Genomic DNA, 114,420 nt, shown 5'->3' on the forward strand with positions numbered 1-114,420 from the left:
ACGTTGTTGATGCCTACCACGAAATTCTTCCAGAAGCGCCAAGCATTCGGCTGCTAAGCGAGAAGCGTAAAAACCTGATCCGCACCTTCTGGAAGAAGGCGGGGTTATCACTCGCAAGCTGGACAACAAGCCATTCACTATCGAAGCGTGGCGGGAGTATCTCGGATACATCTCGCTAAACTGCCGCTGGATGCTGGAAAGCCGACCTAACCAGAAAACCGGGACCACATGGCGCAAGCGTGATTTCGAGTTTTACCTCAACGACAACACGTACCTGAAAGTCAGGGAAGGGGGCCATGATGACAATGACCGCTGATTACCTTGTCCCGCCAAGCAGCATTGAAGCTGAGCAATCGGTTATCGGTGGGCTGCTGCTGGACGCACAAAGCGACCGTGCTCAGAAGGTTTTTTCCTTCCTGAAGCCGGATGCGTTTTACAACCGGCAGCATGCTGTAATCTACCGTGCCATGCAGGGCATGAACACCGGGCGAAAGACGTTAGACCTGCTGACGTTATCTGAACAGTTGGAAAGCTCTGGTGACCTTGAGCACATCGGCGGGTTTGCGTATCTGGCAGAAACGCAGCGTTCAACGCCAAGTGCGGCAAACATCGTAACCTACGCCAATGTGGTACGTGAGAAAGCCATGGAGCGCTACGCCATTGAGCAAGCCAACAAAGCGTTGGAAATCCTCTACGCGCGCAACGGAATGACCACCGCTGAAAAGTTGGAACAGTTTCAGGCGCTGGCGATGCAGTTGGATGCTAAGACGAAATCAGGCGTAACAAGGTGTGCGGTTCCGTTCGCTGATGCGTTTGAGCGCTGGGCTAACGTTGTTGAAAAGCGATTAACCAGGGATCCATCAGCGATTGGGTTGACGACAGGGATTAAATCTCTGGATGACATGCTGGAGCCGAAGCGGGTAGTGAAGGGTTCTCTTTTTGTTGTTGGGGCAAGGCCAAAAATGGGAAAAAAACGACCCTGTACACACAAATTGCACTTAACTGCGCGATGAATGAAAAGCTGCCAACAATCGCATTTAGTCTTGAGATGCCAGAGGAACAGATTGTTGAAAAATCAGTATCTCAGGCATCTGGTGTGTGTTCATCAAATTTTTATCTTGATGGGTATGACGATAGCCAATTTGCGTTAGCTCTAGTCAAGGGCGCAGAGGTTGCCGAGAGTAATAACCTGTTTATCGATGACGCCCCGGGCTTACCACTGGCTCACATCGTTGCAGAAAGTCGCCGTATCAAGCGTGAGCGTGGTGTGGTGGGTATGATTCTGGTTGACTACCTGACCCTGATGAAAGCCGAAAAAGCCGAACGTAATGATTTGGCCTACGGGATTATCACGAAGGGTCTGAAGGCGTTGGCGAAAGAGTTGAATTGCGTTGTCGTGCTGCTTACCCAACTTAACCGCGACCTTGAAAAAGAATCAACAAGCGGCCGTTACCGAGCGATTCACGCGATACCGGACAGATAGAGCAGGATTGTGACTACTGGCTAGGCATTTATCGTGAAGGTGCATACGACGAGAACGCCAACCAGTCAGCAACTGAATTACTGTTACGGTTAAATCGTCACGGTAGGACGGGCGTTGTTTTCACTGAACAACGGAACGGTGCTATTTACGACTGCGACCAAGCCGCGGAACGCAAGAAGCGCGAAAAGCGTGAAGAAAACCAAAAACCATACGCCAAAAAAGGCGGCGGTGGTTGGTAGGCAAACAAACAGGAGGAGTGATATGGCTTTCGTATCGCAAATAAACAGAACTGGCTACGGTAATGGTAAAAAACCATTGAGCCAGACCCTGACCATCAGGAAAACACCCTCTGGCGCAACCGGAGGTTATATTTCTCTCGACACTGGATTGCGAGGTCAATCTGTAGATATCCAAATCGATGAGGATAGAAAAATAATACGCATCGGAAAAATGGATGATGGGATAAAAATAAACTCAAAACAAGGTTCGTTCTCTTGCTCAATTAGCGTTTTTAATGAGACGGGGCCGCGGAGAATCCCACTAACGGACGGCGGTGATGGGTGGTGGTACGGGAAATACGCTGATGAATAGGCTTTGTTGAATAATAGGGAATCATGCTGTTTTGCCATACTCGTTTTGGCAGAAAATTCTTGTCACCCTAGGTGTGCCGTTTTCTTACACGGCCTAACTGCATGATTTTAAGTTGCCAGGATCCGCAGTTTCACTGGAGGGGCAGCGGCTTTGTTGAATAAATAGAAAGTTTGGTTAATCATCGGATCAGATCACCATAGTTGTTTCAACATCAGGTCTCCATGGCAAAACAAAATTTTAAAATCACTAACTGGCCCTCCTATAACAAGGCCCTCAAGCAGCGCGGTTCTCTAACCGTATGGCTAGATGAATCAGCCATTGCTGCATGGACGGAAAAAACGACTACTGAACGGCGTGGACGACCGCTCCACTACTCAGATATGGCCATCACCACAGTCCTGATGATGAAACGCGTGTTTGGCCTTTCATTGAGGGCTTTACAGGGTTTTGTTGACTCGATTTTTAAACTGATTAAATTGTCGCTGCATTGTCCAGACTATTCGCTGCTCAGCAAGCGAGCAAAGACAGTGAACATCAGCATAAAAACGCCAACCCGTGGTGAAATCTCACATCTGGTCATTGATGGAACCGGCCTGAAGGTCTTTGGCGAAGGCGAATGGAAAGTCCGGCAGCATGGTGCCGACAGACGCAGGGTGTGGCGTAAGCTGCATCTGGCAGTAGACAGTGCGACGCATGAGATTATCTGTGCGGATTTGTCGCTCAGTGGTACGACTGATGCCCAGGCTCTACCGGCACTGATAAACCAGACCCACCGGAAAATCAGAGAGGCATCGGCTGACGGCGTTTACGATACAGGTTACTGCCATGATGCTCTGCTGAGGAAGAAAATAAGGCCGCTTATCCCGCCGCGAAGGGGGGCGCAATATTGGCCGGACCACTACCACGAGCGTAACCACGCTGTTGCAAATCAGCGCCTGAGCGGCAGCAAGGATACCTGGAAAAATAAAGTGGGCTATCACCGACGCTCAGTGGCTGAAACGGCCATGTTCCGGTTCAAAACGCTTCTGGGTGGTCATTGTAGTGGTCAACTAATATTGGCCACTACATACGCAGTTCCGTCACCGGCTACATGTGCTGCGTGAAGATAAAGCAAAAGGAGAGGTCTCGTATACCACACGGCAGGACAGGTTCGGCACGGTAAACACAGGGGGTGACGCATGATTATCATCGCGGTGGTTATTTACTTATTCATGGCAGGAATGATGTCGGGATGGATTCACACAAAGCTTAAAGAGGGTGGAAAAAAAGAATACCTAGCCCTTTGCGCCATCTTCTGGGGCTGCCTGTGGCCGGTGACGTTGTGGAGGATGATTGCATGAAGCTGATCAACTACATCCTCAACCTCTTCACCCCAATCACCCCTCAAGTACAGCCAACCAGCTATCAGAGTTGGGATGCAGCTCCAACGCGGAGGAAAGCCAAATGAGAGACATAAAGCAGGTTATGGAACGCTGGGGGGCATGGGCGGCAGATAATCGGGAGGATGTTTACTGGCCTCCTATCGCCGCTGGCTTTTCCGGTCTCATTCCGTCAAGGGTTCGGAGTCGCATTCAGTGTTGCGATGAAGATGGGTTGATTATTTCTAACGTAATGGCTGGGTTACACACTAAGCATCCAGTGGCCCATAACCTGCTGTTTGATTACTACGTATTTGGGAAAACATTTATGCAACTGGCTAGTGATCACCATTGCTCTGATGGACACATAGGAAAGAAGTTGCAGAACGCCGAGGGAGTCATTGATGGCTACCTGATGGCGCTGGATATCAGGCTTGAAATGGATAAATATGTCGGGCGTGAGGTGCCAGCTTGATAAGTGCCTGTGATGGTAATACTATCCAGTCGGGTGCTTGAGGCTTTCTGCCTTAAGCATTAGCCGATGGCAGAAAGAGAAAAGCCCCAAGTGACTTTAACATCAACTTGAGGCCCTTTCATGTCTCGACAACATAAAGGTAGCCTCTTACGCGCCGAAAGGCAAGAGAAGCAACCATGAAGCAGCAAACGGCGATTCTGATCGCCACTATCGTGATAGCGGCGGCAGTTGCCGTCATTCTGGTGACGAGAAAAGACCTCTGTGAGGTAAGGCTCCGAACCGGACACGCGGAGGTTGCTGTATTCATGGATTACGAACCTAAGTAAGAGCAACCGGTGGGGAGAAGTCCCCACCAACTCTTTGTTGTCGCCGTCAGCCTCAATGCACCCGCCCGCCTTTCCTTCTTCCAACCCCCACCCCACAAACATTGACACAAACAGATATCCGGGGCTATATTCCCTGTGCAGCCGCAAAATCGGTTGTCGGGATTTGCAACCCGGATAGAGAGAATCGCGCATAAGCCGCGTTAGCGGTTTTTTTATGCGCAAAGCACGGTCGTATCCAAATTATGGTGGGCTGTGCGGGGGCAGAGAAATCTGCGCCGGTTGATTCTCCCCGGTATTGCAAACCTCGCAAAGCTCACCACCCTAAGATTTGCAACTGACGGTGGTGATAATTCAACATTAGGAGAATTATCATGTCAGCATTGGCTATAAAACCTATCGCATTTTCATTCCATGAAACTCATGATGTACGCCTTCAGATGATCGGCAATAATCCGTGGTTTTGCCTGAAAGATGTATGCGAAGTTCTGGACATCAAGAACGTGAGCCAGCTTTCGGCTCAGCTTGACGAAAAGGGTATATGTAAAACATACACCCCTACAAAAGGCGGTAAGCAACAACTTACCTTTGTTAACGAACCCAACCTCTACCGAGTCATTTTCCGTAGCAATAAGCCAGAAGCCAAGCAATTTCAGGATTGGGTATTCAACGAGGTTTTACCAACAATCCGTAAGACGGGCAGCTACGAGAGAAACGCAGTAGTAGACCCATTGTCACCTAACGATATGAGCAACCTTACTCGCCTTGTCTGGCTAATGACCAATGGCATGAAGTTCGAGAGGGCGTGGAATGCTGGTGTATGGCATTGCCTGCGCTCTGTAACCGGTAGACCATCACCGGAACCCTTCTCAGTAAATGATTTGCCAGCTCTCGGTGAAGAATGTCGCAGGCTGTTGAAAGTGACATCGAGATTTAACTCGGTAGTCTACGACTTCGAGAAAGAGGTTATCCGCTCGGTAGTCAGGCGGCGTGGCAACATGGAGTCGATGATCGAAAAGATGAAAGGCCAAATGCTGGAATTTCAGGACAATGAACGCGACGGCATGCTCGCGCTGGATAAGTTATGCGAGTCCGGCGTAAAAGATTTACTTTATCGCCAATAAGGTGTTTACGTACGTAAAAAACGCAATATCATGGTAAGGATGCCATCAAGGTATCAAGCTTATAGCCTCGACTTTGGTTGGGGCTTTTGCCTATTGATAGTGACTGATTGCTCAATAAAATCATCACGTTGCACATCTGACTTGTTGTCCCGTCCATATCAGTTTTGCACAGATGTGCGATAAGGCCCCGGTTAATGCCGGGGCTTTTCTTTTGTGCGCCGGGCATGGCGCGTAGCGCCTTGACGGGCGCTGTCCCTTGACCGTGGTGGTCAAAGGGCGACTTGGAGGTGAAAGTCCTCTACACACCCGGCAAGGGGAAGTGTTAGCCGAACGGCAAGGGTGCTCATCGCGAGGTGAGATCTTAAGGAAGCTGAAGGCAAAATGCTGAAACGCGCAGGCCTGTTATCACTGCTGGAGTTGCACAGACAGTTCCAGTGTTGTAAATGAAACGCCGTATGCGGAACCGCACGTACGGTGTTGTGAGAGGACGGCGGGAGTGATCCCGCCTCCTACTCGATCTAAAGGTTTCAGCGCTGACTATTAGTTTTGCATTTTGGACAGAAGCGCGACAGAAACTCACAAAGCCCTGTTGTTTTATCATTGGAGCCTGATGAGTGAAGTAATGTGCTGAATTCTGATTCCAATTGTTCAAATTTCTTCAGGTAATCGGTAGGGCTTAGCTCCTCGGACAGTCTGCGAAGATATTCAAAAGCAAGTTGGCGGGCTGTTGGTTTATTGTTCATGGCGATGTCCTTGTCGTTATGGGTAGGCAGTCTGATAAGTACTGGTAACTCAAGTTAAGCATAATTCGTGTTTGACGCATTTTTCAAGGCTACGCTCCGGCGTGGCCTTTTTTCTGACCGACAGCCACCCTAGACGAGGTGGAGCGATGAAATCTATGGAAAAATACACCACCGGCTCCGCCTAAAGCTGAAGCCTTACTGCGTGCCTCCGTGGTGATTTTTTATACACTGACGGAGTTTCATTAAACACATTAACATAAGGAAAATTGCAATGAAAAAATATGAAACTGGCAATACTGACTACCTGTCTCTGCCTCTCGGTGCCGGTGTCTTTTAGCGCCTTGGTCGCATCTGATGTCACCGAAAATATAATGACGGGAGCACAGGTTCACACCGTGACCCAAACGGTCAAATCGGGTTTTATCTCAATAGCGAATGGTCGTAATTGCGCAGTAGCAAGTGCAGATAATCATAGTAGCATTCTGTCGCCGGCTTTGTTGAATAAATAGAAAGTTTGGGTAATCATCGGATCAGATCACCATAGTTGTTTCAACATCAGGTCTCCATGGCAAAACAAAATTTTAAAATCACTAACTGGCCCTCCTATAACAAGGCCCTCAAGCAGCGCGGTTCTCTAACCGTATGGCTAGATGAATCAGCCATTGCTGCATGGACGGAAAAAACGACTACTGAACGGCGTGGACGACCGCTCCACTACTCAGATATGGCCATCACCACAGTCCTGATGATGAAACGCGTGTTTGGCCTTTCATTGAGGGCTTTACAGGGTTTTGTTGACTCGATTTTTAAACTGATTAAATTGTCGCTGCATTGTCCAGACTATTCGCTGCTCAGCAAGCGAGCAAAGACAGTGAACATCAGCATAAAAACGCCAACCCGTGGTGAAATCTCACATCTGGTCATTGATGGAACCGGCCTGAAGGTCTTTGGCGAAGGCGAATGGAAAGTCCGGCAGCATGGTGCCGACAGACGCAGGGTGTGGCGTAAGCTGCATCTGGCAGTAGACAGTGCGACGCATGAGATTATCTGTGCGGATTTGTCGCTCAGTGGTACGACTGATGCCCAGGCTCTACCGGCACTGATAAACCAGACCCACCGGAAAATCAGAGAGGCATCGGCTGACGGCGCTTACGATACAGGTTACTGCCATGATGCTCTGCTGAGGAAGAAAATAAGGCCGCTTATCCCGCCGCGAAGGGGGGCGCAATATTGGCCGGACCACTACCACGAGCGTAACCACGCTGTTGCAAATCAGCGCCTGAGCGGCAGCAACGATACCTGGAAAAAGAAAGTGGGCTATCACCGACGCTCAGTGGCTGAAACGGCCATGTTCCGGTTCAAAACGCTTCTGGGTGGTCATCTAAGTCTGCGTGACTACGATGCTCAGGTGGGTGAAGCCATGGCGATGGTCAAAGCGCTTAACCGGATCACGCTATTAGGAATGCCGAACAGTATTCGCATCACGTAACAATCGACCTGGGGGCACAGTCGTTACAAGTTCTGATTTATTCAACAAAGCCTCTGTCGCCTTGCCCATCGCAACCGTCTCAGCCAGAAGAAATTATCACGGTCTATTATATTGAGCTGCAAAATGGCATGTGTTTAGAGGACAGGGGCGGTAGCACAGTGGCGTTAAAAAGATGCCGTATTGGTGACGGCAAGCAGCAGTGGAAAAGGGGGGTTAACGCAGGAACTGAGTTGAAAAATGTGGTGACCGGAAAATGTCTTACCACTCAAGGGTTAAACAAGCAATTGAAAGTGGCGTCCTGTAACGGCTCGCCGGCTCAGTATTGGAAACTGCCTCAGTAACCCACAACCCATGATGAGATGAAGGCTGCCTTAGGGTGGCCTTTTTCGTTACTGTTTTGTTTAAAATCCGCCCTAAGTAAGCCGTCAATATGCCTGAAAAAGAGCCTGCATTCTGGTACGCCTTTATCAACTGGATACAACGTTATCAGACGGAATTTGGCTATGCGACGCTGGCGGCCTTGTTTTCTTTTTTGCGCAACGCGTGTGGCAAAAGTTCATGGAGTCGACGCTTATTCGATGCGTTGTCATGCAGTGCCCTGGCATTCTTTGTCAAACCCTTATTGAGCCTGGTCGAAGATATCTTTACCTGGTCATTGCCTACCGCTGCGCCAGAAGTCTTGGCGGTTTATATCGGTTATGTGGGAACAGATTATATCCGTGAGCGCATAAAGGCGTTTACACGACATAGGGATCTGAAGTAACGATGCAAATGAGTTCGCAAGGATTAGCACGGATAAAGGCGTTTGAGGGCATTAAGCTCAATGCCTATCACTGCAGCGCTGAAAAATGGACTGTCGGCTACGGGCATACCACCGGCGCCAAGGCAGAGGGTGTTATTACGCCAGCGCAGGCGGACACTTTTCTGCGTGACGATATCGACGCCGTGGTTGAAGAGCTGAATGCCTTGATAACCGTGCCGGTGAGCCAGAATCAGTTTGATGCATTGTGTTCACTGGTTTTCAATATCGGCATCGGGGCTTTTGGCACTTCGACGTTGCTTAAGAAGCTGAATGAAGGTGATTACTCTGGTGCAGCGGCAGAGTTTCCCAAATGGTGCCATGTCACCGTCAAGGGTAAAAAATTACCGCTGCCCGGCTTGATTAAGCGCCGCCAGGAAGAGAAAGCCCTGTTTGAATCAGTGATTAATAACTGAATTAAAGCGTTTGTAACCCATTAATCCAACTCAATGAGCCTTGGCATCGTCCAGGGCTTTTTTCGCCTGCGCATCCTCGTGCGCATCAACCAAGAGTCTTTCGGGATATGAGCCTGAGACAGAGTGGCGGTTTCATCGCTAACCACTCTTGGGCCACTCATGTCTGCGAGGCAGGCTCTATCACCAAAAGGAAATAGTGATGCAATTAGTGGAAATAAAGAAACTTGATCTTGTAGCGAATACTATGGCGATTGCTGAAGGTGTTAAGAAAGATCATGACACCATCATCAAGCTTGTTGACCACAATAAAGCCGATCTGGAAGAGTTCGGGCCACTCGGATTTGAAATCCGTATGGTTGAAAGAAGTCAAGGTGGTGGCAACCTCTCTCGGGCGGCTTTTCTGTGAGACAGGCTCGTTTTCTATAGGAAATATCGATATGCAATTAGTAATTTCTGATGTTGCCGTTAAGCAAGACAAGGATGGTCGCTATTGCCTGAATGATTTACATAAGGCTGCTGGCTCGGAACGCCGTAATGATCCGCATGATTGGATGCGTCTTAAACAAACCAAGGACCTCATCAATTTATTGAGCGATACGGGGATTCCCGTAACGACCATAAAGGGTGGTAAAAATCAAGGAACATTCGTATGTAAGGAATTAGTTTATTCCTACGCAATGTGGATTAGCCCAGAGTTTAATCTTAAGTTCATTCGCACCTTTGATGCCTTGGCTGCTAAAGAAAAGATCCGCATGTCGTATCGAGATACAGCACGCCTTGAGTACAAGCCAATGACTGACGCTATCAAGCATGAGCGCGAGTCTCAGGAAAAGCAGATTGCCCCACACCATTTCAGCAACGAGGCCGACCTGATTAACCGGATAGCACTTGATATGACGGCGGCTAAATTCCGTGTTCATCACGAAATAGGTAAGCAGGAGAGTATCCGCGACTACCTGACCCCTGAGCAGATTCACTGCATTACCGAATTACAGCGCGCAAACACGGTGTTCATCAGCATGGCTTGGGACTTTGAGCACAGAAAAGAAGTGCTGAAAGGAATGTTTGATCGCAATCACCGTCAACCACTGATTGAAGAACAACACCGACTGGCGGCTTAGTATGACAAAAAGAGAAACGTTGAGGCTCGATTAATCCGGGCCGTTTTGTGTCCGCAATATCCCCGCGCACCGAATGTAGTGGTCAACTAATATTGGCCACCGCATTAGACTGTATGTAGAACAGTCGCTCAGATTCGTTTGGAGTTAAGCCGCCGTTATACCAGTGAGGCCGGATAGCGCTGTAATACCCCGTGATGTAGCGGATAATCGCGTCCTGGGCTTCGCTGAAGCTGTTGTAACCCTTTGTCGGCACCCATTCTGTCTTCAGGCTGCGGAAGAACCGCTCCATTGGCGCATTATCCCAGCAGTTACCCCGCCGACTCATACTCTGCTTTATCCGGCAGCGCCACAGGGCTTGCCGGTATTGACGGCTGGTATAGTGGCTGCCCTGGTCGCTGTGGAACATGACTCCTGTTGGTTGTCCCCGGAGTTCCCAGGCCATCTGCAACGCTTTAACTGTCAGCGCCGAGTCCGGCGACGTCGACATGGCCCAGCCCACCGGTTTGCGGGCGAACAGGTCTAGCACCACCGCAAGGTAAGCCCAGCATTTGCCCGTCCAGATGTAGGTCACATCGCCGCACCAGACCTGATCCGGCGCGGTAACCGCGAACTGGCGGTTGAGATAGTTCGGTATTTCAACGTGTTCATTGCCGCCGCGTTTGTATTTGTGAGCCGGTCGCTGGCAGCTAGCGATACCCAGCTCCTTCATCAGCTTGCCAGCCAGCCAGCGCCCCATTTTGACACCAGAGCTGCCGGTGACGATGGTCGCGATACTTCGAGCGCCGGCAGAGCCGCCGCTGGCGTTCCAGGCTTCCATGACGCGACTACACTTAACCACGCGCTCACCGTCGGGTTCATTAGCGGAAGCCTGCCAGTGCCTGTAGCTGCTGCGATGTACCTCAAAAGTTTGGCACAACGCCGTGACCGGGTATCGCGCCCTCAGCCTGTCGACTACCGTGAACCGTTGAGTGAGTCCGACATTAAGAGCGCCGTAGCCTTTTTTAGGATTTCGTTCTCCATTTCAAGGCATTGGACTTTTTTCTTCATCTCACGCAGCTCGAGCTGTTCAGGGGTAAGAGGAAGTCCCGTTGGCGTTTTTCCCTGTCGTTCAAGGCGAAGCTTATTGACCCAGCGACTAATGGCAGAATGGCTGACATTAACCGCCTCTGCGGCCTTAACGTATGTGTAGCCGTGGTCGACAACCAGCTTTGCGGCTTCGAGCTTAAATTCCGCCGTAAAATGTTTACCCATGAGGTCACCTGTCGTGTTGATGAGGTGAGCATATCACCTCCGATCAGGTGGCCAGTATCAGTGTGCCACTACACCCCAAATTCCACCTTCATGTTATACGCACGTTTGATGCAGCCGTTGCCAAAGAGCAGATACGTATTTCGTACCGTGATATGGCTCGTCTCGAATACAAGCCAATGACCGATGCTATCAAGCACGAGCGCGAGGCACATGGCAAGACGATTGCCCCACATCACTTCAGCAACGAAGCTGACCTGATTAACCGCATCGCTTTGGATATGACGGCGGCCAGGTTCCGCGTCTATCACGATATCGGCAAGAAAGAATCCATCCGTGACTATCTAACGCCAGAGCAGATCCACTGCATTACCGAACTGCAACGCGCCAACACGGTATTCATTGGCATGGGATGGGACTTTGAGCAACGCAAGGCCATGCTGATGGGAATATTTAACAAAAACCATCGCCAACCGTTGATTGAAGAACAGCACCGACTGGCAGCATGATGCGCTGGAAACTCTTTGCACTCGCCGCGATGTTCACGACGATGATTGCGCTCGCTATCGCGGTGAGGGTCCAGCACGTCGAAATCACTCGGCTGCAGCAGTTGAATCAATCGCTGGTCGCCGAGCGTGACGCCGCCCGCGCACAGTTTATCCACTATGAACAGGCGGTAGCGCTGTTCAACCAGATAGCTGGAGCGACACAGAATGCACATCAGCACGCGGTGCAGAATTTCCAGCCCCGCATTATCCAGATACGTGAGGCCATTACGCCTGAGCGCTGTGCTCGTCTGCCTGTGCCTGTCGGGGCTGTTAAGCGGATGCGTGCGCACGCAGACCAGATACCTGCCCATCCCGCCCGCGCCGATACCGGCCACACTGCTCGATGATTGCCCACCGCCGGTTATCCCGGAAAACATGACTTGGGGCGACAGCGTGATACTCAACGAGAAGCTGCTGCTGGCGCTGGAAATATGCAATCAGGATAAGGCGGCGCTGAGACAGATTGAGGCAATGCGAAAATAAAATTAATTAAGGGGAGGTAAATATAACTTTTCAAAAATAGCGGGTTTCTATTACTGGATAAAAATTAAAATTTGTTAATCATTGAATGTAAACAACTAAAAATAAATATATCTTAGGAGATTGATTATGGGCACTAATTCTATTTTGATTCTTTCTTTATATTCAGCGGGTTTTGCTGCTATTATGTAGTGGCACACTGATACTGGCCACCTGATCGGAGGTGATATGCTCACCTCATCAACACGACAGGTGACCTCATGGGTAAACATTTTACGGCGGAATTTAAGCTCGAAGCCGCAAAGCTGGTTGTCGACCACGGCTACACATACGTTAAGGCCGCAGAGGCGGTTAATGTCAGCCATTCTGCCATTAGTCGCTGGGTCAATAAGCTTCGCCTTGAACGACAGGGAAAAACGCCAACGGGACTTCCTCTTACCCCTGAACAGCTCGAGCTGCGTGAGATGAAGAAAAAAGTCCAATGCCTTGAAATGGAGAACGAAATCCTAAAAAAGGCTACGGCGCTCTTAATGTCGGACTCACTCAACGGTTCACGGTAGTCGACAGGCTGAGGGCGCGATACCCGGTCACGGCGTTGTGCCAAACTTTTGAGGTACATCGCAGCAGCTACAGGCACTGGCAGGCTTCCGCTAATGAACCCGACGGTGAGCGCGTGGTTAAGTGTCGCCGCGTCATGGAAGCCTGGAACGCCAGCGGCGGCTCTGCCGGCGCTCGAAGTATCGCGACCATCGTCACCGGCAGCTCTGGTGTCAAAATGGGGCGCTGGCTGGCTGGCTGGCAAGCTGATGAAGGAGCTGGGTATCGCTAGCTGCCAGCGACCGGCTCACAAATACAAACGCGGCGGCAATGAACACGTTGAAATACCGAACTATCTCAACCGCCAGTTCGCGGTTACCGCGCCGGATCAGGTCTGGTGCGGCGATGTGACCTACATCTGGACGGGCAAATGCTGGGCTTACCTTGCGGTGGTGCTAGACCTGTTCGCCCGCAAACCGGTGGGCTGGGCCATGTCGACGTCGCCGGACTCGGCGCTGACAGTTAAAGCGTTGCAGATGGCCTGGGAACTCCGGGGACAACCAACAGGAGTCATGTTCCACAGCGACCAGGGCAGCCACTATACCAGCCGTCAATACCGGCAAGCCCTGTGGCGCTGCCGGATAAAGCAGAGTATGAGTCGGCGGGGTAACTGCTGGGATAATGCGCCAATGGAGCGGTTCTTCCGCAGCCTGAAGACAGAATGGGTGCCGACAAAGGGTTACAACAGCTTCAGCGAAGCCCAGGACGCGATTATCCGCTACATCACGGGGTATTACAGCGCTATCCGGCCTCACTGGTATAACGGCGGCTTAACTCCAAACGAATCTGAGCGACTGTTCTACATACAGTCTAATGCGGTGGCCAATATTAGTTGACCACTACATTACTACTCATGAGTTTCTTGATGAAGAAGCTTGTGAGCAGGCAAAAAGAAAATTTGAAGACGCATTTAAAGAGATACAAGGTATTAAAGCTTCTGCTATATGCGTAAAAAAGACAGTTAACCCTCTCTATATTTAACTGTTTAAAAAAGCAAGATAAAAAAGGTAAACGCAATGACAGCATTAACGTGGCTTTGTTGAATAAATCAGAACTTGTGACTACTGCTCCCCTAGCAGATCGATTGTTATGCGATCCGGATGCTGTTCGGCATTCCTAACAGCGTCATTTTGTTAAGCGCTTTGACCATCGCCATTGCCTCACCTACCTGCGCATCATAGTCACGTAGACTTAGATGAGCGCCCAGAAGCGTTTTGAACCGGAATATCGCTGTTTCAGCCACTGAGCGTCGATGATAACCCACTTTCTTTTTCCAGACATCGTTACTACCGCTTAGACGCTGATTCGCAACCGCGTGGTTACGCTCATGGTATCGGTCTGGCCAGTATTGCGCCCCACGTCGTGGAGCAATAAGAGGCCTTATCTTCTTCCTCAGCAGCGCATCATGACAGTAGCGGGTATCGTAAGCGCCATCAGCCGACGCTTCCCTGATTTTCCGGTGGGTCTGGTTTATCAGAGCGGGTAGGGCCTGAGCATCCGTCGTACCGCTGAGCGATAAGTCAGCACAGATAATCTCATGCGTTACACTGTCTGCGGCGATATGCAGCTTAAGCCACACCCTCCGTCTGTCGGCACCATGCTGCCGGACTTTCCATTCGCCTTCGCCAAAGACCTTCAGGCCGGTTCCGTCAATGACCAGATGTGAGATTTCACCACGGGTCGGCGTTTTTATGCTGATTTTAACTGTCTTTGCTCGCTTGCTGAGCAGCGAGTAGTCTGGGCATCTTAGCGGCAGCCCCATCAGTTTAAAAATGGAGTCAACGAAGCCCTGTAAAGCCCTTATTGAAAGGCCAAACACGGGTTTCATCATCAGAACCGTGGTGATAGCCATATCTGAGTAGTGAAGCGGCCGACCACGACGTTCAGGCGTTGTTTTCTTCGTCCATGTAGCAACGGCCGACTCATCCAGCCATATCGTCAGAGACCCGCGCAGCTTGAGAGCTTTGTTGTACGTGGACCAGTTGGTGATTTTAAATTTTTGCTTTGCCATGGTGTGCAGATGTTGAAATGACGGTACTGATCTGAGCAGACGCTCACCTAAAAGTTCTATTTATTCAACAAAGCCATGTCTGCGTTGAATTATGAAGCTATCGGACGCTGTAAAATACTGAGCGAAAAAATCAAAGCGCTTCACGCTAAACGCATGGAAGCAATCAGTGCTCTGCGTTCTGCTGTTTACCGCCTGCATCAGAAGGGGAATATCAATCGCACTCCGCCTGAGATTGTAGAGTTTGATCCTCAACTACTTGCCGAGTTGGTTGATAAGGTCGGTAAGTATGACGGCGAATTAATGCGCACGGTTCACGAATACAACAACTGGTGTCCTGAAGCGGGTGAGAAGCCTGTAAAACTAATAAAGAGCGAATAGCTTTTGTTGTATCTGTCCATTAGCGCCTGGCATCTGCCGGGCTTTTGTTTTATAGGGTCTCTCATGCCAGCGTTAATACCTCGTGCCTGCCGTAAGCGTGGTTGCCCAGGCACAACAACTGATCGCTCAGGCTACTGCGAGAAGCATAGGCATGAAGGTTGGCAGCAACACCAACAAGGCAAGAGCAGGCATGAACGTGGTTATGGTCGCCCGTGGGACATCATTCGCGCTCGCATCCTGAAGCGTGACAATCATCTGTGTCAGGAATGCCTACGCAACGGACGAGCCGTTGAAGCCAAGACGGTTGACCACATCAAAGCTAAGGTACATGGGGGTACCGATGATGATAGCAATCTTGAATCGCTTTGCTGGCCCTGCCATCGCTCGAAAACAGGACGTGAACGACTCAAATGATACCAATTCTCATCAAGAGGAGGGGGTAGGGGGTAGGGGGTAGGGGGGAGGGGAAATCTCTACAGCCCTGCCGCTCCAGTACCGCCGCCCATCCTTTCTTCACATCGCCGCAGGTTAGAAACCTTTTTATGGGTATCCCCACCGCGTTATTAATAGGAGTTTTCAATTATGTCCGGGCCACCGAAAACCCCGACCCATCTACGTTTGGTGAGGGGTAACCCATCAAAACGCCCGATCAACAAAAATGAGCCGCAACCGACAAAAGGGGTTCCCCCAACACCGAAGCATTTCAACAAGCAGGAAAAATACTGGTTTAAGGTTTTGGGTGAACGCCTCGACAGCATCGGGGTGATCACTGTGCTTGATGGCATGGCCCTTGAATTATTGGTTGGTGCTTATATCGAATGGCGACGTCACCGTGATGTTATCGATCAGGAGGGAGATTCTTACAAAACGACCTCTGCTGATGGCAGCGTAATGATCCGTCCTCACCCTCAAGTGGCAATGATGGCTGACGCCTGGAAGCGGGTTTGCAAAATGCAGGCTGAGTTCGGCATGACCCCATCCAGTCGCTCAAAAGTAAATGCGGGTAATCCGAGCGAGAGTGATCCTCTTGCTGAATTTCTTAACGCGAGGGATTAATGGCTAAAGTTGCTGATGGTATTCGCTACGCTGAACGTGTCGTGGCGGGGGATGTTATTGCCTGCCAGTACGTGCGCCTGGCATGCCAGCGCTTTCTGGATGATCTAAAACACGGTGAAGAACGCAATATTTATTTCAGCGAGCTACGCGCGCAGCACATCCTCAATTTTTATAAGTTAGTGCCACACGTTAAGGGCAATCTGGCCGGTCAGCCTATCGAACTGATGGGCTGGCATGTGTTTATCCTGATCAACATCTTCGGTTTCGTTATCCCCCTAGTGGATGAACAGACTGGCGAGGTCGTGTTACGCAACGATGGCAGCGGACGCCCGGTGATGGTGCGCCGCTTTCGTACCGCTTACAACGAAGTAGCGCGGAAAAACGCCAAATCAACCCTTTCGTCTGGCATCGGATTGTATATGACCGGTGCAGACAGTGAAGGGGGCGCAGAGGTCTATTCAGCGGCCACAACGCGCGATCAGGCACGCATAGTGTTTGAAGACGCGAAAAACATGGTCAAAAAGGCCAAGGCGACGCTCGGCAGGTTGTTTGAATTCAACAAGCTGGCTATTTATCAGGAGCAAACGGCATCGAAATTTGAGCCGCTTTCATCGGATGCTAACAATCTCGACGGCCTCAATATTCATTGTGGCATTGTCGATGAGTTGCACGCGCACAAAACCCGTGATGTGTGGGACGTTCTGGAGACGGCAACCGGTGCCCGCCTGCAATCACTGTTATTTGGCATCACCACGGCGGGGTTTAACAAGGAAGGTATCTGTTACGAGCTGCGCGATTACGCGATCAAGGTGTTGCATGGATTTGACAGCCAAGTCGAGGGAGCAGTAAAGGACGATACATTTTTTGCCATTATCTACACCCTGGATAAAGACGATGATCCCTTTGATGAGACCGTCTGGCAGAAAGCCAATCCCGGTCTGGGTATTTGTAAGCGCTGGGACGACCTGCGGCGACTGGCTAAGAAAGCCAAAGAGCAGGTTTCTGCCCGCGTTAACTTTTTCACAAAGCACATGAATATCTGGGTGACCGCTGAGTCTGCCTGGATGGACATGATTAAGTGGGAAAAATGTGAATACCTTGCCCCTCAACACGAACTGAAGACCTACCCGATGTGGGTGGGTGTCGATCTGGCGCATAAAATCGATATTTGTGCCGCCGTCAAACTCTGGCGGGCAAATAACGGCCATGTGCATGCTGATTTTAAGTTCTGGTTACCCGAAGGGCGGTTGGAGCGATGCTCTGCACAAATGGCGCAGATGTATCGCAAGTGGGCCGATCTCGGCAAGTTAGCGCTGACTGACGGTGACGTGATCGACCATGCTCAGATTAAGAGTGATCTTACTGAGTGGATTGGTGGTGAAAACTTAAAAGAAACAGGGTTTGACCCGTGGAGCGCCACACAGTTTAGTCTGGCGCTGGCCGAGGATGGGGTGCCCATCGTTGAAGTGCCTCAGACAGTCCGCAACTTCTCTGAATCAATGAAAGAGGTAGAGGCGCTGGTCTACGGTGAACGCTTCCACCACAGCAATCACCCGGTCATGAACTGGATGATGTCGAACGTCACGGTTAAGCCGGATAAAAACGACAACATTTTCCCCAACAAATCGACCCCGGAAGCCAAAATCGATGGACCCGCCGCATTGTTTACTGCGATGAGTCGGCTACTGGTCAATGGTGGTAATGAAATCGACTTCCTTTCAACGCTCGATCCTGATGAAGACCTGTTGATGCTATGAAATCACTGATTACTGATGTTCTCGGGCTAGCCGGTTTCGGTTCGCTCACTGCTGGCGTGTATCTGCAATTTGGGTTATCCACAGCCTTGATGCTGAGTGGTGTCCTGTTGCTGTTTTTTGCGCTGATGGCCGCAAGGGGGAAGCATGCTGCTTGATACCTTGTTTCGTTCCGAACCGCTGGAGAATCCAGCAACACCCATTTCCTGCGACTCAGCAGAAACAGACAATATTTTTGGCCGTGACGTTTTTGTGAGTCCCGAAACGGCCATGAAACTGGCTGCGGTTTATGCCTGTATCTACGTCATTTCATCAAACATTGCGCAGATGCCACTGCATGTGATGCGCAAATCAGAGAACAAGGTGGAGCCAGCGCGAGATCATCCTGTTTTTCACCTGGTACATGATGAGCCGAACGACTGGCAGACCAGCTACAAATGGCGCGAGCTGAAACAGCGCCATATCCTCGGTTGGGGTAATGGCTATACCCACGTAAAGCGCAATCGCAGAGGCGAAGTTATCAAGCTTGAAGCGTGCATGCCATGGGAAACAACGCTGCTGAATACCGGCGGCCGCTACACATACGGTGTTTATAACGACGAAGGTTCATTTGCTATTAGTCCGGACGATATGGTGCATATTCGGGCGCTGGGCAACGATCAGAAGATGGGCGTCAGCCCTGTGCTACAGCATGCTGAAACCATCGGCATGGGCATGAGTGGGCAGAAATATACCGAAAATTTCTTCAGTGGAAATGCCCGCCCTGTCGGGATCGTGTCGGTTAAAGGGCCAATGAATAAAGACAGCTGGGGGTGGCTGAAAGACCAGTGGCAGAAGGCCACTGCCATGCTGCGCAGCCAGGAAAATAAAACTATGCTGCTGCCTGCTGACCTTGACTATAAAGCGCTGACCATTTCTCCGGTCGATGCCCAGATCATCGACATGCTGAAGCTCAATCGCTCGATGATCGCCGGGATATATAACGTACCCGCGCACATGATTAACGATCTTGAAAAGGCGACTTTCTCTAATATCTCCGAGCAGGCCATTCAGTTTGTGCGCTACACAATGATGCCCTGGGTGACGAACTGGGAGCAGGAGCTAAACCGGCGCTTGTTTACCCGCTCAGAACGCGCAGCCGGGTATTACGTGCGGTTTAATCTGACCGGACTTCTTCGCGGTACCCCGCAAGAGCGTGCACAGTTCTATCACTTTGCTATTACTGACGGCTGGATGAGTCGTAACGAAGCCCGTGCCTTTGAAGACATGAACTCTGTGGATGGGCTGGATGAAATGCTGGTGAGCGTTAATGCTGCCAACCCTGCCAGCGATTTTAAAACCACGAAAAATGATGATGGGGATAACACCAATGAATGATCGTGAATTGCGTTGCTATAGCGGCGAAGTTCGCTCGGAGCAAGCAGGGGACGGGCCAGTGCACATCATCGGCTACGGCTCTGTTTTCAATTCCCGATCCGAGCCGCTGTGGGGTTTTCGGGAAATTATCAAGCCGGGGGCATTTGATGATGTGCTGAACGATGATGTGCGAGCGTTGTTCAACCATGACGCCAATTTTATTTTGGGCCGCTCCACAGCAGGAACGCTGTCTGTGGCTGTTGATGATAAAGGGTTGCGCTATGACATTACCGCTCCCGATACGCAGACGATCCGCGATTTAGTGCTGGCTCCGATGGCTCGGGGGGATATCAGCCAGTCGTCTTTTGCGTTTCGCGTCGCCCGCGACGGTGAACACTGGTACGAGGACGAAGAGGGGATCGTTATTCGTGAAATCACCAAGGTTTCACGGCTTTTTGATGTGAGTCCTGTGACTTATCCCGCCTATCAGGAAGCAGATTCAGCGCTGCGATCTATGAAGGCATGGCTGGAGGCGCGCAATAGTGGCGCGCTACAGAAATCAATCAACGAAAGAATGGCGCGTGAGCGCCTCCTTAATTTGATAAATGCGTGAGGAAAAGACATGAAACTGCATGAATTAAAACAGAAACATAACACCATCGCTGCTGATATGCGTGCACTGCACGATAAAATTGGCGAAAACACCTGGACGGAAGAGCAGCGCACTAAATGGAACAAGGCAAAGTCTGAACTGGATGGTCTGAATGCACAGATTGCCCGTGAAGAAGAGTTGCGCCGTCAGGATCAGGCGTATGTTGATGACAATGAGCAGGAACAGCGTCAGCAGCAGCAAAATAACGGCGATCCGACTGTACTGGCTCAGGAAAAGCGTGTTGCGGCCTTCGATCGCCTCCTTCGCAATGGTTTTGCTGAGCTTACCAGCGAAGAGCGCCAGGCTTTGAAAGAATTACGTGCTCAGGGTACTAGCCAGGACGACAAAGGCGGCTATACCGTCCCGAAAGTGATGTTAAACAAAATCGTCGATTCAATGAAGGCGTATGGCGGTATTGCCAGCGTTGCGCAAATTCTCACGACCTCAGACGGCCAGACGATCACCTGGAGTACATCGGATGGCACTGCCGAAGAGGGGGAACTGCTGGCAGAAAATACGGCGGTCAGCGAAGGGGATGTTACCTTTGGCACGGCAAGCCTGGGTGCAAAAAAGCTATCATCAAAAATCATTAAAGTTTCCAATGAATTATTGCAAGACAGTGGCGTTGATATTGAAGGTTACTTGGCTGCTCGTATTGCCCAACGGCTGGGACGCGGCGAAGCAAAATATCTGGTGCAAGGTAGCGGTGCGGGTACCCCCCTGCAACCCAAAGGACTGGAAGCCTCAGTGACCGGGACGACGAATACGGAGGCAGTAGACAAATTTACCTGGCAGGAGCTTTTGACGTTAAAACACAGCATTGACCCGGCTTATCGAAATGGCGGCACATTCCGTTTGGTGTTTAACGATAATACGTTAAAAATGCTCAGTGAAATGGAAGATGCCCAGAAGCGCCCGTTATGGCTACCGGAAATTGTCGGCGTAGCGCCAGCGACTGTGCTCAATATACCCTATGTGATTGATCCGGCGATTTCGGATATCGGTAAAGGAAAAAAGTTCATTTACTGCGGTGACTTTAACCGCTTTATTGTCCGACGCGTCAGCTATATGACACTAAAGCGTCTGGTTGAACGTTATGCCGAGTATGACCAGACCGCCTTTGTCGCTTTCCATCGCTTCGATTGTGTTCTAGAAGATACTGCTGCCATCAAGGCGCTGGTTGGCAAGAACACTTAATCCTCAGACGACTTAAAAACCAGGACGACCGCATTCGCGGTTTTTTTATGCCCGCAATCTGGTAACGGGTTGCGGGCGGAGTGCTTTCTATGGTCCCAACGATTGATGAATTGCGCAATCAGTGCCGAATAGACAGCGATGACGCTACCGAAGACCAGATGCTTACGCTTTACTGTTTGGCGGCAAAGGGAAGGGCCGAGAATTATATTAACCGTAAGTTATATGATGCTGCGGTGCCTGAAAACGAAAGCGAGGGGCTGGTGATCTCGCCGGATATCAAGCTGGCGCTGATGCTTGCGGTTGGGTTTTGGTATGAGAATCGCGAGGCACAGAGCTTGCCATCCGGATTTTTTTCCATTCTGGAACCCTACAGGTTTATTCCGCTATGAACATCGGAAAAATGCGCCACCGCGTCACCCTCCAGAACTTCACCACAACCCGCGATGCTGGTGGTCAGCCTATAAAGACGTGGTTTGATGCTGCTACTGTGTGGGCCGAGGTTGCACCTATAAGCGGGCGTGAGCGGGTGGCTTCTGGTGTGGTATCTGCCGAGGCGACGATCCGCGTGTGGATGCGCCACCGCCGTGATGTATCGGCGGCGTCACGGTTACTGTGCCTGAATGGGCCGCTTAAAGGCTTAACGCTGGACATTATCGGGCCACCTATTCCAGACGGTAAGTGCACTCGGTTGGAAATATTGTGCAAGCAGGGGGTGAAGCGTGATTGATTTTGGTCTTGATTTCTCCGGCCTGACTGACATTGCCAAGGATTTGGAAAAGCTGAGTCGGGCAGAAAACAACAAGGTGCTGCGTGATGCCACTCGCGCCGGTGCTGAGGTGTTGAAAGAGGAGGTTATCGCCCGCGCCCCGGTTCGCACCGGGAAAATGCGTAAAAACGTTGTGGTGGTTACTCAGAAATCACGGCGAAAGGGAGAAATCTCATCTGGCGTGCATATTCGCGGTGTGAATCCCCGAACGGGTAACAGCGACAACACCATGAAGGCGAAAAACCCGCGCAACGCGTTTTACTGGCGCTTTGTCGAAATGGGTACGGTGAATATACCCGCGCATCCTTTTGTACGCCCTGCGTTCGATACCGCGCAAGAACTGGCGGCAGAGGTGGCTATCAAACGCATGAATACCGCTATCGACGAGGGGCTTTGTTGAATAAATAGAAAGTTTGGGTAATCATCGGATCAGATCACCATAGTTGTTTCAACATCAGGTTTCCATGGCAAAACAAAATTTTAACATCACTGACTGGCCCTCCTATAACAAGGCCCTCAAGCAGCGCGGTTCTCTAACCGTATGCCTAGATGAATCAGCCATTGCTGCATGGACTGAGAGTACACCACCTGAGCATCGTTGCAGGCCGCTTCACTATTCAGATATGGCTATCACCACTGTTCTGACGATAAAGCGCGTGTTTAACCTTTCGCTCCGGGCGTTACAGGGTTTTGTTGACTCGATTTTTAAACTGATGGGGTTGTCTTGTGACGCCCACGTGCCGCACTGTACAGATTGTGACGTAATGTGCCGTGTTATGGCGTAAAAATGTGGTGTGAATGTGATTTGTCACGTCAAGGAAGGGAGTCTGCAAGTCGAAATGGACGGTAACGTATTGATAAAAATGTTGTGTATTGTCGTGCTTTGTTGTGTATTGTCGCCTATTTTTTGAGCGATAAAGTCAGTCAATGTATTGATATTTATGGTTTTTATTTGTTTTAACTCTGCTGCCATAACAGCAGACGCGATGCCTTTTAATGGATGAGTGTATTATGCCAGTACGTTGCCTGGAGTGAACCATTCGCGACGCGAATTGAGCAGATCCTGCACCGACATCGGTTTTTTGCCCGCAGGTTGCAGTTGCAGCAGGTTCAGTACGCCTCGCGCGGTAGCGACCTGTATACCTTGCTTGTCTGCACTGATGATCGTGCCGGGTTGTGCGCTATGGTTAGTGTCCAATGCGCTGGCTTTCCACACTTTAACTGGCTGTTCGTCAATGGTGATATAGCTGACAGGCCAGGGATTGAAGGCACGAATGCAGCGTTCTAATTGTTCGGCACTGAGTGACCAATCAAGCTTAGCCTCTTCTTTGCTCAGTTTTTCGGCGTAAGTCGCCAGACTGTCATCTTGTTTTTCCGCGACAGCCGTTCCCTGCGCCAGTGATGCCAGCGTCGTCAGCAACCCCTGCGGGCCCAGTTCTGCCAGGCGATCGTACAGTGAGGCGCTGGTGTCTTGCGGCGTTATCGGGCATGACAGCTTATGCAGCATGGCTCCGGTATCCAACCCTGCATCCATTTGCATGATGGTTACACCGGTTTCAGCGTCTCCGGCCCAAAGCGAGCGTTGTATCGGTGCCGCACCGCGCCAGCGCGGTAGCAGCGAGCCGTGCACATTGATACAGCCTAGGCGCGGCATATCTAACACCGCCTGCGGCAGGATCAAGCCGTAGGCCACGACCACCATGATATCCGCCTGTAAATCAGCGACCAGCTGCTGATTTTCTGCTGGGCGCAGCGATTTGGGCTGCAGCACCGGGACGCCCTGCTGTTCAGCCAACACTTTGACCGGGCTGGGCGTCAGTTTGTTGCCTCGGCCTGCAGGACGATCGGGTTGGGTAAAAACACCCACCACCTGATGCGGTGAAGCCAGCAGTGCCTCAAGGTGGCGCGCTGCAAAGTCAGGTGTACCCGCGAAAATAATGCGTAGGGAGCTTTCGGACACGGCGTTTCCTGCGGTAGTGATAAGATTATGGACGACCGTTTAGTCGGGCCATTTTTTCCAGCTTTTGGCGAATTCTCTGGCGTTTTAACGGCGAGAGATAATCAATAAACAGCTTGCCAACCAGATGGTCCATTTCGTGTTGGATACAGATTGCCAACAGGCCATCAGCTTCCAGCTCAAAGGGTTTACCTTCCCGATCCAGCGCTTTGACCTTCACGCGCTCAGCGCGCGGCACCAGCGCACGGGTTTCAGGAATGGACAGACAACCCTCTTCAATACCGGTATCGCCGTCTTTTTCCAGCAGCTCTGGGTTGATCAACACCAAACGCTGATCGCGTTCTTCGGAAACGTCAATCACGATAATGCGCTGATGCACGTCCACCTGGCTTGCAGCAAGGCCGATGCCTTCTTCTTCGTACATGGTGTCGAACATATCATCGACGATGCGCTGAATTTCTGCATTAACCTCTGCGACAGGTTTCGCGATAGTGCGAAGCCGCTCGTCTGGAAAATGTAATACCTGCAAAACTGACATAGTTGATTTCGATCTTTATCCGGTTGATGAAAGCGTATCTGGATCTATTCTAGACATTTCCGGTTCTGATTGACAGCATTTGCCCTGTAAAGCGCAATGGCACAAGGATGAACGCATGCAGGACGTGGAGCTGTGGCTGCGGTTAATGAACGTGCGACGCCTCAACGCGGTGAAAACGGTGCAATTGGTGGAGCAATTGCGTCCGCTGGCAGAGATAACTGACGAGGTACTGTCCGCGCAGGCCTTGTCGTAAGAGCAGGTCGCGCAATTTCTCACGCAGGATGAAAGGGAGTGTGAAACGGTATTACGCTGGCTGGAGGAACCGACTCACCATCTGCTTACGTACGCAGACTCGCGTTACCCCCCATCATTGCGGCAGATACCTGCTTCTCCCCGGGCACTGTTTGTGCGTGGTAACCCTCAGCTTCTCTGTGCCCCTCAACTTGCTATGGTCGGCAGCCGTCACCCTTCTGCGTATGGTGCGCAGTGGGGACACTATTTTGCGCAGGAACTGGCGTTTAATGGTTTTGTTATCACCAGCGGTTTGGCATTAGGCATCGATGGCGTGGCGCATCTGGCGGCGCTGGATGCAGGCGGGAAAAGCGTAGCGGTGCTGGGTAATGGATTGCAGCAGACGTATCCCCGCCGCCATCGCGCATTGGCAGAGCGGTTGGTGGAGCAAGGCGGTGCGGTTGTCTCCGAATTTCCCCTGAATGAACCCCCGAGGGCAATCAACTTTCCCCGCCGTAATCGTATCATCAGTGGGATGAGCCTCGGTGTGCTGATTGTCGAGGCTTTCATGCGCAGCGGATCTTTAGTCACCGCGCGCTGTGCGTTGGAGCAGAATCGCGATCTCTTAGCGCTACCGGGCGCGCTGGATAACCCAATGACACAAGGTACGCACTGGCTCATCCAGCAGGGAGCTTATCTGGTTACCTGTCCCAAAGACATCATTGAACAGTTGGGCAGTGGGTTATCGTGGCTGCCCCTTGGCGAAAATGAAACTATTTATGCTCTGGACGCCGATGTGGAATTGCCATTTGCCGACGTGTTGGCTAACGTAGGAGATGAGGTTACACCTGTTGATGTTGTCGCTGAACGTGCGGGCCAACCTGTGCCAGAGGTAGTAGGTAAGTTGCTGGATCTGGAGTTAGCAGGATGGATAGAAGCAGTACCCGGCGGCTATGTCCGATTGAGGAGGGCTGGCCATGTTCGACGTACTCATGTACTTGTTTGAAACTTACATCCACAACGAAACGGAACTACGCGTTGATCAGGATGCGTTAACTGATGACCTCACGCGGGCGGGGTTCGATCGTGCTGATATCTATAGCGCATTGAACTGGCTGGAGCGCCTGGCGGATTTGCAGGAAGGCAAAGAAGTGCCTTTTGCCTTGGCAAGCGATCCCCATGCACTGCGCATTTATACGCAGGAAGAGGAGCAGCGCTTCGACACCGAGTGCCGGGGCTTTTTGTTGTTCCTGGAGCAAATCAACGTATTGAATCTTGAAACGCGTGAGATGGTGATCGATCGCGTGATGGCGCTGGATACCTTATCGTTCGATCTGGACGATCTTAAATGGGTGATCCTCATGGTGTTGTTCAATCTACCCGGATGTGAAAACGCCTACCAGCAAATGGAAGATCTGCTGTTTGAAGCAGATGAGGAGTATTTGCATTAAACCGACAAGTCAGAATAAACCATGGTAATCCCTGCGCTTATAGCGGATAAAAAGGCGGAGTGCTGCCCTGAGTGCAGCGCGCCGCTGGTGATTCGCTCCAGCCGCCGCGGCCCTTTTTTGGGCTGCTCGTGCTACCCGGAGTGTGAATACGTTCGTCCGCTGAAAGCCAATGCGGATGATCATATTGTGAAGGAACTGTCTGGGCAACTCTGCCCGCACTGTCAGGGGACGCTGGTGTTGCGGCAGGGGCGTTATGGCATGTTTATTGGCTGTAGCAACTACCCGGCGTGTGACCATACCGAGGTCATCGACCGTCCTGATGAAACCGCATTAACCTGTCCACAATGTGGCAAAGGTAAACTGCTGCAACGTAAATCGCGCTTTGGCAAAGTGTTCCACGCCTGTGAGCGTTACCCGGAGTGCCAATTTGCGCTCAACCATAAACCGGTGGCGGGAACGTGTCCAACCTGCCACTATCCACTATTGTTCGAAAAGAAAACGGCGCAGGGCGTCAAACGTTTTTGCGCCAGTAAAGCCTGTGGAAAGCCGGTAACGGCAGAAATTGATACCAATGAGTAATGTAGTGAATGAACAACCGGTTTCTGTCATTCAGGAACTGATAATGCAGAATGTCATCGCCTATCCTACCGAAGCGGTTTTCGGCTTGGGGTGCGATCCTGACAGCGAAGCCGCTGTGATGCAACTGCTGGCCTTGAAACAACGGCCTGTCGAGAAGGGGCTTATCCTGATCGCGGCTGATTATCAACAGCTCACCCCCTATATTGATGACAGCCAGCTCAGCGCTGAGCAAAAGGCAGCGATGTTTGCCTCCTGGCCGGGACCGGTAACGTGGGTGATGCCGGCCAGGCCGAGTACGCCACGTTGGTTGACCGGGCAATTCTCATCGTTGGCGGTGCGCGTCAGTGCGCATCCTCTAGTACGTGAGCTCTGCCTGGCGTTTGGCAAGCCAATCGTGTCAACCAGCGCTAATCTGACCGGACTGCCGCCGTACCGCACGGCACAAGAGGTTCTGACCCAGTTTGGTGAGGCCTTTCCTGTTCTGCACGGAGAAACATCCGGGCGGCAGAATCCGTCTGAAATTCGGGATGTCTTGACAGGCAACCTGATACGACAAGGTTAAAAAGTGGAGATAACGGTGTCTGAAGTAACGTCATTCGCGGTTTTTGGTCATCCTATTGCGCACAGCAAATCGCCGCAGATACATGCGCTGTTTTCTGAGCAAACCGGCATCCCCTTGACGTATGAACGCCTGTTGGCACCGCTGGACAGCTTTGAACAAACGCTGCGTGATTTTTTTCAGGCAGGGGCGTTGGGGGTGAATATCACCATGCCTTTCAAGGAGCGTGCCTATCAGGAAGTCGATGAGCTGAGCCAACGCGCCTCGTTAGCGGGAGCGGTCAATACCGTGAAGCGGCTCGAAGACGGTCGGCTGTTGGGGGATAATACCGACGGTATTGGGCTGCTGAGCGACTTGCAGCGTCTTGCGCTGGTGACACCGCAGGATCGGGTGCTGTTAATCGGTGCGGGTGGTGCCAGCCGTGGCGTTATTCAGCCGTTATTAAGCCATGGGTGTTCGCTGGTGGTTACCAATCGGACGTTTGCCAAGGCGGAAGTGCTCGCGACACTGTTTCAGCCGGTGGGGCCGATTGACGCGTTGCCACTGGATGGACTGGAATGCGAAAACTTCGATCTGATCATCAACGCCACCTCGTCAGGGATCGCCGGCGATATTCCCGATCTGCCTGCCTCGTTGATCACGGCCTCTACGCGCTGTTATGACATGTTCTATCAGGCCAGCCTGACACCGTTTTTATTGTGGTGCCAGCAGCAGGGGGCATCACAGTTGGCAGATGGTTTTGGTATGTTGATCAATCAGGCGGCACACGCGTTCTTCCTTTGGAACGGCGTGATGCCAGATACCACCCCGGTGATCGAACAGATGAAAAAAGTACTTAACGCATGAATCAGGCGATCCAGTTCCCCGATCGCGAAGCGTGGAGCGAAGAGGATCGTATGATCTACTTCCCTGTATTGATCGGTGGTTTTCAGCGTGAATGTCGTATCAGTGCCGCGCAACTTCAGACGCGTTTTGGGGGAACTGATGCGTATAGCTGGCTGGCGTTGTTCAGAGAGCACCGCTGGGATATCGAAGATCTTTTCGAAGCTCGGGTGCTCAATGAACAGGATGACACTGAGGGATATTACTCGCTGTCCTGAGCCAGATAGTCGTTTTTCCACGTGGCGTAGTTGTTGGCGGAATAGCGTAAACCCTCGATCTCTTCGACCCTGTACATGATTCTGTGTAAATGCCTTTCTCAGTAGTGACCGTCCAGGCGGTCACCGAACTCGATAATAAAACGGCTCATTGCCATACGCCAGTCCCGCAGTGGCATCGTCCATTTCTGTGAGGCCGACTGGATTGCCAGCCACACCACCTTTTTCACTGCGTCGTCAGTCGGGAACACCTTGCGTTTTTTAATCGCATGCCGGATCACACTGTTCAGCGACTCGATGGCGTTGGTTGTGTCGATGACTTTGCGGATATCTGCCGGGTAAGAGAAGAACGTTGCCAGATTGCTCCAGTTCGTCTGCCAGCTCCGGCTTATCTGTGGATAGCGGCTGTCCCATGCGCTGGCGAATGCTTCCAGCGCCTGCTGGCCTGCTTCTTCCGTAGCGGCCTGATAGATGGCTTTCAGGTCGCGTGTGACGGCTTTGTAGTCCTTCCAAGAGACGAACCTCAGGCTGTTGCGTACCATGTGCACGATGCACAGCTGGATGCGGGCTTCCGGATACACCGCGTTGATGGCGTCCGGGAAGCCTTTCAGACCGTCGACACAGGCGATGAGGATATCGTTCAGGCCGCGGTTTTTTAGTTCTGTCAGCACATTGAGCCAGAACTTCGCGCCCTCGTTTTCGGCCAGCCACATACCCAGCAGTTCTTTCTGGCCCTCGATGTTGATACCCAGTACCAGGAACACGGATTTATTGATGACGCGACTGTCCTGCCGGACCTTCAGGATGATACAGTCAAGGTAAACAATGGGATAGACTGCATCCAGTGGACGATTTTGCCATTCAGTAACCTGTTCCATCACGGCGTCGGTGACCTTCGAGACCAGCGCCGGTGAGACATCCGCGTCATACAGCTCGTTGAACGCAGACGCTATCTCGCGGGTGGTCATCCCTCTGGCGTACAGGGACAGGATTTGGTTATCCATCCCGGTGATCCGTGATGTAGCCCCCTGTAACACCAGACAGTAGCTGTATCTCCAGATAAGAGATAGGCTTAGATATATGTCTAACAATCATGCTAATTTTGAAATGTGATGTAGCCCCCTGTAACACCAGACAGTAGCTGTATCTCCAGATAAGAGATAGGCTTAGATATATGTCTAACAATCATGCTAATTTTGAAATGACCGGGATCCTGTTAGGGCAAGAAGTCCGTAAGCGTAAAACTCCGCAAGAGAAAATCGCCATCATTCAGCAGACAATGGAGCCGGGGATGAACGTCTCCCATGTAGCCCGCCTGCATGGCATCCAGCCCAGCCTTTTGTTTAAGTGGAAGAAGCAATACCAGGAAGGAAGCCTCACCGCCGTTGCGGCCGCAGAAGAAGTGGTTCCAGCTTCGGCGCTGGCGACTGCCCTCAAGCAGGTCCGGGAGCTACAGCGCCTTCTGGGTAAGAAGACGATGGAAGTTGAGATCCTCAAAGAAGCAGTGGAGTACCGCCAGTCGCGAAAATGGATAGCGCACGCGCCCTTGTTGCCAAAGGACGGGGAATAGCTCTGGTCAGCCGCGCCATGAGCGTGTCGCGTGCGCAGCTGTCACTGCGGGTTAACCGTTCTGCCGACTGGCTGGACAGGCGCAGCAACCGGCGTAATGACGAAGCTGATGCTGAGATATTATCGGACATCCTCCGTATCATCAGCGACATGCCCAGTTACGGTTACCGCCGAGTGTGGGGTATCCTGCGTAAGCAACGTCGTGCAGAGGGACTTCCACCGGTGAACGCCAAACGGCTTTACAGGATAATGAGCGAGCATAACCTGCTGTTGTTGCATGATAAAACTGAACGTCCGAAGCGGGAGCATAAAGGCAAAATCGCGGTAGCAGAGAGCGATATGCGCTGGTGCTCAGATGGCTTCGAGTTCGGTTGTGACAACGGCGAGAAGCTGCGGGTGACGTTCGCACTGGACTGCTGCGACCGGGAGGCCATAGACTGGGCAGCGAGCACCAGGGGTTATGACAGTTCAACCGTGCAGGATGTGATGCTGAGGTCGGTGGAAAAACGCTTCGGTAGCGCGCTGCCGGATAAACCAGTGCAATGGCTGACGGATAATGGTTCAGCGTACACAGCGCATGAAACGCGGAAGTTCGCCAGAGAACTGAATCTGGAGCCCTGCACAACAGCAGTGAGCAGTCCACAGAGTAACGGCATGGCAGAACGGTTCGTGAAGACGATGAAGGAAGATTACATCGCCTTCATGCCAAAACCCGATGTGCGAACAGCGCTGAAGAACCTTGCAGCGGCGTTCAATCATTACAATGAAAACCATCCGCACAGTGCGCTGGGATACAACTCCCCAAGAGAATATCGGCGCCAGCGGGCATCGTTAACTTAAGATACAAAAGCTGTCCGGAGATGGTGGGTCAAGATCAGATACAACTCCCCAAGAGAATATCGGCGCCAACGGGCATCGTTAACTTAAGATACAAAAGCTGTCCGGAGATGGTGGGTCAAGATCACATCCCGGTGATCCGGGTCTGGTTTTTCTTCACCAGTTGTGGTTCGAAGGAGCCATCACGATCGCGCGGAGTACGTAGTTCCAGAGGGCCATCGCCGGTGGTCACGGTGTTTGTGGAATAGCCGTTGCGGGAGTTGGCCCCCGGTTTGGGCTGATTTTTATCGTAGCCCAGATGGTGGGACATTTCGGCGTTGAGAGCAGCCTCAACGCTGATTTTCTTCAGCAGGCGATCGAATTGGCTGAGATCGCCAGGGGTTTTGAGATTTTTGGCCAGTTCGTTAGCCAGAGCCTGCAACTGTTTTTCGTCCATAAATTAACCTGTTTTTGATGTTGGATTGAACATATCAAAATCAGGCAATTACACAAATTTATGTACAGGGTCAAAATGTAGCGCGTAAATGGCCGAGTAAGAGAAACTCGGTTAGCCAACGTGCTGAATAGTTTTCTCTAACGCACGTTGCCAATCAGATAACGCAATTCCCAATCCCTTGATTTTGTTCCCAGCAAGCGTCGAATAGGCGGGGCGATGTGCAAAAGTGGGGTATTGCGCTGTGGTGATCGGAGTGAGCGTCGGTGCTTTAGTCAAAACGGTGTTCTGCACTGCGACAAAAAAGATTGCCTGAGCAAACTCAAACCAGCTCACTTCCTTGTCACCCGCGTAGTGATAAATCCCACCAGCAGCATTTTGCTGTAGCAGTGCGATGATCGCGTGTGCAATATCGCCCGCATAGGTGGGGCAACCGCGCTGGTCGTTAACAATGCTTAATGCATCCCGCTCTTTGCCTAAACGCAGCATGGTTTGCACAAAGTTATTACCGTATTCACTAAACACCCAGGCAGTGCGCACGATAATCGCACTGGGTGCAGTTGCGCTAACGGCGCGCTCACCCGCTAATTTGGTGATGCCATACACGCTGAGGGGATTGGTCGGGCTCTCTTCGGTGTAGGGCGTGTTGGCATTACCATCGAAAACGTAATCGGTTGAAACGTGCACCAAACGAATACCATGTTGGGCAGCCACGTTTGCCAGATTAGCTGGGCCCGTGGAATTGATGCGTTCCGCCAATTCTGCTTCGCTTTCTGCTTTATCCACTGCGGTATAAGCCGCTGCATTAACAATGGCATCTGGTTTGAAGGCGATTACAGCAGCCGTAATTTTATCTCGATCAGTAATATCTAATTCGACTGAGTCGGTAGCTAGAATTTGCCAGTCTGCTGGTAATGTGTCTTGAAAACAGCGGCCAAGCTGGCCGTTTGCGCCGGTCAATAGCACTTTCATTAATCCAGCTCCTTGAAACGTTTACCGAGTTTGTCCTTTTCAGAAAGCAGCGGCGATTCCAGCGGCCATTCAATCCCTACATCCGGGTCGTTCCACAACAGGCAGCCTTCATCGGAAGGTTGATAATATTCCGTGCATTTATATTCAAAATCGGCAAAGTCAGAGAGCACGGCAAAACCGTGCGCTAATCCCGGCGGTATCCAAAATTGCGTTTTGTTCTCTTCCGTTAACATCACGCCAAACCATTTGCCATAGCTGGGAGAATCCCGGCGAATATCGACCACTACATCATAAACTTCGCCGCGTACCACGCGCACCAGCTTGCCCTGCGGGCGCGTTTTCTGGAAATGCAGCCCGCGCAACACGCCTTTGCTGGAGCGCGAGTGGTTATCCTGCACAAAATCCAAATCGATATTCAGCATTTGCTGATAACGGTTTTTCTCAAACGTCTCTAAAAAGAATCCGCGTGCGTCGCCAAAGACCTTTGGTTGAATCACTTTTGCGCCGAAAATAGGGGTATCAATAACTTGCATAGTGTTTGTTCAATAATGGAAAGGTTAGTGGAATTTATGCACCAGAGATCTCCGGCCTATGCCGAGGATGGTGAGTATCACTTTTGCTAAGCATAACAACATCAGCTTTTCACGAGCGTTGTAACCCGTTATCGGCTTACTAGCGTGTTTCTTCAACCAAACGCGCCAGATACTGCCCGTATTGGGTTTTACTCAGCAGCTGTGCTTCTTTTGCCACTTGCTCACGCGAGATCCAGCCTTTACGGAAAGCGATCTCTTCCAGGCAGGCCACTTTCATTCCCTGACGCTTTTCAATGGTGTGAATAAACTGTGAGGCTTCAATCAGGCTATCATGGGTGCCGGTGTCCAGCCAGGCAAAACCTCGCCCCAACAGCTCGACGTTAAGCGTGCCTTGATCCAGATACATCTGGTTCAGCGTAGTGATTTCCAATTCACCGCGTGAAGAGGGTTTGACTTGTTTAGCAATCTCCACCACGTCTTTGTCATAAAAATAGAGGCCAGTCACCGCCCAGTTAGATTTAGGCTTGAGCGGCTTTTCTTCGATGGAAAGCGCTTTAAAGCTGTCATCAAATTCCACCACGCCAAAGCGCTCTGGGTCGGTCATCTGATAGCCAAATACCGTTGCGCCTTGTTCTTTCGCTACCGCGCTTTCCAGCTTTTTGCCAAAGCTCTGGCCGAAATAGATATTATCGCCCAAAATCAACGCACAGCGTTCACCGTTAATAAATTCTTCACCGATAATGAACGCTTGAGCCAGCCCGTCCGGGCTCGGCTGCTCCGCATAGCTGAGGTTGATGCCAAAGTGGCTACCATTACCTAACAGGCGCTGAAATGAAGGAAGATCTTCCGGGGTGCTGATAATCAAAATATCTCGAATGCCTGCCAACATCAGTACCGATATCGGGTAATACACCATGGGTTTGTCATAAATGGGCAAGAGTTGTTTTGAGATACCACGCGTGATGGGGTAAAGCCGAGTACCAGACCCACCCGCTAATACGATGCCTTTCATTAGCCAGCCTTCGTTATGTTTATACCAGAAGTAAAGAGTAGGGCAGTGAGTATACAATATCGATGCGGAATTGTCTGAACTATAAGAATAGTTACGCCTTTCATATAGCGTTGTGAGTAATTGGGTGTAACCTTATTCTCACAGCCACGTTATGATGGCAGAAAAATGACAACGGATAACAAGAGAGTTAATGCATGGCAACAACATTGAAAGCGATTATCCCCGTCGCCGGGTTGGGTATGAACCTGCTGCCGGTAACAAAAGCAATCCCAAAAGAGATGCTGCCGTTGGTGGATCGTCCGGTAATTGAGAAAATCGTTAATGAGTGCGTCAATGCGGGTATCAAAGAGATTGTGCTGGTTACGCACGCCTCGAAAAACGCCATTGAAAACCACTTCGATACCTCCTTTGAGCTCGAGTCTTTGCTGGAAGAGCGGCAAAAACGCCAACTGCTGGCCGATGTGCAATCCATCTGTCCTAAGGGCGTGACTATTATGAACGTGCGTCAGGGCGAAACGCTGGGGCTGGGCCATGCCATCAACTGCGCGCGTCCTATAGTAGGCGATAATCCGTTTGTGGTGGTGTTGCCGGATGTGGTGATGGATGAAGCCAGTGCCGATCAGAGTAAAGAGAATCTGGCACAGCTGATCGCGCGTTTTGAAGAAACTGGCCATAGCCAGGTATTGGTAAAACATCGTCCTTATGAAGTGCTGCCGGAATACTCTGTGGTGGAATGCGCTAAGCCATTGAACCATGCAGGTGACGCAGCGGTCATCACTTCCATGATCGAAAAACCGGAAGTGCCGCCGGAAGAAGGGTCTGATTTATCTGCTGTCGGCCGTTATGTGCTGTCTGCGGATGCCTGGTCTATTTTGGAAAAAACCTCCGCAGGGGCCTGGGGCCGTATTCAACTGACCGATGCCATCGCCGAACTGATTGAGCAAAACCATCAGGTAGATGCGGTGCAGATGGCGGGCCGCAGCTTTAACTGTGGGCGTAAGCTCGGTTATATGCAGGCATTTGTCGCTTATGGTTTGCGTAATCCTGAGTTTGGTGATGCGTTTAAAGTCAGCATCAAAGAATTGCTGAATAAATAATTGGCATTGATACCTTGCTACTAAGCCCTGCCATCGTGCGGGGCTTTTCTCTTCTTTAGACCTATCACTATCCACATGCCTTAAGCTGAGTTACCATATCCGCCTGCTTTTGCGTTGTCTGTCGCCGTCGTGATACAGGCAGGTTATCCTTCAGACAGGAGTTGCTTTAATGTCCAAACAGCAAATTGGCGTGGTGGGTATGGCGGTGATGGGGCGCAATCTGGCGCTTAACATCGAAAGTCGTGGTTACACCGTGTCCATTTTCAACCGCTCTCGTGAAAAAACCGAAGAAGTGGTGGCCGAAAATCCCGGCAAAAAACTGGTGCCTTATTACACCGTTGAAGAATTTGTGGCGTCTCTGGAATCTCCGCGCCGTATTCTGTTGATGGTAAAAGCGGGCGAAGGCACGGACAAAGCGATCGAATCCCTGAAGCCCTATCTGGATAAAGGCGACATCATCATTGATGGCGGCAACACCTTCTTCCAGGACACCATCCGCCGCAACCGTGAGCTGTCTGCGGAAGGGTTCAACTTTATCGGCACTGGTGTCTCCGGTGGTGAAGAGGGCGCACTGAAAGGCCCTTCCATCATGCCGGGTGGGCAGAAAGATGCCTATGAGCTGGTGGCGCCTATTTTGGAAAAAATTGCTGCCCGTGCCGAAGGCGAAGCCTGCGTCACTTATATTGGGCCAGAGGGTGCCGGTCACTATGTAAAAATGGTGCACAACGGCATCGAATATGGCGATATGCAACTGATTGCCGAAGCCTATTCACTGCTGAAACACGGCTTAAATCTGTCTAACGACGAACTGGCAAAAACCTTCTCTGAATGGAATGCCGGGGAACTGAGCAGCTACCTGATCGATATCACCAAAGATATCTTCACCAAGAAAGATGAAGAGGGTAACTATCTGGTTGATGTGATTTTGGATGAAGCGGCTAACAAAGGCACCGGCAAATGGACCAGCCAAAGCTCGCTCGATCTTGGCGAACCGCTGTCGCTGATCACCGAATCTGTGTTTGCGCGCTATATCTCCTCTCTGAAAGATCAGCGTGTTGCTGCCTCCAAGGTGCTGACTGGTCCGCAGGCGAAACCGTTTAGCGGTGATAAGGCCACCTTTATTGAGAACGTGCGTCGGGCGCTCTATCTGGGTAAGATCGTTTCCTATGCGCAAGGTTTCTCACAGTTGCGTGCGGCTTCAGAAGAGCACCAGTGGAACCTGAATTACGGCGAAATCGCCAAGATTTTCCGTGCTGGTTGCATTATTCGCGCCCAGTTCCTGCAAAAAATCACGGATGCCTACGCGGCAACGCCGGATATCGCTAACCTGCTGCTGGCACCTTACTTCAAGAAAGCCGCTGATGAATACCAGCAGGCGCTGCGTGATGTGGTGGCCTATGCGATACAAAACGGTATCCCGACGCCGACCTTCTCAGCGGCTATTTCTTATTACGACAGTTATCGCTCTGCGGTATTGCCTGCCAACCTGATTCAGGCGCAGCGTGACTACTTTGGTGCGCATACCTATAAACGTACCGATAAAGAAGGCGTATTCCATACCGAGTGGTTGGAATAAGTTATTTCCTAAAATTACGTAGCCAAATAAACGCCGAATAGTCCCGCTATTCGGCGTTTAGCGTATGGCGTTTTCGTTAAATTCAAATTAGGCTGTGTCCCTTAATTACATAACCTCTGGTAAAATAGGCGGATGCAGCCCAGTTTCAACATTGCCAGATAATTCCTCGCCGTTTTGTCGTAACGTGTCGCAATGCGACGGTATTCTTTCAGGCGGCCAAAGCACCGCTCAACAACGTTCCGATTGCGGTAGGCGTCACGATCGAGCTGGCTTTGTTGAATAAATAGAAAGTTTGGGTAATCATCGGATCAGATCACCATAGTTGTTTCAACATCAGGTCTCCATGGCAAAACAAAATTTTAAAATCACTAACTGGCCCTCCTATAACAAGGCCCTCAAGCAGCGCGGTTCTCTAACCGTATGGCTAGATGAATCAGCCATTGCTGCATTGTAGTGGTCAACTAATATTGGCCACCGCATTAGACTGTATGTAGAACAGTCGCTCAGATTCGTTTGGAGTTAAGCCGCCGTTATACCAGTGAGGCCGGATAGCGCTGTAATACCCCGTGATGTAGCGGATAATCGCGTCCTGGGCTTCGCTGAAGCTGTTGTAACCCTTTGTCGGCACCCATTCTGTCTTCAGGCTGCGGAAGAACCGCTCCATTGGCGCATTATCCCAGCAGTTACCCCGCCGACTCATACTCTGCTTTATCCGGCAGCGCCACAGGGCTTGCCGGTATTGACGGCTGGTATAGTGGCTGCCCTGGTCGCTGTGGAACATGACTCCTGTTGGTTGTCCCCGGAGTTCCCAGGCCATCTGCAACGCTTTAACTGTCAGCGCCGAGTCCGGCGACGTCGACATGGCCCAGCCCACCGGTTTGCGGGCGAACAGATCTAGCACCACCGCAAGGTAAGCCCAGCATTTGCCCGTCCAGATGTAGGTCACATCGCGGCACCAGACCTGATCCGGCGCGGTAACCGCGAACTGGCGGTTGAGATAGTTCGGTATTTCAACGTGTTCATTGCCGCCGCGTTTGTATTTGTGAGCCGGTCGCTGGCAGCTGGCGATACCCAGCTCCTTCATCAGCTTGCCAGCCAGCCAGCGCCCCATTTTGACACCGGAGCTGCCGGTGACGATGGTCGCGATACTTCGAGCGCCGGCAGAGCCGCCGCTGGCGTTCCAGGCTTCCATGACGCGGCTACACTTAACCACGCGCTCACCGTCGGGTTCATTAGCGGAAGCCTGCCAGTGCCTGTAGCTGCTGCGATGTACCTCAAAAGTTTGGCACAACGCCGTGACCGGGTATCGCGCCCTCAGCCTGTCGACTACCGTGAACCGTTGAGTGAGTCCGACATTAAGAGCGCCGTAGCCTTTTTTAGGATTTCGTTCTCCATTTCAAGGCATTGGACTTTTTTCTTCATCTCACGCAGCTCGAGCTGTTCAGGGGTAAGAGGAAGTCCCGTTGGCGTTTTTCCCTGTCGTTCAAGGCGAAGCTTATTGACCCAGCGACTAATGGCAGAATGGCTGACATTAACCGCCTCTGCGGCCTTAACGTATGTGTAGCCGTGGTCGACAACCAGCTTTGCGGCTTCGAGCTTAAATTCCGCCGTAAAATGTTTACCCATGAGGTCACCTGTCGTGTTGATGAGGTGAGCATATCACCTCCGCTCAGGTGGCCAGTATCAGTGTGCCACTACAATTGAGGCGAGTTTGCATTTGAAATAGTCTTTTTTTTTTGCATTATCAGCCACGAATATGTTGGCTTATTTGTGATGCATAAAAATAGTATTGCAGTGAAGGATGAGCGTGTGTCTGAAAATAAAAGGAAATTTTACCTCATTGGGCAGCTGTTTTTCGGTTATGTCACGGTACTGAGTGTTGCATCGTCGCTATTGATGGCAGGGCAAACGTTGGCCGCCGAAACGGTAACCGGCAACGCTGATGTGATGGTAATCATTGCACAGGACGAGAAAAATACCGCGCTCCCCGCTGGTGGAATGATAGCGAAACAGAGTGCTGCCGGTACAAAAACGCAAATGCCGTTGGTAAAGACGCCACAATCGATTGCGGTGGTCACGTGCGCACAAATGGACAAGCAGCGGGTGAGGTCTGTCTCCGATGCGTTTAATTACTCTGCCGGCGTGCTTCCAAATTACCGGGGCTCCTCTAACCGCAATGACGAAACCATCGTGCGCGGTTTTCGCTATGCGCCTAAATTTCTTGATGGGTTGAGCTTTGGCCTGATCGGGCAAGGTGCCGGTATTGGAAAGATCGATCCCTGGTTGTTAGAACGCGTTGAATTGATTCGCGGCCCGGCGTCTGTCATGTATGGTCAGGTCGATCCTGGCGGTACGGTTATTATGACCAGTAAACGTCCCACGGCGGAAAAGATTCGCCACGTGCAGTTTAGTGCGGGTAACCAACGTTTTGGTGAAGCCGCATTTGATTTCGGCGGTGTGCTGAGCGATGACAGCGCACTGTTATATCGCTTGAACGGGATAGCCAATACCCGGCAGCAATTTGTTAAAGATGCCAGACAACAACGCATCGCAATCGCCCCAGCGTTGACGTGGTTGCCCAATGCCGACACCAGTCTGACCGTACTGACCCGTTACCAATACGACCCTGAGGCGGGTTTTCGTAACTTCCTGCCCGCTTACGGCACGGTGTTTGCCACCAACGCCGGTTATATTCCTTACTCGCTGAATGTCAGCGATCCGAATTACCATCACTCAACGCGTGAGCAGATAGCGTTCGGTTATATTTTTGAGCACTCCTTTAACAGGGCGATTTCTGTTCAACAGAATCTGCGCTACTCACAACTGCATGATAACTATAAATCTCTGGTTTACAGCACCGGCGGCAGCGCCACGGATACGACGCTAACGCGTAACCAGCAACGCGAAAAAATAGATGCTGATGAATTGGGGATCGATACCCAATTGAAAGCGAGCTTCGTCACTAGCTCTGTGAACCATACCCTACTGGCTGGGTTGGATTATATCTGGCAGAAGCGTGACGCTAATTTGTGGCTCAAGAGCGGAAGTCAGTACGATTTTGATTGGGCTCACCCTCACTATGGTGGGTCTTATCTGGAAAATGACAGCGATTTGCCCTTGGTACGCGGCGCGTTTAAAAAGCTCGATCAGGTAGGGCTCTATGTGCAGCATCAGGCGGTATGGCAGCAGTGGAACCTGCTACTCTCTGGGCGTCACGATTGGACAGAAATTCGTACCTACTAGAGCACGCTCAACAATGCTAAAAGGCAGTCGAATGATGATGATTTTACCGGTCGTGCGGCGCTGCTGTATGCGTTTGAGAATGGTTTTTCACCCTATATCAGGCTTTGTTGAATAATAGGGAATCGTGCTGTTTTACTATGCCCATTTTGGTAGAAAATGCTTATCACCTCAGGCATTCCGTTTTCTCATGATGCTTAACTGCATGATTTTACGTTGCTGGAAACAATCGTTTTACTGGGCTGGTAGCATAAAATCTGTTTATTCAACAAAGCCTCTATATCAGCTACAGCACTTCCTTTGAGCCTAATCTGGACAGCGGCATTCCGGGGTCGGCACCCTTCAAGCCCACAACCGGTGAGCAAACTGAAGTGGGGATAAAGTTTCAGCCGGTGGGCCGCAACACCTTGTTAACGCTATCGCTGTTTGACATCACGCAGAAAAACATCACGTCATGGAACAGCAAACTCAAGTTCAACGAGCAAATTGGCAAAGTCGAATCACGAGGCGCTGAAGCGGAACTCCATACCCAAATCACACCCGCACTTAGCCTGATGTCGGCGTACAGTTATACAGAGGCGGAGACGAAAGAGAGCACCAATGCGAGCACGCCAGCAGGGAACAGGCCAGCGGCGACGCCACGCCATATGGTCTCCGCCTGGGGCACCTACTTTGTTCACAACGGCCCGCTGGCCGGGCTGACGGTGGGAACCGGTGTGCGTTACATCGGCAGCAGTTATGGCGATAACAAGGAGAGTTTCAGTGTGCCGCACTACATCCTGTATGACGCGATGGTGAGCTATGATTTAGGTTCAGCCTCGTCGCAGTGGAAAGGTGCGGTGTTACAGATCAATGTCAACAACCTGACCGATAAGCATTATGTGGCCTCTTGCAGTAATAACGAAGCCTGCTTCTACGGCTGTTGGACGCTCGATTATCGCGACGGTTAGCTACCGCTGGTAATCCCTCAAACACTGTCGTGCAAGATATGCCAGAACGCGGCAATCAATGGCTCATTGAGTCGCTTTTTCTGCACGCAAACGCCGAGTTCAAACGGTTCCATCGCTTGCTCCAGCAATACTGAAACGCGGTTACGCACTGGCTCTGGGCTGTTTTCCAGCACCACGTCCGGGATCAACGAGATGCCGCAGCCCAGTGCCACCATCGACACCATTGCCTCGTGTCCCGACACGGTGGCGTAAATCAACGGATTGGCGATGTGGTGACGACGGAACCAGACATCAATACGTTTTCGCACCGGGCCGTGCTCGGGCAAAATAAACGGAATCTGTGCCCAGTCTGGATTGGGTTGCCGTACCATCGACTGGACCGGTGATGCCAGTGCTGGGGCAATCAGTACCAGGGGGATCTTGCCGATAGGCATAAAATCGATGGTGGTAGGTAAGGTTTCCGGGTGGCCCGCGATGCCGAGATCGGCTTCATTGGACTGCACTTTTTCCACCGCATCGGCGGCATCGCCGGTTGTTAGCTTGATTTCGACCAGCGGATGCTGGGCGCGGAAACGGTCGAGGATCGGCGGTAGATGTCTATAGGCGGCGGTCACGGAACAGAAAATGCGTAGCTCACCGCTCAATGACGGCCCTCGTTGCCCAATGGCGTGGCGCAACTGCTCGTAATGCAGCAGCGTCTGCTGAGCAAATTGTTTCAATTGCTCGCCAGCATCGGTCAGTTGCACCGTGCGGTTATCGCGTAAAAACAGGGTTTGCCCGACATCCTCTTCCAGTCGTTGGATTTGGCGTGACAAGGTTGACGGACTCAGGTGCATGGCTTTGGCGGTGCGCCCGAAATTGCGGCTGTCACACAGGTGTAGAAACAGTTTTAAATCTCGTAAATCCATGTGCGCACGGCCTCATTTTCGTCTTGCAGTTATTGCAATGTCATCTTGTTAATATATCAATTTAAGCAATACTTTTCCTGTCATATCATGAGGGCATTCAGGCTTCCCTGACAGGAAACCTCTTCTGAACACTCGCAATTAACAGATTAAACGGAGTTGTGCATGGCTAACTATTTCAACACTTTGAACCTGCGTCAGCAGTTGGCGCAATTGGGTGTATGTCGTTTCATGGGACGTGAAGAATTCGCAGACGAAGCGAACTACCTGAAAGGCAAAAAAGTGGTGATCGTCGGTTGCGGCGCGCAAGGGCTGAACCAGGGTTTGAATATGCGTGATTCCGGGCTGGATATCGCCTATGCGCTGCGTGCAGAAGCTATCGCGGAAAAACGTGCGTCATGGCGTAAAGCGACTGAAAACGGTTTTAAAGTCGGCACCTATGAAGAGCTGATTCCGCAGGCGGATCTGGTGGTGAACCTGACGCCAGACAAGCAGCACTCCGCTGTGGTTCAGGCTGTTCAACCGCTGATGAAGCAGGGTGCATCTCTGGGTTACTCTCACGGCTTCAACATCGTTGAAGTGGGTGAGCAGATCCGTAAAGACATCACTGTGGTGATGGTGGCGCCGAAATGTCCGGGTACCGAAGTACGTGAAGAGTACAAACGCGGTTTTGGCGTTCCGACGCTGATCGCGGTTCACCCGGAAAACGACCCGAAAGGTGAAGGCATGGCGATCGCCAAGGCCTGGGCTGCCGCTACTGGTGGTCACCGTGCGGGCGTACTGCAATCTTCTTTCGTTGCCGAAGTGAAATCTGACCTGATGGGCGAGCAGACCATCCTGTGCGGTATGTTGCAGGCCGGTTCTTTGTTGAGCTTTGACAAACTGGTTGCTGAAGGCACCGATCCTGCCTATGCGGAAAAACTGATTCAGTTCGGCTGGGAAACCATTACCGAAGCGCTGAAGCAAGGCGGCATCACACTGATGATGGATCGTCTGTCTAATCCGGCAAAACTGCGTGCTTACGCGCTGTCTGAGCAGTTGAAAACGATCATGGCTCCGTTGTTCCAGAAACACATGGACGATATTATCTCCGGTGCGTTCTCCAGCGGCATGATGGAAGACTGGGCCAACGACGACATTAAACTGCTGACCTGGCGTGAAGAAACCGGTAAATCCGCGTTTGAAAATGCCCCGCAGTTCGACGGTAAAATCGCAGAGCAAGAGTATTTTGACCACGGCGTATTGATAATCACTATGGTTAAAGCCGGTGTAGAACTGGCGTTTGAAACCATGGTAAGCGCGGGCATCATCGAAGAATCCGCTTACTACGAATCGCTGCACGAACTGCCGCTGATTGCGAACACCATTGCACGTAAGCGTCTGTATGAAATGAACGTGGTTATCTCTGATACCGCAGAATACGGTAACTACCTGTTCGCGAATGCCGCCGTGCCGTTGCTGAAACAGGCATTCATGGCTTCACTGCAAGCGGGCGACATCGGCAAGCCGGTGGCGGCTACCAGCGTAGATAATGCACAACTGCGCGACGTCAATGACGCGATCCGTAACCACCCGATTGAAGCGGTGGGTCAGAAACTGCGTGGCTACATGAAAGACATGAAACGCATTGCGGTTGCAGGCTAAGAATAAACGCATTACTTCGGCAATGAAAAAAGGCGCAACCGTGGTTGCGCCTTTTTTATACGTGAAACACATCGTTCCTTAACGGCTTTGGAACTGGGCTTCTGCTTGTTGGAAGCGATCGGTGACGACTTTGGAGGGCGCACGACCCATCAGGCTAACGATAAAGATCGCCAGGCTGGCAAAGAGAAAGCCGGGGATGATTTCATACAGATTAAACCAGGCATTTTGTTTCCAGATAATCACCGTGGCAGCCCCGATCAGCATACCGACCAGCGCGCCGTTACGCGTCATACGCGGCCACAGCAGGGAAATCAAGATCACCGGACCAAACGCGGCCCCAAAACCTGCCCAGGCGTAGCTGACCAGCCCCAACACGCGGTTTTCCGGGTTGGCGGCCAACAAGATTGAAATGACGGCAATCAATAACACCATAATGCGACCGACCCAGACCAGCTCGCGTTGCGTAGCGCCAGGACGGAAGAAGGGGCGGTACAAGTCTTCGGTAATGGCGCTGGAGCAGACCAGCAGCTGGCAGCTCAGGGTGCTCATTACCGCCGCCAGAATAGCGGAAAGTAACACACCGGCGATCCACGGGTTAAACAGCAACATGGAAAGCTCAATAAATACCCGCTCGGCATTGTTGGTGACGTTGCCTGCTTGTTCCGGATGATTGCTGAAGTAGGCGATACCGAAGAAGCCCACGCTCACCGCCCCCGCGAGGCACAGGATCATCCAGGTCATACTGATGCGGCGTGCACTGCGAATGGTGTGGTGAGAATCTGCTGCCATAAAGCGCACCAGAATGTGCGGCTGTCCAAAGTAGCCCAGACCCCAACCCAGTAACGAAATGATGGCGATAACGTCCAACCCTTTGAACATATCCAGATTGGCCGGGTTTTTCGCCGCGATAACCAACAGAGACGTATCGATGCCATCCAGCGCCAGAATCACCATCACCGGGTGTCAGTATCAAGGCGAAAATCATCAGCGTGGCCTGTACCGTATCCGTCCAACTGACTGCCAGATAGCCACCGATAAAGGTATAGGCGATGGTAGCGGCCGCACCGGCCCACAATGAGGTGGCGTAGCTCATGCCAAAGGTGCTTTCGAAAAAGCGGGCACCGGCAACGATGCCAGAAGCGCAGTAAATGGTAAAAAACACCAGAATAATCAAGGCCGCAATGACTCTCAGGATTTTTCTGGTGTCTTCGAAACGGTGTGTGAAATAGTCTGGCAAGGTCAGCGCGTTGTGGTTCACTTCGGTGTGAACGCGCAGACGACCTGCAACCCAGCGCCAGTTGAGGTAAGCGCCGATAGTCAGTCCGATAGCGATCCAGCTTTCAGAAATGCCGGAAATAAATATCGCGCCTGGCAGCCCCATCAGCAGCCAGCCGCTCATGTCAGAAGCCCCCGCTGAAAGTGCCGTGACCACACTGCCCATCCGGCGTCCACCCAGAATATAGTCGCCAAGGGTGGTGGTTGAGCGATAGGCGGCCAGGCCGATCAAGACCATTCCGAAGATATACACCAGAAAGGTCACCAGCATGGGTGTACTCATTGTCATTAGAATCTCCAAGTTAAAGCGCCCTGTCTATCCCCATCATGCTAGGGCATAAAGGCAAATCATATTGTTGGTATAACCTGACGGGAACGACGTCCGGTAGAGCACAGTCTGCACGATTGCGCATCCCTCGTGCAGCCTATTTTTTCTTATAATGCAAAGCGTTAACGATTTGTTATATTTCCTCGTCACGCCAATGTTATACACTTGTTAACTGCATTGCATCTTATGGCAACTCGCGAAAACCAGGTTGCATAATCCGATAACGATGGCCAAGCTTCGAAGGCATACCTTCAACAAATCAACGTTATCCGATCCCTCACTATCGATGATTATCTTGGCTTCACTGGAGTGAAACGATGGGATTCTCCACTATAGCGGTAAAGCTTGACGATGCGACCCGCAATCGTATCGAACGTACAGCGCAGCGCCTTGATCGCACATCGCATTGGTTGATTGAGCACGCCATTTTTTGCTATCTCGACGCCGTCGAGCGCGATGGTAAAGCTCCTGACATCACACCAGAGCAGGGTAAAGCATTTCAACGTGCGCCGGAGATTATGCCGAAGTCTCGTCAGGAAGGAAGCTATCAGCCGTTTTTAGCTTTCACGCAAACGCTGTTACCCCGTTCACCGCAGCGTGATGCTATCACGGCGGCGTACCGCCGTTCCGAGGGCGAAATGGTGCCGTTACTGCTCGAGCGGGTAGAACCGATGGCATCAATGGCACCGGCGGTGCAGGCGCTGGCCTATCGACTGGCGCAGACGCTGCGGCGTGAACAGCAGACCCATGGGCGAGCGGGACGGGTGCAAAGTTTGTTACAGGCCTTTTCCCTGTCATCGTCAGAGGGGATTGCTCTGATGTGCTTGGCAGAAGCGTTTCTGCGCATTTCCGATGCCTCAACGCGCAATGCGCTGATCCGTGACAAGATCAGCAGCGGTGACTGGCATTCCCATTTGGGGAAAGGGCAATCGCTGTTCGTCAATGCGGCAACCTGGGGACTGCTGCTGACCGGGAAGCTGGTTGCGACGCACAGTGAAACGCGTCTGGCACACACCCTGAAGCAACTGATTAACAAGGGGGGCGAGCCGGTCATTCGATTGGGGATGGATCGCGTGATGCGCCTGATGGGGGAGCAGTTTGTTACTGGCGAAACCATCGATGAGGCGCTGTCCAACGCGGAACATCTGGAACAGCAGGGATTTCGCTATTCCTATGACATGCTGGGCGAAGCGGCCCTCACCGAGCAGGATGCGGAGGCTTACCTCAACGCTTATCAGCAGGCGATTCATGCGATTGGCAGGGCATCTCAGGGGCGTGGGGTGTATGAAGGGCCGGGTATCTCCATCAAGCTGTCGGCGCTGCATCCACGTTATAGTCGTGCGCAGTACGATCGCGTCATGGAGGAGCTCTATCCCCGTTTGTTGGCGTTGACGTTGCAGGCGATGCAGTACGATATCGGCATTAATATTGATGCGGAAGAAGCAGAACGGCTAGAGATCTCCCTCGATCTGTTGGAGCGGTTGTGCCATGAGCCTGCGCTGGAGGGCTGGAAAGGGATCGGTTTTGTGGTGCAGGCCTACCAAAAACGCTGCCCGTTTGTGATTGATTTCCTTATCGATCTGGCACAGCGTACCCAGCGACGCCTGATGGTGAGATTGGTGAAAGGTGCCTAATGGGACAGCGAAATCAAACGCACGCAAGTAGAGGGTCTGGAGGATTACCCCGTCTATACCCGTAAAGTGTATACCGATGTCGCCTATCTGGCCTGCGCTCGCCAACTGCTGGCGGAACCGGATGCCATTTACCCGCAGTTCGCTACCAACAATGCTCATACCCTGAGCGCGGTGTATACGCTGGCCGGTGACAGTTATTACCCTGGGCAATATGAATTTCAATGCCTGCACGGTATGGGGGAGGCGCTTTATTCGCAGGTCGTCGGTCCCGAAGAACAGGGCAAGCTGGCGCGCCCCTGTCGGATCTATGCCCCCGTCGGCACCCATGAAACCCTGCTGGCCTATTTGGTGCGGTGTCTATTGGAAAATGGTGCCAACACCTCGTTTGTTAACCGCATTGCGGATGCGGAGGTTCCACTGGAGCAACTGATTGCCAGCCCGATAGCTGAAGTGCAGGCGCTGGCATACAAAGAGGGGGCTCCTGGCTGTCCGCATCCGCGAATTCCTCTACCTGCTCAGATCTACGGTGCAGAGCGTTGCAATGCGCAAGGCGTAGATCTGACCGATGAGCGCCGTCTGGAAATGCTCGCAGCGGCCTTAAGCGCCGACGCCGCGCAGGTACGGCATGCGGCACCGATTATGGCCGATGCATCATCACCGCTGGCGGCTCGGCCAGTGATCAATCCGGCCCAACAGCACGATATCGTGGGATACGTGCATGATGCCAGCGAGGAGGATGTGCGCATTGCGTTGGGCTGTGCGGTGCAGGCAGCAGAGCGGTTCTCGACGGTGTCGCTCCCGCAGCGGGTTGCCAGCCTGCAACGCGCTGCCAGCTTGCTGGAAGCCGTGTATCCGCAGTTCATCGGGTTATTGGTGCGCGAGGCGGGGAAAACCGTGCCAAATGCCATTGCTGAAATACGCGAAGCGGTGGACTTCTTGCGCTATTACGCACAGCAGTCTGCTGCGGTGTCATCGGAACTAGTTTGCCCGCTGGGCGTGGTGGTTTGCATCAGTCCGTGGAACTTCCCGTTGGCCATTTTTACCGGGCAGATTGCTGCCGCACTGGCTGCGGGGAATGCGGTACTGGCAAAACCGGCGGAGCAAACACCACTGGTTGCCGCGTTGGCGGTGCAACTGCTGCATCAGGCTGGCATTGCGCCTGATGTGTTGCAACTGCTGCCCGGCGCTGGTGCGCGATGCGCGCGTCAATGGCGTGCTGTTTACCGGATCGACCGCGGTTGCCAAGAGCTTGCAGCGCACGTTGGCAGAACGGTTGGATGCGCATGGGCAACCTGCAGTGCTGATTGCTGAATCCGGTGAGATGAATGCCATTATTGTCGATTCGTCCGCGCTGACGGAGCAGGTGGTCAGCGATGTCATGGCCTCCGCCTTTGACAGCGCAGGGCAGCGTTGTTCAGCACTGCGTCTGCTCTGTCTTCAGGAGGACATTGCAGAAGCGACACTGAACATGCTGCGTGGCGCCATGGCGCAGTTCCGCGTGGGCAATCCCGACAGTCTGGCAAAGGACTGCGGCCCGGTGATCGACGATGAAGCCCGCGAACGGATCGAGCAGCATATTCACCTGGTGCAAGCGGAAGGGCATTCGGTGTTTCAGGCGGCTTTCGGCGCACAGGCGTGCCTGGCCTCATGGCGACAGGGCACCTTTGTCTTGCCGACGCTGATTGAACTGGACCAGGTAGCCAGCTTGCAACAAGAGATCTTTGGTCCGGTGCTGCACGTGGTGCGTTATGCGCGCGAGGGGCTGGATACGTTGATTGAGGAGATCAACGCCTTGGGGTATGGGCTCACGTTGGGCGTCCATTCACGGATTGATGAAACCATTTCGCGTATCACGCAGCGGGCGCATGTGGGTAACCAATACGTCAATCGCAATATGGTGGGGGCTGTGGTCGGCGTTCAGCAATTCGGAGGCGAAGGGTTGTCCGGTACGGGGCCGAAAGCGGGCGGGCCGCTCTATTTGCCACGCTTGCAGAGAACACCGCCTGGCCAACCCAGCGCAGCGAGCAACGCATTGGGCGTCAATGCCACATTGGCGACGACGCCGGAACGCGCGGGGTTTGCGCTACTGGTTGACTGGGCGCAACAACAGGGACGGCTGGCGGTGTTCGAGGCGGCGCACAGCTACCGTGCCTGGGGCGCTGTCAGCGGTGTGATACGCCCGCTGCCGGGGCCCACTGGCGAACGCAATACCTATATGCTGACACCGCGCGATAACGTGTTGTGTCTGGCGCAGGAACGTGACGATATGCTGCGCCAGTTGGCGGCGCTGCTGGCCGTGGGCAGTAACGCATTATGGCCTGACAGCGCAGCGTTACGTGAACTTGCCGGCAGCTTGCCGCTGGAAGTGCAGCGCCGCATCCGTTTTACTCCGGAATGGCAACAGGAAAGTGGGCATATTGGCGCGGTTATCTGTCACGGCGAGAGCGACATGTTGCGTGAGGTTAATCAGCAGATTACGCAATGGACGGGGGCGATTATTCCTCTGCTCGGCTGTGAACCCGGCAGTGACACGATCCCACTGGATCGATTATGGCATGAACGTGTGCTCAGCGTGAATACGGCGGCAGCGGGGGGAAATGCCAGCCTGCTGATGATGACGGAGTAATCACTCCGTACGCGCCGCGCACACTGCGCGGCGCAACAGTAAGCCGACTGCCAAAACGCTTAGTTGCGGTACAGCACCTTGATGATGTGATAGCCGAACTGGGTTTTTACCGGTCCAAAGGGTTTCAGCAACTCGCAGGAAAATACCGCCTTGTCAAAAGCGGGCACCATATCGCCCTGACGGAACTCACCCAGATTGCCCCCATCCCGTTTGGATGGGCAGGTAGAGTGCTTTTTAGCTAACTGCTGAAAGTCTGCCCCTTGCGCCAATTGGTCCAGTAGATCATTCGCCTGTTGTTCTGTATCGACCAGAATATGCAGTGCAGATGCCGTTTTCGCCATGGGAATACCTTTCATGTGATTAAAAAGCGTGAATTGAACAGGCCTCACGCCGACGCCGATGGCTGGCAATGTAGCACGATGCATGCCTGATGTGGATCGGTAAAGGCGAATCCGGCCATCAAGATCTGCGTGGCTTTCTGCTACAATCGGCTTCCGTTTTTATTACGAGTTGAACGTCATGCGCCTGAATCCCAGTCAACAACATGCTGTCGAATTTGTCACCGGCCCTTGTCTGGTGCTGGCTGGCGCGGGATCAGGCAAAACGCGCGTTATCACCAACAAGATTGCTCATCTGATCCGTCAGTGCGGCTATCAGGCGCGTCATATCGCCGCAGTGACCTTTACCAACAAGGCTGCGCGTGAAATGAAAACGCGCGTGGCGCAGACCTTAGGGCGCAAGGAGACGCGTGGGTTGCTGATCGCCACCTTTCACACCCTGGGGTTGGCGGTCATTAAACGGGAATATGCCGCGTTGGGCATGAAGGCGAACTTCTCGCTGTTTGACGATCAGGATCAGGCCGCCCTGCTCAATGAACTGACAGAAACCTGGTTGGAAGGGGATAAAACCCAGCTACAGCAGTTGACCTCCACCATTTCCAACTGGAAAAACGATCTGATGGACCCGACGCAGGCGGCGGCATCGGCGCAGTCGGAGCGCGATAAGCTGTTTGCGCACTGTTATGGTCTGTATCACGACCACTTGCGCGCCTGTAACGTACTGGATTTTGACGATCTGATCCTGTTGCCAACGCTGCTGTTCAAGCGCAATGAAGAGGTGCGTGAGCGCTGGCAAAACCGCTTGCGCTACCTGCTGGTGGATGAGTATCAGGACACCAACACCAGCCAGTATGAGCTGATCAAACTGCTGGTTGGTGCACGTGCACGCTTTACCGTGGTCGGCGATGACGATCAATCCATCTACTCTTGGCGCGGTGCCCGTCCGCAAAACCTGGTACTGCTTTCACAGGATTTCCCTCAGCTTGAAGTGATCAAGCTGGAGCAAAATTACCGTTCTTCGGGCCGTATTCTCAAAGCGGCCAATATCCTGATCGCCAATAACCCACACGTATTTGAAAAAAAACTCTTTTCGGAATTGGGTTACGGCAGTGAACTGAAGGTGATCACCGCCAACAACGAAGACCACGAGGCGGAACGGGTGGTGGGCGAACTGATTGCCCATCACTTTATCAACAAGACGCAGTACAGTGACTATGCCATCCTCTATCGTGGCAACCATCAGTCGCGACTGTTCGAAAAGATGCTGATGCAAAACCGCATTCCCTATCGCATCTCTGGCGGTACCTCCTTCTTTTCTCGTCCGGAAATCAAAGATCTGTTGGCCTATCTGCGCGTTTTGACCAACGCGGATGACGACAGCGCCTTTCTACGCATCGTCAACACCCCTAAGCGTGAAATCGGCCCCGCGACGCTACAGAAACTGGGTGAGTGGGCCAATGTGCGCAACAAAAGCCTGTTTACCGCCAGTTTTGATTTAGGGCTGGAAGCACACCTGTCTGGCCGTGGGTTGTCCTCACTGCAACGTTTTACTCACTGGATGCGGGAAATTGCCCAGCAGGCTGAGCGAGAACCGGTGGCGGCGGTGCGCGACCTCATTCACGGGCTGGATTATGAAAGCTGGCTGTATGAAACCTCAACCAGCCCGAAAGCAGCGGAAATGCGTATGAAAAACGTCAATCAGCTGTTTAGCTGGATGACGGAAATGCTGGCAGGCTCGGAGCTCGATGAACCGATGACGCTGACACAGGTGGTAACGAGGTTCACCCTGCGCGATATGATGGAGCGCGGCGAAAGCGAAGAAGAGGTGGATCAGGTGCAGCTGATGACCCTGCACGCCTCAAAAGGGTTGGAATTTCCCTATGTGTATCTGGTGGGGATGGAGGAGGGACTACTGCCGCACCAGAGCAGCATTGATGAAGATAATGTCGATGAAGAGCGTCGCCTGGCGTATGTCGGTATCACACGGGCGCAACGTGAGCTGGTTTTTACCCTGTGCAAAGAGCGTCGCCAGTATGGCGAACTGGTGCTGCCAGAACCCAGCCGTTTCTTGCTGGAACTGCCGCAGGACGATATGCAATGGGAAACAGCGCGCAAAGTGGTCAGCGCGCAAGAGCGGATGCAAAAGGGGCAAAGCCATCTGGCGAATCTGCGCGCGCAGCTGGCGCAGGCGCGCGATAAGGAGTAATACCGCTGTTACGGCGTGGCTTCCTCAATCACCAATGGCCAGTGGACATAGCCCTGCCAACGGCTTTCCTGTTCCAGCGCTTCTGCGCGCAGGGGATGGGCGGCCAGCCAGCCAGCAGGTAGCTGGATGTGCAGGGTATCGCCGTCCGCCCGCAAGATGCTGTCAGGCAAGGTGTCATCACGGCGACGGCTAGCGAAAATAATCGCCAGTCGCAACAAACGGCATAAGCGCTGCGCAGGCAGTACGGGTACGGCGTTTTGCTGATTTAATGACTGAAGATCGAGCGCACCACTCTGATTTAACACCAGAATAGCCAGCAGTTTTTTCTGTGCCGGTGTGAAGCCGGGAAGATCGCTGTTGCGTATGAGATAGGCGGCGTGTTGCGGAGCATTGCGAAAATCAATGGCCAGACCGATTTCATGCAGAAAACCGGCTCTGTGCAGCAACTCGCGACATCGGTGATCCAACGGCCAATCCTGCGCCAGTTGGTGCAGGAAATTGTCGGCTAATGTGCTGACGCGCTGGCCCTGTTCACCGTCTAACAGGTAGCGGCGTTGCAGATTGAGCAGCGTGCGCTGGCGAATATCCTGCTCTACGGGCAGGTGCAGCATCCCGTATACCAAGCCTTCGCGCAGTGCGCCACCGGCCAATGTCATACTCTGAATGCCAAGTTCCTGGAAAATCGCCAACAGAATGGACAATCCGCTGGGGAACACCAGCGCCCGCTCTAACGTCAGGCCGTCAATTTCCAGTTCTTCCAGCTTATGGCACGCAATGGCATGCTCTTTCAGGGCGCACAGCTTGTCAAGCGTAATCTGCTCGTCCATGCCCGCGGCGACCATAATCTCTTGCAACGCTTGTACGGTGCCGGATGCGCCCACGCACACTTGCCACCCCTGCGCACGCAGTTGGGCGGCCACGGGGCGTATCATGTCACCGGCAGCCTGTTCAGCACGGGCAAAATTTTCCGCTGTCAGGGTGCGATCGCTGAAATAACGCTCCAGCCAGGTCACGCATCCCGTGGGTAAACTGAGTAACTGTGTGGCCTGTGTGGCGGTTCCGGTCGCCAGTTCGGTACTGCCACCGCCGATATCCACCACCAGACGTTGTTCCGGACCGCCAGTGGTGTGGGCCACGCCCTGATAAATCAGGCGCGCTTCCTCTTCACCGCTGATGACTTGAATCGGCAAACCCAGGATCTGCTGCGCCTGCGCCAGAAATTCATCGGCATTGGTGGCAAGCCGCAGGGTCGCCGTCGCAACAACGCGGGTTTGCTTCTGAGGGATATCCTGCAAGCGTTCGGAAAACAGGCGCAAGCACTGCCAGCCGCGCTGCATGGCTTCCTGTGACAAGCGGTTATCACGATCCAGTCCCGCAGCCAAACGCACTTTACGTTTAATGCGCGCTAGCGTTTGAATGCTGCCAGCGCTCTCCCGCACCACCAGCATATGGAAGCTGTTCGAGCCCAGATCGATCGCCGCATACAGCGAGGAAGCATTTAGCATGGATGCTTAACTCGGTCTTTTACGGTTGCCGCGCGGTGCGCCGCTACGACGTGGCGGGCCACTGCGACGCCGGCCATTGCTGGTGCGCGTGCGGGGCAAGCGCTTCGGCACGGGCAGATTGGTCATCAGCGCATCACTATCGTATTTGCTCAACGGGATTGAATGGCCCGTATATTGCTCAATGGCAGGCAGGTTCAGCGCATACTCTTCACAGGCCAGGCTGATGGAGAAACCGCTGGCACCGGCACGTCCGGTACGGCCGATGCGGTGCACATAGTCTTCGCAATCGTCCGGCAAGTCATAGTTGAATACGTGAGTGACAGACGGAATATGCAGACCGCGCGCCGCAACATCGGTGGCGACCAGAATATCCAGATTGCCCTGCGTGAAGTCATCCAGAATGCGCAGGCGTTTTTTCTGCGCTACGTCGCCAGTCAGCAGACCAACGCGATGGCCGTCCGCAGCCAGATGGCCCCAGATGTCTTCGCAGCGGTGCTTAGTGTTAGCGAAGATGATGCAGCGGTCCGGCCACTCTTCTTCCAGCAACGTTTGCAGCAGGCGCATCTTCTCTTCGTTTGACGGATAGAACAGCTCTTCCTTGATGCGGTGCCCGGTTTTCTGCTCCGGCTCTACTTCAACGTACTCGGCGTTGTTCATCTGTTCAAACGCCAACTCACGCACACGGTATGACAGCGTGGCGGAGAACAGCATGTTCAGGCGCTGCGTTACCGGCGGCATGCGGCGGAACAGCCAGCGAATATCTTTGATAAAGCCCAGATCGTACATTCTGTCGGCTTCATCCAGCACCACAACCTGAATGGCGCCAAGGTTAATGTGATTCTGCTTGGCGTAGTCGATCAAGCGGCCTGTGGTACCGATCAGGATATCAACACCCTGCTCCAGCACTTTAAGCTGCTTATCGTAACCGTCTCCGCCGTAAGCCAGACCCAGTTTCAAGCCTGTCGATTCTGACAGCGCCTGTGCATCCGCGTGGATTTGCACGGCCAACTCGCGAGTGGGTGCCATGATCAGCGCGTGCGGCTGGTTGGTTTGACGCTCTGCCGAAGCAGGATGCGACAAGATATGGTGGAAAGTAGACGCCAGAAATGCCAGCGTCTTGCCAGTTCCGGTTTGCGCCTGACCCGCGACGTCCCGGCCATCAAGGGCGAGAGGTAGTGCGAGTGCTTGGATGGGCGTGCAGTTATAAAACCCTTTATTTTCAAGGGCTTTGATTACCTGCGGGTGCAGCGCGAAGTCGGAAAACTTCTGTTCAGTCAAGTGTGTTTTGCTCATAGTGTGGTAGAATATCAGCTAACTATTGCTTTACGAAAGCATATACAGTGAAATAAAGTCAAGCTTTGTTGGTTAATGCTACACCAACTCGCTAAAGATAATCCTGCGGAGTAAAAAATGAGCGATAAAATTATTCACCTGACAGACGACAGCTTCGAAACGGACGTGTTGCAGGCCGAAGGGGCAACACTGGTTGATTTTTGGGCCGAATGGTGTGGTCCCTGCAAAATGATCGCTCCCATTCTCGATGAAATCGCTGATGAATTCGAAGGTCGCATCACCGTTGCCAAACTTAACATTGATGAAAATCCGGCGACTGCGCCGAAATACGGCATCCGTGGTATCCCGACCCTGCTGCTGTTCAAGAACGGTGAAGTGGCGGCAACGAAAGTAGGCGCGCTGTCCAAAGGTCAGTTGAAAGAGTTTTTGAACACCAATCTGTAATACCTGATAGATTTATCAACGCTATTTCATCGCACAAAGCGGTCAGTGTGGATTTCTCGTATTGACTGCTTGCCGCACGTCATGAAGCGTGCTAGATTCATCAGTACTGCATATCGTACTTGCCTATGTTTAAGCCTCACAGGCTTAAACCTTAAAGTTTGAATCTATAGCATTACTCGCTGTCTATACCTTAACGCTGCCCGTTCGTGACAACAAATCGCACAAACACGGCATAAGAATCCGTAGCGTGGTCAGGCAATCTAAAAGTATTACATTAATTGGTTTCAGGTGTCTTCGATCTCTTGCCGTCGTTTTGTATCGGGCTTGCGTGGTCAACGTGTAACACGTTCACGTATCAAGCCAAACGGAATGGTGTGATTGAGGGCGGTATATGATAGTGGCACGTTGACCCTTGCCATCCCATTCACGTTAATTGTTCGAGATTTACCCCGAGTTTAAGAACCCACCACTATGAATCTTACCGAATTAAAGAATACGCCAGTTTCTGAGTTAATTACTCTTGGCGAAAACATGGGGCTGGAAAACCAGGCTCGTATGCGTAAGCAGGATATTATTTTCGCCATTTTGAAGCAGCACGCAAAAAGTGGCGAAGATATTTTCGGCGATGGCGTGCTGGAAATCTTGCAGGATGGTTTCGGTTTCCTCCGCTCCGCAGACAGCTCCTACCTCGCCGGCCCTGATGATATCTACGTTTCTCCCAGCCAAATCCGCCGTTTTAATCTTCGTACTGGTGACACCATTTCAGGCAAGATTCGTCCTCCCAAAGAAGGGGAACGCTACTTTGCCTTGTTGAAAGTCAACGAAGTCAATTACGACAAACCTGAAAACGCCCGCAACAAGATCCTGTTTGAAAACCTCACTCCGCTGCATGCCAACTCACGTTTGCGTATGGAGCGCGGTAATGGTTCAACTGAAGACCTGACAGCACGCGTATTGGATTTGGCGTCTCCGATTGGCCGTGGTCAACGTGGTTTGATCGTGGCACCACCGAAAGCTGGTAAAACCATGCTGCTGCAAAATATTGCACAGAGCATCGCGTATAATCACCCTGATTGCGTGCTGATGGTACTGCTTATCGACGAACGTCCGGAAGAAGTGACCGAGATGCAACGTCTGGTGAAAGGGGAAGTGGTGGCGTCTACCTTTGACGAGCCTGCCTCTCGCCACGTTCAGGTTGCTGAAATGGTGATTGAAAAGGCCAAGCGCCTGGTCGAGCACAAAAAAGACGTTATCATCCTGCTGGACTCCATCACCCGTCTGGCGCGTGCCTACAACACCGTGGTTCCGGCGTCTGGCAAAGTGCTGACCGGTGGTGTGGATGCCAACGCCCTGCACCGTCCGAAACGCTTCTTTGGTGCTGCGCGTAACGTGGAAGAAGGCGGTAGCCTGACCATTATCGCCACCGCGCTGGTAGATACCGGCTCGAAGATGGACGAAGTGATTTACGAAGAGTTTAAAGGTACAGGTAACATGGAACTGCATCTGGCGCGTAAAATCGCTGAGAAGCGAGTGTTCCCGGCTATCGACTACAACCGTTCCGGTACGCGTAAAGAAGAGCTGCTTACCACCTCCGAAGAGCTGCAAAAAATGTGGATCCTGCGCAAAATCATTCACCCGATGGGCGAGATCGATGCAATGGAGTTCCTGATCAACAAGTTGGCGATGACCAAAACCAACGATGAATTCTTCGACATGATGAAGCGTTCATAAGCAGGCAGTGTTCTCGGGGAAAACGCCACGCGGGTCGTGGCGTTTTTTTTTAGGAATTTACCGACCTTTACACTACAGGGTGTTTTTCCAGAGTATTCTAGGATATCCCGGCGTCATGCTTTCCGTTATGGTACGCATTGATTTGATGGCGTCATCATAACCCCGTTGCGAGTGCCTGCCCTGTGCATGCCCGCGCGATACCGTCGGCCGCATAATGATGTGATGGTGAACGGCCCTGTTATCGCGAACCATGCTTCGCCGTGCCAGCCTGCGGCGGCTTGTAGCCATAAACGGTAAACTTACTCGCTATGCGTCTAGAGTTATTATTGATTTTCTTGTTTTCTCTGGCTTTTCTATTCCTGGCCCGTCGCGTGGCGGGGCCGCTAGGTCTTGTCGATCGTCCCAATCAGCGTAAACGTCACCAAGGTCTGATCCCGCTGGTGGGGGGCATTTCCGTTTATGCTGGCCTGTGCTTTACCTTCCTGATTACCGACTACTACATTCCCCATTTCCGTTTTTACCTGCTGTGCGCCGGTATTTTGGTGTTTGTCGGGGCATTAGACGATCGCTTTGATATCAGTGTCAAAATCCGTGCGCTGGTTCAGGCGCTGGTGGCCATCGCCATGATGGTGTTCGCGCATCTCTCATTGCGCAATCTGGGAGAGTTGTTTGGCCCGTGGGATATGGTTCTGGGGCCATTGGGCTATCTGGTGACGCTGTTTGCCGTGTGGGCGGCCATTAACGCGTTTAACATGGTCGACGGCATCGACGGTCTGCTCGGTGGCCTTTCCGTGGTGTCGTTCGGCGCGATGGGTATCCTGCTCTACGGTTACGGTCACCACAATTTGGCGCTGTGGTGCTTTGCCATGATTGCGGCCACGCTGCCGTACATCTTACTCAACCTCGGTTTTTTTGGCCGCCGCTATAAAGTGTTTATGGGTGATGCAGGCAGCACCATGATAGGGTTCACTGCCATCTGGATCCTGATGCAATCCACGCAGGGCAAATACCATCCGATTAATCCGGTAACGGCACTGTGGTTGATCGCCATCCCGCTGATGGACATGGTTGCCATCATGTACCGTCGCTTGCGCCGAGGGATGAGCCCCTTCGCGCCGGATCGTCAGCATATCCATCACTTATTGATGCGCGCAGGGTTTACGCCGCATCAGGCTTTTGTGTTGATCACCGTGGCCGCGGTACTGTTGGCGGGTATCGGCATGGCCGGAGAGTATTTCTCTTTCATTCCTGAATGGGCCATGTTGGTGCTGTTTTTACTGGCCTTTGGGCTTTATGACTATTGCCTGAAACGGGCATGGCGCGTGGCGCGCTTTCTGAAACGCATCAAGCGTCGAGCACACCGTAACGACAATCATCGACACTCAACTTGAAACCACATCACTTTGGGGAAGTAATGAAACACGAAAACCCTGCTAACGGAACCTCTGGCGAAGCACATTACCGCGTGACGACGGGGGCGGCCGATATTGAGAATGAACTGGACATTCGTGGCCTGTGCGGTGCGTTGTGGAGAGGCAAATTCTGGATTGCCGGCGTAGCGCTGGCTTTCGCGCTGGTGGCGTTAGGGTATTCCTATCTTGCTCGCCAAGAGTGGAGCGCTATGGCAATAACGGACCGGCCTGGCGTTACGCTGCTGGGCGGTTATTATCCGCAACAGCAGTTCTTACGTAATCTGGATGCCAAAGCTTTTGCGTCATTGCCGCCCGAAGCGCTGTCGGTGTCGGCCAAGGTTTACGACGAGTTTGTCATGCAGGTTGCCGCGTATGATACCCGGCGCGATTTCTGGCTACAGAGCGACTACTATAAATCGCATCAGGAAGGTGATGCCAAAGCGGATGCGGCCTTGCTGGACGATCTGATCGCCGACATCCAGTTTACCCCGCGTGACGACGGTAAAAAGACCTTCGACAGCGTGCGCCTGACGGCGGACAACGCGCCTGCCGCCAATCGCCTATTGCGCGACTATATCGAATTTGCCAGTCAGCGCGCCGCACTGCACCTTAACGGTGAGCTGAAAGGCGCCTGGGCGGCACGTAAGGTCTTTTTACAGTCGCAGATTCAGTGTCAGGAAGCGGTCGCGCAGGCGATTTTCGATCGCGACCTGAATAGCGTGAAGATGGCGCTAAAAATTGCGCAACAGCAGGGGATAAGCCGCAGCCAGACCGATACCCCCGCGGAAGAATTGCCGCCTTCAGAACTTTTCCTGTTGGGGCGTCCGATGTTACAGGCGCAATTGCAGTCCTTGCAGGCCAGTGGGCCGCGCTTCGACATCGATTATGACCAAAATCGCGCCATGTTGGCGACGTTAAGCGTTGAGCCAACGCTTGATGCGGCATTGCAGACTTACCGTTATCTGCGCACGCCGGAGGAGCCGGTGAAGCGAGACAGTCCGCGTCGCCTGTTCTTAATGGTGATGTGGGGCGCTATCGGTGCATTAACCGGGGCGGGCATTGCATTGGTTCGCTGTAAACCTCAGCGGCGGATGGATTGACCGTTTATGCCGCCTGAAAGGGCAGCCCCTAACCTGATGAAAGAGATTCATAGTGAAAGTGTTGACTATTTTCGGCACCCGTCCAGAAGCCATCAAAATGGCCCCTCTGGTTTATGCCCTGGCTCAAGATGAAGCCTTTGAATCGAAAATATGCGTAACAGCCCAGCACCGGGATATGCTGGATCAGGTGCTGCGTTTATTTGCTATTACGCCGGATTATGATTTGAACATTATGCAGCCGGGCCAGGGGCTGAGTGAGGTCACTTGCCGCATTCTGGAAGGACTGGAACCGGTATTGACGGCGTTCAAACCCGATCTGGTGCTGGTGCATGGTGATACCACCACCACACTGGCCGCCAGCCTTGCGGCGCTGTATCAGCGTATTCCCGTCGCTCATGTGGAGGCCGGGTTGCGCACGGCCAATCTCTATTCTCCTTGGCCTGAAGAGGCCAACCGTAAGCTGACCGGCCATTTGGCGACGTATCACTTTGCGCCAACCGAGCGGGCGCGTGATAACCTGCTGCGGGAAAACCTCAGCGACCGGCAGATCCTGGTGACGGGAAATACGGTTATCGATGCGCTGTTCTGGGTGCGCGATCGTATTCTTGGCGATGAAACATTGCGCCACTCCCTGGATACCCACTACGGTTTTCTGGATGCGAATAAAAAACTGATTCTGGTCACCGGGCATCGCCGTGAAAACTTTGGCGGCGGGTTCGAGCGTATTTGCACGGCGTTGGCGAGCATTGCCCGTCGCCACCCGGAGGCGCAGATTCTGTATCCCGTGCACCTGAATCCGAATGTGCGTGAGCCGGTAAATCGTATTTTAAGCGGCATTGATAACGTGTTTCTGATCGCGCCGCAGGAGTACTTGCCGTTTGTTTACCTGATGAACCGGTCGTACCTGATTTTAACCGATTCTGGCGGTATTCAGGAGGAGGCCCCCTCGCTGGGCGTGCCCGTGTTGGTGATGCGCGAGACAACAGAGCGGCCAGAGGCCGTGGACGCGGGAACGGTGCGGTTGGTTGGCACAGAGGTGGCGACGATTCTGGACGCGGTGTCGCAACTGCTGACCGACAATGCAGCGTATCAGGCCATGAGCCGGGCGCATAACCCGTTCGGTGACGGCACCGCCTGTCAGCGTATTATTGCCGCACTGAAGAACCCTTTAGTTACACGACAATGAGCAACACCATGACAACTAACGCAATGACAATCAATAAAATAGTGGTGGTTGGGCTGGGCTATATCGGTCTGCCGACCGCAGCCGCGTTTGCCTCACGGAAAAAACAGGTGATTGGCGTGGATGTTAATCGCCACGCAGTGGAAACCATCAATCGCGGTGAGATTCATATCGTTGAACCCGATCTGGGGGCCATGGTTAAGGCCGCTGTGGAAAACGGTTATTTGACGGCAACGCACAAACCCGAGGCGGCCGATGCCTTTCTGATCGCTGTGCCGACGCCGTTTAAAGAGGGGCACGAACCGGATTTGAGCTATGTACAGGCCGCGGCAGCGGCGATTGCACCGGTACTGCAACCCGGCGCGCTGGTGGTGCTTGAATCCACCTGTCCCGTTGGCGCGACGGAGCAGATGGCGGCGTGGCTGGCCGACACCCGGCCCGATCTGACCTTCCCGCAGCACGCCGGGGACGATGCCGATATTCACATCGCTTACTGCCCGGAGCGGGTATTGCCTGGGCAGGTCGTGGTGGAACTTGTGAAAAATGACCGGGTGATTGGCGGCATGACGCCAGCCTGTGCCGCGCACGCCAGCGCGTTGTACAAGATTTTTCTTGAAGGTGAGTGCGTTGAAACTGACGCGCGCACGGCCGAGATGTGTAAACTGACGGAAAACAGCTTCCGTGACGTGAATATCGCCTTTGCCAACGAGCTGTCGCTGATTTGCGCTGAACAGGGTATCAACGTATGGGAATTGATTCGTCTGGCGAATCGTCACCCGCGTGTGAATATCCTTCAGCCCGGCCCCGGCGTTGGCGGTCATTGCATCGCGGTAGACCCGTGGTTTATCGTGGCGCAAAATCCGCAGCTGGCGCGTTTGATACACACGGCGCGGTTGGTGAACGACGGTAAGCCGTTGTGGGTGGTCGATCGCGTCAAAATGGCGGTAGCGGATTGTCTGGTGCAGAGCGGCAAACGCGCCAGTGACGTGACCATCGCCTGTTTTGGGCTGGCGTTTAAGCCGGATATTGACGATTTGCGCGAAAGCCCGGCGGTCTGGATTACCGAAATGATTGCGCAGTGGCACAGCGGCACGACACTTGCCGTGGAGCCGAATGTGACTGCGTTGCCGCCACGTTTGACCGGGTTGGTTACGTTGACGGAATTGTCGACGGCGTTGCGTGAGGCGGATGTGGTGGTGATGCTGGTCGATCACCGTGCATTCCGCGCGATAGAATCTGAAAAGATAAAACAACAGTGGATTGTAGACACGAAAGGAGTATGGCGTTGAAACGTATTTTGGTGACAGGCGGCGCAGGGTTTATTGGCTCCGCGCTGGTACGCTATCTGGTAACGGAAACGCAAGACAGCGTCGTGGTGGTCGATAAGCTGACATATGCCGGTAATCTGGCATCATTGGCGCCGGTGGCGGCCAGCGATCGTTTTGCGTTCGAGCAGGTTGATATCTGCGATCGTCCCGCGTTGGATCGGGTATTTGCCACGTATCAGCCGGATTTGGTGATGCATCTGGCGGCGGAAAGTCACGTTGACCGCTCGATCGATGGTCCGGCGGCGTTTATTGAAACCAATATCGTCGGTACCTATCAGATGCTGGAAGCAGCGCGCCACTACTGGAACGCGCTGGATGGCGAGAAAAAAGCGGCTTTCCGTTTCCATCATATTTCTACCGATGAGGTGTTTGGCGATCTGCATGGTACGGACGATCTGTTCACCGAAACCACGCCGTATGCGCCCAGCAGCCCTTATTCCGCATCCAAAGCCTCCAGCGACCATCTGGTGCGTGCCTGGATGCGCACCTATGGGCTGCCGACGATCATCACCAACTGCTCCAATAACTACGGTCCTTACCACTTCCCGGAAAAATTGATTCCATTGATGATCCTCAACGCAATATCCGGTAAGCCGCTGCCCGTGTATGGCAACGGTGCGCAGATCCGTGACTGGCTGTTTGTTCAAGATCATGCGCGTGCGCTTTACCGCGTGGTGACGGCGGGTGAAATCGAGGAAACATACAATATCGGCGGTCATAACGAGCGTAAAAACCTCGACGTGGTGCATGCCCTGTGCGATCTGCTGGAAGAACTGGCACCGCAAAAACCAGCGGGTGTAACCCATTATCGCGATTTGATTACTTACGTGACTGATCGACCCGGACATGACATGCGTTATGCCATCGATGCCAGCAAAATGGCGCGGGAGCTGGGTTGGAAACCACAGGAAACGTTTGAAACCGGCATGCGTAAAACGGTGTTGTGGTATCTGAACAACGAAGCCTGGTGGCGCAGTGTGCAGGATGGCTCCTATACCGGAGAACGGTTGGGGCTGGACGCATAATCGACGCGTTTGTCGTGCCCGTGTGTCAGTAACAGCAGCGTGCAGGCCATTACAGGAGAGGCGATGAAAGCGACGATCCGTGCGCATCTGATGCCGTTAGCGTGGGAAAGCGATTTTTTCGCCCTCCCCAGCGTGCGCCTGTCGTTCAGTGATGATGCGCCAGTGCTAACATCTGAGGCGTTGACCACGTATGCCGTGGTGCAAGCCAAGGTCGCTGCCAGCGATCTGGCGACGATCGATGCGCTCTCTGCCGGAGGTTTCCAACTGGCAGAGAGCGAAGTGGATTTTTGCCTGCCCATCGATTCTGTCGAGGCGGTGCTTCCGGCCTGGCGCGTGGCGGCTACCGCAGATATTGCGCTGCTGCGTGATGCCGCTTCGCGCGTTTTTTCGCAGAGTCGATTTCGCACACCCTGGTATCACGCTGCGGACAGCAGGCGTTTTTATGCGCAATGGGTGGAAAACGCGGTACGTGGCACCTTTGACGATGTTTGCCTGATTGCACACGACGCGCAGGGCGCGCCGCTTGGTTGGGTAACACTGCGCCAAACGCAGACGGACCAGGCGCGCATCGGCCTTCTGGCCGCGTGGCCGGGCACTTCCGGTGGGGTGGGCATGCTGCTTATGGCACTGGCAAGGCACTGGTGCCAACAGCGGCACGTGGCGCACCTGTGGGTTGCTACGCAGTTGGGTAATACGCGCGCTCTGCGCCTTTATCAACGCTCTGGCGCGCAGATTCATGACACGGCGCATTGGTTTTACAGGAGACCGCATGATTCCCTTTAACGCTCCCCCGGTTGTGGGTACCGAACTGGACTATATGCAGGCCGCCATGAGCAGCGGCAAGCTGTGTGGTGACGGCGGTTTTACTCGCCGCTGCCAGCAATGGCTGGAGCACTATTCTGGCAGCAAGAAGGTGTTATTGACCCCCTCCTGTACCGCATCGCTGGAAATGGCAGCCATCCTGCTGGATATTCAGCCGGGGGATGAAGTGATCATGCCCAGCTACACTTTCGTTTCCACCGCCAATGCCTTTGTACTGCGTGGGGCAACCATCGTTTATGTCGATGTACGCCCGGATACGCTGAACATCGATGAAAGCAAAATTGAAGCGGCGATTACCGACAAAACCCGTGCCATCGTGCCGGTGCACTATGCCGGTGTGGCGTGCGAGATGGACGCCATTATGGCGCTGGCGGAAAAGTACGAGCTATGGGTAGTGGAGGATGCCGCGCAAGGGGTGATGGCGCGCTACAAAGGGCGTCCGTTGGGGGCGATTGGTCATATTGGCTGCTTCAGTTTTCACGAAACCAAAAACTACACGTCCGGCGGAGAAGGCGGTGCCACACTCATCAACGACCCCACGTTGGTTGAGCGGGCGGAAATCATCCGCGAGAAAGGCACCAACCGCAGCCAGTTCTTTCGCGGTCAGGCCGATAAATATACCTGGCGCGATATTGGTTCCAGCTACCTGATGGCAGATATTCAGGCTGCCTACCTTTGGGGGCAGTTGGAAGCCGCCGGGCGCATCAACGAACGACGTTTGCGCCTGTGGCATAACTATTATGATGCCTTCCGCCCGTTGGCGGAGGCTGGGCGCGTCACGCTGCCCACGCTGCCGGCACACTGCCAGCACAATGCGCACCTGTTTTACCTCAAGCTGCGCGATATTGACGATCGCGCCGCGTTTATTCATGACATGAAGGATGCAGACATCCTGACGGTGTTTCACTATATTCCGCTGCATACTTCTCCCGCGGGGCTGCGCTTCGGGCGTTTTTCCGGTGAGGATCGTTACACCACGCGGGAAAGCGAGCGACTCGTCCGGTTGCCGCTGTTTTATAACCTATCAGATGTGAATCAGCGTACGGTGATCAACACCATCCTGAGCTTCTTTTCCTGATATGTCATTGGCAAAAGCGTCCTTATGGACGGCGGGTTCGACGATGGTCAAAATCGCCATTGGCCTGGTGGTTATCAAATTGCTGGCAGTGGCCTTCGGCCCGAGCGGCGTGGGGCTGGCGGGGAATTACCGCCAACTGATCACGGTGTTGGGCGTGCTGTCAGGCGCGGGAATATTTAATGGTGTGATCATGCTGGTGGCGCGCCATCAGCAGCAGCCTGAGCCGTTGCAACAGGTTTTGGGGACGTCAGCGACGCTTATTGCGCTCTTTTCATCGGCGTTAGCGCTCCTCTTTGTGCTGGCGGCAGGGCCGATAGCCACGGTGCTGTTTGGCGATGATCGCTATCGTGACGTGATCCGACTGCTGGCGTTGCTGCAAATGGGCATTGCCTGTGCCAACTTCTTTTTGGCTATCCTGAAAGGGTATCGGGACGCACAGGGCAATGCGCTGGCGATTGTCGGGGGCAGCCTGATTGGGCTGGTGGCGTTTGTTGCCTGCTTTCTGCTGGGGGGCTACGCTGGTGCGCTGGTAGGGCTGGCGCTGGTACCGGCGTTGATCTCGCTGCCCGCCGGTGTGTTGCTGTTGCGGCGTACCCCTGTGCGTTGGCAGCATTTGCGTCCGGTATGGGATCGTGCGTTCGCCACGCAGTTAGGGAAATTTACCCTGATGGCGGTGATGACGGCGGTAACGGTACCCGTTGCCTATATCATGATGCGTAACGTGCTCGCGGCGCATGCCGGGTGGGATGCGGTCGGCTTGTGGCAGGGAGTGAGCTCGATATCCGATGCTTACCTGCAATTTATCACCGCCGCGTTTTCGGTCTATTTGCTGCCGACGCTGGCGAGATTGCAGGAAAAACCGGCGATTGCGCGAGAGATCGGCCGTGCGTTGCGGTTTGTTATCCCTGCGGTGGCTGCTGTCAGTCTCGCTATTTGGTTACTGCGCGATGTGGCTATCTGGCTGCTGTTTTCCCCGCAGTTTGTGCCGATGCGCGATCTCTTCGCCTGGCAACTGGTGGGCGATGTGATGAAAGTGGGGGCCTATGTCTTTGGTTATCTGGTGATTGCCAAAGCGGCGCTGCGCTTTTATCTGCTGGCGGAATTGAGCCAGTTTCTGTTGCTGAGTGGTTTCTCCCAGTGGTTGATTCCGCGCCACGGCGCATTGGGGGCCACGCAAGCCTATATGTTGACCTATGTGGTTTACTTTTTACTGTGCTGTTGTGTTTTTCTTATTTACCGTAGGCGACCATGACGACACTGATTCACGTTCTGGGATCGGATATCCCACATCATAACCAGACGCTGCTGCGCTTCTTCCATGACGTGCTGGCAACACAACTCCCTACGCCCGTGGTCACGCATTTTATGGTGGTATCCGGTGATGAGGGCTTGCCGCAGGCTTTTCCTGGGTTGACGTTAACCTGCTATGCCGATAAACGTGCGCTGGCGCAGGCGGTGGTGACGCGGGCGCGGGCCGATCGACAGACGCGGTTCTTTTTCCACGGACAGTTTAACCCGTGGATTTGGCTGGCGCTGTTGGGTCGGCGTATCAAACCGGCACAGGCCTATTGGCATGTGTGGGGCGCGGATCTGTATGAAGAGGCCACGCAGTGGAAGCATCGCCTGTTTTACCTGCTGCGTCGCATTGCACAGGGGCGTATCGGTCATGTCTTTGCCACGCGTGGCGATCTGGATTTCTATCGGCAGCGGCATGCGGATGTGCCTGCCTCCTTACTTTATTTCCCCACCAAAATGACCCCGGCGCTGACGGAAGAGACCGTGACCAAACCGCTGGCTGGACCGATGACGGTGCTGGTGGGTAATTCCGGTGATAAGAGCAATCGGCATATCGAAGCGCTGCGTGCCATTCATCAGCAACTGGGGTCGCAGGTGCGGGTGATTGTCCCCATGGGATATCCCGCAAACAATGAAGATTACATCAATCAGGTGGCGCAGGAAGGTGAAACGCTGTTTGGCACGAAGCAGTTCCAGTTGCTGCGTGAACAGTTGGCGTTCGATGATTACCTGAACCTGTTGCGCAGTTGCGATCTCGGCGTATTTATCTTCCCGCGTCAGCAAGGCATAGGTACGCTTTGCCTGCTGATTCAGTGCGGGGTGCCCTTTGTCATCAGCCGGAAGAATCCCTTCTGGCAGGATCTGGCCGAGCAGCATTTACCTGTGCTGTTTTACGGCGATACGTTGACGGAAGCTGTGGTGCGTGAAGCGCAACGTCAGATCGCCAGCGTGGATCAGCGCCGCATCGCGTTCTTCCAGCCTAACTACCAGCGAGGATGGCTCGATGCCTTGACGTTGGCGGCGGAGACGAAACCATGACACAGGGTGAGTTCGGCGGCTTGGTCGTGGTGTATTTGTTTGCCGTCAGTTTTATTCTTTTTTTGACCTGGCAGGAGTTTCGTCGAGTACGATTTAACTTTAACGTACTGTTCTCAATACTGTTTCTTCTGACATTCTATTTCGGTTTTCCCTTTACCTGCCTACTGGCGTTCAAATTCAATGTGGCAGTGGTGCCCGCGACCTATTTACTTCAGGCGCTGCTGTCGGCAGCCGCGTTTTACGCCATCTATTACGTGGCTTATAAAACCCGTCTGCGGGCGCAACGCCGACCGCCCGGCGAACCCTGGCTCATGATGAATCGTGTCGAAACGCACCTGACATGGCTATTGCTGGCGCTGGTGGCAGTGGTGACAGTGGCTATCTTCTTTATCAATAACGGTTTTTTGCTATTCAAACTGCGCACCTATAGTCAGATTTTTTCCAGTGAGGTCTCGGGCGTTGCCCTGAAGCGCTTCTTCTATTTTTTTATCCCCGCCATGCTGGTGGTCTATTTTCTGCACCAAACGCGCCGTGCCTGGCTGCTGTTTCTGGTGGGTACCGTCGGGTTCGGAATACTGACCTACCTGATTGTCGGCGGTACGCGGGCGAATATCATTATCGCTTTTGCCCTGTTCTTGTTTATCGGCATCCAGCGCGGTTGGATCACGCTATGGATGCTGGTCGCGGCGGGGGCGGTGGGCGTGACCGCCATGTTGTGGCTGGCATTAAAGCGCTATAGTCTGGACGTAAGCGGTGCGGAAGCGTTTTACACCTTCCTTTATCTGACACGCGATACCTTCTCGCCGTGGGAAAATTTGGCGCTGCTGTGGCAACACTATGGTGACATCGAATTTCAGGGGCTAGCTCCCATCGTACGTGATTTTTATGTCTTTATTCCGTCCTGGCTGTGGCCCGCTCGTCCCAATCTGGTGCTCAATAGCGCTAATTACTTCACTTGGGAAGTGCTCAATAACCACTCCGGGTTGGCGATTTCGCCTACGTTGCTGGGATCGCTGGTGGTGATGGGCGGTGTGTTGTTTATTCCGCTCGGTGCCATCGTGGTCGGCCTCATCGTCAAGTGGTTTGATGCCCTGTATGAATCGGGTCGTCTCAGCCAGAATCGCTACAGCGCAGCGGTGCTGCAAAGTTTCTGCTTTGGTGCCATCTTTAACCTGATAGTGTTGGTGCGAGAAGGCGGCGATGCTTTTGTGTCGCGCGTGGTGTTTTTTATCCTGGTGTTTGGGCTGTGCGTGCTGGTGGCGAAGCTGCTGTATTGGCTGTTTGAACGTGCGGGCCTGATTCGTCAGCGTTGGACGCGTTCGCATACGGCATCAGTGACCTTGCCCCCCCACACTCCGGATACGCCATAAGGAACCCTCATGGAAAATCCCGCTTCTGTCCTGCTTTATCGCATTCGTAATATCCCGCTGCACGGATTTGCGGACCAGGCTGCCTGTCTGGCGTACCTTTTCGCTGAGGGAGAGGTAAAAACCGGCACGTTAGTGGCAATCAACGCCGAGAAAGTGTTGGCGGCCGAGCAGGATAAGCCGCTGTGGGATTTGATTGCCGAGGCCGAATACAAGTATGCCGATGGCATCAGTATTGTGCGCGCCATCAGGCGTAAATATCCTCAGGCGCAGGTGACGCGTGTCGCCGGTGCTGATTTGTGGGAAGCGCTGATGCAAAAAGCCGGTGCGGAAGGCACCCCGGTTTTTTTGCTGGGCGGAAAACCGGCGATACTGCGTCAAACGGAAGAGAAACTGCGGACCCAATGGCAGGTGAATATTGTTGGCAGTCAGGATGGTTATTCCCCACCGGAACAGCGCGATGAGGTGTTTGAACGGGTACGCGCCAGCGGGGCGCGCATCGTTACGGTGGCGATGGGTTCACCTCGCCAGGAGATATTGATGCGTGATTGCCGCCGTTACCATCCGCAGGCGCTTTATATGGGCGTGGGTGGCACTTATGACGTCTTCACCGGGCACGTGAAACGCGCGCCTCTGGCGTGGCAGCGTATGGGGTTGGAGTGGCTCTACCGGTTGTTGAGCCAACCCAGCCGCATTACGCGTCAGATTAAGCTATTAAAATTCCTCGCTTACTACTTCAGCGGGCGCCTGTAACGGCGTGACCCTCTGCTGAGCCATCGGTATTGGTTATGACGATTGGCTCTTAAAACAAAATTGTTATTCTCATTTGATTTTAAATGACTATTTGCTAATCAGGTAAAAATGCAGAAGGATATGCTGCCTAAAATGTGCGAACCCGCTCAATAGCGGGATGGGCATGATAAAACCCGGTATGAAACCGGGAGGAAAACACAACATTTAAGACTGAGGATCTATGGCAAACGAGGAAACGCAAGGCAAGCTCCACCGTGGGCTTGAGGCGCGACATATTGAGTTGATCGCGCTTGGTGGAACGATTTGCGTTGGGTTGTTTATGGGCGCGGCGAGCGCATTGAAGTGGGCCGGCCCTTCTGTGCTGCTGGCCTATATCCTCGCCGGGATATTCGTTTTCTTTATCATGCGCTCAATGGGTGAAATGCTCTATATGGAACCGGTCACCGGCTCCTTTGCCGTGTATGCGCATAAATACATGAGCCCGTTTTTTGGCTATCTCACCACGTGGGGTTACTGGTTTATGTGGATGACGGTCGGGATTTCCGAAATCACCGCCATCGGCGTTTACGTGCAGTACTGGTTCCCGGAACTGCCGCAGTGGATCCCCGCTATCGTATGCGTGGCGCTGGTGGCGTTAGCCAACCTGGCCGCTGTGCGTTTGTACGGTGAAATCGAGTTCTGGTTTGCCATGATTAAAATCACCACCATTATTGTGATGATTGTCGTTGTCATTGGCATTATCTTTTTTGGTATTGGCAACCACGGACAGGCGACCGGCTTTGCCAATCTGACCGAGCACGGCGGCTTCTTGGCGGGTGGCTGGAAAGGGCTGTTGTTTGCACTGTGTCTGGTGGTGGCCTCTTATCAGGGCGTTGAGCTGGTTGGGATCACTGCCGGTGAAGCCAAGAACCCTAAAATTACCCTGCGGCGCGCAATTAATAACATCCTGTGGCGTATTCTGATTTTCTATGTTGGTGCCATTTTTATCATCGTCACCATTTTTCCATGGAATGAAATTGGCACTGCCGGCAGTCCGTTTGTGCTGACCTTTGCCAAAATCGGGATTACCGCTGCGGCAGGTATCATTAACTTTGTGGTGCTGACCACTGCGCTTTCAGGCTGTAACAGCGGGATGTACAGCTGCGGTCGTATGCTTTATTCACTGGCAAACAACCGTCAGCTCCCGGCCTGGATAGGCAAAGTCACAGCCAGGGGCGTGCCTGCGGCAGGTGTTGCTGTCTCGATTTTTTGTCTACTGTTAGGTTCGGCGTTAAACTACATCATTCCCAACCCGGAAAAAGTGTTCGTCTATGTCTACAGCGCCAGCGTGCTGCCGGGCATGGTGCCGTGGTTTGTGGTACTGATAAGCCAACTGCGGTTTCGCCAGCAGCATCAGGCACAATTAGCAGGGCATCCGTTCAAATCCGTTCTGTTTCCGTGGGTGAACTATCTGACTATGGCCTTCCTGCTGTGCGTATTGGTGGGAATGTACATCAATGAAGACACGCGGATGTCCTTATTGGTGGGGATGGCGTTTCTTGCAGTGGTTAGCGTGATTTATGGCATGCTGGAAGGGCGCAAAAAGCAGACATTAACGGCACCCGAAGCCTGATTGAGGGGTGGGGATCGTCGCTGACTGTGTGTTTTCGGTACGAAATGCGCAAAGCATAAGCAAACGCATCATTTCGATAAAAAAAGCACTAGACAGGCAGAGATTAAATCCGTACTATCCCCACCCGCAACGGCGCTATGCGCCCGTAGCTCAGCTGGATAGAGCGCTGCCCTCCGGAGGCAGAGGTCTCAGGTTCGAATCCTGTCGGGCGCACCAATAACTTTTTTACAAGAATTGTGTGCAAGAGCTGCGGTGGTACAATTCACCGTAAGGGACGTACCAGTTTTATCGTTAGTTGTAAGCAGTACATTGGTGGCTATAGCTCAGTTGGTAGAGCCCTGGATTGTGATTCCAGTTGTCGTGGGTTCGAGTCCCATTAGCCACCCCAGATTCAGATGTTCGTGAATGTATGCGAAGGTGGCGGAATTGGTAGACGCGCTAGCTTCAGGTGTTAGTGTCCTTCGGACGTGAGGGTTCAAGTCCCTCTCTTCGCACCAACGAACATTATCAACAGTCAGTGTGATACACTGATGGCGTTGAAAAAAAGCATTTCGGCGAGTAGCGCAGCTTGGTAGCGCAACTGGTTTGGGACCAGTGGGTCGGAGGTTCGAATCCTCTCTCGCCGACCACTTTCCGCAAAAAGCTGCTATTCCTCAGGAATAGCAGCTTTTTGTTTTCTCCATCCGTCTTTCTGGTATCTGCATAGCCTGTTCTGTGGAAAACGCCCCCGCTGTGCGAGGGCGAAAATCGCTTACTCCGCTTTACCGCCCTCCAGCACTTTATCACTGCCGAAATACTTCTCTGCCAAGGCTTTTAACTGGCCGTTCTGACGCAGCTGTTGCAGTTTCTGATTGAATGCTGCCAGCAACTTGTCGCCTTCCGCCGTTTTGGCAAACGGGAACGTGACTTGTTCATTGGAGATGAGGTCACCCGCCAGCTTCAGCGGCAGGTGACGTTTATTAATCTCTGCCAACAGGATAGGGCGGGAATTGACATAGCCTTGAACGCGATTGTTGATCACATCATTCATTGCCCCGTCGCGGGTTTCATAGGTGCGGATGGTGACGTCATTGTTGGGAAAGGCGTTGCGCAGGTTGGTCACGTGGGTCGAGCCTAAGACGCCAGATACGGTTTTACCCTTGAGATCGTCCAGAGACTGAATGTCTTTGTGTAGTGGTCAACTAATATTGGCCACCGCATTAGACTGTATGTAGAACAGTCGCTCAGATTCGTTTGGAGTTAAGCCGCCGTTATACCAGTGAGGCCGGATAGCGCAATACCCCGTGATGTAGCGGATAATCGCGTCCTGGGCTTCGCTGAAGCTGTTGTAACCCTTTGTCGGCACCCATTCTGTCTTCAGGCTGCGGAAGAACCGCTCCATTGGCGCATTATCCCAGCAGTTACCCCGCCGACTCATACTCTGCTTTATCCGGCAGCGCCACAGGGCTTGCCGGTATTGACGGCTGGTATAGTGGCTGCCCTGGTCGCTGTGGAACATGACTCCTGTTGGTTGTCCCCGGAGTTCCCAGGCCATCTGCAACGCTTTAACTGTCAGCGCCGAGTCCGGCGACGTCGACATGGCCCAGCCCACCGGTTTGCGGGCGAACAGGTCTAGCACCACCGCAAGGTAAGCCCAGCATTTGCCCGTCCAGATGTAGGTCACATCGCCGCACCAGACCTGATCCGGCGCGGTAACCGCGAACTGGCGGTTGAGATAGTTCGGTATTTCAACGTGTTCATTGCCGCCGCGTTTGTATTTGTGAGCCGGTCGCTGGCAGCTGGCGATACCCAGCTCCTTCATCAGCTTGCCAGCCAGCGCCCCATTTTGACACCGGAGCTGCCGGTGACGATGGTCGCGATACTTCGAGCGCCGGCAGAGCCGCCGCTGGCGTTCCAGGCTTCCATGACGCGACTACACTTAACCACGCGCTCACCGTCGGGTTCATTAGCGGAAGCCTGCCAGTGCCTGTAGCTGCTGCGATGTACCTCAAAAGTTTGGCACAACGCCGTGACCGGGTATCGCGCCCTCAGCCTGTCGACTACCGTGAACCGTTGAGTGAGTCTGACATTAAGAGCGCCGTAGCCTTTTTTAGGATTTCGTTCTCCATTTCAAGGCATTGGACTTTTTTCTTCATCTCACGCAGCTCGAGCTGTTCAGGGGTAAGAGGAAGTCCCGTTGGCGTTTTTCCCTGTCGTTCAAGGCGAAGCTTATTGACCCAGCGACTAATGGCAGAATGGCTGACATTAACCGCCTCTGCGGCCTTAACGTATGTGTAGCCGTGGTCGACAACCAGCTTTGCGGCTTCGAGCTTAAATTCCGCCGTAAAATGTTTACCCATGGGGTCACCTGTCGTGTTGATGAGGTGAGCATATCACCTCCGCTCAGGTGGCCAGTATCAGTGTGCCACTACATAAGCTATTCGAGCTAATTTATTTGCTAATGCACAGCACACAACGCAAGAATGTTTCCTGCCCAACTGAGACCTTACCCAATCAGCTAATCTCCCTGATTGATGGTCAATTCTTAGGATAAATACCCGCGCACATTGAACAAGCAATCGGCGAAGGTTTTTATCTCCACGCTTGCTAATACCCAGCAGAGTATTCTTCCCTCCAGTACTGTATTGGCGGGGTACAAGACCGGTGGAAGCGGCAAAATTACGACTGTTTTCATATTGCTTGCCATCGCCTAACTGTGATGACAAAACGCTGGCTGTTATCGGTCCAACACCAGGGATGGTCATTAAATGCTGGCCAGTTTCATCTAGAGAGAGTGCCTGCCCAAGTTCTCTTTCGAGCTCTGCTATCTGCCCAACCAAATATTGGTAATGATCGTGTAATCGAAGCAGCAACTGTGCCAGATAAGGTGGCAAGTCATTATCAGCCAGAACAGCTGAAAGCCTTTTGATTACCGCAATACCTTTCGGCATGCTGATACCAAACTCCAGTAAAAAAGCATGCATTTGGTTAGTCGTTTTAACGTTGTCTCTGACCAACGACTCCCTGACGCGATGCAAGGCTCGCATAGCCTGCTGAGCCTCAGTTCTTGGCTGCACAAACCGCATGGAAGGGCGTGATCCGGCTTCGCATATTGCTTCGGCATCAACGAAATCGTTCTTGTTGCTCTTGACAAAAGGGCGGACAAACTGCGGAGAGATCAACTTTACTTCATGCCCCAGCTCACTGATCCGACGAGCCATAAAATGGGCACCGGCGCAGGCTTCCATTACAACGGTAGTAGGTGTACACGTAGCCAGAAACTCGATGAGTTTGGTGCGGGTAAATTTTTTCCGCAGTAATGCCTTGCCTGATTTATCCTGACAATGAATGTGAAAAGAATGTTTGCCGAGATCGATACCAATAAGCGTGACGTTTTGCATGATGGCCTTCTCCATAAAGAAACACCCTGTCAGCGTACCGCTCACAGGGTGGGGGTGACCATCTCATTAGGCCAAACACGCGTTTCATCATCAGGACTGTGGTGATGGCCATATCTGAGTAGTGGAGCGGTCGTCCACGCCGTTCAGTAGTCGTATTTTCCGTCCATGCAGCAATGGCTGATTCATCTAGCCATACGGTTAGAGAACCGCGCTGCTTGAGGGCCTTGTTATAGGAGGGCCAGTTAGTGATTTTAAAATTTTGTTTTGCCATGGAGACCTGATGTTGAAACAACTATGGTGATCTGATCCGATGATTACCCAAACTTTCTATTTATTCAACAAAGCCTGCCGGTATCAACGAGTTTTGGATCACGCCCGGTGGCGGATTGGAAGGAAATGAAACGTTTGAGCAGGCGCTTGGCAGAGAGTTGATGGAAGAAACGGGCTTAATCATAAATGAGAAGCCGGAGTGGGTGTGGTCAAGAGAGGTAGTTTTTGAGCGCAACGGCAGTCAGTTTATCTGTATTAGTCGCGACTTGCTCTGACACTGGACCTTGAAAGGTTGAGAGTTACCGGTTTTGATATGGGTGTCGAATCCTTATACAAAACACGAGGTAACTCTCATGCTTCATACTAACAATCCCATCATCAAACACAAAGCCGGCCTGCTCAATCTCGCCGAAGAACTCGGTAACGTATCAAAAGCCTGTAAAATCATGGGGGTGTCACGCGACACGTTTTATCGCTATCAGGAACTGGCGGCAGAAGGCGGCATTGACGCTCTGGTTAACCAAAACCGCCGGGTTCCCAACCTGAAAAACCGTGCTGATGAAGCCACTGAACGTGCGGTTGTTGATTACGCCATTGAGTTCCCGGCTCATGGCCAGCACCGGACCAGTAATCAGCTGCGTAAAAAAGGCGTCTTCATTTCTGGCAGCGGTGTGCGCTCCATCTGGCAACGACACGATCTGGAAAACTTTCGTAAGCGCCTGAAGGCACTTGAGGAAAAAGTTGCCAGAGAAGGCATCGTACTTACTGATGCTCAAATCGCTGCACTGGAGAAGAAGGCGCACGACGACGAAGCCTGTGGTGAAATAGAGACTGCTCACCCGGGTTATCTGGGGTCGCAGGACACCTTCTACGTGGGTAATCTGAAAGGTGTTGGCCGTATCTACCAGCAGACGTTCGTGGATACGTACTCGAAAGTGGCGCACTGCAAGCTTTACACGAGTAAAGCACCGATCTCTGCCGCCGACCTGCTCAATGATCGCGTGCTGCCGTTCTACGAAGCTCAGGGGCTGCCAATGCTAAGAATACTGACGGACAGGGGGACGGAGTACTGCGGTAAAGTGGAACAACATGACTATCAGCTGTACTTGGCTATCAACGATATAGACCATACGAAAACGAAAGCGATGTCTCCGCAGACAAACGGTATCTGCGAGCGCTTCCATAAAACTATTTTGCAGGATTTTTATCAGGTTGCGTTCCGTAAGACGTTATACGAGGACCTAGAAAGTCTACAAAAGGATCTGGACAACTGGTTGTGGCATTACAATAATGAGCGAACTCATCAGGGTAAAATGTGCTACGGGCGTACGCCAATGGCCACGTTACTTGATGGTAAACGAGTCTGGGCAGAAAAAAATCTGAACCAGATTTAATCTGACAGACACCTGTATAAATAACCGGTAACTGTCAGATCAGGTCTGAGCTAATACACATCATCGGAGAGATCGACCACCTGGTAACTGCCCGAGGAGAGTTCTGCAATAATCTCATCCCGCTCAGCGTGACCACGCGTCAGACGTACCCCCACAAAAATGCAGGCGTCCTTGTCATCGGCGTAGCGGTAGTTGAACTCACCTCGTTATACACATCTCTGTTCGTGCCTGAGCGCGCGTAGCGTTTCGGCGGCCGTCATGACTTTCTGCAAGCCTTTCCAGATAGTTTTTGCGCCTGGTTCACCGTCGCCTTTTCGAGCAAGAAAGCCTCCCAGTTGCGCAACTAAGCGCAATACTTCGTTTAGCTTAGGGCGGCCCTTGGGCATACGCTTGTTCATCAGTAGGTAAGCTCCATGAGTCTCGTCGGAATCAAAGAACAACATTGCGTCCAGCTCTGGACAGGTTCGTCCCATACGCATTAAATAGGCGATGCGCCATGTGCATATTCGCATCGTGATCGATCAGTGATTCGCATGACAATCGATCACGATTTCGCATCTAAGGTCGATCACTGATTCGCGTCGTATCGATCACTCCGGGACTTAACTCTTCTAACCTCCTCTCCGTTCGCAGTTTCTACTGAAATGGAGATAACGATGGCCAGAAAGAGAAAAAGCAGGAGTCCCATGGAGACTTGTCTTCAGATCTTCAAACTCAAATTTGAGTGCAACCAGTCTAATCGCACCATCGCCGCTGCTCTTAGGGTCAGCCCTTCCACAGTTTATGAGGTGCTCTCCCGTTTTACCGCCGCATCGCTGTCGTGGCCATTGCCTGATGCGCTCTTGCCAGAAAAACTGGAAAAGATGCTGTTCCCCACCCGCAGAATGCGCACCTCGGAGCTTATCGCGCCAGACTGGCTGTATATCGATACCGAGCTAAGACGGCCAGGGGTTACCAGGCAGCTGTTGTGGATAGAATACAGCACCGAAACCGGAGAAATGGCGCTGGGCTACTCTCAGTTCTGCCGTTGTTATCGCCAATGGAAGAAATGCCAGAAACGCTCGATGCGCCAGACCCACCGTGCCGGTGAGAAGCTGTTCATCGACTTCTGCGGGCCCACGGTGCCGGTATCCGACCCCGATACGGGAAATGTGCGCCGGGTCGCCATCTTCGTCGCTGTCATGGGAGCGTCAAATTATACCTATGCAGAAGCCTGCCCCGGTCAGGACATGATGAGCTGGCTGAATGCTAACAGCCACTGCCTGACCTTCCTCGGCGGCGTTCCAGCCCTGCTGGTACCCGATAATCTGCGTAGCGCGGTGAGCAAAGCAGATCGCTACGAGCCGGTCATCAACGACAGCTATCAGTCTTTGGCCTCGCATTACAGCACGGTAGTGATGCCAGCCAGACCCTACAAACCGAAAGACAAGGCCAAAGTGGAAAACGGCGTCCTGCTGGTCGAAAGGTGGCTCCTGGCGCGAATACGCAATGAAACCTTCCATACGATGCATGCGCTCAACGTCAGGCTCAGTGAGCTGATGACCGAGCTGAATAACCGGCCAATGAAAGGTTATGGGGGCCAGAGCCGAGCGCAGCGCTTTGCGCTGCTCGATGCGCCGTGCCTGCAGCCGTTGCCAGCCATGCCCTATGAATACACCGAATACCGTGCGGTGAAGGTCGCTCCTGACTATCACGTCGAATACGACCGCCACTGGTACTCCGTTCCCCATGAGCTGGTTGGTGAAAGGCTGTCGGTAAAAGCCACCTCGTTATACACAAGTCCGCAACGCCTTATATGCCAAGGGTTAGCGGGCTGAAATAGGCAGCCGGTGGGGTTGTAAATGAAGTGAAACCGACGTGTACTATCGCCATTTACGGCGCTGAAAAATGACACGGGATTCAGATGGCTGGGCACACCAAGAACTGGAAGGGGTAAATCTTGGTGACACGAGGCTCAATAAGCGTGCCAAAGGGCTTTTGATACGGCTGGCTGAGAATCCGCAAGCCAGCATTCCGCATGCGTGCCTCGGATGGTCTGAGACGCTGGGTGCTTACCGCTTCATGGAGAACCAAGCATTCGAATGGCGAGACATTCTGCAACCTCACTGGCAGCGTACGCAGGAAAGGATCCGAGAACACGAGGTTGTGCTGTGTATCCAAGACACTACCGAGCTTGACTTCAACGGGCAGCAAATCCAAGGCTTGGGTCCTTTGAACTACGAAGCCAGGCGTGGTCTGTACCTGCATCCGACCTACGCGGTCAGTCCGGATCGCGTGGGGTTGGGCGTACTGGATGCGTGGATGTGGGCAAGAGAGCCGAAGGATGCAGACGGAAAACGCGATGGGCTCAAGGAGAGTACGCGCTGGCTCGAGGGATACGAGCGAGTTGCTGAACTCGCCTCGGAGTTGCCAAACACACGTCTGGTGTACTTAGCCGATCGCGAAGCGGATATCAAGGCGTTGATGCAGCTCGCTGATGACCTTGGCACTCCGGCTGACTGGTTGATCCGCTCGACTCATAATCGCAGTCTGGACTGTAATGAGAAGCTTTGGCAGAAGGTTGGAAAGACCGTGCCGGTGGGAGAAATCCAATTCGTTATGGCGGCTCGCGCGGGGCAGAAGGCGCGTACGGTGAAACAGGCGCTGCGCGTGAAGCGAGTGTCGCTGCGTTGCGGGTTGGCAGTGACTTGTGTGATAGCCAAGGAAATTGAGCCGCCAGCAGGCGTGAAGCCGGTCGAGTGGCGGTTGCTGAGCAATCGCGTACCTGAAGGACGAGAAGATATCGTGGAGCTGATCGACTGGTATCGGGCTAGATGGGAAATCGAGATGTTCTTCAATGTGCTGAAGAACGGCTGCTGTGTCGAAGCGTTACAGTTATCGACCGTGGATCGCATTGAGCGGGCATTGGCGCTGTTCATGATCGTGGCATGGCGCATCGCCTATTTAATGCGTATGGGACGAACCTGTCCAGAGCTGGACGCAATGTTGTTCTTTGATTCCGACGAGACTCATGGAGCTTACCTACTGATGAACAAGCGTATGCCCAAGGGCCGCCCTAAGCTAAACGAAGTATTGCGCTTAGTTGCGCAACTGGGAGGCTTTCTTGCTCGAAAAGGCGACGGTGAACCAGGCGCAAAAACTATCAGGAAAGGCTTGCAGAAAGTCATGACGGCCGCCGAAACGCTACGCGCGCTCAGGCACGAACAGAGATGTGTATAACGAGGTGGGTAAAAGCGGGTCAGACGTTGGTCCAGGTCTGGCATAAGGGCCGCTGCGTGGCTCAGCACCCTCGCAGCGATCGGCAGTACAGCCACAGCACGAATCCGGCACACATGCCGGTCAATCACCGCGGGCACAGCAGCTGGACACCTGAAAAGCTGCTGGATAATGCCGCGAGAACCGGCAAGGCGACCCGGCAGGTGGTGGAAGCGATGCTAAACGCGAAGAATCATCCTGAGCAGGCTTATCGGGCTGTTCTCGGCCTACTGTCGCTCCAGAAAAAATACGGTGCCGAACGGCTGGAAAAAGCCTGTGACAAGGCCTGCGGGCTGAACCATCCGGAAAGGCGTTTTATCGAGAATCAGCTGCGTCACAACAGGGAGGGCATCGGAGAAACAGTTAAAGGAAATAGAGAGTTACAGCTTCCACTGGAGCACGAGAATCTGCGTGGTCCAAAATATTACCACTGAAAAAGGGAGTCGTTATGACTGATGACCTGCTAACCAAACTTAGAACGCTGAAGCTGTCGGCAATGGCCGATGGCATGATACGCCAGCGTGAGGCACCTGGTACATACAATGAGCTGGGGTTCGCAGAACGCCTGGGGTTACTTGTCGAAGAAGAGCTACTGAATCGTGAAAACAGCCGTGTTGGGCGGTTGAGAAAGCAGGCACGGTTGCGCCACGGTGCAACCCCTGAGGGTATGTACTATCCGGTCTCCCGAGGGTTAAAGGCCGAACAGATGCGCGAGCTTCTGAACGGGCATTACATCACCCACAGCAAGAATATCCTGATAACAGGGCCAACTGGCAGCGGAAAAAGCTGGGTAGGTTGTGCCCTGGGCGAGCAGGCGTGCCGGCAAAAGAGAAGCGTTCAATACTGGCGCATGGGTCGGCTGCTGGATCAGCTTGAGCAGGGCCGACTGGACGGCAGCTGGCTTAAGCAACTGAAACAGCTTCAAAAAATAGAGTTTCTTATCTTGGACGACCTTGGTCTTGAAGTTATCACAACGCGGCAATGCAATGACTTGCTGGAAATAACGGAAGAGCGATATGGGCAAACCAGCACGATCCTTATCAGCCAGTTGCCGGTGGAGCAATGGTACGGAGTGATGGAAAACCCGACGGCGGCAGATGCCTTCCTGGATCGGCTGATCCACAACTCTCACAGAGTGGAGCTTCAGGGAGAATCATTAAGGAAAAATAGCCTGGCAGTGGAAAGCGCAGAAGAAACACGCTAAAACGATAAAAAAGTTAGGTTCCCGGGTGATCGATTACGATGCGAAAACGTGATCGACCTTAGATGCGAATCGATGATCGATCGCATGCGAATACGCAACGGTGAGCCATTCGATAAGAAAAAACACCCACTCTTGGCACAAGCATACCCTTCAGGAAAACTCCCTGATTTACGGGGCGAATTTATCCGGGGCTGGGATGCGGGACGAAAAGTGGATAACGGACGCAAGATATTAAGTACACAAGCTGATGCCATGCAGAAAATCTGGGCACAGTGGACGATGGACGACCAAGCAATTTTGTCGAATTTTCCCCCAAAAGGCGCATTGTATTGTGATGGCGGTGGTTCGGTGAACTATGATGCAACCTCAAGAAATGATCGCTGGACTGCATCAAAGAGGCATTTTGATTCATCCCGTGTGACAAGGACTGCTGAAGAAACTCGCCCACGAAATGTCGCGTTTAACTACATAGTTAGGGCCGCATGATAGTTTAATCTGTATTAGTCGCGACTTGATCTGACACTGGACCTTGAAAGGTTGAGAGTTACCGGTTTTGATATGGGTGTCGAATCCTTATACAAAACACGAGGTAACTCTCATGCTTCATACTAACAATCCCATAATCAAACACAAAGCCGGCCTGCTCAATCTCGCCGAAGAACTCGGTAACGTATCAAAAGCCTGTAAAATCATGGGGGTGTCACGCGACACGTTTTATCGCTATCAGGAACTGACGGCAGAAGGCGGCATTGACGCTCTGGTTAACCAAAACCGCCGGGTTCCCAACCTGAAAAACCGTGCTGATGAAGCCACTGAACGTGCGGTTGTTGATTACGCCATTGAGTTCCCGGCTCATGGCCAGCACCGGACCAGTAATGAGCTGCGTAAAAAAGGCGTCTTCATTTCTGGCAGCGGTGTGCGCTCCATCTGGCAACGACACGATCTGGAAAACTTTCGTAAGCGCCTGAAGGCACTTGAGGAAAAAGTTGCCAGAGAAGGCATTGTACTTACTGATGCTCAAATCGCTGCACTGGAGAAGAAGGCGCACGACGACGAAGCCTGTGGTGAAATAGAGACTGCTCACCCGGGTTATCTGGGGTCGCAGGACACCTTCTACGTGGGTAATCTGAAAGGTGTTGGCCGTATCTACCAGCAGACGTTCGTGGATACGTACTCGAAAGTGGCGCACTGCAAGCTTTACACGAGTAAAGCACCGATCTCTGCCGCCGACCTGCTCAATGATCGCGTGCTGCCGTTCTACAAAGCTCAGGGGCTGCCAATGCTAAGAATACTGACGGACAGGGGGGACGGAGTACTGCGGTAAAGTGGAACAACATGACTATCAGCTGTACTTGGCTATCAACGATATAGACCATACGAAAACGAAAGCGATGTCTCCGCAGACAAACGGTATCTGCGAGCGCTTCCATAAAACTATTTTGCAGGATTTTTATCAGGTTGCGTTCCGTAAGACGTTATACGAGGACCTAGAAAGTCTACAAAAGGATCTGGACAACTGGTTGTGGCATTACAATAATGAGCGAACTCATCAGGGTAAAATGTGCTGCGGGCGTACGCCAATGGCCACGTTACTTGATGGTAAACGAGTCTGGGCAGAAAAAAATCTGAACCAGATTTAATCTGACAGACACCTGTATAAATAACCGGTAACTGTCAGATCAGGTCTGAGCTAATACATTTAATCTGCTGCTTTCTGAGGCGCTTCAGGCCAATCAATATCCGATGCTTGGCTGATATCCACTCGGTTAAGCAGAACGCGGTATTTCTTCCACGCCAGCAGTAAGGTTTTTTCAGCTTCCGGCGCCATGTCGAGATCTGACGCATCCTGCAAAGGAGCTATGACTTTTGTTGCCTCCTCTAGTGTAGTGGCACACTGATACTGGCCACCTGATCGGAGGTGATATGCTCACCTCATCAACACGACAGGTGACCTCATGGGTAAACATTTTACGGCGGAATTTAAGCTCGAAGCCGCAAAGCTGGTTGTCGACCACGGCTACACATACGTTAAGGCCGCAGAGGCGGTTAATGTCAGCCATTAGTCGCTGGGTCAATAAGCTTCGCCTTGAACGACAGGGAAAAACGCCAACGGGACTTCCTCTTACCCCTGAACAGCTCGAGCTGCGTGAGATGAAGAAAAAAGTCCAATGCCTTGAAATGGAGAACGAAATCCTAAAAAAGGCTACGGCGCTCTTAATGTCGGACTCACTCAACGGTTCACGGTAGTCGACAGGCTGAGGGCGCGATACCCGGTCACGGCGTTGTGCCAAACTTTTGAGGTACATCGCAGCAGCTACAGGCACTGGCAGGCTTCCGCTAATGAACCCGACGGTGAGCGCGTGGTTAAGTGTAGCCGCGTCATGGAAGCCTGGAACGCCAGCGGCGGCTCTGCCGGCGCTCGAAGTATCGCGACCATCGTCACCGGCAGCTCCGGTGTCAAAATGGGGCGCTGGCTGGCTGGCAAGCTGATGAAGGAGCTGGGTATCGCCAGCTGCCAGCGACCGGCTCACAAATACAAACGCGGCGGCAATGAACACGTTGAAATACCGAACTATCTCAACCGCCAGTTCGCGGTTACCGCGCCGGATCAGGTCTGGTGCGGCGATGTGACCTACATCTGGACGGGCAAATGCTGGGCTTACCTTGCGGTGGTGCTAGACCTGTTCGCCCGCAAACCGGTGGGCTGGGCCATGTCGACGTCGCCGGACTCGGCGCTGACAGTTAAAGCGTTGCAGATGGCCTGGGAACTCCGGGGACAACCAACAGGAGTCATGTTCCACAGCGACCAGGGCAGCCACTATACCAGCCGTCAATACCGGCAAGCCCTGTGGCGCTGCCGGATAAAGCAGAGTATGAGTCGGCGGGGTAACTGCTGGGATAATGCGCCAATGGAGCGGTTCTTCCGCAGCCTGAAGACAGAATGGGTGCCGACAAAGGGTTACAACAGCTTCAGCGAAGCCCAGGACGCGATTATCCGCTACATCACGGGGTATTGCGCTATCCGGCCTCACTGGTATAACGGCGGCTTAACTCCAAACGAATCTGAGCGACTGTTCTACATACAGTCTAATGCGGTGGCCAATATTAGTTGACCACTACAATCAACTTCTACCACATTAAACCCTGCTGGATACAGGCGAGACACATTGTCGGTGATACCTCGTATAATGCGGCTTTTTGGCTCTATTACCATCGCATATTTTTTGGTGAAAAGAGGGACTGACTGAAACCAGTCTCTCCCGTGTTCATCAATAAAATACTGAATACCATCACCAAAAAAAAGCTCATCAGGAATATATTGTCGTACATTAATCAGTTCCATGTTATTACCCTGCAATAGTTACCCATTGATTATTTTTCCATATTTGAATCGGCGCATATTGTGCAGCAATCCAGTTATCGCTATCACCGTGAGCGGAGGTAATGACGCAGCCGCTCGGAGTGTCAAACCGCCCACTAAACCCCGGGTTTACCTGTCTTGCACCAAGCTGAACATTAAACACACAGTTCTGATTCACATAATCCCAAGTGGCCCGGCCGTTCGCTACGTGATCGGCATGTTGCCAAGCATTGCTTTGTGCTTCATTTGCACGGGCGATAATCCAGCCACTCAACGCTCCACCCCAAGCTGGGCCAGTAATATCACCATTTTCATGATAAGTGGCCGTTCTGCCGCCCCATGAAATGGTCAAATTTTGTCCTAATGTAATACCGCCATTGACAGTTCCACCGGTTCGTTTATCCAGTGCATTTTTTGCACAATCTACCGTTTCTAACAAACCAAGGTTTTCTTAAATCGGGAGTTTAGCTAATATTTTGACCAAAACCAGCGATGACAAGGCTTTCAGGGGGAGGATTAGGGGCTAAAATGGCAAAAATAGGCTATATGAGGGTGTCAAAAAATGACCAAAACACCGATTTACAGCGAAAATCACTCATTTGTACAAATTATAAGCAGATTTGAGAGAGAAAAATTAGAAAAATTTACTTACTGACGGACTCGCTCTATGCAGTTAATTCGTTTTTGAAAAAAGTCTCCTTTTGAATGTTTTTTCATACAAAAGTTATAACTTTCAACATAGTGATTGAAGGTCCGACGTGCTGAGTCTGGAGATTGATTAATGAGTTTATTGACAAAATCATTACTACCTATTTCAAAATGCTGATAATCAATCGGACTATCCCATTCGCCACCCCATCTCATAAAACCGTGGCGAGTAAAAATATCGACGACATCCTCAGCCATACCCTCACGCTTCTTTTTGTCTGGACGTACGTTACTTCTATTTACAAAAAGAGTAGCTGCTGAGGGAGGTAACACTTTTGCAGTACCATCTGTTGAAAATGATAGATACGGATTTTGTAGTGGATTGATATCAATGGCAACTCCATATGCATGTTTGGACCAAGATGTTCCACCAGTGATCGGACGACCGTTGAAGGCAGAGGTGTTGTTGTCAGCCATTGCTGCTTCATCATTACCTTCATAATGTTCCATAGTGATGGCTTTATGAATAGGGAAACGTTGTTCAAATAATTCAGAAAAAATTTTTTCGGTGTGCTCTGCTATAGCATCAAGGATAACAACATTACCCTCTTCAGTAGTACCGTTGAAATTAACATGTCTAAAATTGACACGTCGTAGACGTTCGCAGCTGACCGGATTAGTCTTAGTCATGACACCGCTAGCATGCATATTATCGCATTCCTTCTGTGAGAGGATGTGAATGTCGGCATTTGCGCTTGTATAAGGTAAAAATATTACTCCGATAAACATTACTTTAAGTTTTTCAAAGGTAAAGTACATTTTTCAACCTTAAATTAATAGTTATGTAAGTTAGGCAAAATCAAAATTTGTAGCCATAGCTAGTAATGCGATAGGGAACAAGCCTCTATAACGACTCTAAAAAATACAATAAAAGAACATTAAACAAAAAGAAAAGTGTAATTCCGTTGCACTGATGGAAACAAAAGTAGCTCAATATTTATCGCACGTTTTGGCTTCAAATATCGCACGCCGCATCAACATTAACCGCCTCTGCGGCCTTAACGTATGTGTAGCCGTGGTCGACAACCAGCTTTGCGGCTTCGAGCTTAAATTCCGCCGTAAAATGTTTACCCATGAGGTCACCTGTCGTGTTGATGAGGTGAGCATATCACCTCCGCTCAGGTGGCCAGTATCAGTGTGCCACTACAATCCCCACAAGCACCAGAGAAAGAAATCTGGCATGCTGTTTTCACCCTGCCGCGTCTGCTACCCATCAGGAGCAACGATGAAAGATTGGAACCCCGCACTCTATTTGCGCTTTGCCAACGAACGTACCCGCCCAGCACAGGAGTTGGTTGCCCGCATTGCCCATCCGAATCCCAACACCGTCAGCGATCTGGGCTGCGGACCAGGTAACAGTACTGAACTGTTAGCGCAAGCGTGGCCACACGCGACGGTGACAGGCGTCGATACCTCGGCAGCCATGCTGGCACAAGCGCGCGAACGCCTGCCGCAACAGCAGTTTGTGCAAGCGGATATCGCCACCTGACGGCCCGCACAGCCACAGGATGTGATTTATGCTAACGCCTCGTTGCAATGGGTGCCGGAGCACGCACAGTTGTTTCCGCACCTGGCACAGCAGTTGGCGCAAGGGGGTATGCTGGCAGTGCAAATGCCGGATAATCTGGACGAACCCAGCCACCGACTGATGCGCGCGGTGGCCGAACAGGGACGTTGGCGCGATAAGATTGGCGATACCGCCAGTGTGCGCCAGCGCCTACTCACCAGGAGCGCCTATTACGATCTGCTGACGAATGCTGGCTGCGACGTTGATCTATGGCGCACCACCTACTATCACCCGATGGACGACGCCCAGGCGATTGTCGACTGGCTGCGCGCCACCGGCTTGCGCCCTTTCCTCGCGCCGCTTGACGATGCCGAACAGGCTGTATTCCTTGATAGCTATCGACAACAGTTGGAAACGGCCTACCCGCCACACGCCGACGGTAAACGCCTGCTGGCGTTCCCGCGCCTGTTTATCGTGGCGCGCAAACGTTAAGTGATACCCGACCTCCGTCATTCCCATCACCTTAGTCATCCTCGGCGAAGGCAGGGGAACTTGTGCACAAGGAAAGCGTTCTCCCTGTAAGGGGTTCCCGCCTTCGCGGGAATGACGGAGATGGCCGGTAACGGGTTACACCACCAGCGACAGCAGCAGCACGATCAGTAACCCCACCACTGAGTTGGTCAGTTCCAACAGCCCCCAGGTTTTGAAGGTGTCTTTAATCGACAGCCCAAAATACTCTTTAAACAACCAGAACGCAGCATCGTTAACGTGCGTCAGGGTGTTACTCCCAGAAGCTGTGGCGAGCACCATCAGCGCCGGGTTGACGTTAAAAGTGGTGATCATCGGGCCGACAATCCCTGCCGCCGTGATGGCGGAGACAGTGCCGGCACCGGTAGCAAGACGCAACAACACAGTGATAAACCAGGCCATGCTCAGCGGTGATACTGATGAATGTCGCATCATATCCGCAATATAATCACCGACGCCGGTGTCCATGATAATTTGTTTAAACGCGCCGCCCGCACCGATGATAAAGACCACCATCGCCACTTTTTCAATGGCGACGGTGTAGGATTTCATGACATCGGACATACTTCTGCCTCGATTAACGCCAAAGGCAAACAGGCTGACCAATACCGCAATCAACATACTGATTTGTGCACTGCCGATAAAATTAAGAAAAGGCAGCACCACGCTATTTTTGGCAATAAACAGCTTCAGCACCGTAACACCGGTAATAATAATCGCCGGGATCAGCGGCACTAACAGGCTGATCGCAAAGCTTGGCATCTCATCATCAGAAAATACCTTTTGCGATTCCAATAACTCAGGAATAGGACGATCCAAATTCCCCAGCAGTTTAGGCTGTGTCCCTTAATCCCATGAGTTATACTAACTGTTTGTTTCTAAATTATTTTAAACTATGGCTCGCTACGACCTTCCCGATGAAGCATGGGCTATCATCCAGCCCTTACTCCCTGCTGAACCAGCAACACCACAGGCCGGACGCCCATGGGCTGAGCATCGCATGATTATCAATGGCATGTTCTGGGGGCTGTGCTCTGGTGCCCCATGGCGTGATTTACCTGAGCGATACGGCCCATGGAAAACCGTTTATAACCGCTTTAACCGATGGTCAAAATCGGGAGTCATTAACATTTTTTTCAATAAGTTACTTTCATCACTTGATGCCCATGGCCTCGTGGACTGGTCAGCGACTGCGCTGGATGGTAGCAATATCAGGGCGCTGAAATGTGCTGCCGGTGCTCAAAAAAACATCCCGATATCACCGGAGATAATGGGCTGGGTCGCTCTCGAGGTGGTTTTGGCACCAAAATCCATATGGCTACAGACGGAAGTGGTCTTCCGTTAAACATCGTGTTGAGCCCCGGTCAGGCTCATGAAAGTCAGTTTGCACTACGTCTTTTGGACGGTATTGGTGTTCAACGCCAGAACGGCAGTATGAAACGCCGTGGTCATGCGGTACTCGCTGACAAGGCGTACTCCGGGCATGTATTACGTAACGAGCTGAAAAAAAGAGGTATAAAAACTGTCATCCCCCGAAAATCCACTGAAAAAATGGCGGTGGATGGTCGTTCAAAGCTCGATCGTGACGCCTACCGCAATCGGAACGTTGTTGAGCGGTGCTTTGGCCGTCTGAAAGAATACCGTCGCATTGCGACACGTTACGACAAAACGGCGAGGAATTATCTGGCAATGTTGAAACTGGGCTGCATCCGCCTGTTTTACCAGAGGTTATGTAATTAAGGGACACAGCCTAGGCAACAGGATGCCCGAGCAAATTACGGTAGGAACGGCAACGATAATCCCGTAAATATAGGTAATGTCTTCAAATAGTTGGCTTTTGTGATATTCTGCCGCTATTTGAGGTTTCCACGTGGTTACTGTTTTTGTTCATTGCCCTCGCTGCCATTCAGATAAAGTTTATCGACATGGCCTTAGTCCAACTAAGCGCGAACGCTTCCGGTGTCAGTGCTGTCGCCGTGTATTCCAGTTTACCTACCGCTATGAAGCGCGAAAGCCGGGAGTCAAAGAGCAGATCGTTGATATGGCCTTCAACGGTGCCGGCGTTCGCGATACCGCCAGAACGTTGAAAATCGGCATCAATACGGTCATCCGGGCTTTAAAAAGCTCTCGCCCCGCAGGATAACGTCTTCTCCCGTTGCTCACGCCGACGTCGCCCTTATCTGTGAACTTGATGAGCAATGGAGCTTCGTTGGCAGTCAGGCGCTACAGCACTGGCTCTGGTACGCTTACAATACCAAAACGGGCGGTGTTCTGGCCTACACTTTTGGCCCCCGAACCAATGAGACCTGCCGTGAATTGCTGGCTCTGTTGACACCGTTCAACATCGGCATGATTACCAGTGACAACTGGGGCAGCTATGCAAGAGAGGTTCCGAAGCAGAAACATCTGACTGGCAAGATCTTCACGCAACGCATAGAGCGCAATAACCTGACGCTCCGTACCCGCATTAAACGACTGGCGCGTAAAACGATTTGCTTCTCGCGCTCCGTCGAGATCCACGAAAAAGTCATCGGAGCCTTCATCGAAAAACACATGTTCTACTAATTGGAGTCATTACCTAAATATACACCATCCCCATATCCGCATGGAATGCGGTCACCAGCGAGGTGGGGCCAGGCTGAGGAGGGAACAGGCTGTGCGCCGTGGTTGCGGCGGCAACCATGGTGATACCCAATTTCAGGAAAGGGATTTTTGCTTCTCGGGCAATACTGATAACCAAAGGTGCTAAAATCAGGAAAGCCACTTCATAGAACATGGCCAGACCGAAAATTAATCCGATAACCAAAATAGCCCATTGGACTTTCTGCGGCCCGAATCTTTTCAGTAGCGTTGATGAAACCCGCTGCGCCGCACCGGAATCCACCATCAATTTACCCAGAATGGCACCAAACAGAATAATTAATGCCAAATGCCACAGCGTACTGCCGACGCCCTTTTCAATCGATTTACCAATTGCCTCAAGTGGTAACCCTTCACACACACCGACAAGCATTGCCGCGAGCAGCAGTGCCAACATCCCGTTAATTTTAAATTTCATATTTAAAATTAACAGCAAAACGGTAATGACTCCAATTAGTAGAACATGTGTTTTTCGATGAAGGCTCCGATGACTTTTTCGTGGATCTCGACGGAGCGCGAGAAGCAAATCGTTTTACGCGCCAGTCGTTTAATGCGGGTACGGAGCGTCAGGTTATTGCGCTCTATGCGTTGCGTGAAGATCTTGCCAGTCAGATGTTTCTGCTTCGGAACCTCTCTTGCATAGCTGCCCCAGTTGTCACTGGTAATCATGCCGATGTTGAACGGTGTCAACAGAGCCAGCAATTCACGGCAGGTCTCATTGGTTCGGGGGCCAAAAGTGTAGGCCAGAACACCGCCCGTTTTGGTATTGTAAGCGTACCAGAGCCAGTGCTGTAGCGCCTGACTGCCAACGAAGCTCCATTGCTCATCAAGTTCACAGATAAGGGCGACGTCGGCGTGAGCAACGGGAGAAGACGTTATCCTGCGGGGCGAGAGCTTTTTAAAGCCCGGATGACCGTATTGATGCCGATTTTCAACGTTCTGGCGGTATCGCGAACGCCGGCACCGTTGAAGGCCATATCAACGATCTGCTCTTTGACTCCCGGCTTTCGCGCTTCATAGCGGTAGGTAAACTGGAATACACGGCGACAGCACTGACACCGGAAGCGTTCGCGCTTAGTTGGACTAAGGCCATGTCGATAAACTTTATCTGAATGGCAGCGAGGGCAATGAACAAAAACAGTAACCACGTGGAAACCTCAAATAGCGGCAGAATATCACAAAAGCCAACTATTTGAAGACATTACCAGCAAAACGACGCCCAGAGCCACCCATATAATGGGCAGCGCCTCAATGATAAAATTCATATTTTCCCCGTCAACATTGAATAAAAAACAAAATTAGTCAGACATTTCTTTTCTACATACATGACCACAACAAAATATGTCATACCAATTAAGCGCCCGTAATGCGCCAAAAACTGTGATGGAGATTAAAATTTTTTTATAAGGGAAAATGACTACCGAGATGACGTGATTGAAATCACGAGAATAAATGTAACGTATACGACAAACACGCAATTAATGAGAAATGCATTATACCAATAAGGCAGGAATGGTAACCAAAAGCCGAGAAGTGGCACAGCAGCACGCCACAACGCGCGCCACCGTTACTGATCTATAGTTATGACTCAGGCTTGTCCGTTTTCTCTTCCGGCACAGGCGATGAGGTATTCTCGTCATCTTCCTTTACCGGCGTGTTGGCGGTGAGCAGATAGGGGGACTGTTGCCAGCGGCTGCGACGGTGCTGCAACAGCGTGCGGGCCAGAATAATGCCGATCGCTAACGCCAGCAGAATCATCAGGCGCAAGATATTGGTAGTGTTATCGACCTGCTTGGCTTCGGTCGCCAACACGTGAGTATCGAGCGTCATGCGTAGAAACCCGATCGGGCCATCCTTGCCGTTGATGGGCTGCACAATCTGGTGGTTGAAATAACTCCCCACCCGCTTGCAATCCAGCGCCAGCCGATCGCGCACCACAACCTCTTCTCCAGTACGGGCAATCAATGAACCGTCCTGCTGATAGAGTGCCGCGTCGAGAATGCGGCTATTTTGCGTTAACTGCGCCAGCATCGTGCTGATTTTCTGGCTGTTATCATCGTTGCTTTCCATCAGCGGCGTCAGGCTGAACGCCACCTGGCGCGCCAGCGTGCGTGCAATGTCTTCAACCTGCTCGGAACGCGCCATTTGATGACTCAGGCTGAAATAGGACGCCCCCTGCATCAATGCAACCAGCAGCGCCAGGCAGATCAGTACAATAGCGGTGCGGTGTAAGCGGAATTTTAACCGGGTGTGGACCATGAGAATCCCTGAGCGATTTGTATACTTTCATGTTGCCAGAAGCGATAGCGATAGGATAGCTTGTTGCCCTGTTTTCTGAGTGATGTTCTGTTATGTTTACCCGCGTCAGTACGCGCTATTTTTGCCAGAAGAGGATGCCCCATGCCGAATAGTCAGACCTACCGCGATCTCCCTAACGAGATTAACTGTTGGCCGGGACTGCCGTTATCACTCAGCGGTGATGAAGTGATGCCGCTCGACTATCGCGCGGGGGACACCGGCTGGCTTCTGTACGGCAACGTACTGGATAAAAACTTGCTTTCGCGTTACCAGCGCAAGCTCGGTGCGGCGATGGTAATCGTCAGCGCCTGGAACGTGGAAGATTATCAGGTGGTGCGTTTGGCCGGTTCGCTCACGCCACGCGCCACCAAACTGGCTCATGAACTGGGGATGGACGTGGCCCCTATGTGCAACACCCCGACGCTGCGTGCGCCCGGTTTACTGGTGATGGACATGGATTCCACCGCCATTCAGATTGAGTGTATTGATGAAATCGCCAAACTGGCCGGCACCGGAGAGAAGGTGGCGGCGATCACCGAACGGGCGATGCGCGGTGAGTTGGATTTCTCCGCCACTCTGCGCGAGCGCGTGGGCACCCTTAAGGGAGCCGATGCTGATATCCTGCAAAAAGTGCGCAAAAATCTGCCGCTGATGCCAGGGCTGACCTACATGGTCGAGCAGTTGCAGGCGGCGGGCTGGCACGTCGCCATTGCGTCCGGCGGCTTCACCTATTTCGCCGATCATCTGAAAGAGAAACTCGGCCTGGTGGCGGCAGTGGCCAACGAAATGGGTTTGCGCGACGGTAAGCTGACCGGCGAAGTGGTAGGCCCGATCGTCGATGCCAAATATAAAGCCAAAACCCTGCGCCAACTGGCGGAGAAGCTGGATATCCCCGAAGAGCAGACCATTGCCATCGGTGACGGGGGCAACGATCTGGTGATGATCAAGGCATCCGGGCTCGGCATCGCCTATCATGCCAAACCCAAAGTGAATGAGCAGGCCCCCGTCAGCATTCGTCACGCCGATTTAACCGGCGTCATGTGCGTACTGAGCGGCAGCCTGCGGCACGAAAAACGCTAAGAGCAGTGAGGTGAACCGTGGCAAAAGCCGTTAAACGCGCCTTCGTTTGCAACGAATGTGGTGCCGATTATCCGCGCTGGCAGGGCCAATGCAGCGCCTGTAACGCCTGGAACACCATTACCGAAGTGCGGCTGGCCGCCGCCGCGACGTCTCGCACCGATCGCCGAACTGGCTATGCGGGCGACCATGAAGGCATCAGCCGCGTACAAAAACTCTCTGATATCAGCCTGGAAGCGCTACCGCGTTTTTCCACCGGCTTTAGTGAGTTCGATCGCGTGTTGGGCGGCGGCGTGGTGCCCGGCAGCGCCATTCTGATCGGGGGCAACCCCGGTGCGGGGAAAAGTACCCTGCTGCTGCAAACCTTGTGCAAGCTCTCTGAACAGATGAAAACCCTGTACGTCACAGGAGAAGAGTCGCTACAGCAGGTGGCGATGCGCGCGCACCGCTTGGGTCTGCCAACCCAGCATCTCAATATGCTGTCCGAAACCAGCATCGAGCAAATCTGTCTGATTGCCGAACAGGAGCAGCCCAGGCTGATGGTGATCGACTCGATTCAGGTGATGCATCTGGCCGATATCCAATCCTCACCCGGCAGCGTGGCACAGGTGCGGGAAACCGCCGCCTATCTCACCCGCTTTGCCAAAACGCGCGGTGTCGCTATCGTGATGGTGGGCCACGTTACCAAAGATGGTTCATTGGCTGGCCCCAAGGTGCTTGAGCACTGCATTGACTGCTCCGTGCTGCTCGACGGTGATGCAGATTCCCGTTTTCGTACCCTGCGCAGCCATAAAAACCGTTTCGGTGCCGTCAATGAATTGGGAGTGTTCGCCATGACCGAGCAGGGATTGCGCGAAGTCAGCAACCCCTCTGCCATTTTTCTCAGCCGGGGTGATGAAGTGATGTCCGGCAGCTCCGTTATGGTGGTGTGGGAAGGCACGCGTCCTCTGCTGGTGGAGATTCAGGCGTTGGTGGATCACTCGATGATGGCCAACCCTCGCCGCGTCGCCGTCGGTCTGGAACAGAACCGACTGGCGCTCCTGCTCGCCGTGTTACACCGCCACGGCGGACTGCAAATGGCGGATCAGGATGTGTTCGTGAACGTGGTTGGTGGCGTAAAAGTCACCGAAACCAGCGCCGATCTGGCACTGCTGCTATCGTTGGTCTCCAGCCTGCGCGACAGGCCGCTGCCGCAGGATCTGGTGGTGTTCGGCGAAGTGGGGCTATCCGGCGAGATAAGGCCAGTGCCCAGCGGTCAGGAACGTATTTCCGAAGCGGCCAAACACGGCTTCAAGCGCGCCATCGTCCCGCATGCTAATGCGCCAAAACGCCCACCCGCCAACATGCAGGTGTTTGGCGTGAAAAAGCTGACTGACGCACTGGCGATCCTCGACGATCTTTAACGCCTAACCTGCGGGAACATGTTCGCAGGTTGAGCATGCTTGTGGTATCTTGGTTTAGCATGCTAAACACACGTGCTAAACCAAGAGTGCCTGACAATGTCATCTTTTGATTACCTGAAACCCGCCATCCGCAAGAAGAAAGGTACCCTTCAGCAGGTTGCCGACGCAACCGGTATGACCAAGGGCTATCTCAGCCAATTGCTGAATGCCAAGATCAAAAACCCCAGTGCTCAAAAGCTGGAAGCGCTGCACCGCTTTCTGGAACTGGAATTTCCCCGCCACGACAAAACCATCGGGGTGGTGTTCGGCAAGTTTTATCCTCTGCATACCGGCCATATCTACCTGATCCAACGCGCCTGTAGTCAGGTTGATGAATTGCATGTGATCCTGGGTTACGACGAATCACGCGACCGCCTGCTGTTTGAGCACAGCGCCATGTCGCAGCAGCCCACCGTAAGCGATCGTCTGCGTTGGCTGCTACAAACTTTTAAATATCAGAAGAATATCCGCATTCACGCCTTTAACGAAGAAGGCATGGAGCCTTACCCGCACGGCTGGGATATATGGAGTCGAGGTATCAAGGCCTTTATGCAAGAGAAGGCGATTGAACCCAACTTTGTCTATACCAGCGAAGCCAAAGATGCCCCGCAGTACCGCGAACAGTTAGGCATCGACGCGGTGTTGGTTGACCCAGAACGCTCATTTATGAACATCAGCGGCGCACAGATCCGTCACGATCCGTTCCGCTATTGGGATTATATTCCCACCGAAGTGAAGCCCTTTTTCGTGCGCACCGTTGCCATTCTCGGCGGCGAATCCAGCGGTAAATCGACGCTGGTCAACAAGCTCGCCAATATCTTCAATACCACCAGCGCCTGGGAGTTTGGCCGGGACTATGTCTTTTCCCATCTGGGCGGCGAAGAGATGGCGCTGCAATATTCCGACTACGACAAAATCGCGCTAGGGCAAGCACAATATATTGATTTTGCAGTAAAATATGCCAATAAAGTGGCCTTTATCGATACCGATTTCATTACCACCCAAGCATTTTGCAAACAGTATGAAGGACGCGAACACCCTTTTGTCCAGGCGTTGATTGACGAATACCGGTTTGATCTGGTGATTCTGCTGGAAAACAATACGCCGTGGGTCGCGGATGGTTTACGCAGCCTGGATAGCAGTACCGCACGCAGCGCGTTCCAAACGCTACTCAAAACCATGCTGGTGAAGAATAACGTCCCTTACGTACACGTAACCGAATCAGATTATGATTCGCGCTTCCTGCGCTGCGTGGAACTGGTACAACAAATGCTGTCGCACCGTACGTCTGGCGGGCCACATACGCCGACGCTGTAATCAACGACGGATTACCACTGCCAGCGGCGAGAGGGGGTCAGAATGGCGGGCAACGGGATGTCCCACGCTTCGTTCGGGATGGCATCGACCTGCTGGCAGTCATGGGCCAAGCCAATCGGGTATTGCCCCCGCTGTTGCCAGCGCTGTAAGGTCCGGTCATAAAACCCGCCGCCCATGCCCAGCCGTTGTCCCTGCGCATCGAACGCCACCAACGGCGTAAACAGTACATCGAGTTGGATTAGCGGCAACACGCGGCGCACATCCAGACGCGGCTCAAAGATCTTCAGGCGATTCTTCACCAGCGGTGTCTGCGCATCGTAGTGTAAAAACAGCAAATGTCCCGGCGAAAACGGGTGCAGTACCGGCAGATACACCGCCTTTCCCTGCTGCCACAGACGGGCAATCAACGGCTGGGTATCCAGCTCACCGTCAAACGACAAAAACAGCGCAATCCGCTGTGCCTGCTGCACTTCAGGTTGTTCCAACGCACGTTCGGCAATCTGCTGGGCAAACCGGGCTTGTTGTTCCTGCGTGAGCGCGCGGCGCAACTGACGCACGCGATCGCGCATGGCCTGACGCTGTTGCTGTGGCGAAATGGGCATGGACGCAGAAGTCATAGGCAATAACAGGGAGAAGGAAGGAGAGAAGGGATCTCCGAGATGCCGCCGCAGGTGGTAACCCTTGAACCCTTGGTTCAAGGTGAACATACCGTCGCAACCTTAAGGCTTCTCGGACGAACCAAGCATGCTCACCGGCTGCGGAGCGTTACATTCTGTTGGTTTGAAATATCGGCTCAGGGGACTGACCCGCACACAAACACCTCAGAGAAATTTTATTCTTTACTCGTGAATAACTATATCACGCTTTATAGCGAAAAACATCGGGCAACTAACAAAAATCAATTTCAAAAACCAAAACGCGGAGCAAGGCGCTTGCCCCTCTCGACTCACTCGAAAGGCGTGCCCTGACGCTCGGTTATACGCCCTTGTTCCAGCAAGGCCTGCTCGATGGTCTGCTGCAACATACGGATGCGCTGCTCCATATTTGCCGCGTAATCACGCGTTTTCAAGCGCTCTTGTGCCAACTCATGGCACACGTTAAGTGCAGCGATAAACACCAATTGTTCCGTGTTGGTCACGCGTGTGCGCACTTTGAGATCCTGCAACCGCTGGTTAAGATCTTCCGCAGCCTGATTCAACGCTTCCTGTTGTTCCGGCGGACAATTGACTCTTAACGAACGGCCAAAGATTTGAATATCTACTGGTTGTGCAGACATGCCCCTTTCCTCACCTCGTTATACACATCTCTGTTCGTGCCTGAGCGCGCGTAGCGTTTCGGCGGCCGTCATGACTTTCTGCAAGCCTTTCCAGATAGTTTTTGCGCCTGGTTCACCGTCGCCTTTTCGAGCAAGAAAGCCTCCCAGTTGCGCAACTAAGCGCAATACTTCGTTTAGCTTAGGGCGGCCCTTGGGCATACGCTTGTTCATCAGTAGGTAAGCTCCATGAGTCTCGTCGGAATCAAAGAACAACATTGCGTCCAGCTCTGGACAGGTTCGTCCCATACGCATTAAATAGGCGATGCGCCATGCCACGATCATGAACAGCGCCAATGCCCGCTCAATGCGATCCACGGTCGATAACTGTAACGCTTCGACACAGCAGCCGTTCTTAAGCACATTGAAGAACATCTCGATTTCCCATCTAGCCTGATACCAGTCGATCAGCTCCACGATATCTTCTCGTCCTTCAGGTACGCGATTGCTCAGCAACCGCCACTCGACAAGCTTCACGCCTGCTGGCGGCTCAATTTCCTTGGCTATCACACAAGTCACTGCCAACCCGCAACGCAGCGACACTCGCTTCACGCGCAGCGCCTGTTTCACCGTACGCGCCTTCTGCCCCGCGCGAGCCGCCATAACGAATTGGATTTCTCCCACCGGCACGGTCTTTCCAACCTTCTGCCAAAGCTTCTCATTACAGTCCAGACTGCGATTATGAGTCGAGCGGATCAACCAGTCAGCCGGAGTGCCAAGGTCATCAGCGAGCTGCATCAACGCCTTGAATCCGCTTCGCGATCGGCTAAGTACACCAGACGTGTGTTTGGCAACTCCGAGGCGAGTTCAGCAACTCGCTCGTATCCCTCGAGCCAGCGCGTACTCTCCTTGATCCCATCGCGTTTTCCGTCTGCATCCTTCGGCTCTCTTGCCCACATCCACGCATCCAGTACGCCCAACCCCACGCGATCCGGACTGACCGCGTAGGTCGGATGCAGGTACAGACCACGCCTGGCTTCGTAGTTCAAGGGACCCAAGCCTTGGATTTGCTGCCCGTTGAAGTCAAGCTCGGTAGTGTCTTGGATACACAGCACAACCTCGTGTTCTCGGATCCTTTCCTGCGTACGCTGCCAGTGAGGTTGCAGAATGTCTCGCCATTCGAATGCTTGGTTCTCCATGAAGCGGTAAGCACCCAGCGTCTCAGACCATCCGAGGCACGCATGCGGAATGCTGGCTTGCGGATTCTCAGCCAGCCGTATCAAAAGCCCTTTGGCACGCTTATTGAGCCTCGTGTCACCAAGATTTACCCCTTCCAGTTCTTGGTGTGCCCAGCCATCTGAATCCCGTGTCATTTTTCAGCGCCGTAAATGGCGATAGTACACGTCGGTTTCACTTCATTTACAACCCCACCGGCTGCCTATTTCAGCCCGCTAACCCTTGGCATATAAGGCGTTGCGGACTTGTGTATAACGAGGTGCCCTTTCCTGCCTCATTTCGTTTTCTGCGCCGCAGAAAAAATTCATATCACGGACTGGCGACAGCCCCTTCACGCGGGCGCCACTATAATAACTCAACATAGAAGAAACAAGCCCTTTCTGGCATAGCAGCCGAGCTTGGTGGTAGCATAACACGATACCAACCCGCCAACGATGAACAAAGCACATGTCCATAGAAACCACGTATCCCGGCTATGAAACCCTAGACGCGCTCCTGACACAGCAACAAGTTGCACTGACGGCAGCGGAAATGCACGGGCTTATCAGCGGTATCCTGTGCGGGGGCAACACCGATGACAGTTGGAAAACGTTGTTACACGAGCTGACTAACGATGGTCTGGCATTCTCTCACTTGGTTTCTCAGCCGTTGCAAACGCTGTATCAGGTCACTAAAGAAGCGCTAGAAGAGAGCGAATTTGAATTCCAACTGCTGCTACCGGATGACGACAACACGGCGGTAAGCGTGTTTGATCGTGCCGACGCGCTGGCCGGATGGGTCAATCACTTTCTGCTCGGGCTGGGCGTCGTTCAGCCACGTCTGAACAAGGCGCAGGGCGAATTGAAAGAAGCCATCGACGATTTGCGCAATATTGCCCAGCTTGGCTATGACGAAAATGAAGATCAGGAAGAGCTGGCGCAATCGCTGGAAGAAATCATCGAATACGTCAGAGTTTCCGCTATTCTCTGCCACAGTGAATATACACGCCCGGTACAGACCGCACCGGAGAAGAAAAAACCAACGCTACATTAATCGCGCATCCAGCCTTACCCGCAGGGGTTCCCACGCAGGAGGGAATTACCGAATGCGCATCACACAGGAGCAGGTGATGATTCAACAAGACGCTTTTGGTCAGGAATATACTTGCCGCCGCCAGCAGTTGCTGGAAAAAATGGCTCCCGCCAGCGCGGCGATATTTTTTGCCGCACCGGAAGCCACGCGCAGCGCTGACAGTGAGTACCCATATCGCCAGAACAGCGATTTCTGGTACTTCACCGGATTTAACGAGCCGGAAGCGGTGCTGTTACTGGTAAAAAGCGATGAGCACCATCATCACACAGTCCTGTTCAACCGCGTGCGCGATGTCACGGCGGAAATCTGGTTTGGACGCCGTCTGGGGCAGGAAGCGGCCCCTTCGCGCTTGAATGTCGATAGAGCCCTGCCATTTAGCGACATCAATGCGCAGTTGCACCTGCGGCTCAACGGACTGGACGTGATTTACCACGCACAAGGGCTGTACGAGTACGCGGACCGCCTGCTGTTCAATGCACTGGAGACGCTGCGAAACGGCACGCGTCAGGGGCTTATCGCACCGCCGACGCAGACCGACTGGCGCCCCTGGGTGCACGAGATGCGCCTGTTTAAATCCCCGAAAGAGCTAGAGCTGATGCGTCGGGCTGGAGAGATCACCGCCAAGGCCCATACTTGCGCCATGACAAGCTGTGAACCTGGGATGTACGAATACCAATTGGAAGGGGAAATTCATCATGAATTTACCCGCCACGGTGCGCGCTATCCTTCGTATAACACCATTGTCGGCAGCGGTGATAACGGCTGTATTCTGCACTACACCGAAAACGAACGGCAAATGCGCGAGGGCGATTTGGTGCTGATTGACGCGGGCTGCGAATATCAGGGCTATGCCGGTGATATCACGCGGACCTTCCCGGTAAGTGGAAAATTCAGCCCCCCGCAGCGCGCGATTTACGATATTGTGCTGGCTTCACAGCGCAAAGCGCTGGCGCTATTCAAACCCGGTGTCAGTATTCGTGAAGTGAATGAGCAGGTGATTCGTATCATGGTCGAAGGGTTGGTTAAACTCGGCGTGCTGAAAGGTAACGTCGATGAACTGATCGCCGAACAGGCGCACCGCGCGTTCTACATGCACGGACTCAGCCATTGGTTGGGGCTGGACGTGCACGATGTTGGCGATTACGGCGCGTCAGAGCGCAGCCGTTTGCTGGAACCCGGCATGGTGCTCACCGTCGAACCGGGGCTCTATATCGCGCCAGACGCCAAAGTGCCCCATGAATATCGCGGCATCGGTATCCGCATCGAGGATGACATTCTGATCACTGACAGCGGTAACGAAGTATTGACAGCGGGCGTCGTAAAAGACGCCGACGACATTGAAGCGTTGATGGCACAGGCCCGTGCCGTACGCCAGGCAGCGAGATAATCGCGATGACGATCCTGATAGTCGGCGGAGGCATGGCGGGAGCAACGCTGGCACTGGCCATTTCCTCCCTTTCCGGCGGCACCCTACCCGTAGAGGTGATAGAAGCACACTCGCCGCTGGACAGCGCGCATCCCGGCTTCGACGCCCGCGCTATCGCGCTGGCGGAAGGCACCGTGCAGCAGCTTAAGCGTATCGGCATCTGGCAAGCTATCGCCAGCGAAGCGGAACCCATCACCGCGGTGCACGTCAGCGATCGCGGCCACGCCGGTGTGGTCAACATGCAGGCCAGTGATTATCGTACCGCCGCATTGGGTTACGTGGTGGAGCTACATCAGGTTGGTCAAACCCTGTTTCGGTTACTCCACAGTGCGCCAGGCGTACGCGTGCACTGCCCACGCAAGGTAGTACACGTTGAACGCAGTGCCGAACAGGCCACCCTGCAACTGGATGACGGCAGTACGCTGTGCGGGCAGCTCTTGGTGGCGGCAGACGGCTCCTCCTCCGCGCTGGCTCGGGCCTGCGGCATGCGGTGGCAGACAGAGGAGTATCCGCAGTTTGCCGTTATTGCCAACATCCGCACCCAGTTGCCTCATGCGGGAAAAGCCTTTGAGCGCTTTACCCCAGACGGCCCGTTAGCACTATTACCCATGCGCGGTGGACGCAGTTCGTTGGTATGGTGCCACCGGTTATCAAACCAGACGCAGGTAACCGCCTGGAGCGAGACCGAATGCCGCGCCGCGCTGCAACGCGCCTTTGGCTGGCGATTGGGCGCAATTACCCATATCGGCGAACGTCACACTTATCCGCTGCGACTGGTGACAGCGGCACGTCATATCGCGCATCGCGTGGCGCTGGTGGGCAATGCGGCACAAACGCTACATCCTATTGCCGGACAGGGATTCAATCTCGGGCTGCGCGATGTGATATCGCTGGCAGAAACCCTGACACAAGCCGCCACATCCCAGGAAGACACCGGCAGCTATCGCGTGCTGAGCCGCTACGCTCAGCGCCGAGAATCCGATCAGCAGGCGACCATTGCACTGACAGACGGTCTGGTACGCCTGTTTGCCAACAGTGTTACCTCGCTGGAAATGGGTCGCAATCTGGGTTTGATGACCATGAATACCGTTGCGCCCGTGCGTGATACCTTTGCGCGCCGCACGTTGGGTTGGGTCGATCGTTAATGCAAGCAACAGGAAACAGGGCTTATGCAATCATTTGATGTGGTTATCGCGGGCGGTGGCATGGTCGGTCTGGCATTAGCCTGCGGGCTGCAACAATCAGGGCTACGCATTGCCGTTCTGGAACAACGTAGGCCACCACAGACGGCCGCGGACGGGGCTTATGCGCTGCGCGTCTCCGCCATTAACGCGGCCAGCGAATGCCTGCTGCGTCATCTCGATGTCTGGCAAGCGATCGAAGCACAGCGCATCAGCCCCTATAACGCCATGTACGTGTGGGACAAAGACAGCTTTGGCAATATCCATTTCGAGGGAGAGGCCTACGGTTTTTCCCGACTCGGCCACATTATCGAAAATGATGTCATTCAACGCGCCCTGTGGCAACGAGCCGAAAAAGCAAAAGACATTACCCTGATGGCACCGGCGGTATTGCAGCAGGTGGCCTGGGGCGAGAACGAAGCATTTATTACGCTGGACGATGGCACCATGCTCACGGCGCGCCTTGTGGTCGGCGCAGACGGTGCGCACTCCTGGCTACGTCAGCAGGCCGATATTCCACTGACGTTCTGGGATTACGGTCATCACGCACTGGTGGCAACGGTACGCACCGAACGCCCGCACGACGGCGTGGCACGCCAAGTGTTCCACGGCGATGGCATTCTGGCGTTTCTGCCGTTGGCGGAGGCAAACCTGTGCTCGATTGTCTGGTCGCTGCCACCGTTGCAGGCCGAATCCATGCTGGCACTGCCCAAGGAGGCTTTCGATCAGCAATTGGCGATCGCCTTTGACACGCATCTTGGGCGGTGCACCACCATCAGTGCCCGGCAAACACACCCGTTAACCGGACGCTATGCGCGCAGCTTTGCCGCGCATCGACTGGCGCTGGTGGGCGATGCCGCACATACCATCCACCCTCTAGCCGGACAGGGCGTCAACCTCGGATTTATGGATGTCGCCACGCTGATCGCCGAAATCAAACGCTTACAGGGGCAAGGTAAGGATTTCGGGCAATACCTCTACCTGCGACGCTATGAACGCCAGCGCAAGCACAGTGCCGCGCTGATGTTGGCCAGCATGCAAGGGTTCAGGGAACTGTTTAACGGAGAGAACCCGGCGAAAAAATTGCTACGGGATATTGGCCTGACGCTGGCGAACCGCCTGCCGGGGGTGAAACCGGTGCTGGTGCGTCAGGCGATGGGATTAAATGACCTGCCGGAATGGCTGGTGCACACCGCTACGCCGCAGTAAGTAAAACGCTACGCCAAAGCAGACGAACTGTCAGACTGCTGGCAAAGTCACTCTCCTCCTCGTCATCCTCGGCGAAAGTCGGGGATCTCTGTGAGAAGAAACGCATTTCATCTGCACGAGATTCCCGCCTTCACGCGAATGACGGAGGTGGCGGAAATGCCGGAGGTCGGGAAGCGTTACTGTTTTCGGTAAGTTTGTCAGTAAATTCTCGGTACGCCAGAAGGGGCGTACCGTTAACATTACTTCTTTTCGTGGTGCGTCGCTTTGTCCAGATAGCCCATCAGAAACGCCGAGAGCACAAACGTCAGGTGGATAATCACATACCACATCAGCTTGTTATCCGGCGTGTTGCGCGCATCCATAAACACGCGCAGCAAATGGATAGAAGAGATGGCGACAATCGATGCCGCCACTTTATTCTTGAGTGAGCCGGAATCCATTTTGCCGAGCCAGCTCAGTTTCTCCCGATCCTCATCAATGTTCAGCGTCGAGACAAAGTTCTCATAGCCAGACAGCATCACCATTACCAACAGGCCGCCTACCAGCGTCATGTCAATCAGCGACAGCAGTACCAGGATCAGATCGGCCTCTGCCAATGCAAAGACGCTTGGCAGAATGTGAAACACTTCCTGGAAAAATTTGAGCATCAGCGCCAGTAACCCGAGCGACAGTCCGAGGTAGATCGGGGCCAGCAACCAACGCGAGGTGTACATCAGGTTTTCAATAAAACGTTCCATAGTTCTTCTTTTTGCAGGTGAATAACCACCGTCGTGAAATGGGCACACGACGGCAAAACGCACAGTTTACTGATCGACCACTAAACCATCTACATGAAGACGCGTTTTCAGTGGACGGCGACGGTAGGGATATTTTTCTGCCACATTATCCGCCAGTTCGATGCCAATGCCCGGTGCCGTGGGAATTTCCATAAAACCGTCAACACACTTGAAGCTGCTCTTGACCACATCGCGCTTCAATAAGCCATTTTCCACGCCGGTGGCGCCAAATTTCTCCGACAGCGCCGGTTGGTCGTCACCGGGATACTCCAGCAGAGCAAAGTTGGGGGATGCTCACCGCAATTTGCAAACAGGCGGCCGTAGAGACCGGGCTGAGCGGGTTATGCGGTACCACCATCAGGTCATGCGCTTCGGCCAGCGCTGCGATTTTCTTCGCGCCGGTAATGCCTCCGCACATGCACACGTCAGGCCGCACGTAGGAAACCGCATTGCGTTTGATCAGCATGGCAAACTCTTGCAGGTTGTTCAGACGCTCGCCGGTGGCAATCGGCACGTTGATTTTGTCTGCGACCTGCGCCATCGAATCAAAGTTATCTGCCCCGATCGGATCTTCAATAAAGTAAGGTAGATAAGGCGCGATACCCTGCGCAAACACAATCGCATCATGCGGTTTCAGACGGCGATGTACTTCGATACAGAGATCGACTGATCTTGACCCACCATCTCCGGACAGCTTTTGTATCTTAAGTTAACGATGCCCGCTGGCGCCGATATTCTCTTGGGGAGTTGTATCCCAGCGCACTGTGCGGATGGTTTTCATTGTAATGATTGAACGCCGCTGCAAGGTTCTTCAGCGCTGTTCGCACATCGGGTTTTGGCATGAAGGCGATGTAATCTTCCTTCATCGTCTTCACGAACCGTTCTGCCATGCCGTTACTCTGTGGACGGCTCACTGCTGTTGTGCAGGGCTCCAGATTCAGTTCTCTGGCGAACTTCCGCGTTTCATGCGCTGTGTACGCTGAACCATTATCCGTCAGCCATTGCACTGGTTTATCCGGCAGCGCGCTACCGAAGCGTTTTTCCACCGACCTCAGCATCACATCCTGCACGGTTGAACTGTCATAACCCCTGGTGCTCGCTGCCCAGTCTATGGCCTCCCGGTCGCAGCAGTCCAGTGCGAACGTCACCCGCAGCTTCTCGCCGTTGTCACAACCGAACTCGAAGCCATCTGAGCACCAGCGCATATCGCTCTCTGCTACCGCGATTTTGCCTTTATGCTCCCGCTTCGGACGTTCAGTTTTATCATGCAACAGCAGCAGGTTATGCTCGCTCATTATCCTGTAAAGCCGTTTGGCGTTCACCGGTGGAAGTCCCTCTGCACGACGTTGCTTACGCAGGATACCCCACACTCGGCGGTAACCGTAACTGGGCATGTCGCTGATGATACGGAGGATGTCCGATAATATCTCAGCATCAGCTTCGTCATTACGCCGGTTGCTGCGCCTGTCCAGCCAGTCGGCAGAACGGTTAACCCGCAGTGACAGCTGCGCACGCGACACGCTCATGGCGCGGCTGACCAGAGCTATTCCCCGTCCTTTGGCAACAAGGGCGCGTGCGCTATCCATTTTCGCGACTGGCGGTACTCCACTGCTTCTTTGAGGATCTCAACTTCCATCGTCTTCTTACCCAGAAGGCGCTGTAGCTCCCGGACCTGCTTGAGGGCAGTCGCCAGCGCCGAAGCTGGAACCACTTCTTCTCCGGCCGCAACGGCGGTGAGGCTTCCTTCCTGGTATTGCTTCTTCCACTTAAACAAAAGGCTGGGCTGGATGCCATGCAGGCGGGCTACATGGGAGACGTTCATCCCCAACTCCATTGTCTGCTGAATGATGGCGATTTTCTCTTGCGGAGTTTTACGCTTACGGACTTCTTGCCCTAACAGGATCCCGGTCATTTCAAAATTAGCATGATTGTTAGACATATATCTAAGCCTATCTCTTATCTGGAGATACAGCTACTGTCTGGTGTTACAGGAGGCTACATCACCAACTGTATGACAGTGGTTGGAGGGATTATCCGTCCAAAGCCGAATCAATGGACGAGCAGGCGCTTTTGCAGTTCGTTAAGGCACGCATACGCCCGTTTTACCGCAAACTAACCCATAATGAGTGGCTTACGCTTCTCGCACGTTAACCATTGGCCGGTGAGTGTCTGGCGTAAAAAAACCGCCTTCTCATCGGCTACCCAATAAACGGGCTCGCGCGGTGAGTAAGGCGGTTGTCAGAGGAGAAAGGCTGAATTACTTATTGGCAGCCTTCTCAGCGGGTTCCGTCATCTTGTGATTGATGCGGTTATCAAAATTCTCGTTAAACTGCTTTTTCTGCTCCGGCGTCAGAACGTTATAGATCTTGTTCTGCGTTTCCAGACGGCTTACCATCCGCGCTTTGTGAATCTCATCCTGCTTATTGACCTGCGCTTGAGCTTTCGCCATATCGAACGTGTCGGAGGCAATCACATCACGCATTGCGCGGTGTTCATCCTGCATCACTTTGCGCATGTTATCGCGCGCATCGCGAATGATATCCCCAACCTGCTTTTTCTGCGCCTCGGTCAGGTTGAGATCTTTAAGCATCCACTCTTCATGCATGCCGGTACGAGGGCCACCGCGTTCACCTTTCATCATACGAGCTTCATGACCGTGGTCTTTTTGAGCATCGTTCGCATGCGCAATACCCGCCGCGCCAAACGCCAATGTAGATGCCACCAGAATAGCTGTCAGTTTACGCATAGTGCTATCTCTCTCTTTCCAGGTTACTCGTTAACGACGATTGTCGTCTTGACGGTATTGAGTATAGGCCGTGCAACTTCGAGTTAATTAGCGTAAGGGTAAATCTTTGCAAGTTCCGTCTCCACAATTGCGTCAAATGTGGAGAATGCGGAGAATGCGGAGAATGCGGAGAATGCGGAGAATGCGGAGAATGCGGAGAAACTATGTAAACCCTGCAAGGAAAACGTTAAGACACCTGTAGACTAGATAACAATGAAAATATAAAATTATTAAAATCAATTTATTATCAAAAAAACAAAGTTTTTTACTCTTAAATCGCTTACTATTTAATCTTTGTCTATATAGATTGTATTTCATGAACAAGAAAACGCAGACAGTATCGACATCATTGCCAGCGCAAGCCTATCAGCTTGACGGACAACTCTGTTTCGCACTCTATTCAGCCAATCTGGCAATGAATAAAGTCTGTAGTGGTCAACTAATATTGGCCACCGCATTAGACTGTATGTAGAACAGTCGCTCAGATTCGTTTGGAGTTAAGCCGCCGTTATACCAGTGAGGCCGGATAGCGCTGTAATACCCCGTGATGTAGCGGATAATCGCGTCCTGGGCTTCGCTGAAGCTGTTGTAACCCTTTGTCGGCACCCATTCTGTCTTCAGGCTGCGGAAGAACCGCTCCATTGGCGCATTATCCCAGCAGTTACCCCGCCGACTCATACTCTGCTTTATCCGGCAGCGCCACAGGGCTTGCCGGTATTGACGGCTGGTATAGTGGCTGCCCTGGTCGCTGTGGAACATGACTCCTGTTGGTTGTCCCCGGAGTTCCCAGGCCATCTGCAACGCTTTAACTGTCAGCGCCGAGTCCGGCGACGTCGACATGGCCCAGCCCACCGGTTTGCGGGCGAACAGATCTAGCACCACCGCAAGGTAAGCCCAGCATTTGCCCGTCCAGATGTAGGTCACATCGCCGCACCAGACCTGATCCGGCGCGGTAACCGCGAACTGGCGGTTGAGATAGTTCGGTATTTCAACGAGTTCATTGCCGCCGCGTTTGTATTTGTGAGCCGGTCGCTGGCAGCTGGCGATACCCAGCTCCTTCATCAGCTTGCCAGCCAGCCAGCGCCCCATTTTGACACCGGAGCTGCCGGTGACGATGGTCGCGATACTTCGAGCGCCGGCAGAGCCGCCGCTGGCGTTCCAGGCTTCCATGACGCGGCTACACTTAACCACGCGCTCACCGTCGGGTTCATTAGCGGAAGCCTGCCAGTGCCTGTAGCTGCTGCGATGTACCTCAAAAGTTTGGCACAACGCCGTGACCGGGTATCGCGCCCTCAGCCTGTCGACTACCGTGAACCGTTGAGTGAGTCCGACATTAAGAGCGCCGTAGCCTTTTTTAGGATTTCGTTCTCCATTTCAAGGCATTGGACTTTTTTCTTCATCTCACGCAGCTCGAGCTGTTCAGGGGTAAGAGGAAGTCCCGTTGGCGTTTTTCCCTGTCGTTCAAGGCGAAGCTTATTGACCCAGCGACTAATGGCAGAATGGCTGACATTAACCGCCTCTGCGGCCTTAACGTATGTGTAGCCGTGGTCGACAACCAGCTTTGCGGCTTCGAGCTTAAATTCCGCCGTAAAATGTTTACCCATGAGGTCACCTGTCGTGTTGATGAGGTGAGCATATCACCTCCGCTCAGGTGGCCAGTATCAGTGTGCCACTACAGTCTATCGAAAACAGCTGTCAGCACTGTCACTCACCTACCCCCAGTATCTTGTCATGCTGGTGTTGTGGGAGCTCGATGGGATTACGGTATCGGAACTGGGTGAGCAGCTTTATTTGGATTCCGCCACGCTGACGCCGTTGCTCAAACGATTACAGCAATCTGGCCTGGTCAGCAGAACGCGCAGTGCGGAAGATGAACGTCAGGTGCTGATTTGGTTGACGGAAGAAGGCCGCACATTGCAACAAAAAGCGAGTGCTATACCGGAAAACATGCGGTGTGCAACGCAATGCGATGACAGCACGCTGCAAGCGATGAAGCAGCAGTTAGAATACCTGCGTGCCAGACTGATCGAGAATCTTTGATGGCCGCTAATCTCGACGTTTTATTTCGACCATTTAAATATCACACGATTTAATATCGTGATAAAAAATAGCCTGTAGGAGTTACACCATGTCCATTGAAAAAGTACTGTATGTCGCTCACGCAAAAGCCACTGACGGACGTGATGGCCGCGCCGAATCCTCCGATCAGCAACTGAGCGTCAAATTGACGACACCGCGCGAACTGGGCGGTGCCGGTGGCGAAGGAACTAACCCGGAACAGCTGTTTGCCGCAGGTTACTCTGCCTGTTTCCTTGGTGCGCTGAAGTTTGTCGCCAGCAAAGAAAAAATTGCACTGCCAGCGGCGACCGCCATTGAGGGGAGTGTCGGCATCGGTGCCGCACCAACCGGATTTGCTATTGAAGTGGAATTGAAAATTGATCTGCCGGGGTTGGCGCGTGAAACCGCGCAAGCACTGGTGGAAAAAGCCCATATCGTGTGCCCGTACTCTAATGCCACACGCGGCAATATCGACGTAACCCTGACGCTACTGTAAGCCACACAGCGAAGTTATAAAGTACTAATCTAATAATTATCAAATAGTTAGGGTTAATTGGTACTCAAAAGATAGGCGACAAAACACAACAAAGCACAACAATACACGACATTTTTATCAATAACTTACCGTCCATTTCGACTTGCCGACTACGCCAGAATCCCCACATTTGACGAAGGAAATCCCATGCGCTATAGTCGCTTTCAGGTGCTGAACACACCCTAGAAGCGGATACCGCGCCCGAAAGTAATGCGGTTTTTTTACGTCCATAGATTATTATGGTCGGGTAGCGAGTAGCGATACAACACCCGTATGGGAAAAGCTGCTGGCCGTCTTCTAGCGGTGTTCAAGTACCCGACCGCCCATCTGAACAATGGGTAAATTGAACAATCTAGAAGGATGTATATTATGACCAACCCAATCAATACAAACATTCTGTCCGTCATTACCCACAATAACATCGCCGTTATCACTACTGAACTTCTGGCGCAGCTTTACGGAACTGACGTCAAACATATTCAAAATAACTATCTCCGAAATGCGGACAGATTTATAGCAGGTAAACATTTCTTCAAACTTGAAAACGATGAATTACGAGAAGCCAAGAACAGACCATCTTTAAGAGGGTTAGTTGGCAAAAATGCTCGTAGCCTCATCCTTTGGACAGAACGCGGAGCCGCCCGCCACGCTAAGATGCTTGAGACCGATAAAGCATGGGAAGTGTTCGAGCAACTGGAAGATTGCTACTTCAATACTGAACGTGCTAACAATCCGCCACAGTATCAACCCGAGTCCCACGAACTCTTCACTGCTAACGATACCGCTAACCTCGCCCGCCTGATTTGGCACATGAGCCATAACTTCCGCTTCAAACAGGCGTGGAGCAATGGCATCTGGTACGCTTTACGCGAAGCCACCGGCATTCCCTCACCTCAGCCGATGGAAGTCCGCCACATCCCGAATATCGCCCGAGAATGCGAACGCATATGGGCTGTTATCGAACGTCTGCAATCGGCTATGGTTGACGCAGAGAGACGAACCATTAGGCAGCTTGTGCGCAAGCGTGAGAATCTGGATAGCGTGATGGCTGAAATCGATAGCTTGCTTAATGACGCCAGCCAGAGCAACGCTTTCATGCTCACCGATACGCTGACCCGCTGGCACAAGTCCGAACTCAAGCAGTTCGCGCAGAGGCACTGACAGCCGCCCCGGCTCGTTGAAGGGCCGGGGATTTCGATGGCATACCGTAACCTGAGCAAGGTATACTGCGCCGATGACAACATCCTCACTCTCCCAACATGACTCCCTGTTCAAAAACCTCGGCGATATCGCTGTGGCCCGAGACTTTTTGGAAATCCATCTACCGCCGCATCTGCACATCCTGAGTATGGTAGTCGCTCCAGCTTCCTGTCCCGCGTGGGGGATGATAAGGTTATTGGCCGAGAAAAACGGTGAACCTTGAGAGGGGAAAGGGTTTTGCGTTGAGAGGATCTGTCGTTTCACCGGGTGCAGCATAAAATCTGTTTATTCAACAAAGCCAATTTTTTATTCACTTCTTTCTTGCCGTCCTGCAAAATCCACATCCACGAATTTCGAGACCGTTAATCCGTTCAGCGAATCTTTCAGTATCACCTCAAGACTTCCTTTATACGGCGCCTCCAGGGTTATCTCTGTCACAAACGGGGTAAATACCGCGTTCTTTCTTACCACAACGGCTTCATTAAAATAATTTAGCATGTGGGCAACCCGGTGGCTGATGTCGGGACTGATAGTCACCTCTGGCTTAATGACCGCGGCGTACTTGTGGGTGTTTTGTGGCAAATTTTGTGGCTCATATTCCATATGGATTGTACCATCACTGATCGTAGAGGCCGAGACGGTCAGTGAGTCCAGCGGCGTATGGCTGTGTAACACGGTAAAACTTTGCATCGTTCCGCTTAACGTATCAGTCAGCGTGATCACCGACCTCTCATCATCTCGCCCCGAATAATTCGTGGTCATGTCAATCACACCGCTGCTTTGTGTCAGACGTGAGGCTTTTAAGGGGGTAAATCTCTCCGGCTTGTCTGCCGTGACCTGTAATGCCGCTGGCAGCTCCGCATTCAGTATTGCAAACGGGATGCGGTAATTGTGATTCACCGCCGCCCGGAAGCTGAAAACCGGCGACACAATGCGCGGGGCTGTCGGGTAACCAACCATGTGTGTGTTCTCGCGCGTCGGCCATGCCGGAACCTTATAGCCCCCTATCAACAGGTATACTTGCTTATCTTCAGGGGCGGGGGGTGTGGTCAGTGCAATTTCCACCGGATTGTACTGTCCCGTCTGGTTGGCTATTGCTATCGGATCGCCATAAGCATCAAAGCCCAGCAGTTTATTCTTGCGCATATTCACATCCGGCAGCGCCTCAACGCTGGTTTCCGGCACGGTCAGGAATTTCTTCAGGTTAATGGCCTGCCCGCCGGCGATCGACGGCATGATGTTGCTGAAATAAAATTCCTGCACACCACTCGTGTTATAAACTGCCATCGCATAGGGACCTTCTGTGAGAAAGTCGGTCACCACGCCGTTGTACACCGGATAACCGGCGTTGTTTATCACCAGAGGCTGCGCCACCTGCACCATCACGCCGGATTCGTTCGCATAATAAACCGGGATCTGATTGAGGGGCTGGGTCGGGTCGGTATCAGGACGACCGATGTAAATATTCCCGTTCGGGATGGGTTTAAAACTGCGCGGCATAACGAACAGCGAAGACGGTATGCGGACCGCGACGTTAGCATTAATATCGGCCATAAATATTTCTCCGGGCGTGAGTCGTCCCCACAGAGCGAATCTGCGGTAATAAAAAACCCGCCGAAGCGGGTTAGGTTGGGTTATCTCATTTGCCGCGCTTTACTCTTGCTGGGTAGCTTGGTTTGCCAAAATTGGCTTAACTATATTTGCAGCTTGATTTAATGCTCGTTCGTATGCTGCCGTTCCTGCTTTTGTGCCAGCCAATCGCAGCAAGGCATTTCGCATTGGCTTTGACTCGTATAGGCGCATCAATGTACCAAAACCTCCTTCAATCCCAAGCGTCGCTCCGAGAGACAGCACACTACCCATCATTCTCAGCCTGTTTGCCTGAGACTGACCAGTCTGAGTAACAACGTTTGCGGCATCGGATCTTGATGTGGTACGCAAAACGTCATCCAGCGCATCAAGCTCTCTCATGTGCCTCCCGCTAAATACGCTATTGTAGATTTCACCACCGGCTTGTTTTTTCAGTTTATTCACTTGGGTCATGAATTTTGCCGGTGAGTCACCCGCCGCATCTGCCATTTTTGTGATATATGCCGCACGCATTGCATCCTTACCTTTAGGGTCAAGGGCTGACCAAATTCTCTTGATGTCAGAGGCATTACGACTATATACAATGCTATTTATCAGTTCTGGCGTGGCTTCGTTACTCGCTTTATTCAATATCGTGGATATGCGCTTATTCAAAACCTTGTTGTAAATATTTGCGTAGTCTGAGTTGGCCTTGATGTATTTTGCCGCGTCAGATGGCCCGAGCGTTTTACCTACCGATGAGCGTAAATCACGACTCATGGCATTCTCTACCATGTGGGTGATCGCCTTTGCCTGATTAGGGAAAACCATGGCATCACCCTGAACATTTGACCGGAAAGCTGTGCGATGCTGGCGAAGCAGGTCGAAATCCACTCCTTGGCTTGAAAGTTCGTCTTTCAGGTTTTTTAACGTGCCTAATAACCCCTGATCGGCAGAAGTCCCGAGGCGCTCCAGTCTTGCAATGCTGGTGTCTATTGCGCTGATAGAGTTGGTTGTTTCAACTGGTGACGCACCCATTTTCGTGGTTACGTCATCAATAACTGCCCCGGCTGCGTCCTTTCTACCTTTCAATGTTGATGTCAGTGACTTAACGATATCATCAGGATTGTACTCGCCTACTTGATCTAGGTAATTACTGACAAGTTTGCTTCTACCCGCATACTGCTCCGCTCTTTTTTCGCCTGTTCCTAAAATGGCACCTTCCGCATCTTGTTGGAGCCCTCTCGTGAATGCATTTCTCGGCTTGACCATATCTGACGTCATTGGGGTAATACCCATGCGTTCAGCATTCGCAATGGTTTGCTGTGCCTCTGGTGCAATACTCCCCTTGAGAGCCGTAACACCTCTACCTATTGCAGTGGCAGCACCAGAAAGCAGACCTTGAGCGCCTAGATTAATTGCGGCGTTTTGAGCAGCATTAGCGGCAAAATCTCCCTGCTGATTAGAAGCCTCAGCAAGTGAGCCTGTTATCATGTTACCGGCAGTGCTTATCCCGCTTGCCAGAGATGGCGATCTAGTCAACAACTCCGCTGGCAGAGCTACTTTTGCTGCCGCGCCAATCGGCATTAAATATCCGCCAATTGCCTCGCCAGCCTGAGCGAATTTGTCAGTGGGCCTGTCTACCGGGCGATAAATAGGATCGAGCACATCACCAAGACCAACCGCGCCAGTTCCGGCATTGATTAAATCAGCTCCACCCTGGAGAATATCAAACGGAATGTTTACCAGCCCCCTGGCAGCTTGCTCAACGTTATCAGCCATGGACGGTGATTGAGATTGAGTCTGTTGCTCTTGCGCTCGCTGCTGCTCAAGGGCAGAAGGGTATGCCGAATAAAACTGATCTCTCGCTTCAGCCCAATTCTCACCAGTGCGGGGGGCAACCACTTCGTCAAAGTATTGCGCCTGTGCTTCTGTTTGCTGCTGCGGAGATAGGGATTGATATTGAGGGGAAGCTATTACGTCCTTCCATGCCTTTGGCATTAATCACCCCATAGCGAAGAAAAGCCGCCCTGTTGATGCGGTTGTGTTGGTTGTTGAGCTGGCTGCGGTGCCTGCTGCTGAGACTTACTACCACCCACATTAACGTTGTACTGCTGGTTGTAGTTGTCAGTATACTCTCGAATCTCGCGTGCAGACCTTTTCGCCGCCTCTGGGCTTGAAGAATCAAACTGTGGCATACCTTGAAAATACATCTTGGCCTCTGCCACCGTGTTAATTCCGCTGGCCCCCATGTCGCGGGCAGCCGCAACACCTTGGTTTTGCATTCTTCCCTGAATCCTCTGTGCAGCATTGTATAGTTGGCGTTGCTCGCCACCACTTAACCGACTTCTTACATCTGCGCCTAAAGCTTGCTTACCCGTGCCACCAGTAATCCCTGTCATAACCCCAAGAGCCCCTGCGCTAGCACCCTCGATGGCGTCCAGATCCTTCTTCATGGCGGAATTCTGCGCCGTCGCTGCTGATGTTGGAGGCGCAGCGATAGCGCTAGCGGGGACGCGAACCATATTCCCGGCGTCATCAACCCCTTCATAGAAAGCACTGGCACCAGATCCATGCAGCTTGCCAGTGACACTTACAGTACGCCCGTCTGCCAGTTGAACCATGCTATCCCCCATCGCCTCTGGCCTACCGCGCACCCTGAGATATGTTTTTTGTTGATCTGGCCCGAGGCTCTGAAAATATTGGTATTCTCGGACAGATGCGGGGACAGACCCACCGCTGGTTCTCAGTGAGTTCTGAAAACTAATATCCTGCCCTCTAGCCTGCAAACCTTCGCTTGCCCTATTACTGCGCACCTGCTCTGTCAGTTTTGCCGCGTCATTCTGGCGTCCCTCGCGCTTATCCAACGCTTCCAGATAACCCTTTGGTCCCAGCGAGAACATAGCCAGATTGCCGAACAGGTCAGATGCACCTTTCGGGTCTTGCTGGTATGTCTGACCTACATCTGCCGGATTTACGCCAATACGGTTAAGCTCGTCAGCATTGGTTTTCAGGAAGTTGCCGAATGCTTCCGGCCCTTGCCCTGCTGCTACCTGTGCATTCATCGCTAGATCACCCATCGTTGTACGATGGTCATCGTCAATGAATCCCATGCCTTTCTGCACATTCTCGAACTGGTCAGGGTATTTCGCTGCCAAATCACGCATGGCGGTACGGTCGCCCGATTTAAAAGCGTTGCCGA

At 52.7% G+C, this 114,420-nt stretch carries 96 protein-coding genes, 4 tRNA genes, 1 other RNA gene and 30 pseudogenes (1 of these 131 only partly in view); 86 read left to right on the forward strand and 45 right to left on the reverse strand.

Annotated elements, in window-relative coordinates; all coding sequences use genetic code 11:
- The 8 genes and pseudogenes from ACWWJF_RS27550 to ACWWJF_RS27585 form a co-directional block, all read left to right on the forward strand.
- Positions 1–316 (forward strand): annotated as a pseudogene (locus ACWWJF_RS27550) (DNA replication protein); the annotation flags it as partial.
- A pseudogene (locus tag ACWWJF_RS27555) lies at positions 306–1,722 on the forward strand (DnaB-like helicase C-terminal domain-containing protein). The pseudogenes ACWWJF_RS27550 and ACWWJF_RS27555, both read left to right, overlap by 11 nt.
- Positions 1,673–2,074 carry a hypothetical protein gene (locus ACWWJF_RS27560; RefSeq protein WP_455871509.1) on the forward strand — a complete coding sequence of 134 codons (402 nt, stop codon included), beginning with the start codon at positions 1,673–1,675 and terminating at the stop codon, positions 2,072–2,074. Before ACWWJF_RS27555 ends, ACWWJF_RS27560 begins: the two are co-directional and overlap by 50 nt.
- A gap of 221 nt (positions 2,075–2,295) precedes the next feature.
- Positions 2,296–3,117, forward strand: a pseudogene (locus ACWWJF_RS27565) (IS5 family transposase); the annotation flags it as partial.
- 135 nt (positions 3,118–3,252) lie between these two features.
- Positions 3,253–3,414 carry a hypothetical protein gene (locus tag ACWWJF_RS27570; RefSeq protein WP_455871510.1) on the forward strand — a complete coding sequence of 54 codons (162 nt, stop codon included), beginning with the start codon at positions 3,253–3,255 and terminating at the stop codon, positions 3,412–3,414.
- A 103-nt stretch (positions 3,415–3,517) separates the two neighbouring features.
- Positions 3,518–3,907 (forward strand): antiterminator Q family protein, encoded by a 390-nt coding sequence (locus ACWWJF_RS27575; RefSeq protein WP_455871511.1) that lies wholly within the window; start codon positions 3,518–3,520, stop codon positions 3,905–3,907.
- 176 nt (positions 3,908–4,083) lie between these two features.
- Positions 4,084–4,233: a Hok/Gef family protein gene (locus ACWWJF_RS27580; protein ID WP_455871512.1), complete on the forward strand. Its 150-nt coding sequence runs from the start codon at positions 4,084–4,086 to the stop codon at positions 4,231–4,233.
- Positions 4,234–4,604: 371 nt separating this feature from the next.
- Positions 4,605–5,354: a BRO-N domain-containing protein gene (locus ACWWJF_RS27585; protein WP_455871513.1), complete on the forward strand. Its 750-nt coding sequence runs from the start codon at positions 4,605–4,607 to the stop codon at positions 5,352–5,354.
- A 527-nt stretch (positions 5,355–5,881) separates the two neighbouring features.
- Here ACWWJF_RS27585 and ACWWJF_RS27590 read toward each other — a convergent pair.
- Positions 5,882–6,097, reverse strand: coding sequence for a YdiH family protein (locus ACWWJF_RS27590; protein ID WP_455871514.1), 216 nt, complete (start codon positions 6,095–6,097; stop codon positions 5,882–5,884).
- Between the two features lie 565 nt (positions 6,098–6,662).
- Here ACWWJF_RS27590 and ACWWJF_RS27595 point away from each other — a divergent pair.
- The 6 genes from ACWWJF_RS27595 to ACWWJF_RS27620 all read left to right on the forward strand — a co-directional run bounded on the left by ACWWJF_RS27595 (position 6,663) and on the right by ACWWJF_RS27620 (position 9,922).
- A complete protein-coding gene (locus ACWWJF_RS27595; RefSeq protein ID WP_455868634.1) occupies positions 6,663–7,586 on the forward strand; it encodes an IS5 family transposase in 924 nt (307 codons plus the stop codon).
- 116 nt (positions 7,587–7,702) lie between these two features.
- A complete protein-coding gene (locus tag ACWWJF_RS27600) occupies positions 7,703–7,927 on the forward strand; it encodes a ricin-type beta-trefoil lectin domain protein (protein ID WP_455871578.1) in 225 nt (74 codons plus the stop codon).
- An 89-nt stretch (positions 7,928–8,016) separates the two neighbouring features.
- Complete coding sequence (locus ACWWJF_RS27605) at positions 8,017–8,349, forward strand: phage holin, lambda family (protein WP_455871515.1); 333 nt, start codon at positions 8,017–8,019, stop codon at positions 8,347–8,349.
- Positions 8,350–8,351: 2 nt separating this feature from the next.
- Entirely contained in the window at positions 8,352–8,801 is a 450-nt protein-coding gene (locus tag ACWWJF_RS27610) for a lysozyme (protein WP_455871516.1), read from the forward strand.
- Positions 8,802–9,000: 199 nt separating this feature from the next.
- Positions 9,001–9,207, forward strand: coding sequence for a hypothetical protein (locus ACWWJF_RS27615; RefSeq protein ID WP_455868342.1), 207 nt, complete (start codon positions 9,001–9,003; stop codon positions 9,205–9,207).
- Between the two features lie 25 nt (positions 9,208–9,232).
- Entirely contained in the window at positions 9,233–9,922 is a 690-nt protein-coding gene (locus tag ACWWJF_RS27620) for a KilA-N domain-containing protein (RefSeq protein WP_455871579.1), read from the forward strand.
- An 82-nt stretch (positions 9,923–10,004) separates the two neighbouring features.
- Here the strand turns inward: ACWWJF_RS27620 and ACWWJF_RS27625 are convergent.
- Positions 10,005–11,173 (reverse strand): IS3 family transposase gene (locus tag ACWWJF_RS27625; protein WP_455868400.1). Its coding sequence is split into 2 segments (ribosomal slippage): positions 10,005–10,918 and positions 10,918–11,173, totalling 1,170 coding nucleotides; the frame shifts between segments, so codons are not numbered across the junction.
- Between the two features lie 110 nt (positions 11,174–11,283).
- On the opposite strand from ACWWJF_RS27625, the pseudogene ACWWJF_RS27630 reads away from it, so the two are divergent.
- The 4 genes and pseudogenes from ACWWJF_RS27630 to ACWWJF_RS27645 form a co-directional block, all read left to right on the forward strand.
- A pseudogene (locus tag ACWWJF_RS27630) lies at positions 11,284–11,679 on the forward strand (Rha family transcriptional regulator); the annotation flags it as partial.
- Positions 11,676–12,065 carry a hypothetical protein gene (locus ACWWJF_RS27635; RefSeq protein WP_455871517.1) on the forward strand — a complete coding sequence of 130 codons (390 nt, stop codon included), beginning with the start codon at positions 11,676–11,678 and terminating at the stop codon, positions 12,063–12,065. The pseudogene ACWWJF_RS27630 and the gene ACWWJF_RS27635, both read left to right, overlap by 4 nt.
- Positions 12,001–12,201, forward strand: coding sequence for an Rz1-like lysis system protein LysC (gene lysC, locus ACWWJF_RS27640; RefSeq protein WP_455871518.1), 201 nt, complete (start codon positions 12,001–12,003; stop codon positions 12,199–12,201). Before ACWWJF_RS27635 ends, lysC begins: the two co-directional genes overlap by 65 nt.
- A 257-nt stretch (positions 12,202–12,458) precedes the next feature.
- Positions 12,459–13,631 (forward strand): annotated as a pseudogene (locus ACWWJF_RS27645) (IS3 family transposase).
- Positions 13,632–13,882: 251 nt separating this feature from the next.
- Here the strand turns inward: ACWWJF_RS27645 and ACWWJF_RS27650 are convergent.
- Positions 13,883–14,806, reverse strand: a complete 924-nt coding sequence (locus ACWWJF_RS27650; RefSeq protein ID WP_455871519.1) for an IS5 family transposase — start codon at positions 14,804–14,806, stop codon at positions 13,883–13,885.
- A 75-nt stretch (positions 14,807–14,881) separates the two neighbouring features.
- Here ACWWJF_RS27650 and ACWWJF_RS27655 point away from each other — a divergent pair, with 75 nt between their 5' ends.
- The 12 genes and pseudogenes from ACWWJF_RS27655 to ACWWJF_RS27710 form a co-directional block, all read left to right on the forward strand.
- Positions 14,882–15,184, forward strand: a complete 303-nt coding sequence (locus ACWWJF_RS27655) for a hypothetical protein (protein ID WP_455871520.1) — start codon at positions 14,882–14,884, stop codon at positions 15,182–15,184.
- Between the two features lie 63 nt (positions 15,185–15,247).
- Positions 15,248–15,598 carry an HNH endonuclease gene (locus ACWWJF_RS27660; RefSeq protein WP_455871521.1) on the forward strand — a complete coding sequence of 117 codons (351 nt, stop codon included), beginning with the start codon at positions 15,248–15,250 and terminating at the stop codon, positions 15,596–15,598.
- A 168-nt stretch (positions 15,599–15,766) separates the two neighbouring features.
- Positions 15,767–16,240 carry a phage terminase small subunit P27 family gene (locus ACWWJF_RS27665; protein WP_455871522.1) on the forward strand — a complete coding sequence of 158 codons (474 nt, stop codon included), beginning with the start codon at positions 15,767–15,769 and terminating at the stop codon, positions 16,238–16,240.
- Positions 16,240–17,997 (forward strand): terminase large subunit, encoded by a 1,758-nt coding sequence (locus ACWWJF_RS27670; RefSeq protein ID WP_455871523.1) that lies wholly within the window; start codon positions 16,240–16,242, stop codon positions 17,995–17,997. Before ACWWJF_RS27665 ends, ACWWJF_RS27670 begins: the two co-directional genes overlap by 1 nt.
- Positions 17,994–18,152, forward strand: coding sequence for a hypothetical protein (locus ACWWJF_RS27675; protein WP_455871524.1), 159 nt, complete (start codon positions 17,994–17,996; stop codon positions 18,150–18,152). Before ACWWJF_RS27670 ends, ACWWJF_RS27675 begins: the two co-directional genes overlap by 4 nt.
- Positions 18,142–19,371, forward strand: coding sequence for a phage portal protein (locus ACWWJF_RS27680; protein ID WP_455871525.1), 1,230 nt, complete (start codon positions 18,142–18,144; stop codon positions 19,369–19,371). The genes ACWWJF_RS27675 and ACWWJF_RS27680 overlap by 11 nt, the downstream gene beginning before the upstream one ends.
- Positions 19,364–19,963: an HK97 family phage prohead protease gene (locus ACWWJF_RS27685; protein ID WP_455871526.1), complete on the forward strand. Its 600-nt coding sequence runs from the start codon at positions 19,364–19,366 to the stop codon at positions 19,961–19,963. Before ACWWJF_RS27680 ends, ACWWJF_RS27685 begins: the two co-directional genes overlap by 8 nt.
- Before the next feature lie 9 nt (positions 19,964–19,972).
- Positions 19,973–21,199: a phage major capsid protein gene (locus ACWWJF_RS27690; RefSeq protein ID WP_455871527.1), complete on the forward strand. Its 1,227-nt coding sequence runs from the start codon at positions 19,973–19,975 to the stop codon at positions 21,197–21,199.
- Positions 21,200–21,288: 89 nt separating this feature from the next.
- Positions 21,289–21,588: a head-tail connector protein gene (locus tag ACWWJF_RS27695; RefSeq protein WP_455871580.1), complete on the forward strand. Its 300-nt coding sequence runs from the start codon at positions 21,289–21,291 to the stop codon at positions 21,586–21,588.
- The gene (locus ACWWJF_RS27700; RefSeq protein ID WP_455871528.1) at positions 21,585–21,926 is read left to right on the forward strand and encodes a phage head closure protein; all 342 of its coding nucleotides are present in this window, start codon (positions 21,585–21,587) and stop codon (positions 21,924–21,926) included. Before ACWWJF_RS27695 ends, ACWWJF_RS27700 begins: the two co-directional genes overlap by 4 nt.
- Positions 21,919–22,365: an HK97-gp10 family putative phage morphogenesis protein gene (locus ACWWJF_RS27705; protein WP_455871529.1), complete on the forward strand. Its 447-nt coding sequence runs from the start codon at positions 21,919–21,921 to the stop codon at positions 22,363–22,365. Before ACWWJF_RS27700 ends, ACWWJF_RS27705 begins: the two co-directional genes overlap by 8 nt.
- 64 nt (positions 22,366–22,429) lie before the next feature.
- A pseudogene (locus tag ACWWJF_RS27710) lies at positions 22,430–22,687 on the forward strand (transposase); the annotation flags it as partial.
- A gap of 287 nt (positions 22,688–22,974) precedes the next feature.
- On the opposite strand, the gene fmt reads toward ACWWJF_RS27710, so the two are convergent.
- Together fmt and def are read right to left on the reverse strand one after the other, a co-directional pair.
- Positions 22,975–23,925: a methionyl-tRNA formyltransferase gene (fmt, locus tag ACWWJF_RS27715; RefSeq protein WP_455871530.1), complete on the reverse strand. Its 951-nt coding sequence runs from the start codon at positions 23,923–23,925 to the stop codon at positions 22,975–22,977.
- Positions 23,926–23,950: 25 nt separating this feature from the next.
- A complete protein-coding gene (gene def, locus ACWWJF_RS27720) occupies positions 23,951–24,460 on the reverse strand; it encodes a peptide deformylase (protein WP_455871531.1) in 510 nt (169 codons plus the stop codon).
- A 115-nt stretch (positions 24,461–24,575) separates the two neighbouring features.
- On the opposite strand from def, the pseudogene dprA reads away from it, so the two are divergent.
- The 6 genes and pseudogenes from dprA to ACWWJF_RS27750 all read left to right on the forward strand — a co-directional run bounded on the left by dprA (position 24,576) and on the right by ACWWJF_RS27750 (position 28,380).
- Positions 24,576–25,697, forward strand: a pseudogene (dprA, locus tag ACWWJF_RS27725) (DNA-protecting protein DprA).
- Positions 25,669–26,142: a DUF494 family protein gene (locus ACWWJF_RS27730; protein ID WP_195316380.1), complete on the forward strand. Its 474-nt coding sequence runs from the start codon at positions 25,669–25,671 to the stop codon at positions 26,140–26,142. Before dprA ends, ACWWJF_RS27730 begins: the two are co-directional and overlap by 29 nt.
- A 21-nt stretch (positions 26,143–26,163) precedes the next feature.
- The gene (locus tag ACWWJF_RS27735; RefSeq protein WP_455871532.1) at positions 26,164–26,721 is read left to right on the forward strand and encodes a topoisomerase DNA-binding C4 zinc finger domain-containing protein; all 558 of its coding nucleotides are present in this window, start codon (positions 26,164–26,166) and stop codon (positions 26,719–26,721) included.
- Positions 26,714–27,283: an L-threonylcarbamoyladenylate synthase type 1 TsaC gene (gene tsaC / locus ACWWJF_RS27740; protein WP_455871533.1), complete on the forward strand. Its 570-nt coding sequence runs from the start codon at positions 26,714–26,716 to the stop codon at positions 27,281–27,283. The genes ACWWJF_RS27735 and tsaC overlap by 8 nt, the downstream gene beginning before the upstream one ends.
- A 15-nt stretch (positions 27,284–27,298) precedes the next feature.
- The gene (aroE, locus tag ACWWJF_RS27745; protein WP_455871581.1) at positions 27,299–28,126 is read left to right on the forward strand and encodes a shikimate dehydrogenase; all 828 of its coding nucleotides are present in this window, start codon (positions 27,299–27,301) and stop codon (positions 28,124–28,126) included.
- On the forward strand, positions 28,123–28,380 hold the full coding sequence (locus ACWWJF_RS27750) for a DUF1488 domain-containing protein (RefSeq protein ID WP_455871534.1): 258 nt from the start codon (positions 28,123–28,125) through the stop codon (positions 28,378–28,380). Before aroE ends, ACWWJF_RS27750 begins: the two co-directional genes overlap by 4 nt.
- A 98-nt stretch (positions 28,381–28,478) precedes the next feature.
- Here the strand turns inward: ACWWJF_RS27750 and ACWWJF_RS27755 are convergent.
- Positions 28,479–29,396: pseudogene (locus ACWWJF_RS27755) on the reverse strand (IS256 family transposase); the annotation flags it as partial.
- A 182-nt stretch (positions 29,397–29,578) separates the two neighbouring features.
- Between ACWWJF_RS27755 and ACWWJF_RS27760 the strand changes: the two are divergent.
- A protein-coding gene (locus tag ACWWJF_RS27760; protein ID WP_455871153.1) for an IS3 family transposase occupies positions 29,579–30,786 on the forward strand; the annotation gives its coding sequence in 2 pieces (ribosomal slippage) (positions 29,579–29,900 and positions 29,900–30,786; 1,209 coding nt in all).
- 124 nt (positions 30,787–30,910) lie between these two features.
- Here the strand turns inward: ACWWJF_RS27760 and ACWWJF_RS27765 are convergent.
- The 4 genes and pseudogenes from ACWWJF_RS27765 to rfbA all read right to left on the reverse strand — a co-directional run.
- Positions 30,911–31,219, reverse strand: a pseudogene (locus tag ACWWJF_RS27765) (transposase); the annotation flags it as partial.
- A 111-nt stretch (positions 31,220–31,330) separates the two neighbouring features.
- Entirely contained in the window at positions 31,331–32,188 is an 858-nt protein-coding gene (gene rfbD / locus ACWWJF_RS27770; protein ID WP_455871535.1) for a dTDP-4-dehydrorhamnose reductase, read from the reverse strand.
- A complete protein-coding gene (gene rfbC, locus ACWWJF_RS27775; RefSeq protein WP_455871536.1) occupies positions 32,188–32,721 on the reverse strand; it encodes a dTDP-4-dehydrorhamnose 3,5-epimerase in 534 nt (177 codons plus the stop codon). The genes rfbD and rfbC overlap by 1 nt, the downstream gene beginning before the upstream one ends.
- A gap of 139 nt (positions 32,722–32,860) precedes the next feature.
- Entirely contained in the window at positions 32,861–33,733 is an 873-nt protein-coding gene (gene rfbA, locus ACWWJF_RS27780) for a glucose-1-phosphate thymidylyltransferase RfbA (RefSeq protein ID WP_455871537.1), read from the reverse strand.
- A gap of 194 nt (positions 33,734–33,927) precedes the next feature.
- On the opposite strand from rfbA, the gene ACWWJF_RS27785 reads away from it, so the two are divergent.
- A complete protein-coding gene (locus tag ACWWJF_RS27785) occupies positions 33,928–34,830 on the forward strand; it encodes a sugar phosphate nucleotidyltransferase (RefSeq protein ID WP_455871538.1) in 903 nt (300 codons plus the stop codon).
- A 169-nt stretch (positions 34,831–34,999) separates the two neighbouring features.
- Positions 35,000–36,406 (forward strand): NADP-dependent phosphogluconate dehydrogenase, encoded by a 1,407-nt coding sequence (gndA, locus tag ACWWJF_RS27790; protein ID WP_455871539.1) that lies wholly within the window; start codon positions 35,000–35,002, stop codon positions 36,404–36,406.
- Positions 36,407–36,507: 101 nt separating this feature from the next.
- Here gndA and ACWWJF_RS27795 read toward each other — a convergent pair.
- Positions 36,508–36,681, reverse strand: a pseudogene (locus tag ACWWJF_RS27795) (transposase); the annotation flags it as partial.
- A gap of 68 nt (positions 36,682–36,749) precedes the next feature.
- On the opposite strand from ACWWJF_RS27795, the pseudogene ACWWJF_RS27800 reads away from it, so the two are divergent.
- Positions 36,750–36,854, forward strand: a pseudogene (locus tag ACWWJF_RS27800) (IS5/IS1182 family transposase); the annotation flags it as partial.
- A gap of 9 nt (positions 36,855–36,863) precedes the next feature.
- On the opposite strand, the gene ACWWJF_RS27805 reads toward ACWWJF_RS27800, so the two are convergent.
- Positions 36,864–38,032, reverse strand: a protein-coding gene (locus tag ACWWJF_RS27805; protein WP_455869773.1) for an IS3 family transposase whose coding sequence is annotated in 2 segments (ribosomal slippage) — positions 36,864–37,777 and positions 37,777–38,032 — 1,170 coding nt in all. Because the reading frame shifts where the segments join, the coding sequence is not laid out codon by codon here.
- Positions 38,033–38,179: 147 nt separating this feature from the next.
- Between ACWWJF_RS27805 and ACWWJF_RS27810 the strand changes: the two genes are divergently transcribed.
- On the forward strand, positions 38,180–39,649 hold the full coding sequence (locus ACWWJF_RS27810) for a TonB-dependent receptor plug domain-containing protein (RefSeq protein WP_455871582.1): 1,470 nt from the start codon (positions 38,180–38,182) through the stop codon (positions 39,647–39,649).
- Positions 39,650–39,918: 269 nt separating this feature from the next.
- Positions 39,919–40,609 (forward strand): annotated as a pseudogene (locus ACWWJF_RS27815) (TonB-dependent siderophore receptor); the annotation flags it as partial.
- Between the two features lie 4 nt (positions 40,610–40,613).
- On the opposite strand, the gene ilvY reads toward ACWWJF_RS27815, so the two are convergent.
- Positions 40,614–41,504 carry an HTH-type transcriptional activator IlvY gene (gene ilvY, locus ACWWJF_RS27820; RefSeq protein ID WP_455871540.1) on the reverse strand — a complete coding sequence of 297 codons (891 nt, stop codon included), beginning with the start codon at positions 41,502–41,504 and terminating at the stop codon, positions 40,614–40,616.
- A gap of 162 nt (positions 41,505–41,666) precedes the next feature.
- On the opposite strand from ilvY, the gene ilvC reads away from it, so the two are divergent.
- Complete coding sequence (ilvC, locus tag ACWWJF_RS27825) at positions 41,667–43,145, forward strand: ketol-acid reductoisomerase (RefSeq protein ID WP_455871541.1); 1,479 nt, start codon at positions 41,667–41,669, stop codon at positions 43,143–43,145.
- Between the two features lie 78 nt (positions 43,146–43,223).
- On the opposite strand, the pseudogene putP reads toward ilvC, so the two are convergent.
- Positions 43,224–44,709: pseudogene (putP, locus tag ACWWJF_RS27830) on the reverse strand (sodium/proline symporter PutP).
- Between the two features lie 356 nt (positions 44,710–45,065).
- On the opposite strand from putP, the pseudogene putA reads away from it, so the two are divergent.
- Positions 45,066–49,008, forward strand: a pseudogene (gene putA / locus ACWWJF_RS27835) (trifunctional transcriptional regulator/proline dehydrogenase/L-glutamate gamma-semialdehyde dehydrogenase).
- Positions 49,009–49,067: 59 nt separating this feature from the next.
- Here the strand turns inward: putA and ppiC are convergent.
- Complete coding sequence (gene ppiC / locus ACWWJF_RS27840) at positions 49,068–49,349, reverse strand: peptidylprolyl isomerase PpiC (RefSeq protein ID WP_252320717.1); 282 nt, start codon at positions 49,347–49,349, stop codon at positions 49,068–49,070.
- A 178-nt stretch (positions 49,350–49,527) separates the two neighbouring features.
- On the opposite strand from ppiC, the gene rep reads away from it, so the two are divergent.
- Entirely contained in the window at positions 49,528–51,552 is a 2,025-nt protein-coding gene (gene rep / locus ACWWJF_RS27845) for a DNA helicase Rep (protein WP_455871542.1), read from the forward strand.
- 8 nt (positions 51,553–51,560) lie between these two features.
- On the opposite strand, the gene gppA is transcribed toward rep, so the two are convergent.
- On the reverse strand, positions 51,561–53,057 hold the full coding sequence (gene gppA / locus ACWWJF_RS27850) for a guanosine-5'-triphosphate,3'-diphosphate diphosphatase (RefSeq protein ID WP_455871543.1): 1,497 nt from the start codon (positions 53,055–53,057) through the stop codon (positions 51,561–51,563).
- A 6-nt stretch (positions 53,058–53,063) separates the two neighbouring features.
- Complete coding sequence (gene rhlB, locus ACWWJF_RS27855; protein WP_455871544.1) at positions 53,064–54,350, reverse strand: ATP-dependent RNA helicase RhlB; 1,287 nt, start codon at positions 54,348–54,350, stop codon at positions 53,064–53,066.
- 117 nt (positions 54,351–54,467) lie between these two features.
- On the opposite strand from rhlB, the gene trxA reads away from it, so the two are divergent.
- The 18 genes from trxA (at position 54,468) to ACWWJF_RS27945 (ending at position 71,168) form a co-directional block, all read left to right on the forward strand.
- Positions 54,468–54,794, forward strand: coding sequence for a thioredoxin TrxA (gene trxA / locus ACWWJF_RS27860; protein WP_196908155.1), 327 nt, complete (start codon positions 54,468–54,470; stop codon positions 54,792–54,794).
- A gap of 471 nt (positions 54,795–55,265) precedes the next feature.
- Positions 55,266–56,525, forward strand: a complete 1,260-nt coding sequence (gene rho, locus ACWWJF_RS27865; RefSeq protein ID WP_010283881.1) for a transcription termination factor Rho — start codon at positions 55,266–55,268, stop codon at positions 56,523–56,525.
- Positions 56,526–56,833: 308 nt separating this feature from the next.
- On the forward strand, positions 56,834–57,916 hold the full coding sequence (gene wecA / locus ACWWJF_RS27870; RefSeq protein ID WP_455871545.1) for a UDP-N-acetylglucosamine--undecaprenyl-phosphate N-acetylglucosaminephosphotransferase: 1,083 nt from the start codon (positions 56,834–56,836) through the stop codon (positions 57,914–57,916).
- A gap of 23 nt (positions 57,917–57,939) precedes the next feature.
- Complete coding sequence (wzzE, locus tag ACWWJF_RS27875; RefSeq protein WP_455871546.1) at positions 57,940–59,037, forward strand: ECA polysaccharide chain length modulation protein; 1,098 nt, start codon at positions 57,940–57,942, stop codon at positions 59,035–59,037.
- Between the two features lie 52 nt (positions 59,038–59,089).
- Positions 59,090–60,223, forward strand: coding sequence for a non-hydrolyzing UDP-N-acetylglucosamine 2-epimerase (gene wecB, locus ACWWJF_RS27880; RefSeq protein ID WP_455871547.1), 1,134 nt, complete (start codon positions 59,090–59,092; stop codon positions 60,221–60,223).
- Between the two features lie 23 nt (positions 60,224–60,246).
- Entirely contained in the window at positions 60,247–61,509 is a 1,263-nt protein-coding gene (gene wecC, locus ACWWJF_RS27885; RefSeq protein ID WP_455871548.1) for a UDP-N-acetyl-D-mannosamine dehydrogenase, read from the forward strand.
- A complete protein-coding gene (gene rffG / locus ACWWJF_RS27890; protein ID WP_455871549.1) occupies positions 61,500–62,573 on the forward strand; it encodes a dTDP-glucose 4,6-dehydratase in 1,074 nt (357 codons plus the stop codon). The genes wecC and rffG overlap by 10 nt, the downstream gene beginning before the upstream one ends.
- Positions 62,574–62,636: 63 nt before the next feature.
- Positions 62,637–63,356: a dTDP-4-amino-4,6-dideoxy-D-galactose acyltransferase gene (gene rffC / locus ACWWJF_RS27895; RefSeq protein WP_455871550.1), complete on the forward strand. Its 720-nt coding sequence runs from the start codon at positions 62,637–62,639 to the stop codon at positions 63,354–63,356.
- Positions 63,343–64,473, forward strand: coding sequence for a dTDP-4-amino-4,6-dideoxygalactose transaminase (gene rffA, locus ACWWJF_RS27900; protein ID WP_455871583.1), 1,131 nt, complete (start codon positions 63,343–63,345; stop codon positions 64,471–64,473). Before rffC ends, rffA begins: the two co-directional genes overlap by 14 nt.
- A gap of 1 nt (position 64,474) precedes the next feature.
- Positions 64,475–65,725 (forward strand): lipid III flippase WzxE, encoded by a 1,251-nt coding sequence (gene wzxE / locus ACWWJF_RS27905; protein ID WP_455871551.1) that lies wholly within the window; start codon positions 64,475–64,477, stop codon positions 65,723–65,725.
- Complete coding sequence (locus ACWWJF_RS27910; RefSeq protein WP_455871552.1) at positions 65,722–66,807, forward strand: TDP-N-acetylfucosamine:lipid II N-acetylfucosaminyltransferase; 1,086 nt, start codon at positions 65,722–65,724, stop codon at positions 66,805–66,807. The genes wzxE and ACWWJF_RS27910 overlap by 4 nt, the downstream gene beginning before the upstream one ends.
- Positions 66,804–68,177, forward strand: coding sequence for an ECA oligosaccharide polymerase (gene wzyE / locus ACWWJF_RS27915; protein WP_455871553.1), 1,374 nt, complete (start codon positions 66,804–66,806; stop codon positions 68,175–68,177). The genes ACWWJF_RS27910 and wzyE overlap by 4 nt, the downstream gene beginning before the upstream one ends.
- Before the next feature lie 9 nt (positions 68,178–68,186).
- Entirely contained in the window at positions 68,187–68,927 is a 741-nt protein-coding gene (gene wecG / locus ACWWJF_RS27920) for a lipopolysaccharide N-acetylmannosaminouronosyltransferase (protein ID WP_455871554.1), read from the forward strand.
- A gap of 220 nt (positions 68,928–69,147) precedes the next feature.
- Entirely contained in the window at positions 69,148–70,539 is a 1,392-nt protein-coding gene (thrP, locus tag ACWWJF_RS27925; protein WP_455871555.1) for a bifunctional threonine/serine APC transporter ThrP, read from the forward strand.
- A gap of 139 nt (positions 70,540–70,678) precedes the next feature.
- Positions 70,679–70,755: transfer RNA gene (locus ACWWJF_RS27930), tRNA-Arg, on the forward strand.
- A 96-nt stretch (positions 70,756–70,851) separates the two neighbouring features.
- Positions 70,852–70,927 (forward strand) — tRNA-His (locus ACWWJF_RS27935).
- Positions 70,928–70,950: 23 nt separating this feature from the next.
- A tRNA-Leu gene (locus ACWWJF_RS27940) sits at positions 70,951–71,036 on the forward strand.
- A gap of 55 nt (positions 71,037–71,091) precedes the next feature.
- Positions 71,092–71,168, forward strand: a tRNA-Pro gene (locus ACWWJF_RS27945).
- 122 nt (positions 71,169–71,290) lie between these two features.
- Here the strand turns inward: ACWWJF_RS27945 and ACWWJF_RS27950 are convergent.
- From ACWWJF_RS27950 to ACWWJF_RS27965, 4 genes and pseudogenes are all read right to left on the reverse strand, one after another.
- Positions 71,291–71,710, reverse strand: a pseudogene (locus ACWWJF_RS27950) (amino acid ABC transporter substrate-binding protein); the annotation flags it as partial.
- A 6-nt stretch (positions 71,711–71,716) separates the two neighbouring features.
- Positions 71,717–72,878, reverse strand: a pseudogene (locus ACWWJF_RS27955) (IS3 family transposase).
- 57 nt (positions 72,879–72,935) lie between these two features.
- Positions 72,936–73,919 carry an IS110 family RNA-guided transposase gene (locus tag ACWWJF_RS27960; RefSeq protein WP_455871584.1) on the reverse strand — a complete coding sequence of 328 codons (984 nt, stop codon included), beginning with the start codon at positions 73,917–73,919 and terminating at the stop codon, positions 72,936–72,938.
- Between the two features lie 67 nt (positions 73,920–73,986).
- Positions 73,987–74,190: pseudogene (locus ACWWJF_RS27965) on the reverse strand (transposase); the annotation flags it as partial.
- A gap of 97 nt (positions 74,191–74,287) precedes the next feature.
- Here ACWWJF_RS27965 and ACWWJF_RS27970 point away from each other — a divergent pair.
- Together ACWWJF_RS27970 and ACWWJF_RS27975 are read left to right on the forward strand one after the other, a co-directional pair.
- Positions 74,288–74,464, forward strand: coding sequence for an NUDIX domain-containing protein (locus ACWWJF_RS27970; RefSeq protein WP_455871585.1), 177 nt, complete (start codon positions 74,288–74,290; stop codon positions 74,462–74,464).
- Between the two features lie 78 nt (positions 74,465–74,542).
- Entirely contained in the window at positions 74,543–75,583 is a 1,041-nt protein-coding gene (locus tag ACWWJF_RS27975; protein ID WP_455871556.1) for an IS481 family transposase, read from the forward strand.
- 59 nt (positions 75,584–75,642) lie between these two features.
- On the opposite strand, the pseudogene ACWWJF_RS27980 reads toward ACWWJF_RS27975, so the two are convergent.
- Positions 75,643–75,783 (reverse strand): annotated as a pseudogene (locus ACWWJF_RS27980) (hypothetical protein); the annotation flags it as partial.
- 6 nt (positions 75,784–75,789) lie between these two features.
- Positions 75,790–76,089: pseudogene (locus ACWWJF_RS27985) on the reverse strand (IS4 family transposase); the annotation flags it as partial.
- 180 nt (positions 76,090–76,269) lie between these two features.
- Here ACWWJF_RS27985 and istA point away from each other — a divergent pair.
- The 6 genes and pseudogenes from istA to ACWWJF_RS28015 all read left to right on the forward strand — a co-directional run.
- Positions 76,270–77,343: pseudogene (gene istA, locus ACWWJF_RS27990) on the forward strand (IS21 family transposase); the annotation flags it as partial.
- Positions 77,344–77,470: 127 nt separating this feature from the next.
- Positions 77,471–78,802: an IS4 family transposase gene (locus ACWWJF_RS27995; protein WP_455868420.1), complete on the forward strand. Its 1,332-nt coding sequence runs from the start codon at positions 77,471–77,473 to the stop codon at positions 78,800–78,802.
- Positions 78,803–78,810: 8 nt separating this feature from the next.
- Positions 78,811–79,272 (forward strand): annotated as a pseudogene (locus tag ACWWJF_RS28000) (IS21 family transposase); the annotation flags it as partial.
- Positions 79,273–79,286: 14 nt separating this feature from the next.
- A complete protein-coding gene (istB, locus tag ACWWJF_RS28005) occupies positions 79,287–80,042 on the forward strand; it encodes an IS21-like element helper ATPase IstB (protein ID WP_455868472.1) in 756 nt (251 codons plus the stop codon).
- Between the two features lie 72 nt (positions 80,043–80,114).
- Positions 80,115–80,528, forward strand: a complete 414-nt coding sequence (locus ACWWJF_RS28010; protein ID WP_455871557.1) for a hypothetical protein — start codon at positions 80,115–80,117, stop codon at positions 80,526–80,528.
- Between the two features lie 112 nt (positions 80,529–80,640).
- A pseudogene (locus tag ACWWJF_RS28015) lies at positions 80,641–81,682 on the forward strand (IS481 family transposase).
- 59 nt (positions 81,683–81,741) lie between these two features.
- Here the strand turns inward: ACWWJF_RS28015 and ACWWJF_RS28020 are convergent.
- A pseudogene (locus ACWWJF_RS28020) lies at positions 81,742–81,921 on the reverse strand (tail fiber assembly protein); the annotation flags it as partial.
- A 76-nt stretch (positions 81,922–81,997) separates the two neighbouring features.
- On the opposite strand from ACWWJF_RS28020, the pseudogene ACWWJF_RS28025 reads away from it, so the two are divergent.
- A pseudogene (locus ACWWJF_RS28025) lies at positions 81,998–83,155 on the forward strand (IS3 family transposase).
- Here the strand turns inward: ACWWJF_RS28025 and ACWWJF_RS28030 are convergent.
- From ACWWJF_RS28030 to ACWWJF_RS28045, 4 genes are all read right to left on the reverse strand, one after another.
- Positions 83,119–83,385, reverse strand: coding sequence for a hypothetical protein (locus ACWWJF_RS28030; protein ID WP_455871558.1), 267 nt, complete (start codon positions 83,383–83,385; stop codon positions 83,119–83,121). The pseudogene ACWWJF_RS28025 and the gene ACWWJF_RS28030 overlap by 37 nt on opposite strands.
- A gap of 4 nt (positions 83,386–83,389) precedes the next feature.
- Entirely contained in the window at positions 83,390–83,842 is a 453-nt protein-coding gene (locus ACWWJF_RS28035) for a hypothetical protein (RefSeq protein WP_455871559.1), read from the reverse strand.
- Between the two features lie 209 nt (positions 83,843–84,051).
- On the reverse strand, positions 84,052–84,870 hold the full coding sequence (locus tag ACWWJF_RS28040; RefSeq protein WP_455871560.1) for a M15 family metallopeptidase: 819 nt from the start codon (positions 84,868–84,870) through the stop codon (positions 84,052–84,054).
- 196 nt (positions 84,871–85,066) lie between these two features.
- Complete coding sequence (locus ACWWJF_RS28045) at positions 85,067–85,186, reverse strand: transposase (RefSeq protein WP_455871588.1); 120 nt, start codon at positions 85,184–85,186, stop codon at positions 85,067–85,069.
- A gap of 150 nt (positions 85,187–85,336) precedes the next feature.
- Here ACWWJF_RS28045 and tam point away from each other — a divergent pair.
- Positions 85,337–86,110: pseudogene (tam, locus tag ACWWJF_RS28050) on the forward strand (trans-aconitate 2-methyltransferase).
- Between the two features lie 135 nt (positions 86,111–86,245).
- Here tam and ACWWJF_RS28055 read toward each other — a convergent pair.
- Positions 86,246–86,977, reverse strand: coding sequence for a gluconate:H+ symporter (locus tag ACWWJF_RS28055; RefSeq protein ID WP_455871586.1), 732 nt, complete (start codon positions 86,975–86,977; stop codon positions 86,246–86,248).
- Positions 86,978–87,041: 64 nt separating this feature from the next.
- Between ACWWJF_RS28055 and ACWWJF_RS28060 the strand changes: the two genes are divergently transcribed.
- Both ACWWJF_RS28060 and ACWWJF_RS28065 read left to right on the forward strand, forming a co-directional pair.
- A protein-coding gene (locus ACWWJF_RS28060; protein WP_455871561.1) for an IS5 family transposase occupies positions 87,042–87,886 on the forward strand; the annotation gives its coding sequence in 2 pieces (ribosomal slippage) (positions 87,042–87,387 and positions 87,387–87,886; 846 coding nt in all).
- Positions 87,887–88,016: 130 nt separating this feature from the next.
- A protein-coding gene (locus ACWWJF_RS28065) for an IS1 family transposase (protein WP_455871562.1) occupies positions 88,017–88,711 on the forward strand; the annotation gives its coding sequence in 2 pieces (ribosomal slippage) (positions 88,017–88,260 and positions 88,260–88,711; 696 coding nt in all).
- Between the two features lie 16 nt (positions 88,712–88,727).
- Here ACWWJF_RS28065 and ACWWJF_RS28070 read toward each other — a convergent pair.
- The 3 genes and pseudogenes from ACWWJF_RS28070 to ACWWJF_RS28080 all read right to left on the reverse strand — a co-directional run.
- A pseudogene (locus ACWWJF_RS28070) lies at positions 88,728–89,204 on the reverse strand (GntT/GntP/DsdX family permease); the annotation flags it as partial.
- A 35-nt stretch (positions 89,205–89,239) separates the two neighbouring features.
- Positions 89,240–89,934 (reverse strand): IS1 family transposase gene (locus ACWWJF_RS28075; protein ID WP_455871562.1). Its coding sequence is split into 2 segments (ribosomal slippage): positions 89,240–89,691 and positions 89,691–89,934, totalling 696 coding nucleotides; the frame shifts between segments, so codons are not numbered across the junction.
- A gap of 433 nt (positions 89,935–90,367) precedes the next feature.
- The gene (locus ACWWJF_RS28080) at positions 90,368–91,045 is read right to left on the reverse strand and encodes a YtjB family periplasmic protein (RefSeq protein ID WP_455871563.1); all 678 of its coding nucleotides are present in this window, start codon (positions 91,043–91,045) and stop codon (positions 90,368–90,370) included.
- Positions 91,046–91,186: 141 nt separating this feature from the next.
- On the opposite strand from ACWWJF_RS28080, the gene serB reads away from it, so the two are divergent.
- The 3 genes from serB (at position 91,187) to nadR (ending at position 94,920) form a co-directional block, all read left to right on the forward strand.
- Positions 91,187–92,164, forward strand: coding sequence for a phosphoserine phosphatase (gene serB / locus ACWWJF_RS28085; RefSeq protein ID WP_455871564.1), 978 nt, complete (start codon positions 91,187–91,189; stop codon positions 92,162–92,164).
- A 17-nt stretch (positions 92,165–92,181) separates the two neighbouring features.
- A complete protein-coding gene (radA, locus tag ACWWJF_RS28090) occupies positions 92,182–93,564 on the forward strand; it encodes a DNA repair protein RadA (protein ID WP_222159329.1) in 1,383 nt (460 codons plus the stop codon).
- Positions 93,565–93,660: 96 nt separating this feature from the next.
- Entirely contained in the window at positions 93,661–94,920 is a 1,260-nt protein-coding gene (gene nadR, locus ACWWJF_RS28095) for a multifunctional transcriptional regulator/nicotinamide-nucleotide adenylyltransferase/ribosylnicotinamide kinase NadR (RefSeq protein ID WP_455871565.1), read from the forward strand.
- A gap of 11 nt (positions 94,921–94,931) precedes the next feature.
- Here the strand turns inward: nadR and ACWWJF_RS28100 are convergent, their stop codons facing one another.
- The 4 genes and pseudogenes from ACWWJF_RS28100 to ACWWJF_RS28115 form a co-directional block, all read right to left on the reverse strand.
- Positions 94,932–95,522 carry a 5-formyltetrahydrofolate cyclo-ligase gene (locus ACWWJF_RS28100; protein ID WP_455871566.1) on the reverse strand — a complete coding sequence of 197 codons (591 nt, stop codon included), beginning with the start codon at positions 95,520–95,522 and terminating at the stop codon, positions 94,932–94,934.
- 45 nt (positions 95,523–95,567) lie between these two features.
- A non-coding RNA gene (gene ssrS, locus ACWWJF_RS28105) (6S RNA) lies at positions 95,568–95,751 on the reverse strand.
- A gap of 115 nt (positions 95,752–95,866) precedes the next feature.
- Positions 95,867–96,196 (reverse strand): cell division protein ZapA, encoded by a 330-nt coding sequence (zapA, locus tag ACWWJF_RS28110; protein ID WP_196906564.1) that lies wholly within the window; start codon positions 96,194–96,196, stop codon positions 95,867–95,869.
- Between the two features lie 18 nt (positions 96,197–96,214).
- A pseudogene (locus ACWWJF_RS28115) lies at positions 96,215–97,545 on the reverse strand (IS4 family transposase).
- Between the two features lie 310 nt (positions 97,546–97,855).
- Between ACWWJF_RS28115 and ACWWJF_RS28120 the strand changes: the two are divergent.
- The 4 genes from ACWWJF_RS28120 to ubiI are packed head-to-tail and all read left to right on the forward strand — an operon-like array spanning position 97,856 to position 102,295.
- Positions 97,856–98,440 carry a YecA/YgfB family protein gene (locus tag ACWWJF_RS28120; protein ID WP_455871567.1) on the forward strand — a complete coding sequence of 195 codons (585 nt, stop codon included), beginning with the start codon at positions 97,856–97,858 and terminating at the stop codon, positions 98,438–98,440.
- A 52-nt stretch (positions 98,441–98,492) separates the two neighbouring features.
- Positions 98,493–99,866 (forward strand): Xaa-Pro aminopeptidase, encoded by a 1,374-nt coding sequence (pepP, locus tag ACWWJF_RS28125; protein ID WP_455871568.1) that lies wholly within the window; start codon positions 98,493–98,495, stop codon positions 99,864–99,866.
- 5 nt (positions 99,867–99,871) lie between these two features.
- Positions 99,872–101,050: a 2-octaprenyl-6-methoxyphenyl hydroxylase gene (gene ubiH / locus ACWWJF_RS28130; protein ID WP_455871569.1), complete on the forward strand. Its 1,179-nt coding sequence runs from the start codon at positions 99,872–99,874 to the stop codon at positions 101,048–101,050.
- A gap of 24 nt (positions 101,051–101,074) precedes the next feature.
- On the forward strand, positions 101,075–102,295 hold the full coding sequence (ubiI, locus tag ACWWJF_RS28135; RefSeq protein WP_455871570.1) for an FAD-dependent 2-octaprenylphenol hydroxylase: 1,221 nt from the start codon (positions 101,075–101,077) through the stop codon (positions 102,293–102,295).
- Positions 102,296–102,534: 239 nt separating this feature from the next.
- On the opposite strand, the gene ACWWJF_RS28140 is transcribed toward ubiI, so the two are convergent.
- The 5 genes from ACWWJF_RS28140 to spy form a co-directional block, all read right to left on the reverse strand.
- A complete protein-coding gene (locus ACWWJF_RS28140) occupies positions 102,535–103,032 on the reverse strand; it encodes a TIGR00645 family protein (RefSeq protein ID WP_455871571.1) in 498 nt (165 codons plus the stop codon).
- Between the two features lie 66 nt (positions 103,033–103,098).
- Complete coding sequence (locus ACWWJF_RS28145) at positions 103,099–103,287, reverse strand: hypothetical protein (protein WP_455871572.1); 189 nt, start codon at positions 103,285–103,287, stop codon at positions 103,099–103,101.
- A gap of 40 nt (positions 103,288–103,327) precedes the next feature.
- The gene (locus ACWWJF_RS28150; protein ID WP_455871573.1) at positions 103,328–103,687 is read right to left on the reverse strand and encodes an enolase C-terminal domain-like protein; all 360 of its coding nucleotides are present in this window, start codon (positions 103,685–103,687) and stop codon (positions 103,328–103,330) included.
- A gap of 88 nt (positions 103,688–103,775) precedes the next feature.
- Positions 103,776–104,983, reverse strand: a protein-coding gene (locus ACWWJF_RS28155) for an IS3 family transposase (protein ID WP_455871587.1) whose coding sequence is annotated in 2 segments (ribosomal slippage) — positions 103,776–104,662 and positions 104,662–104,983 — 1,209 coding nt in all. Because the reading frame shifts where the segments join, the coding sequence is not laid out codon by codon here.
- A 345-nt stretch (positions 104,984–105,328) separates the two neighbouring features.
- Positions 105,329–105,817 (reverse strand): ATP-independent periplasmic protein-refolding chaperone Spy, encoded by a 489-nt coding sequence (spy, locus tag ACWWJF_RS28160; RefSeq protein WP_455871574.1) that lies wholly within the window; start codon positions 105,815–105,817, stop codon positions 105,329–105,331.
- Positions 105,818–106,172: 355 nt separating this feature from the next.
- Between spy and ACWWJF_RS28165 the strand changes: the two are divergent.
- Positions 106,173–106,283, forward strand: a pseudogene (locus tag ACWWJF_RS28165) (MarR family transcriptional regulator); the annotation flags it as partial.
- Between the two features lie 8 nt (positions 106,284–106,291).
- Here ACWWJF_RS28165 and ACWWJF_RS28170 read toward each other — a convergent pair.
- A protein-coding gene (locus tag ACWWJF_RS28170; protein WP_455868696.1) for an IS3 family transposase occupies positions 106,292–107,460 on the reverse strand; the annotation gives its coding sequence in 2 pieces (ribosomal slippage) (positions 106,292–107,205 and positions 107,205–107,460; 1,170 coding nt in all).
- A 73-nt stretch (positions 107,461–107,533) separates the two neighbouring features.
- Here ACWWJF_RS28170 and ACWWJF_RS28175 point away from each other — a divergent pair.
- The 3 genes and pseudogenes from ACWWJF_RS28175 to ACWWJF_RS28185 all read left to right on the forward strand — a co-directional run.
- A pseudogene (locus ACWWJF_RS28175) lies at positions 107,534–107,896 on the forward strand (MarR family winged helix-turn-helix transcriptional regulator); the annotation flags it as partial.
- Positions 107,897–107,984: 88 nt separating this feature from the next.
- Entirely contained in the window at positions 107,985–108,410 is a 426-nt protein-coding gene (locus tag ACWWJF_RS28180; RefSeq protein WP_455871575.1) for an organic hydroperoxide resistance protein, read from the forward strand.
- Between the two features lie 408 nt (positions 108,411–108,818).
- Positions 108,819–109,199 (forward strand): annotated as a pseudogene (locus ACWWJF_RS28185) (ORF6N domain-containing protein); the annotation flags it as partial.
- 756 nt (positions 109,200–109,955) lie between these two features.
- Here ACWWJF_RS28185 and ACWWJF_RS28190 read toward each other — a convergent pair.
- From ACWWJF_RS28190 to ACWWJF_RS28200, 3 genes are all read right to left on the reverse strand, one after another.
- Positions 109,956–111,203: a phage tailspike protein gene (locus tag ACWWJF_RS28190; protein ID WP_455868538.1), complete on the reverse strand. Its 1,248-nt coding sequence runs from the start codon at positions 111,201–111,203 to the stop codon at positions 109,956–109,958.
- Between the two features lie 99 nt (positions 111,204–111,302).
- On the reverse strand, positions 111,303–113,219 hold the full coding sequence (locus ACWWJF_RS28195) for a DNA transfer protein (protein WP_455868539.1): 1,917 nt from the start codon (positions 113,217–113,219) through the stop codon (positions 111,303–111,305).
- Positions 113,219–114,420, reverse strand: the 3' portion of a protein-coding gene (locus ACWWJF_RS28200; protein ID WP_455868540.1) for a phage DNA ejection protein. It continues 244 nt past the right edge of the window; only the last 1,202 of its 1,446 coding nucleotides appear in the window; the start codon falls outside the window, past its right edge; it ends in the stop codon at positions 113,219–113,221. The genes ACWWJF_RS28195 and ACWWJF_RS28200 overlap by 1 nt, the downstream gene beginning before the upstream one ends.

Source organism: Symbiopectobacterium sp. Eva_TO (assembly GCF_053848865.1).

Bases quoted from the DNA above. Each gene is read 5' to 3' on its own strand.
- ACWWJF_RS27570 (WP_455871510.1), top strand. From the start codon at position 3,253: ATGATTATCATCGCGGTGGTTATTTACTTATTCATGGCAGGAATGATG.
- ACWWJF_RS27575 (WP_455871511.1), top strand. From the start codon at position 3,518: ATGAGAGACATAAAGCAGGTTATGGAACGCTGGGGGGCATGGGCGGCA.
- ACWWJF_RS27580 (WP_455871512.1), top strand. From the start codon at position 4,084: ATGAAGCAGCAAACGGCGATTCTGATCGCCACTATCGTGATAGCGGCG.
- ACWWJF_RS27585 (WP_455871513.1), top strand. From the start codon at position 4,605: ATGTCAGCATTGGCTATAAAACCTATCGCATTTTCATTCCATGAAACT.
- ACWWJF_RS27590 (WP_455871514.1), bottom strand. From the start codon at position 6,097: ATGAACAATAAACCAACAGCCCGCCAACTTGCTTTTGAATATCTTCGC.
- ACWWJF_RS27595 (WP_455868634.1), top strand. From the start codon at position 6,663: ATGGCAAAACAAAATTTTAAAATCACTAACTGGCCCTCCTATAACAAG.
- ACWWJF_RS27605 (WP_455871515.1), top strand. From the start codon at position 8,017: ATGCCTGAAAAAGAGCCTGCATTCTGGTACGCCTTTATCAACTGGATA.
- ACWWJF_RS27610 (WP_455871516.1), top strand. From the start codon at position 8,352: ATGCAAATGAGTTCGCAAGGATTAGCACGGATAAAGGCGTTTGAGGGC.
- ACWWJF_RS27615 (WP_455868342.1), top strand. From the start codon at position 9,001: ATGCAATTAGTGGAAATAAAGAAACTTGATCTTGTAGCGAATACTATG.
- ACWWJF_RS27635 (WP_455871517.1), top strand. From the start codon at position 11,676: ATGATGCGCTGGAAACTCTTTGCACTCGCCGCGATGTTCACGACGATG.
- ACWWJF_RS27650 (WP_455871519.1), bottom strand. From the start codon at position 14,806: ATGGCAAAGCAAAAATTTAAAATCACCAACTGGTCCACGTACAACAAA.
- ACWWJF_RS27655 (WP_455871520.1), top strand. From the start codon at position 14,882: ATGTCTGCGTTGAATTATGAAGCTATCGGACGCTGTAAAATACTGAGC.
- ACWWJF_RS27660 (WP_455871521.1), top strand. From the start codon at position 15,248: ATGCCAGCGTTAATACCTCGTGCCTGCCGTAAGCGTGGTTGCCCAGGC.
- ACWWJF_RS27665 (WP_455871522.1), top strand. From the start codon at position 15,767: ATGTCCGGGCCACCGAAAACCCCGACCCATCTACGTTTGGTGAGGGGT.
- ACWWJF_RS27670 (WP_455871523.1), top strand. From the start codon at position 16,240: ATGGCTAAAGTTGCTGATGGTATTCGCTACGCTGAACGTGTCGTGGCG.
- ACWWJF_RS27675 (WP_455871524.1), top strand. From the start codon at position 17,994: ATGAAATCACTGATTACTGATGTTCTCGGGCTAGCCGGTTTCGGTTCG.
- ACWWJF_RS27680 (WP_455871525.1), top strand. From the start codon at position 18,142: ATGCTGCTTGATACCTTGTTTCGTTCCGAACCGCTGGAGAATCCAGCA.
- ACWWJF_RS27685 (WP_455871526.1), top strand. From the start codon at position 19,364: ATGAATGATCGTGAATTGCGTTGCTATAGCGGCGAAGTTCGCTCGGAG.
- ACWWJF_RS27690 (WP_455871527.1), top strand. From the start codon at position 19,973: ATGAAACTGCATGAATTAAAACAGAAACATAACACCATCGCTGCTGAT.
- ACWWJF_RS27695 (WP_455871580.1), top strand. From the start codon at position 21,289: ATGGTCCCAACGATTGATGAATTGCGCAATCAGTGCCGAATAGACAGC.
- ACWWJF_RS27700 (WP_455871528.1), top strand. From the start codon at position 21,585: ATGAACATCGGAAAAATGCGCCACCGCGTCACCCTCCAGAACTTCACC.
- def (WP_455871531.1), bottom strand. From the start codon at position 24,460: ATGTCAGTTTTGCAGGTATTACATTTTCCAGACGAGCGGCTTCGCACT.
- ACWWJF_RS27730 (WP_195316380.1), top strand. From the start codon at position 25,669: ATGTTCGACGTACTCATGTACTTGTTTGAAACTTACATCCACAACGAA.
- ACWWJF_RS27735 (WP_455871532.1), top strand. From the start codon at position 26,164: ATGGTAATCCCTGCGCTTATAGCGGATAAAAAGGCGGAGTGCTGCCCT.
- tsaC (WP_455871533.1), top strand. From the start codon at position 26,714: ATGAGTAATGTAGTGAATGAACAACCGGTTTCTGTCATTCAGGAACTG.
- ACWWJF_RS27750 (WP_455871534.1), top strand. From the start codon at position 28,123: ATGAATCAGGCGATCCAGTTCCCCGATCGCGAAGCGTGGAGCGAAGAG.
- rfbD (WP_455871535.1), bottom strand. From the start codon at position 32,188: ATGAAAGTGCTATTGACCGGCGCAAACGGCCAGCTTGGCCGCTGTTTT.
- rfbC (WP_455871536.1), bottom strand. From the start codon at position 32,721: ATGCAAGTTATTGATACCCCTATTTTCGGCGCAAAAGTGATTCAACCA.
- rfbA (WP_455871537.1), bottom strand. From the start codon at position 33,733: ATGAAAGGCATCGTATTAGCGGGTGGGTCTGGTACTCGGCTTTACCCC.
- ACWWJF_RS27785 (WP_455871538.1), top strand. From the start codon at position 33,928: ATGGCAACAACATTGAAAGCGATTATCCCCGTCGCCGGGTTGGGTATG.
- gndA (WP_455871539.1), top strand. From the start codon at position 35,000: ATGTCCAAACAGCAAATTGGCGTGGTGGGTATGGCGGTGATGGGGCGC.
- ACWWJF_RS27810 (WP_455871582.1), top strand. From the start codon at position 38,180: ATGCATAAAAATAGTATTGCAGTGAAGGATGAGCGTGTGTCTGAAAAT.
- ilvY (WP_455871540.1), bottom strand. From the start codon at position 41,504: ATGGATTTACGAGATTTAAAACTGTTTCTACACCTGTGTGACAGCCGC.
- ilvC (WP_455871541.1), top strand. From the start codon at position 41,667: ATGGCTAACTATTTCAACACTTTGAACCTGCGTCAGCAGTTGGCGCAA.
- ppiC (WP_252320717.1), bottom strand. From the start codon at position 49,349: ATGGCGAAAACGGCATCTGCACTGCATATTCTGGTCGATACAGAACAA.
- rep (WP_455871542.1), top strand. From the start codon at position 49,528: ATGCGCCTGAATCCCAGTCAACAACATGCTGTCGAATTTGTCACCGGC.
- gppA (WP_455871543.1), bottom strand. From the start codon at position 53,057: ATGCTAAATGCTTCCTCGCTGTATGCGGCGATCGATCTGGGCTCGAAC.
- rhlB (WP_455871544.1), bottom strand. From the start codon at position 54,350: ATGAGCAAAACACACTTGACTGAACAGAAGTTTTCCGACTTCGCGCTG.
- trxA (WP_196908155.1), top strand. From the start codon at position 54,468: ATGAGCGATAAAATTATTCACCTGACAGACGACAGCTTCGAAACGGAC.
- rho (WP_010283881.1), top strand. From the start codon at position 55,266: ATGAATCTTACCGAATTAAAGAATACGCCAGTTTCTGAGTTAATTACT.
- wecA (WP_455871545.1), top strand. From the start codon at position 56,834: ATGCGTCTAGAGTTATTATTGATTTTCTTGTTTTCTCTGGCTTTTCTA.
- wzzE (WP_455871546.1), top strand. From the start codon at position 57,940: ATGAAACACGAAAACCCTGCTAACGGAACCTCTGGCGAAGCACATTAC.
- wecC (WP_455871548.1), top strand. From the start codon at position 60,247: ATGACAATCAATAAAATAGTGGTGGTTGGGCTGGGCTATATCGGTCTG.
- rffG (WP_455871549.1), top strand. From the start codon at position 61,500: ATGGCGTTGAAACGTATTTTGGTGACAGGCGGCGCAGGGTTTATTGGC.
- rffC (WP_455871550.1), top strand. From the start codon at position 62,637: ATGAAAGCGACGATCCGTGCGCATCTGATGCCGTTAGCGTGGGAAAGC.
- rffA (WP_455871583.1), top strand. From the start codon at position 63,343: ATGATTCCCTTTAACGCTCCCCCGGTTGTGGGTACCGAACTGGACTAT.
- wzxE (WP_455871551.1), top strand. From the start codon at position 64,475: ATGTCATTGGCAAAAGCGTCCTTATGGACGGCGGGTTCGACGATGGTC.
- ACWWJF_RS27910 (WP_455871552.1), top strand. From the start codon at position 65,722: ATGACGACACTGATTCACGTTCTGGGATCGGATATCCCACATCATAAC.
- wzyE (WP_455871553.1), top strand. From the start codon at position 66,804: ATGACACAGGGTGAGTTCGGCGGCTTGGTCGTGGTGTATTTGTTTGCC.
- wecG (WP_455871554.1), top strand. From the start codon at position 68,187: ATGGAAAATCCCGCTTCTGTCCTGCTTTATCGCATTCGTAATATCCCG.
- thrP (WP_455871555.1), top strand. From the start codon at position 69,148: ATGGCAAACGAGGAAACGCAAGGCAAGCTCCACCGTGGGCTTGAGGCG.
- ACWWJF_RS27960 (WP_455871584.1), bottom strand. From the start codon at position 73,919: ATGCAAAACGTCACGCTTATTGGTATCGATCTCGGCAAACATTCTTTT.
- ACWWJF_RS27975 (WP_455871556.1), top strand. From the start codon at position 74,543: ATGCTTCATACTAACAATCCCATCATCAAACACAAAGCCGGCCTGCTC.
- ACWWJF_RS27995 (WP_455868420.1), top strand. From the start codon at position 77,471: ATGACACGGGATTCAGATGGCTGGGCACACCAAGAACTGGAAGGGGTA.
- istB (WP_455868472.1), top strand. From the start codon at position 79,287: ATGACTGATGACCTGCTAACCAAACTTAGAACGCTGAAGCTGTCGGCA.
- ACWWJF_RS28010 (WP_455871557.1), top strand. From the start codon at position 80,115: ATGATCGATCGCATGCGAATACGCAACGGTGAGCCATTCGATAAGAAA.
- ACWWJF_RS28030 (WP_455871558.1), bottom strand. From the start codon at position 83,385: ATGGAACTGATTAATGTACGACAATATATTCCTGATGAGCTTTTTTTT.
- ACWWJF_RS28040 (WP_455871560.1), bottom strand. From the start codon at position 84,870: ATGTACTTTACCTTTGAAAAACTTAAAGTAATGTTTATCGGAGTAATA.
- ACWWJF_RS28045 (WP_455871588.1), bottom strand. From the start codon at position 85,186: ATGGGTAAACATTTTACGGCGGAATTTAAGCTCGAAGCCGCAAAGCTG.
- ACWWJF_RS28080 (WP_455871563.1), bottom strand. From the start codon at position 91,045: ATGGTCCACACCCGGTTAAAATTCCGCTTACACCGCACCGCTATTGTA.
- serB (WP_455871564.1), top strand. From the start codon at position 91,187: ATGCCGAATAGTCAGACCTACCGCGATCTCCCTAACGAGATTAACTGT.
- nadR (WP_455871565.1), top strand. From the start codon at position 93,661: ATGTCATCTTTTGATTACCTGAAACCCGCCATCCGCAAGAAGAAAGGT.
- ACWWJF_RS28100 (WP_455871566.1), bottom strand. From the start codon at position 95,522: ATGCCCATTTCGCCACAGCAACAGCGTCAGGCCATGCGCGATCGCGTG.
- zapA (WP_196906564.1), bottom strand. From the start codon at position 96,196: ATGTCTGCACAACCAGTAGATATTCAAATCTTTGGCCGTTCGTTAAGA.
- ACWWJF_RS28120 (WP_455871567.1), top strand. From the start codon at position 97,856: ATGTCCATAGAAACCACGTATCCCGGCTATGAAACCCTAGACGCGCTC.
- pepP (WP_455871568.1), top strand. From the start codon at position 98,493: ATGCGCATCACACAGGAGCAGGTGATGATTCAACAAGACGCTTTTGGT.
- ubiH (WP_455871569.1), top strand. From the start codon at position 99,872: ATGACGATCCTGATAGTCGGCGGAGGCATGGCGGGAGCAACGCTGGCA.
- ubiI (WP_455871570.1), top strand. From the start codon at position 101,075: ATGCAATCATTTGATGTGGTTATCGCGGGCGGTGGCATGGTCGGTCTG.
- ACWWJF_RS28140 (WP_455871571.1), bottom strand. From the start codon at position 103,032: ATGGAACGTTTTATTGAAAACCTGATGTACACCTCGCGTTGGTTGCTG.
- spy (WP_455871574.1), bottom strand. From the start codon at position 105,817: ATGCGTAAACTGACAGCTATTCTGGTGGCATCTACATTGGCGTTTGGC.
- ACWWJF_RS28180 (WP_455871575.1), top strand. From the start codon at position 107,985: ATGTCCATTGAAAAAGTACTGTATGTCGCTCACGCAAAAGCCACTGAC.
- ACWWJF_RS28190 (WP_455868538.1), bottom strand. From the start codon at position 111,203: ATGGCCGATATTAATGCTAACGTCGCGGTCCGCATACCGTCTTCGCTG.
- ACWWJF_RS28195 (WP_455868539.1), bottom strand. From the start codon at position 113,219: ATGCCAAAGGCATGGAAGGACGTAATAGCTTCCCCTCAATATCAATCC.